Source organism: Mesoplasma syrphidae, from assembly GCF_002843565.1.
Taxonomy (GTDB): domain Bacteria; phylum Bacillota_I; class Bacilli_A; order Mycoplasmatales; family Mycoplasmataceae; genus Tullyiplasma; species Tullyiplasma syrphidae.
Window position 1 is genome coordinate 173,015 of sequence record NZ_CP025257.1, and the last position, 115,343, is coordinate 288,357.

Below are 115,343 nucleotides of genomic sequence, written 5' to 3' on the forward strand. Positions count from 1 at the left end.
AAAGATGCAATTGCTGAAGAAATACTATTAAGTCTAATGATCGGTAATCCAGAAATACCTGAGCTAATTGATATTTATCTTTCGTTTAGTGATCATAAAGATATATGAGATTTTAGAAATATTAACTTAGAAAAGCCTAAACCCGGTTTAGTTACTGAATTTGAAAATGCAACACTTGTAGCAAAATCAAATAATCCTGATTTTTTGGGTGCAATAAGATTTGGTGTTAAATTAACAAATAGTAAAAGTGAAAATTTAGTGCCACTTTCAAATCATCTTACTAGAAGGAATTTGGGAATGCTAACGGAAAATAGCTCGCAAAGTATTTTAAAAGCCGTTAAGGAAAAAAATCCCAATGTTATTCTTTCAGAAATTGAAGCGACACAAATTTCAAGCATCAAAGCAATAATTGTTCCAATAGAAGACAGTACAATATATGATTCTGCTTCAAGTGTAGAAGTTAATTATATGATACCTAATAGTCCAACAGTAACCGTTGACCTAAAGCAATCAATGAAAGTTGAAGGAATTCCAATTTATGGAACTCAAGACTATTTTGTTGTTGAAAAAAATGTTGGTCGCACTACTTCTGACATAACTGGTATATCATGAGTTGATGGGAATGCCGATTCGAGAGTTACATTTTCTACATACAGCGAATCTGCAACAATTGTTAACAAAAATACTAAATACAGCGTTAGTTCAAGAAAAGTAACAGGAGTTGAAAGTGCTTTTGATGTTACAAAAAATAATAGAAGAATAAATGAGACTAAAATGAGTGGTGGAATTTCGCCATCAGTCTGACAAGTTCAAACTCATAGTGGTTTTAGTCAATATAAAAATGAAACAGGCGAAACAATATTGCAATTTGTTGGCGTAATTTTTTGTAGTGCTAACCAAACAATGCAAAGACAGTTTCATAAAACATGAAGTGGAAGAGCAGTGTTCAATCTTTACTATTAATTTAATTAACTACAAAAAACTTTTGACTAAAATTGAGAAAAACTAATAGTTTTTGTTTAGAAATGATACTCAATTTTAAAAAAATCCCAGTTTTGATATTTATAGTAAGCACTCATAATAAAGTCTCTACAAACTGTCAAAAATAGAAATGAGAAAAATGAAAAAAACAATAAGCATTTTAGGAGCCGTCGGGCTCTTCATTGCCAGTTTAGGCAATGTCATGTCTTTTACAATTAATAAAGATAATTTTAAACAAAATCAAAGTTCTGTTCTAGCCAATATTAAAAAAGAATCATGTGGTTGTTCAAATTCAATTACAACTTATAAAGAAGAGCATTTTGAAGATGCAAATTGAAAAATTACTACTTTAACTTTGGATCAATGATTGATAAATACTTTATTTAGTTCATTTAAAGTTAATGAAGAATTAACCTATAAGGATGTGTACAGATTTTTAACAGGCTCAGCATCAAATTTTGCTGAAGGAACGAATGAAAACGCCAAAGAAATCATTGCAAAAGCAATAATCAGTCAGGGATTTGAATATGCTAATAAGCAAATAGCCGGAATTTTTGTAAGAGTTGTTGAAAATCAATTAGGAGAAAACTGAGAGATCGATAATGTTGATGTCGGCGTCTTCGATTCAACAAAAAGTCAGCCCTTGCAACAAGAAATTGATAGGGAAATAAAATTTAACAAGGCCTTCAATGTGCAAGAAATTTTTAATGACAGAGAATTTGCAACTGATGGTTTAATGAGCTATCATTTTCAGAAAAGATATGTAAATGATATATCAAGAATTCCATATACGTTTAAATATGTAGCTTTTCCCGATGCCAAATTGAGAGCTTGATATGGAGACCTTAATGGAGAAATATATGACGAGTGAAATTATTCGGAAATGATTAATGGTCTACATCCAAAATATGAAACTGCCAACATGTACAAAGACAATGCTGATAGCTGAATTTTAGAAACTGAGTTTGAGAAAACTTTTACGAGCTCGAAAAATCCTCAAAGCAGCCTCGTATTTGATACTTCAAATAAGATTAATATAATATTCAAAGAAAATGAAGAATTTAAAGATCAATATGATATTTATCTTAAAAATAAACACGTGTTTAAAAATTATTCACCAGTTCAAAATGGAAATCCATATATGACAATCGATTACAAAATAAATGACAAAATTGCTTTTTACAATTCCTACGACAAATCTGAAATTGAAAAAGTATATAATGAGAAAAGCTCTAATAGAAGTGTAAATACCTATCAAATTCCTCCTGAAAATGGTAGTCCGTTTTTATCCCGTTTATTATATGATCAAATATTGGAAACTGGAGAATTTGGCGTGCTAATTTATTTAAATCATGAAGCACTTCACACATTTCAAAACCTGATTTGTACTGAACATTGAAGTAGTAATAGCAGCAGTTTTGGGTTACAAATAATTAGACAATTGCTTCTTATAATTTTACCTGAGTTTTCAAGTTACAGTTTTGAAAATCAAATAGATATAGTAACATGAGCCAACCTAGCAATCTTGAATAGATATGATGAAAGTCCTAATTACTTGCACTCTTTCTTAAATGAGTTTGTGGACAATCAATTAGCTACTTTTGGTGCTACAATTATAGCTACAAATTTTAATACAGAATCAATAGAGGATGTTAAATTTGTTGTAAGAAATTGAAATACTCCACCAGAAAACATTTTTGCTATATAAGTATTTGAGCATTCAAAAATCAGCAGTATTAACTAAAAATATATTAATTTATTTTATTATTTCCTTTGATAAAATATATTGCTATATATTAAAAAATTATTTATAATTATATCGCTTACTACACTTTTACCCCGGACAGGTCATAAGGAGAAAAAAGCACATGAATCAAACAACACTTATTTCTGCAAAAGACATCGATAAAAAGTGATACATCGTTGACGCTGCAGATCAAACAGTGGGGAGATTAGCAACTCAAGTTGCTATGGTATTGAGAGGGAAAAATAAACCTAACTTTACACCTCACATTAATAACGGAGATCACGTTATTATTATTAACGCTGAGAAAGCAAAATTTACAGGTAAAAAAGAGTCAGATAAAACTTACTACCACCACTCAATGCATCCAGGTGGTTTAAGAAGAAGAACTGTAGCGGTTCAAAGAGAACTAGATGCAAGAAAAATCTTAGAACGCGCAATTAAACTAATGTTACCTAAAAATGTACAAGGTGGAAACCAATTTAGAGCATTACACGTATTTGTTGGTGAAAACCACCCGTACGCAGCTCAAAAACCAGTGGTATTAGAAGTTAATACTAAAAAAGGAGACAATAAGTAATGGCAGATAAAGTTATTTATAGAGGAACAGGAAGAAGAAAAACTTCTGTTGCTCAAGTTATTCTTACTCCAGGTAAGGGAAATATCGTTGTTAATGGAGAAACTGCTTTAGAGTTTTTCCCATATGCAACACTTGTTCAAGATTTAGAGCAACCATTAGTAGCTACAGGAACATCAACTGATTTTGATATCACAGTAACTGTTAAAGGTGGAGGATTTACTGGCCAAGCAGGAGCAACTCGTTTAGGAATTGCAAGAGCTTTATTGGAAGCAAGTGAAGACTACAGAAAATCTTTAAGAGCAGCTGGGTTATTAACTCGTGATGCACGTATTAAAGAACGTAAAAAATACGGATTGCGTGGAGCACGTAGAGCACCTCAATTCTCAAAACGTTAATTTGAAAACAGCCTTTTGGCTGTTTTTTTATTTGAACAATGTTTTAAAAATCGGTTTCAGAACCGTTAATCTAAAAAAGCGTATTTTTAGACTTATGGAATGTACACTTAAAAGTGTTAGTTTGAGACTAATTTAATAATAAGGGGTGGCTTTATGAAGAAGATTTTGGGAGTTATTGGAGCGCTGACAATTGGAATATTTGCATGTATGCCGGTAGTTGCTTGTTTTTCAAAAGAGAGCCAACAAGATGATAAAAAAGGTATCAAAAAACCCAAGGAAACGACATATAACAATTCTCTAAATAATTTGCAGGGCACTGCAGCCTTGATGGCCAAGAAAATTATTTTGGCTGACCAATATGAATATAGTTCAAAAGTTTTGAATACTATGTTTAGCAATACAAACGCAAAAGAAGCTATTAATAAATTAAATGCCAATGATAATTTTTATGATGAAAATGATTTTGCCCTTGATGGAAAATCAACTTTTGGTGACTTGAGTTTTCGCTACTTTGGTAATGATAATGGTTTTAACAATACTAAATTCAGTTCAAACATCAATCTAAATGGCAAAAAGGGAACTTCTAATGAATTGGTAAGAAGATTTATTCCTGATCAGGGCTTTTCAAGAATTAGTAGTGAAGCAATTGCAGAAGCAATTGAACTTATAATAAAATTAATTCCTTCAATTTCAACAAGTATGGTCACCAATATTCTTAGTGGCTTTGGTTCAACAATTGATTTTTCTATTTTGGAAAATAAAATTGGGCATCAAAACATTAAATATATATCACAAACAGTTAAACAAATTTTTACAAATAAGGTTATTGTAGAAAAGATCAATCAGCGCATCTCTAGAATGGATGTCGTGCGTGAAAGTTACGATCTCTCCTTAACCAATATTACAGGGGCGATGTTTATTTGTATTTCAAATGGTATTACACTAATTAAAAATCCTCAGTTTGTTCCCTATGTTACAAGCACAGATAATGATATAAAAATGAATCTTCCAAAAGCTGCTGAAAGCTTATATTTAAATATTCAACCTTTGAATGCTTCATCAAAGGTAAAAGATTTTAAAAAAGAAATAACTTTGGCTAATGCCCTAAACTATGCTCAAGCAGCACAAGAATTTGCTAAAGGCTTGCAATTTTTTCAAATGCAATTTTCAGTTTTTGATAAAACAAAATCAACAATTCCTAAAAACGGTCAGTATTTGTTTGACAATGAATTAAATAATAAAAAAGTTTATGAAAAACTTTTAAAAGGCAAAATAGGAAATAAATTTGCAGCAACAAGTATTAATCTTAAGTATTTATTAACGACTCTTAAATATTATTTAGGAGCAATTGGAAATCAAAATGATCCTGAGGGTAGACGTCTTCAAAAATTTATCTTTATTTTATTCGGTGACAATACAGAAGTTACTGAAAAGTTTGAGTTTGACTGGTCCGAAACTGGAAACACAGTTAGACATAAATGAAATTTTCTGTCAAAAAACGGTTCTAGTGGTACCAATTTTGGGTACTATCTAATACGAAACTATCTAGTCGGTGAAAACTCTACAGTAGCCGAATCAATTTGAAGAAGCTTGACCTCAGTTAAAGTACCAGCAATTGGAGCAATTTCAAAAATAAGTCTTCAAAACTTTAAAAACTTAATCAAAAGCGACCAGTTTTACTATTTGATTTGCAACTTCTTTTATGCGTTGGCAAATGATGAGGGAGTTTCTGATGGCTTCAAGGGTCCACTTAACCAAACTCTTAAAAAGTTGTTTAATAAGACGATTGTTGGGGTAACTAATTTTCCAAAGTATTTAACTAAGAATTTATTTTTATCATTATATTCAAAAGATTTTCGAACTGAATTTTCAGTTAATATTGGGAGTATTTATTCAATTAATATTTGAGATAAGTTTAACGATTCAACAAAAAATAGTGTTAATCAATTTTTAGGAGGACCTGATATTCCAATGAATATCCAGTCTGTTCTAAAAAAAGAATTAAGCTCGTTTTTAAATTCCTCGGATCCAAAAGATTTGTGAAACTATTACACTAAAAAAACAATACCTGAAATAATTGACAATCTAAGCAGTGACTTTAACATTAATGAAAGCCATGATTTAAAAAAATTGCAGTCTTACGGAATTTATATTAGTGATATTTTAAAGCTATTTAATAACTATCTTGTTAATAATCAATATACTGATGAATATGGAGTTATTCAGAAAGGAAATATCATTTCCCAAATTTTAGAAAACTTGCCAAATTTTTTAAGAATTTTGGGTATAACTTCTTTTGGTGTTAAAGAAAACTCGTTATGAGATTTTTTGTCTAAACATTTTTTTATTCCTAACCATAAAGAGCATGAAATTAGAAAAGGAATTAATTTAAATATAGGGAACAAACTTATTTATGCAAATGATAAAAAAGAGCTAATTAAAGTTTTGAATGATAATTATTCAACTTCATCTAAGAATCAAATCACTTTATTTACAAATAGGCCAAAATTAGCTACCGCAGATAAAGTAACTCAAAAACAAATTAATGAAAGTGGCTATATTATTGAAAACTGAAATGATATTTTTGATGTCTCAAATAAAGAATTTTGAGTCGTTAATCAATTTAAGTCTGCCGGCAAATATATTATTGTTGAAATTGAAAAAGTGATTGTGGAACACGTTAGCATTGACTTTTTAAATGAAGTTGAAGTTACTGATCATCTTCAAGAAATTTTTCAAGTTTTAAATCGAATTTATAAAAAAATCAATATTGTTAAAAATTACAAAAAGGAAGTTCAGGAAAACTTTGAAAATGAAGCTCAATATCAATGAGTATTTTCCAAGCCTCATTTAATTGCCAATAAAATAATTTCAAGTCAAATAATGAAAGTAATTTATATCAATTCGCAAACTAATGCTAAAATTGCTTATGAATTTCAGTATTCTCGTAAGCAGGGAACATGGCCATTTAAATTTGATAGTATTTCCAAAAAAACTGAAGCAGATTTGAAAGAAAAATGGTCCCATATTTAATAAAAATTACAACATATAGTGTGCAAAACTACATTTAAAATCATTTTTTAGTATAATAAATTTATTGAATTTTTATTAAATATCAAAAGGAGATAATCATGAAAAAAATGTTGGCAGTATTGGGAGCAGTTTCTTTAGCAGCTTCTTCAAGTGTAACAGTTGTAGCTTGCACACCTAAAATTGAGGAACCAAGTACAACTCCGGATCCAAGTACATACAATAATTCTTTGGCTAATCTACAAGGTTCAGCGGCATTAGTTGCTAAAAAAGCAATTTTAGCTGACCAACATCGCTATAGTTATCAAACATTGCAAAATAAAATGGGAATTAAACTTGCTGAAAAACAAGTTAATTCTTTAAATATGGATGGAAAAGTTTTTGATAATAAAGACCGTGGACTAGATGAATACTCAACGGTAAGTGAACTAGAGTCACGCTATTTTGGAACAAATACTTCATTATTAAAAACTGAATTAACAGATAACATCAATTTGAACGGTAATTTAGGAAATGGTAAGGGCGCAGTTTCTCAGGCTGTTCCCGAAAATATAGCCGGAATTCTAGAATTAGTGATGCAGATTTTACCTGTTTTATCAACTGAAAGTATAAATAGCTTGGTTGGCGGATTAGGACCCATACTTAAATTACCTGATTTGAATGACACGTTGGGATCAAACATCGTTTCGGCAATTTCGTTAGCAGCAAAAATTGTTTTAGATAATTCAAGTGACTTGATAAACAAAGAAATTGAAAGTATGAATGTTGTTGAAGAAACTCAAAATGTCTCTTTAGAAAATTTAACGGGAGCTATGTTTATTTCATTAACAAATGGAATCGCATTTTTAAAGGATTCAACTCACAAAACATTAACAATATCAAGTGACGAAGAAATTAAGCAAAATCTTGCTAGTGCAGCAAAAATAATTGTCCAATCAGGTTCTGCTAAGAGTTCTTTGGGAAATTTGGACATGGATTCCATAATTAAAAACATTCCTCAATATATTAAAGCTATTAAGGAATTTGTTAAAATGGCCCAATTATTGCAAATGTCATTGTCATTATATGATTCTACAAAAAATGTTAATGTTATTGATGGAAATCACCTTTTTGATAGCAATACGACTAATGGAGATTATTATAAAAATAATATTAAAGGTAAAAAAGTTTCAACTACATTTGCTTCAAGTAATATTAATTTAAAATATATTTTGACAGCATTAAAATATCACGTGGGAAGTCTTAACTCTAAGGAAGATCCAGAAGGGCGTAATTTTCAGAAATTACTTTTTGCACTTTTTGGTGATGATAATTCTATAACAGTTACTAGTGGGTGATTTCCAAAAGTTAATAATACATTCGATTTTAAAAATAAAAATGCTTCTTCTGGAACTAATTTTATTTATTATGTAATTCAAGAATTGTTGACAGATGAAATTTTGGAATCTGTTCATAAAGCAATTAAAGATATTAAAGTACCTGTAATTGGTTCAATAACATCCATGACAAAAGAGGATTTTATTAAAATGATACGAGACGATCAATTTTATTATTTAATAGGAAACTTATTTTATGCTTTGTCAAATGACAAAGGTGTAATTGATGCAAGCAAGGGTCCATTGAACCAAATTTTAAGTAAACTTAATGGGCTAGCAGCTACTGCTATTTACTTTCCTAAATATATGACAGAAAATTTATATAGCTCTTTATACAGAGGAAACTTTAAAACTGATTTCTCTTTAGACTTTAAAGTTTTGGGTGTTACTGTCTCTTCAATAAATGTATGAGAAAAATTACCTGAAAACATTCAAAATACTGTTAATGACTTTTTAGGAGGAAGTGATGTTCCAATGAATATAAAGTCAGTGTTGAATAAAAGTTTAGGTTCATTTATAGGAAAAACTGATAGCCAAGGTATTTTGGGAGAACATTATTTAAAATTAACAATTCCTGAGTTAATTAATGATATTACCGGAGATTTTGGAATTGATGAAACTAAAACTCTTAAGAATTTACAAAGTTATGGTATTTACATCGAAGATTTTAAATCATTATTTAATAATCATATATTAAATAATAAATACGTTGATTCACAAGGCAAAGAACATATGGGTAATATAGTTTCACAAATTGTTGAAAATTTACCGGAATTGTTTAATATTTTGGGAATTAATAAGGATGGTGTAACTGAAGGATCAGTTTGAGAATTTATCGTAAATCATTTTTTAGCACCAAATGAAGAACATTTACAACATGAAGTTAAGCAAGGACAAAATATTACTTTTAATGGAAAAACCAAATTTGCAAAATCAGCAGAAGATTTGGAAAATGTTTTTAAAACTTTTTTTGAAACAGGACCAAAAAATAAGTTATTGTACTTAAAAGGAAAAGAAGCTCCTGAGGGATTTACGCCAGGTTCAAAATTGACTGAAGAAAAAATTAACAGTGTTACAAAAATGACGTTGGATGAAATTTTAAAAACTGATGAAAAAGATCTTATAGTTGTCAACTATTATGAAGGTGAAAATATTGTTGTTGAGAATAACTCAATAACATTGGCAAAAGTCAATTTAGACAATATTGATAAGGAGCAAGAATTGACAGATCACTTACCGGAATTGCTAAAAGGAATTGTAAACATTTACAATAAGTTAAATGTAATAACTGATCTATCATTGGAAATGAATGAGCGTTTCATGAATGAATCATTATACTCATGAACATTTGAAAATCCGGAATTAATGAATGACAAAGTATCAATAAAATCACAACGAATGAGTGTTTTATATAAGAATCCAAAAACAAACCAGGATGTTCGTTATAATTTTCTATATTCTCGTGAAAGTATTAACAAAGTTTTCAGTATCGATTATATGGAAAAACAGTAAATGACTTAGGTCATTTTTTTATTTTTTCAGAAAGTTAATTTTTATACTTGCATTATGGTGCAAAAAATACTAAAATTATTTTGTTTTCGGAATATAGCTCAGCTGGTTAGAGCACTCCGCTGATAACGGAGAGGTCGTTGGTTCAAGTCCAATTATTCCGACCATTTGAATATCTAAAAAAGCACTATTAGTTTAGTGCTTTTTTTATTTAAAAAGTCTAATTCTGTTTTTAAATTTTAATTTTTGCGAAACTATCTTTTATTAATAAACCGTAATTTTAATTCAACTTTTGGTCCAATATTTAAACTAGAGTTGATTTGCTATAGCAAGATATTTAAATACAATTAAACTACATAAAAGTTTTGCAAAAACTTTGAGTAAAAATGATAGTTTAAATATTTTTATTTTATATTCAGTTTTAAAAATAGTAAAATATTATTATAAACTTTTAAAGGAGTATTGAAATGGACTTTTCACATAGAGCAATAGAAAAAAAATGACAAAAATATTGAAAAGAACATAATGTTTATAAAACGACTAATGTAAACGAGCAAAAAGCATATATCTTGGATATGTTTCCATATCCATCAGGAGCGGGTTTACATGTTGGCCATGTAAAAGGTTATACGGCAACTGATGTTTTCGCACGTTTTCGTAGAATGCAAGGATGTGATGTACTGCACCCAATTGGATGAGATGCATTTGGACTGCCAGCTGAACAATACGCTTTGAAAACTGGAAATGATCCACGTGAATTTACGTTAAAAAATATTAATACTTTTAGAACTCAATTGCAAGCATTAGGTTTTTCGTATGATTATGATAAAGAGGTAAATACAGCTGATCCAAATTACTACAAAATAACACAGTGAATTTTTCAACAAATGTATAACAAGGGTCTAGCTGAATTGCGAGATGTTGAAGTGAATTGATGTCAAGAACTAGGAACTGTTTTGGCAAATGACGAAATTATTGAACTTAATGGAATTATGGTATCTGAACGTGGAGAATATCCGGTTGTCAAAAAAACTATGCGTCAATGAGTTTTAAAAATTACTGAGTATGCTAATAAATTATTAGCAGGTTTGGACAATTTGGAATGACCGCAATCTGTTAAAGATTTGCAAAAAAATTGAATTGGGAAATCTGAAGGAATGGAAATTAAATTTACAACTACAGCTAATCTTACTATTCCAGTATTTACAACTCGTGCAGACACTATTTATGGAGTTAGTTATATCGTTTTATCACCAGAACACGAGCTTGTGAGTAAAATAACAACAGTAAGCCAAAAACCTTTAGTTGATCTTTATATTCAAAAAACATTATCTAAAACTGAAATTGATCGTAAGGATGAAACTAAGCCCAAAACTGGTGTTTTTACTGGAACAATGGCCATAAATCCAATAACTGGTGAAGAGGTTCAAATTTGGATTGCTGATTATGTTTTAAAAGATTATGGAAATGGTGCAGTGATGGCCGTTCCAGCCCATGACACTAGAGATTGAGAATTTGCCAATAAATTTGGGCTTCCAGTTAAATATGTAATTGAACCAAAAGATATTACAAAACCTTTTGTTGGTGAAGGACTTCATATTAACTCAGGAATTTTAAATGGCTTAAATCGTCAGGATGCAATAAATAAAATTTCTGAATTAATAGTATCAAAAAATTTAGGGGTTAGAAGAGTTAATTATAAATTACGCGATTGACTATTTTCTCGTCAACGTTTTTATGGAGAACCATTCCCACTTGTATATACTAGTGATGGACAAATTGGGCTAATTGATAAATCGGAATTGCCAATAACTTTGCCAAAAACTGAATATATTAAACCCACTAAAACTGGTGAATCACCATTGGCAAATGTGCCTGAATGAATCAACACAACATTTAATAATCAACCAGCTGTGCGTGAATCAAATACCATGCCAAATTCAGCTGGACCCAGCTGATATTATTTAGCATATATCTTAACTGATAAGCCAGGCCAATTAATTGATATTGAAAGCGAAGAAGCTAAGAAACGCTTTGCCAAATGAATGCCAGTTGATTTATATATTGGTGGGCAAGAACATGCTGTTGGGCATTTATTATATGCTCGCTTTTGAAATCATGTTTTATATGATTTGGGAATTTTATCAACTCCTGAACCATTTAAGAACTTATTTAATCAAGGAATGATTTTGGGACCTGATAATCGCAAAATGTCAAAATCAAAGGGAAATGTTATTAATCCAGATGATGTCATAAGTTCTCATGGAGCAGATGCCTTAAGATTATATGAAATGTTTATGGGACCACTTGATGCATCGCTTCCATGAAGTTTTGACGGCTTGGACGCAGCACTTAAGTGATTAAATCGTGCTTATAGAATGATTAACAAAGTGAAATTTTCAAATACTAATAATGGAAATTTAGATTTTGTTTATAATGATGTTGTTAAAAAAGTTACTGAAATGGTTACTGATTTAAAATTTAATACTGCAATTTCACAATTAATGGTATTGGTAAATTATATTTACAAAGAAGCACAAGGAACAGTTTATAAACCTTACATCGAGGGATTTGTCAAAATGTTAGGTTTATTCGCTCCACACCTGGCTGAAGAATTATGAAATATTTTAGGACATACTTCAACGGTAACTTTGACAAATTGACCAACATATGATTCTAGCAAACTAGTTCTAAATACGACAACAGTTGCTTTTCAAGTTAATGGTAAACTGCGCGGATCAATTGAAGTTGCTAAAGGACTTTCAAAAACGCAATTATTAACCCTTGCCAAAGCTGATGCTAATGTCGCAAAGTTTATTGAAGGATTAACAATTGTTAAAGAAATTGTCATTCCTGATCGAATTGTTAACATAGTTGTTAAATAAAAAAACAAATATTTAGAAAAAATCTTATAAAACCTTTGTTTATAAGATTTTTTTTATTTGCTTTTGCTATAATAATTTAGTTAGAAAGGATATTGAAATATTATGAGAAAAATAACCAGAAATATGGTTTTATTATTTGTTGTTATTGTAATTTACTTCGGTTACGCAGGATGAATTGATGGCGCAGCCCTTTACAATATCGAGGGAGTTCAATGAGGAGGAGCTGGTTGAGCTGATAAATTGAAGTTGATTTTTGGAGAAGACATTAAATGAACTGAACTTACAGTTTCTCAATTGCGTAATATGCTAAGCGGAACTGAATATTCGTTGGCTGGATTCATGGCACCTAATTCTTTAATGAAATCATTATTGGATCCATTTAAATTAGTATTAGTGGGGGGAGTTTTTGCAATGTTAATTCCATTAACAAAACAAATTTTCTTCGGACAAATTACTGGTTTAAAAGAATATCTAAAAGCAAGACGTTCAAATGTCTTATTTAACTATCAGTCAGCAATCACATGAGCCACAGATTTAAATTCGAAATTGTCATTAGGAGACTATGAGCAAATTAAAGCTCACTATGCAGGATATTCAGGATTGAAATTCAAACCTCAATTTATGACAAATATGGTTGACGAAATTGGAGATTCATTAATTAAAGAAATGGATTTATCAATCTATGTTAAACCAAGTGAAGTTGTTATTAATTCATTAAAAGAAATGTATGAAAAAGAAAGAGCATTGGCAATCGTTGGAAGAGCTGATGAAATGTTCTTTGACTTTAAGCGTGGATATGAGTTTACATCAGTTGGTTCAAAATACAGTATTGCTTATTACAAAGCTTTACCAACAGATACTTCAACTAAAACAAAACTAGCATGAAAACTATTTAGTTTAGAAATGTTTAGATTTTATGTATTCATGTTGGCAGCAATTATTCCGACAATTATTATTTCAGGAATAGCTCTACCATTAATTGGAGGACTAGGAACTGGAGCAGCTGCAGAAATTGCTTCTCCGTTAGTCATATTTTTAACTTTTTTTGGATCAGCTATTATTTTACATGCATTGTTTACATTAACTAAAACAGCGTATAAGAATCTTAAAAAAGAAATCATGATTCCTGCAATCACATATTACTTTTTACTTATCTTAATTGCGATTTCATTAGCAGCTGGAATGGTAGGAATAAGACAAGTTGGGCAAATGGGGCATGGAGAAATTTGAGAACCAGGAACAACTGGAACTTTGATGTGACCATTCTTCTCAGCATTAGGATACTTTATTTTATCTTCATGCTTAGCAATGTATATTTTGTCAACACTTATGGATGCTCACCGCTCACCAGAAGGAATGACAAAAAAATTATTAGTTGACGGAATTGTTTTACCAGCTATTGCTTGAGTAATTGCAACTGGTTCAAACTTTACTGGTCTATTCTGACAAGGAAATTCACAGTCAACTGTTCAAGGAATTTTGGCTTCAATTAACTCAATTACTTTAGTTGGATTCTGAATTTATTTATCATTCTCAAACGTGTTGTTAAACAATATTGTTTTACCATCAGCACGTAAGAAATTAGCTTTACAAGCTGAACTTGCTGAACAAGGTCAAGAAGCAAAAGCTAAAAAAGATGCACAAACATAATATTTGTAAATATTTTATAGTCTAAAAAAACCGCTTCGCGGTTTTTTTTATAAATCTAATAGATATTGAAACCCTAAAACAATTTCATTATTAACATCAAAACAAGTTTCAACTTGATATATTTGCTGATATTTTTTAATGTCTTTGCTTAAACTATCTCAATACATTTTATAAATACCATTGTATAAAGCAGAATTAGTGTCAATACCGATTTCTTGAGTCGTGTGCGTAATTTCAGTAGTCGATATTTGAGTATCTTGCTGAAAATGATCTTTCAGATTATCTCAACCAGGATAAATATTTACTCCAATAAATTTTGAGTTTTTGACAACACTTAATGTGCAAGCAGTCCCGTTGTCAATTATTATAAAATTTTGATGGCCCTTACTAATTGCCCCAACAATCCCTAAAGCGATATCTGTTCCTAATTCATTAAGATCAATATCTGCAAAAACTGTTAACTTTTTTTTGTTTTTTAAAATTATTTCTCGAATATCATGACTTGGTTTTGGAAACGCATTAATGATTTTTTCACAATTGGGATTCAAAACTTTTGAATAGACGATTACATCAAAATCCAATTTTGCTAATTCAACAGCAATAGTTTTAATTTTTGCCGTAGGTTTTCTAAATATTAATTGAGCTTGTTTATTATAAACTTTAGTATAAGTATTGCCAATATCAATTAATATGTAGTTTTGTTGAATTATTTTCATAGTAACCTCTTTATAATATATTATATATAAATGCTAGAAGAGGAATAATTTATTATGAAGAAAATTATGTTTCCTGCAAGTTTTGATCCAATTCACCAAGGACACATTAAGCTGATTTCGCGAGCTTTAAAAGTTTTTGATCAAGTAGTAGTAGTAGTTACTAACAATTATAATAAAAGTCATGATCAACTAATTGACGAACGTTATCAACAAGTATGCGAAAAGCTAGCCAATTTTTCTAATGTGATTGTGATAAAAAATTCCGATCAGTTAACGGCTAAATTAGCTCAAAAGCTTAATATTATTTTTTTGCTAAGAGGAATTCGCAATACAACTGATTTGGACTATGAGTATCAATTAGCTAATGCCAACCAAATTTTGAACCCTGAACTTCAAACTATTTATTTCTTTGCTGATGAAAATGAGAAAGAGATCTCATCAACGCTTTTAAAAGAAATTAATTCATATCAAAAATAGAATTTTCTCTAACTAATAAAACCTAAAATATATATTTTTCCACTTTTCCACATTGGGCAGAAAAAAAATATTAATTTTTAAGTTTCTTTTTATTTTTTTTAAAATAATGTATATATAATTTATTTAAAGAAAGTCGGAGGTTATATGAATTTACTAACTCTAATTGAAGAAAAGATTAAAGAGTTTGAAACTATTATAATTCATAGACATATTTTACCTGATGGTGATGCATACGGATCACAGTTAGGTTTGAAGTACTTAATCCAAAAGAAATATCCAAATAAAAAAGTTTATGCTCAAGGAAATAACATTGAGTATTTGAATTTTATTGGAAAGATGGATGAGCCTGTAGAAGACGAGACATATAATAATGCTTTAGTCATTGTAACTGATTGTGCAAATGTTGAAAGAATTGACGATCAGCGTTTTGACCAAGGAAAATTTTTAATTAAAATTGATCATCATCCTGATGTTACTCCTTATGGGGATTTATCGTGAGTTGATACGTCATTCACAAGTGCTAGTGAAATGGTGGGATATTTAGCGATTCAAGCGAAGTGAGAAATTACTCAACAAGCAGCTAGAACAATTTATCATGGAATTTGCACTGATTCGGGACGCTTTTATTTTGAGGGAACAAGTTCAAGAACCTTTGAAGTTGCTGCCAGATTATTTGAAACAAAATTTGATTTTCAAGAATTATATAACACAATGTATTCGCAGACTTTTGAAGATTTAGCTGCAAAATCAGAGTTGATTAGTCAAGCTACCGTTAGTGAATATGGTGTAGGATATATTATTATTCAGGATCAATTTATTAAAAAATATAATTTTAAGTATGAAGATAGTGGAAAGTTTTCAAACCTATTAAAGGGAGTTGCTGGAATTGACATCTGAATTGTTTTTTCAATTCGCGAGGATGGTAAATATCGGGTAGAATTCCGAAGCAAAGATTTACAAATTAATAATATAGCAGCAAAATGAGGTGGCGGTGGTCACCGCTTGGCAGCAGGTGCTATCATTGACAATTTAGAGCAAGCAATGGAAATCATTGCCGATGCCAATGAATTAATTAAAGGAAATTAAGGGGTTATATGAAAAAAATATTAGCTGTATTATGAACTTTATCAGTTGGAACAACAACGACAATTAGTGTTGTTGCTTGTACACCAATTGAACCGAAAAACGTTATTGTTGAAATTGAGAACAACGTAGCCAAACCAACATCAGATATTTTCAAAGCTTGAGTAGCAGCTTCACAATCTTTTAATGAAATTTTAGCAAAAGGTGGAAAAACTAATGTTAAAGTGGAAGTTGTTGAAGCTCCTCAAGGTGATATTAAGAAAAAGATGTATTCAAATGAAGCATTACCAAATATATTTGTTTCTTATGCTGATGACGTAACTTTCTATGAAACTCAATTGGGAAATGAACGTGTAGTTGATATGCGTAAAATTCTTAATTGGGATGGCAAATGAATTGATGAGTTGCAAAAAAAGGCAGGAATAGATTCAAGCACAACTAATACGCAAAAGACAGCTGCCAGTGGTTCATCTCTAGATATTAAACAATATGAACAATTAAAAGAATATCGTAATAACGCAACTCAAGGAAACTCAGCTACTTATGGTAAAGGAATTAACGACATCTATGTAGATTTGGGTATTACTCCTGAAATCGTGGGAGCTGAAACGCTATTTAGTGAACAATACCGCCCTTTGACTTATTCATTCATATCAGAGGGAATGGGTCGTGATGGAAAGATGTATGTTGCCCCAACAGGGAAATCTCTTAATTATGGAATGGCTAATAAGCGTTTAATTGCTGAAATTGTTTATAAAGCAACTGATGGAGAACTTGATTTAACAAGTCCTGTTCAATATCCTTTGCTAAACAATACTGAAAATCCTGATGAATTATGAGTAACTAATGATCTAGTAACTGGGGAAGCCTTAATTCCTAAAATGGGAGAGGTATTTGGGCCAAATACAGAAGAGCAGTTGGCAGCAACTTCAATCGCGAATGAGTTAGTTCCTAATGTAATTGATCAATCAACTCAAAAAAGCATTAACTTATATAGTAATCAAAATATTAAAGAGCTAATTAAGAAGTGATTTGCTCCAGCTAAATCTATTAGAAATGATGATGGTCGTGTTGAGGGGATCACCAGTGGACAAAGCATTCAAAATATTTTTGCCGATGCGGATAAAACTTTAGTTTTATTAACCGCTTATCAAAATATTGGTGCCAAATTAGGATGAAACTTTTTTAACAGTGATAAAAATCAAGGAGCAAATGAGAGTACACTAGCAAATCCACATGGACAAATGTTTAGTTATTCAATTGACGATGCAGCTGGGTATTTTTATGGAAGTGACAGAAATACAAATGGAAATATTTTAGAGCTTCAAAGTGAAGATCCAAATGATAAGAAAACACTAGTATCATGATCTGCAGAAAATCCCGACGAAGCTTTGGATTTACATATTAATGATCAAACTGGAAAAGATTCAGTATCAAATGGATTAAACTTTTTTGAATATATGAATGCAGTTGCCAAATATAATGGTAAAGATGAACATTATGGGGGATTAAAAAATAAAGGCTATGGTTCTGATTATTTACAAAAAGGAACAATGCTCGCAACTTCAGGTTCAAGTGCAGGAGCTAAGTATGCTGTTAAAAATCGTGAATATCAAAAGATAAGCGAAAACAACTACAAAATAAAGTCTTTGAGTGATGCTTATCAAATTGTTGCAGATGATGTTATGCCAATTGCTAGTCCAGGTTTTTATAGAGAACCAGACGGGACAGAAGTTAAAGATCAAACTCGTCGTCAATTTGGATTGCAACAAGGCCCAGGAGCCGCAATGTTTAAATCATATGATCAAACAAAGCAAAATATATCAATTGCATTTCTTAACTACTTTACTAGCTCTAGAAACTTGTCAGAGTTTAGTCGTAAAGCAGGATATATTTCATCAGCCTATTATTCATATTATGAAAAAGCGGTTAATGAGTCTGATCAACCAAAATTGTTAACACCAGGAACAGCCAAAATCAGCTATGATAAAGACAAGGTTTTGGGAGACAGCGATGGGCAATATTACCAAAATTTTGAAGTTGCAATATTATCGCAAACTAAAAATGGAGACTATGTTGCAAAAACACCAATTAACGCTGACAAATACATAAAACAAATTGTTGATGGAATTATTCAAGCTGAGACAAATGAATCTGCGAATGAAATCTTAGAAGAGGCAAACTTGACTCAATTAGAAAAAGATATTCGTGGAGATCAAGGAATTCTTTATTCGCAAATTCCTTCCCCTTATGGAAATGGAATTAGATTTAACGTAATTCGTGATTTCGTTAATACATGATATAACACTCAAGTTTTCGCAGAACAAGAAAATAGAAATAAAGAAAATTCGATGACATGAGAGGCATTCATGTTTTGAGGAACAAATTCAAAGTATAACAAGTTTAAAACAACAGCTCGTGCTGTTAACCCAAGAACCAAAATCATTTATGAGTCAGAAATTAGAAAAAATAAAGGAGTGCAAAAGTAATGAGTATTAAATTACGAAATATATTGATTGATTATGGAAACTCGATTGCTGTAGAAGACTTAAGTTTATCTGTTAAAGAGGGAGAATTGGTATCACTTCTTGGACCATCTGGATGTGGAAAATCAACTACTTTAAATGCCGTAGCCGGGCTTTTACAAATTAGTAAGGGACAAATTTTGTTTGATGGAATTGATGTTACAAAACGTTCTCCCCAAAAACGAAATATTGGTTTGGTTTTTCAAAATTATGCTTTGTACCCACATTTATCGGTATTTCAAAACATTGCTTTTCCTTTATATCAAAATGGAAGCTTCAAACGTGAAATTGCTAAAAATAATGCATTAAGAAGTATTGAAATTAAAAGCATTAAAAATAATGGTAAGTCAGTTGCTAAAATTCAAGCTAGCCAAGAAATTAGAGCAGTTTTGAAAGCGTTTGTTAAATCATATGAAGCAAAATTTGATGCTATTGTAGAAGATTTCTTGTTAAAGTCTAAAACTATTAGTGATAAATACGCTTTAGCAATTTATGGTGACAAAGAGTTAAACGCCTTTCGATCACGTATTTTTATTAGTTGATATGATGGTTCAAGAGCCTTTATTGAAAAATCAAGAATAGAAATGCTTAACAATATTAAAACAATTTTAGATACTTCAGTTAGCATTTTTGAAGAGGTCGAAGCCGTTAAAAGTAAGGTTGCCAAAGTATTTAAATTTACAGTATCACAATTTAAAGAAGTTTTCGAAATTAGAAATATTGCTTCAGCTGAACGCCGTTACAAAGCAATTAGTGATGCAGTTAAGACTCACCGCAAAACTTTTTTTCAAGAAATCAAAGTTTCAGAACGTTTAGCAAAACTTGAAGGTCATCATGTTAATTGAAACGTTTCTTTAAAAGAACGTGATCAATTAATTAACGAGAGAGAAGAACAAAATCAACTTTGGCAGGCAGACTTTTTAAAAGAAGTTGAAAAATTGAGCGATGAAAAACCGGCTATTATTGCGAATCTCGAGCAAGAAATAATTGCGATTCTAGAAAAGTCAATTAACTCAAACGGTAATCAGGTAATTTCAAAAGAAGAATATGATCAGCTAATTGCGGAACAAACAAAAAATATTAAATCGTTTAGAAAAGAGGTTCGTTTAGCAGTTCATGAAGTTGCTGAAAAAGTTGAAATTACCAGTCAACTTAAAAAGAAACCTTCGGAACTTTCTGGAGGACAGCAACAACGTGTTGCAATTGCACGGGCAATTGTTAAAAAACCAAAAGTTTTACTATTAGATGAACCGTTATCAAATTTGGATGCTAAGTTAAGAGTGTCAACTCGTGAATGAATTAAAAAGTTTCAAAAAGAAACTAAGATTACGACAATATTTGTAACTCATGATCAAGAAGAGGCAATGAGTATTTCTGATAAAATTTTTATCATGAATAAAGGGGTTCTGCAACAAGGAGCGGCTCCAATGGAAGTTTATGAACAACCTGCCAATCGCTTTGTTGCCAATTTTATTGGAACACCATCAATGAATATTTTTGAAAATATTGAGATTAATAGTCAAGGAAATATTATATTTAATAGCCAAATAATTGGACAAGCAGATCAATTTAAAAGTCAAATAGTAACAATTGGTATTCGTCCTGAACATATTGAACTTGTAGGAACTAAATCAACACTTGAATATGCTAATCAAGAACCAATTAAGGCTAAAATTGATGTTGTTGAACGTTTAGGAAGATCTGATTATTTAAAAGTGCTAATTCAAAATCGTGAAGTAAGAGTTATTTATGATGCTAAAAATGTTGATAGCAATAATAATAATCAAGAAGTTGGATTAAATATTCTTAAAGGAAAAATTTATATTTTTGCTAATGAAGCAGAACAAGAATTGTTGGGGATTGTATAATGAATTCAACAGCGCAAGGAAATCCAAATGGTGTTAAATCGCCTGAAAAAAATGTGTTTAAATTAAAACACTGAGATAGTCAAACTAAAACGGTTAAGGCAGTCAAAAATAAGAAATCTGTAAAAAGAGATGACAACTTTTTCTTACAATTAATTTGAATTGCTCCAGCGTTCTTTTTCCTAATTATTTTTACATTCTATGCAGCATTTATTGTTTTCAAAAATGGATTTAATGGATCAGGAAGATTTTTGATTGAATGAGTTTTTTCGACTTTGAACTTTAGAGATTTATTTGAAGATCCAACATTTATAGTAGCTATGCGAAATTCATTAATTTATGTTATTGTAGTTGTACCAATTGGATTAATTATTTCAATTGGAGTAGCAAAAGCCTTATCTTCAGTTCTAAATAAACGTATATTTTCATTTTTACAAGGAGTATTCTTTTTACCATATGTAACTAGTGCAATGGCAATTGCAATGGCATTTGCATTTATGTTCAGTCCTTCTGAATATGGATTGTTTAATAGAATGCTATCAGTGTTTGGAATTAATGCGATTCACTGAACTCAAGACCCACGAGCAGGTATTTGAATGTTATTAATTTTTGGTATTTGACGTTCGCTGCCATTTAGTATTGTAATGTTAACTGCTGCATTTATGAGAGTTAACCCTCAATATTACTCAGCAGCATCAATTGATGGAATGAAAAAATGAAAACAATTTTGAAGAATTAGTATGCCAGGAATTATGTCAACGGTAATTTATCTTTCAACAATTGGAATTATTGGAGCCTTTAAAGCGATGCCATTGGGATTATTCTCAAGTGAATCAGGAGCTGAACTTGTAAAAGCACAGACAGTTGTTTTATGAATTTATGAAAAAACAACTGGCGCAAGTCAAGGAGCTGTTTCTCACCAACAGGCCGGTGCCGCATCAATTGTATTAATGGTAATTATTTTGGTGATAACAATAGTTTCTCGCCAAGCAACCAAGGTCTTATCAAAACGATATAAATAGGAGGAAAATAATGAAAACAAAAAAATCACTCATCAAAGTCCTTCTAGGAGTTTTAGTAGGATTTGCGCCAATCATATTATTGGTAATTAGCATTCCAAGTTATATTAGTAATCAGTCAATATTGGCATTAATTGTAATGATTATAGGAATTTTGTGATTGGGGATGTTTTTTGTATCTAAATCAATTAGGTTTAAAAATGCCAAAAATTTTAGTATTCATAATCATGATGAACTAAGCGAAGAGTATACTTTAGGCGAAGTTAATGCTAAATATGCTTTTTTAAAAGCAACCATTATTAATTTTTGAAATGAAAAAATGAGTAATGCTAATACAAGAGCTGAGAAACGCTTATTTCGTCATGAAAAATTCTTGGCATTAAATAGTAATGATCATGAATGACAAGCAGGTATTAGCGATGTAACAAACAATAAAATAATTCATATTCGTTACGGAGTTCGATTTGCAATACTAGCAAAAGCTCGTAAAATTAATGATTTTGCTAGAAATTTTGGTTTTAACCGCTATGTAAATAACAAGAGAATTTTTACGGCATCAATGGCTGGAGAAGTTTGATGACAAGCCCTAGGAATTAATACTATTAGAGGAATATTCTTAGCATTTATGGGAATCATTGTAATTTTTCCATTTTACTGAATGCTTTCAATTTCTTTTAGAACTTCAAATGAAATTCAAGAAGGAGTTACAGGAATCTTGCCGATTTGGCCAAAAGAGTGGTCAACACAAGCATATAACTTCTTATTCAATAACCCAAGTTCAAAAGTAGCAGTCGGGCAATATATTCGAAATTCATTTTTGATTGCTGGAATTTCAACAGTAACGCAAATTGTTGTTTCATTATTTGCTGGATATGGGTTATCCCAGTATAACACTCGTGGTAAAGAATGGTTAATTATTATCATGTTATCAACAATGATGTTACCTGGAGAGGCTCTGTTGATTGGACAATATATTTTTGCTACAAAAATTAATATGCAAAATACTATTTTTGCTTTATTTGTTCCATTTATTGGAAATGCGTTTACAATTTTCTTATTCAAAAATGCTTTTGATACTTTAAATGATTCAATCAAAAAAGCAGCAAAAGTTGATGGATTATCACGCTTCAAGTTTTTTTGAAAAGTAGCAATTCCTTTAGTGAGATCAACAATTTTTACAGCAGCCTTAATGTCATTTATCGGTTCATGAAATTCAGTTTTATGACCAACAATGGTTTTAAAATCAAATTCAGAATGAGTTACATTGCCAATGCTATTGTGACAAATAATGAATTCAACTGGAGATGTTAATGGAATTTGAAATACCTTCCCGGATGGTACAAAACTACAGGATCCTCAAAATTTAAAAATGGCAGGAGCAGTAGTGGCGATTTTACCAATGTTTATTATTTTCTTGTTTACTAAAAAATATCTGGTTCGCGGTATTACAAGAAACTCTGGTTCTAAGGAATAATCACCAAAACATCATAATGTTGTCTTGACTTTAAAGTAAATTTTTAAGATAATTACTTTGTTGTTAATTCAGCATTTACATGGCGCCGGTGGTGAAGTGGTTAACACACTAGGTTGTGGCTCTAGCATTCGCGGGTTCAATTCCCGTTCGGCGCCCCATTAAGAAACAAATAGTAGTCCTATATGGACTATTTTTTATTTTTTTCTAAACCTTTATGGAGGGGTAAAAGTGAGCAACTACTTTCAAAATTTATCTATTGAAGAATACTCAATTTCGAATCAGTCACCTTATGGTATTGATATAATTTTTGGCAACTACTTGTTTTTGAAAAGTAAGCAAAGTTATTTCAAAATTTTTTTGCAAGTTACACCAACAAAAAGACATAAACAAATTTTAAATTCGCTTCACTATCATTCAATTAAGAGCTTATCTTTAAAATTGTATAGTAAAGAGGAAGCTGAGCTTATAGAACTAAAATCACAAAACTCTTTAATTGCAAATTTTGAATTTCAAACTGAATTTTCTTGACCATTATTTGAATTTCATTGAGTACCAAGAAACCAAAATTTAACTCAAGCAAAGTTTCTATATACATTCAGTCATCTAAATAATTATCAAAATTATCAAAATCAAGGAATAATAAATTTGGTCTTCGAGCCAGTTATTATTAATAGTGTTCTGATAAATCAAGTATTACTTATGAAATATCAGCAATATAATTTTGAAAAAACAAATACCATTATTGCTCAAAAATATTAGATGTAAAAAGCAGCATACAGTTTTACAAATTAGTTCCAGAACGGCGTTATTATGAAATTGGGTTTATTAGCACGGATTATCAAATTTATCAGCAACAATGATTGTATAATTACCCCTTAATTAAAAATTTAGTTAATGTTATTGTTAAAAACTTGCATGAAACACAAATTCAAGTTAAAAATTTTAAGCTCTCAAGAACTAATGATTCACAAAGTTTGATTAAAAAATGAATTTTTAAGGTTTATCAAAAGCAGCGCATATTTTTGATAACCAATCATAATCAAATTGCATTACAAGGCCATAAACTTGTTAATGATGATCAAAAACCTAAGGGGATTATTTTTTTGAATAGTTCCGCTGCTCAATTTTTTACAATAACGCTTTTGCTAAATAATCAAGAGGTAATTATTTCTAGTGCAATAGAAAAAGCTAAGAAAGAATCAATTTTTTATGAAAAATTTGATTATGCAAATATGTCAAAGTTTGCATATCGATTTAATAATAATTTTTGAAAAAGTTTTTTGACAATTAAAACGGAAATAGCCTTTGCCGAGCTATTTAAAAAATATGAAGTCATCTAAAAAGGTTTGAAAAATTATTTTGATAAGTGCAATAGGCTTGTCGTCAATTACTTTAACAATTTTCAGTATTAAATATGCGGAGCTATTTGGCTCAGATTTGGCAGTGTCTTCTAAAAAACTTAAGCAGCCTTTGTTAAGCGAAAAAGAGTTATTAGGCGTGATAGATATAAACAATAATTTTAACTCTACAAAATTTAAGAGCTGATTTTTAAAAAAACTGAATTTAAAAATTACCGAACTGGATGTTTATTTTGCTAAAAAACAAATTGCTGTCTGTTTTAAATTTAAAAAAAACAAGTATAATTGATACTATAAATTATAAAAATTATAAATACATAGTAAGGTGATTAAACATGAATATTTACGAAGAAATTGTTAAAGAATTAAAAGCTAAGGGTGCAAAAGGTGCACTAACAAAAGAAACAAAGGTTGCTTCAATTGGGATTGATTCATTGGATTTAATGGATATGATAGTTACTTTGGAGGACCGTCTAGAAATTAGAGTTCCTGATGATAAATTAATGAATCTTGAGACAATTGGTGACTTAATTAATCTTGTCGAAGAATTAAAGCAATAGTATGAAGTTTTTAAAGCAGGAGCAAAAAAAGTACGAACAAATCGTTGATAAGTTAAAGACCAAAAACATTCGAATGACTGATATTCGTTTAGCGATTATTGCGATGCTAATTAAAGCTGAACATTTGACAACTCAAGAAATCATTAAAAATCTGGAATTAGAATTTGCTAATGTAAATGTAACAAGCGTTTACAATACTCTGGACTTGCTACTATCGCAGCATATACTTTTTGCAAATACTTTTAATGGCAAAAGTATATGGTATGAAATTGCATCTGAAAAATCAATTCATTTAAAATGTGATGAATGTGGCGATGTAATTCACATTAATCCGATGACTTCTGATAAATTTGACTTTAATGAGGTTGTTGAACTGGCGGAAAGCAAAGGTATTAAGTTAGATCATTTTAAGATTGAAGCTCATGGCATTTGTCAAAATTGTAGAAACAAATAGTTATAGAATAGAAAGCTCGAATAAATGATAAATTTCAAAAATTACAAATGAATCTTAGTTCCAGCAATTTTGTTGCTGGTTTTTGCTTCGATAGGTTTTGTAGTTTCAACTTTCTATGATTTAGAAGCTGCAGAATGATTGGGAAAAGGAATGCGCTATCAGACAATTAAATTTGTTGTCGTTTTTTATAGTTACATTGGAATGACAATTTGGTCAATTCCCCTATGCATTGCTGCATTCATATGATTGGAAACTTTTTATTCTTTCAAAAAAACCAAAAAAGATTCATGATTTAAAGCAAATAGCAAATCAATTTGATACGTTTATTTGCTATGATTTGTACTTTGAGCAGTAGCAAATATTCATTTATTATATAAGGCAAGATTTATTGATCAAGGTTGGGGAATTGGAATTAATGTAGATTATGTAACTACATGAGTTTATGGTTTTATTTCAAGAGTAATTGCGTTCATTTCTGAAGCAACAATTTATATGGGTGTTATCTACTTACTTAGATTTAAACTGGCAAAAAGCAATTTTTTGTACAATCGAGGATACTGAATTGATGGAGTCAAGGTTGTATCGTTTATAGTTATTTCTTACATCATATTGTTGTTCATAAAGCATAGTTTTGGTAGACCATATTATATGAATTTGAAATCAGTTTACGAAACGACAATTTTGCAAGAAGCTATTAATGAAGGAATTATTGATTTAAATAGTCCTGAGTCTCTTGCGAAATTCTATGAATCTCAATCCAAAAATTTATGAGGTAATGCTGAAGTCTATTTACCCTGATACGAAATTAATGGAAATTGATTTTATAATTTGAAGTTTTGAATTCCGGGACTTGCTAATATTGCAGATGCTCCTGGAGGGTGAAGGGATATAGATTTTCCTTCTGGACATACGTTAGCAATGTTTTGCTTCTTATCTAATATCTTTTATTTCGTAGGAAGAAATAAGCCCAAAGTGTCCAAATTGACTAAAACAGCTACTTATCTTTGAATTCCTCATTTACTAATTATGATGACCACATTATGTGTTGCTAGAAGCCACTGACTAACTGATGTCTTCTTTAGTTGTATGGTATCAATTCCCGGAATGTATTTAATTGCTTTTAAAGCTGAAAAAGTTTGTCTTAAAATTAATTTGCGTTGAGCTAATAAATGCAAGGAATCAGTAGGCGATGCAAATTTAGTTTTTAACAATAAAAGAGCATTCTTAGGAATTGAAAAATATGGAACTATTTGAAATTTGAAGTCTTTCAAATATAGTGCCAATTTTGACAATAAAGTGGACAAGCATATTAAAAAGATTAAAGTGCAAAAATCACAATTGACTATCTCACTAAATACTGATAATGATTTTGCCAAAAAGCAAATCAAAAGCTTAAGAAAAGAGTAAAAAAAATGAAATCAATTATTGATTTCATTTTTTTTATAAAGGAAGATCTCGTTTTTTAAAGATATATATTCCTGCGCCATATAGGAATACTGAAATTGCTAGTAAAGCGGCAATTTGAGGCAATCAGGTGTTGACACTACTAATATTAATCTTTTCAGGCTTAAACAAGGTTAATAATGAAAGATAATTCAAATATTCAATGTTTAGCTGAGGTATTGATGCCAACAAAGATAAAACTATAAATGCAGAAGGAATTCCTGCTCCAAAAATTAAAGAAAATGTTGCCTTATTAAAATAGCATGAAGCAAGTCATGAAATTCCTGCAAAAGAAAGCAAAAGAAGTGTTCAATTGATTGTCATTACTGTTCACAAATGAATTGGCATTGAAATATTGAATATTCCAATAAAAATGCACCCAATAACAAAATGAGTAAGTGTTCAGCAAATAACACTGCCGCTAAAAAAAATCATTTTAGTGGTCAAAATTTTTGTACGTGATAATGGTGTTGACAAATAATAAGCCATATCGCCTTTTTCGACCTCAACAGCAACTAATTTATTTCCTGTAACAACTATGTATACTAATGGCAAGTTGATTCCAAGAGAAGTCAAAAACCCTCCCAAAACATTTACAACAGAGTTACTTTCAGCAGAACTGCCTATAGTTTTTAAAAACAAAATAAAAATCAAAAGTGAGGCGCCCAAGGTAACACTTCATAAAATTCAGTTACTACTAATTGATTTTTTTAATAAATGTAAATTAAACATTAGATTCTCCTTCTGATTTATAAAATTTCATAAAATATTTTTCTAATGAAAAAGGAATTTCCGATACCATTTCAATTTTGAAATTAGCCAGTTTTTTAAAAAATTCTTTAACCTCTTCAGGTTTTACGTTGTAAATGTAGGTTAGTTTTTCTTTGTCGGTATAAAATTCGGATCATTGCATAAACTCATCACTACCATAAGTAATTTTATAATAGCGCTTATTTTTACTACGAAGCTCATGTAGATCAACGTGCGAAATAATTCGCCCGCTTTTAATAATTGCTACCTCGTCACAAGTTTTTTCAACTTCCTCAAAAATATGTGAACTCATTAAAATTGTTTGTCCATTAGCCTTTGCTCGCTGAATTGTATCCACAAACTTTTGCTGCATTAAAGGATCTAAACCAGCTGTTGGTTCATCAAGAATGACTATTTTAGGATTATGCATAAATGCGATTACCAGTCCGACTTTTTGCTTCATTCCTTTAGACATTTTTTTAATTTTTAAATTAGGATTAAATTCCCAATAGGCAATCAATTTTTCAACTTCAGCTCAATTTTTTTGATTTCGCAAATTGTATATTAGCTTAATAAATTTTCACCCTGTCATGTTATCAGGAAAAGATATTTCTCCGGGTAAATAACCGGTATCGTTTTGAACAAGCGCTGCCTGCGTTCAAGTGTCTAATCCATTTATAAGACTTTGACCCTTATTAGGTTTTATATATCCCATAAGAGTTCTAATTGTAGTTGATTTTCCAGCACCATTAGGTCCCAAATAACCAAAAATTCTACCCTCTTCTACTTCCAAGTCAATATCATAAATACCATAGCCATTTGAGTATATTTTTGTCAAATTTGCTACCTGAATAATTTTCATAATTACCTCCCGATTTATAAACAAAATTATACCTTATAAATAAAATAATATATATTCTTTTATTGTTTAATAATTCCTTTGAAAAATTTGCAATTTTGTTTATAATTATATAGGTAATTAAATAGGGGCATAGTTCAGTTGGCAGAACATCGGTCTTCAAAACCGAGTGTCGCGAGTTCGAGTCTTGCTGCCCCTGCCATTAAAAAATTATGTCGCACTTTTGGTGCGATTTTATTTCAAATAGGGACGTAGTTCAATGGTAGAACGTCGGTCTCCAAAACCGAGCGTTGAGGGTTCGATTCCTTTCGTCCCTGCCACATGATAATAAAAAAATCACTTGATATACACAAGTGATTTTTTTATTTTAGTTAGTTTCAGTTAACTCCAGAAGCTTTTCTGTTTTTTCCGTAAGTTGATTTCCCAGCTTTTTTAAATCCACTTGCACGTGAGTCTTTGTTGCGTTCTCTTAAAGAACCAAAGCCTGAATTAATGTCAGTATCACGCTTACGTGAATTACTAGAATTACTTGCTTTTCTTGCTCCAGGTTTTGATGCAGAATTATAGCTTCCATGACCACTTTTGGAACTACTATTGTTACGTGAATTAGAGCTTGAACGATTTCTTCCAAAGTTTGAATCACGTGATCCAAATGATTTTTCTGAACGTTGTGTTTTAGTTACGCCATATTCTTCATGGCCCATTTCATCAATCACAATTTTATAAGTTTTCTCTATGTCCTGAATTTGACGTAGAGTTCCTTGATTTGCAATAAAGGAAATAGAATTTCCAGTCTCATTGTTTCTCCCAGTTCTTCCGATACGGTGAACAAAATGTTCGTTTTCACGAGAAATATCATAGTTGATAACATAGTCAACACCAGAAATATCAATTCCACGTGCTACTACGTCAGTTGCAACTAATACTTGATATTCACTGTTTTTAAACATTTTAATTGACTTTGTTCTTTGTGATTGACGCTTATCTCCATTAATGACAATTGCTTTAACACCAATTGTTTTCAAATTACGAGCAATTTTGTCAGTTTGTGATTTTGTGTTGGTAAAGACAATTGCACGCTGAGGAGCATGTTTCTCAAAAACTTTCAAAATTAGTTCTTCTTTATCAATGCCTTTAGTAAAAATAAAGGTATTTGTAATATTGCTATTTACTTTTAGTTCATTATGAATTTCAACAAGCTCATAATTTTTCATATAGTTATTGGCAATTTGCATAACCTTAGGAGTATTTGTTGCTGAGAATAATCCAACTTGAACACCATCAGGCGCAGCTTTAAAAACAGCATCAATTTCATTTTTAAATCCCATTTTTAACATTTCATCTGCTTCATCAAGAATAATTGTTCTTAATTCGCTCAATTTTAGTGTTCCACGATTTAAGTGATCATTTACTCTTCCTGGAGTTCCAACAATAATTTGTGCGTCACGTAGACGGTTAATTTGATCGCGCATTTGTGCACCACCAATTAAAGGAGCTACACCAATTCCGTTGATTCTAGATGAGAATTTTCTCACTTGCTCTACAATTTGAAGAGCCAATTCTCTTGTTGGCGCTAAAATAATAACTTGAGGTCTTTTTAATTTAATAGTCAAGTTATGTAATATTGGCAAGACAAAAGCTGCTGTTTTTCCAGTTCCAGTACTTGATTTTCCAAAAAGATTTTGGTTGTTTAAAAATACTGGAATTGCTTTTTCTTGAATTTCTGTGGGTTGGTCAAATTTGTTAATTTCCAACGCTTTTAATATATGTTCGTTTAATTGTAATTCTTTAAATGTCATTTTGTTTCCTATCTCTGTATGTTATATGAGATAAAAAAAGCATTTATTTCACAACTACATTTACTTATTATATCATACAAGCAAAATTTGGTAAAACTTTTTATCTCAAACAAAAAAATAAAAAGCTATATTCCTTTTATTTTTTCATGATTGCGAAAGCAACAGATTCAATTCCAGCATGAACTGTATAAATTGAAGGAATTGTAGCTTCTGTAAATTTAATATCGCTATTATTTAAAGTCTCGCGAATATTTGTACAAGTTTTTTGACTTGTTAATGGTGTACTCATAAATACTAAGCGATATGTATCAGTGTAATCTCTTTTAATACGAGAAATCACTTTTTCTGTTAATCCTGAATAAGTACGTCCAATTGCTTCTTTTTCTGGCTTAGCTGCTCAGCGGATTAAAAGCTTTGTTTTAAAAATATTTAAAACTGTTGCAATAATACCAGTAGCACGACCGCCGCTTGCCAATTTTTTTAGATCTCCGGGAATAATTCCAACATAAGTTGAGTGCTTGTTTTCCTCAATGTAATTTATCATTTTTTGAGGAGTATCTAGCTCTCCAGAAATATTTTTCTCACTTAAATTAAGTGCCATTTCTGTAAGCGCCATTGCGGCAATATCATTATTATCATAAACTGTAACTTTACCTGTATATTTTTCATCACTAGCTGTCATGAATGCTGTTTGCAGCATTGATGATAAATTACCAGGAATTGGAATATGAATGATGTGTTCATACTTAGTTAGCATTTCATCGTATTTTATTTCCAATTCTCCAGGACTAGCTTGTGATGTTTTTAACATTTCTCCATTAGCAATACGGTTCATAACATCATTTTTTTCAATATTTTCCAAAGTATCTAACATATCAGTATTATTGGGAAAAGTGACATGTAGAGGAATTCATTCAATTTGAGTTCCCTCAATATCTTTGGGGTTGCTTGTAGCAGCGCTGTCAATTAAAATTCCTATTTTCATTTTTTGTATTTCCTTTTCTAATTTCTTCATCCCACTAACGCAACTGTTTCGCGTCCAGTGTGTGAACAAATAACGTTTGTAAGTTCACTATACAATCCTATAGTTAATCCTTCATCATGAATTAATTTAACAATTAAATCCAAATCTTCTTGATCAAAACGAGAGTAAGCAACATCAATAACTTTAATATTCTTACATTCTTTTTTAATTATATTCAGAGCATGTGCAATTGCTTTTTTGTATGTTCGAGCAGTATTTTCTTTATCAATTGAACCATTATATCTTAAGATTGGAATAATTTTTAACATTTTAGCTAAAGCAGCAGCAGTTGAAGATATACGACCACCACGCTTTAAAGTTTCAAGATTCTTTGGAATAATGAAGGTAGTAAATTTAGATGAGAGTTCTTTCACCAATTCTAAAATTTCAAACCCTGTTTTATTTTCTGCAATTCAAAATGCTATATGTCTAATAACTGTTTGCAGAATAATTGAAACTCCTTTTGTGTCACAAACAAAGATTTTACCTTTGTAAGCCTCTTCAGTTTCGCTTAGCATACGTGCTAAATTAAACTGCCCACTTAAACCGCTTGAGATTGGAGCAAAAATAACTTGATCATAATCAACTAGCAGTTTGTCCCACATTGCCATAATATCTCCTGGTGCTGATTGTGAGGTTTTTAAACTTTGACTATCTAATAATTTATAAAAGTCATCTTTATTTAAAGAATCATCATCATAAATCTGATTTCCGTCTTCTGGCGCAATCATTAATGGAATAATATACAGATCTTTAAAATCGGACGCTTTACCATCATAAGCAGAATCAGTTAAGATTGCTATTTTCATATGTTTCCCTCCCGGTATATATTTATTTAATTATATATAATTGGTATAATAAAAAGCAAATGATAAGGAGAATAAATTATTATTATGCAAAAGCTAAAATATGGTATTTATTATAATCAGCAATTTAATGCTTTAATGAGCAATTTTAATAATGACCGCTCAATCACTGAAATTGTTGAACTTGATAATTTGACAGTACTAAAACATGGGAACGAAATTGTAGCAATTAATATTTTTAATCCTGATTTAGATATTAAGCAAGGATTTGTTTCTGAAGATAAGCGAGTTTATTCTTATGTTCAAAAAGTAATTGAAAATTTAATTGCAGTGGAACAAGATGTTCAATTTAAAATTGGAAAAGTTTTAAGTTGTGAACTAATTCTGGGAACACATCTAAATTTATGTCAGGTCGACTTAGGAGCAGAAACTCTTCAAATTGTATGTGGAGCTGCGAATGTTCGTAATGATTTGTTAGTGGTCGTAGCTACTCCAGGAAGTTACTTACCAAATGGACTAAAAATTGGAGAAAATAAATTACATGGATTTGATTCATATGGAATGTTATGTAGTGCTCGTGAACTAGAAATTCCTTTCGGTATTTATAACAGCGAGGGAATTATAGAGTTAGACAATAAATTTGCAAATAAACTTGGAGAAAGTTTTTGAGGAATTCATTATGAATACAACAATTAAGTTTCAATTTGATCCCCGAGTAAAGGATGGTTTTTTCATTGCTGATTATTTTAAAAAAACAACGACAATTTTGGAAAAATATAAACCAGAGCAAATTGTAACAATGCAATTTTTTCAACGTAAAGAAAATACTATTTTATGTGGTATTGAAGAGTCGTTGGGATTGCTTAAATTTGCTTCGAAAAGTTTTGAAAATTTGGAAATATGATCTTTGAATGATGGTGATCTTGTTCAGCCATTGGAGCCTGTTTTAAAAATTAAGGGACGTTATCAAGATTTTGGTTGATTAGAAGGAATGATAGACGGCATTTTAGCTCGCAATAGTTCAGTTGCAACAAATTCTAGACAAATTGTTGAAGCGGCTAATGGGAAGATTTTGCTAAATATGTTAGATCGTGCGGATTCTTTTTGAACTTTGCCAAGCGATGGCTATGCTTCTTATATTGGCGGTTTTCGTCGCTTCGTATCTGAAGCAGCAGTTGAGTATATTAACGATGAAACAGTGGCTAAACCAAGCGGAACAATGCCCCACGCATTAATTCAGTCATTCGATGGTGACATTTTAGAAGCAACGAAAGCTTTTGCAACAACATTTCCAAATGTCAATTTAGTTTCGCTTGTTGACTACAACAATGATTGTGTAAATGATGCTCTCAAAGTGGCTAATTATTTTAATAAGAAATTGTGAGCTGTACGTTTGGATACAGCTGGAAATTTAATTGATAAGACAGTACAGAAATGTAAAGAAAGTTATCGTGGTTATAGCCTTAATGGCGTAAGTATTCCACTTGTAAAGGAAGTTCGTAAAGCTTTAGATGCTGCAGGGCATCAACATGTGAAAATCATTGTTTCGTCAGGTTTTAACGCTGAAAAGATTGCATACTTTGAAAGCGAAAATGCAGCAGTTGATATTTATGGAATGGGTGATTCACTTGCTAAGGTAACAATTGGTTTTACAGGTGATGCAGTTTTGATTAATGGCAAAAAAGAGTCAAAATTTGGTCGTGAAAATAAAGAATCAAAACGATTAATAAAAAGATAAGAGGAGTATATTTTATGAATATAATTAGCGAATTAAATTGAAGAGGCTTAGCTAAGCAAATTACTAATGAAAGTAAACTATTGGAGGCACAAAAAGGAAGTAAAGCAGTTTATTGTGGTTTTGATCCTACTGCAAGTTCATTGCATGTTGGGCATTTAATGATGATTGTAACACTACAGCGTTTTGGAAAAGCTGGATTTAAACCTATTGCTTTAATTGGTGGAGGAACTGGAATGATTGGTGATCCATCATTTAAATCTGATGAACGAGTATTGCAAACAAATGAACAAGTATTGACAAATGTTAAGGCGATTGAAAAACAATTGCGTGCAATTATTCCTAATGTCACTTTTGCTAACAATGCAGATTGATTAAATAAAATGTCCTTAATTGATTTTTTACGTGATGTTGGAAAAGATTTCACTTTAAGCTATTTGCTTGCAAAAGAATCAATTGCCACTAGAATTCAAACAGGGCTGTCAATTACGGAATTTTCATATACAATGCTTCAGGCATATGATTTTTGACATTTGTATTCAAATATGGATTGCAAAGTTCAAATTGGAGGTTCTGATCAATGAGGAAATATTACATCAGGAACTGATTATATTAATTCTAAAGTTGGAAGAGACAATTCACAAGCCGCAGGATTCACTATTCCTCTTTTAGTCAAATCAGATGGTAAAAAATTTGGCAAAACTGAATCTGGGGCAGTTTGATTGGATGCTACGAAAACAAGCGAATATGAATTTTATCAGTTTTGAATAAATCAAGATGATGCAGATTGTGAACGTATGATGAAATATTTGACATTCTTATCATCTGAAGAAATTGTTAATTTACAAACTCAACATAACCAAGCACCAACTCAACGCATTATGCAAAAACAATTGGCCAGTGAGATTACTCGCTTCGTTCATCAACAAGATGGGTTAGATAAGGCAATTAAACTAACTGAAGCTTTTTTCCAAGGTAATATTACTAATTTAGATAAAAGCTTATTAAAAGATGCCTTATTGGCAATTCCATCAACAACTTTGAAAGCTGAAACAGCAATTATTGATGCAATTGTAGCATCAAAATGTGCAAGTTCTAAACGTGAAGCACGTGAATTCATGAAATCTAATGCGATTACCTTTAACGATATTATTGTAAACGACGAAAATTTAAAATTAAGTGCAATTCCATTATTGGAAAATGAGTTTATTTTAATTAAGCGTGGAAAACGTAAATATTTTGGAATTAAAATCTCTTAATGAATAAGTGGAAATTTATTATTTTTGGAATTTATTCTAAAAGTATAGACTTTTTTTGGAAAAATTTTATAATATAAGTAAGAAGTTAAATATGCCCTTATTTATTTAGCTTCTTGACCATAAAAATCAATATCTGACTAATTTTAAAAATATTAGATCGTTCTTTTTACACTTCATACAATGTGTATGATACATATTTATTCAACTTTCAAAAACAAATTTTCTCTCAATCTTATTTTTGAAAGCAATTTAAAAATAGAATGTGATTCTATTAACTGTTCAAAATAAAAAAAACCGCAGAATTTGCGGTTTTTTTATCTTGTTTAATTACTTGATTAAACGATTGTATCATTCAACTATTAATGCTTCGTTGATTTCGTTGTTTAATTCTTGACGTTCTGGTAAACGAACAAATTCACCTTTTAAGTTATTTTTATCAACTTTCACAAATTCAACTGTTGATTCATTATTTTGTAATGCTTCAGCAATTTTATCGTTTTTTCTCATTGATTCTTTAACTTCTAAGATGTCTCCAGGTTTTAGTTGGTAAGAAGGAATATCAACTTTTTTACCATTTACTAAAATGTGACCATGGTTAACTAATTGACGAGCCCCTTGTCTTGTCATTGCAAATCCAAGACGATAAGTAATATTATCCAATCTTGATTCTAACAATACCAAGAAGTTTGTCCCAACAATTCCTTGAATTTTTTTAGCCTTTGCAAAAGTATTTCTGAATTGTCTTTCAGTCAGCCCATACATGAATTTAACTTTTTGTTTTTCTTGTAATTGAGTTCCGTAACCAGATAATTTAGTTTTGGCTTTATCTTTTCCATGTTGACCAGGAGTAGTTACTCTTTTTTTACCTTTGCTGAATTCTTTACCATTTTCAAGAATTGAAAAACCATATCTACGAGATTTTTTGAATGTTGATCCAGTATATCTAGACATATTCATTTCTCCTATATATTTTTTTCAGCGTTAATTAAAAATATAATGAATAGATTCTATTCTAACCAGTCTACTTATTCGCTCTTACTGCAAAGAGTTACTTTGGTATAAACTTAGTAGACAGCTTTTAGAATATATCTATATGCAGAACATCTTATAAATAACTATATTATTATATCTTATTTTATTAAGTGTGCAACCTAGAATCTATTTTTTTAAATTGACAAACCAGTTCAAAAAGATGTAAGAAGGTTTCGGGTTTTAAAGTTCTATTCAAAATAACCAATTACTAATTTGGTATAATTTATGTGATGGAAAAGGTGAAGTGACGTGATTTTTAAACAACTATTGGCATGAAATATACAAAATGAGTTATCCTTATCTAATAAAATAGGCATAATAGTTTTTTTTGTTGCTCTTTTAGCCTTGGCAATTATATTTGGGTTGTTGCTACTTTATCGATCAATTCTCAATCATGCTTATGAAGCTGAAAAAACGCTTCAAAAAATTACTAAAGTTCCGGTTTATTCTCGTATTCGCCGCTTTGATGTTATTTTAGAAGTAAATCCAGAGAATAAGGAATTAAAGCAATTTTTAGATATTTGAAGTGCAAATTATTTTGCTGAGGTGTTTGATCGTCTAAGAGTGCCTTCCAAAAATTTAGAACTGTTTTTTAAAAATCCTCAAAATCGTCGTCCTTATATTTCCAATCTTTTAAAAATTCGTCAAACTCGCCGTCAAATTTCTGACATTTTTATGGCGGTGATGCAAATATATAATGAAACTGAAAAATTGATAACCTTTGAGAAAAATGATCGAGATGCACGAATTTTAACACGAATAGAATTTAATAAAATTGTTGACAGCGCGAATGTAATTCTAAAAAAAACAGATGGTAAAATGAGTCATGCTATCTTAATAAACAAGATCAAACGTTTGGAGCAGGTTAATGGAATTGTTGAGAAGAAAATTGGAGATGGCCAATTGACAAGTGCTCGTCGAATTCAGGCTTTGATGATTGAAGAACTTATTGTACTTTTAAAGGTTATGGACTTAAACAAACGAGCAGAAGAAGAAATTGAGAAAGTTTTTTCAACACGTATTAGCGAAATTAAAAGGGATTTGGATCGCTATATTTTGAGCAACGAGGATTTTAATAAAGCTCAAAAAATGTTTGCAGATTTTGTTGAAAAGTTTGAAGCTCAAAAAAAGAGTTTTTATGATTCAATGTTTCTTTTAAATTATAAGGATGCAATGATAAAATATAATACGTTAGTAGAAATAGTAAAAACTTTTGAGATAAAACTAGAAGTTGAACGCAGCATGAAAGTATTCATTAAACACAATTATGATGAAATAAAATATCTATTTGGGCAATTTTTTATTGATTATAAAAAGCTTGAAGAGGTCATTGAATATAACCGTAGATTAAATAATGATGTTGATAGCATTAGAGTTAATTATGAATCCATGAATCACAGTGTTGAATTATTTAATGATAGTGTTTTAGTATTTTTTCAAAATATTGATGCTAAAAAAGAAAATAGCGAAAGTTTGGAACAAGAAAAACTTAGCGATAGATTAGCTGAATTGCTCAAAACTCTTCAAATATATTATGCTCGCATTTATGACTTATCGCTTAAATTACAAAGTACTAAAAGCATAGATGAAAAATTGGGAGCAAAAATTCATGATATACGTAAGGTTTTATCTACAACTGAAGTTATTATGGCTAAAAATACCCAGTTGACTGAGCTAAGCAAATACTCTAAAGAAATTAATGAAATTTATAAAAACATTAATTCAACTGAAACTGATCAAAATGTTCGAATACTTTTAACTGAACCAGAAAACTTTAAGCGTGCTATAAAATCTTTGGATGGTTGTCTAGAACAAGCTATTCGAATTAAAGAAGAAATTTTTAATGTCATTTTATTGGAACAAATTAGTCAAAAGGCAATTGTTTACTTAAGTTTGGCAAACGTTAATGATTCATTAAAAGATGAGCAGATTGCTAATATTATGGAACTTTACAACAAGCGAGATTTTAAGCATGCTATTAATATTACAATCGAGTTATTAAATCAGCAAATAGACAGGAATTAACGAATGAAAAATATTCTTATAAGATATGGAGAGTTGACTTTAAAAGGTAACAATCGCAGTCACTTTATTGCTAAGCTAATTCAAAATATCAAATTTAAATTAAAACCTTTTAAAGAAAATGTTGTATATATCAAGGATAACAATTCTTTGACTTTAGAAGTAGCAGACGAGTATGTTGAAGAAGTCGTAAAAGAGTTACAAACTGTATTTGGAATTTACTCACTATCAATTGTTGAAAAATCAGCTTTGAATTTTGAAGAAATTACTCAAGCAGTTTTAAAAATAGCACGTAACTCATTAAAAAAGCGTTTTAAACTTGAAGTCACTAGAAAAGATAAAACATTCCCAATGTCAAGTACTGAGATTAAACAAAAATTGGCTCCAATAGTACTACGTGATATTGGTGATCTAATTGTTGATGTCCATAATCCAGATTTAAAAATTGAAATTGTTATTAAAAAAGGGCATGTTGATATTTTTGATACTAGAGTAGAAGCCTTAAAAGGCTTACCAGTCGGAGTATCAGGAAAAGGACTTTCGTTGTTGAGCGGAGGAATAGATTCACCTGTAGCATCTTTTTTAACTATGAAGCGTGGAATGCAAGTTGATTTCATTCATTTTATGACACCTCCACATACATCTCCAGAAGCTTTAGAAAAAGTCTTTAAATTAGCTGAAAAAACGGCTCGTTTTAATCATCAGCAATTTAAATTATATGTTTGTGATTTTGCAATGTTGCTTCAAGAGCTGCAACATATGCCTGATGAAAGTTATAAAATAACTATCATGCGTAGAATGTTTATGCGAATTGCAAATCAAGTAGCACATAAAATTAATGCTAAAGCTTTAGTTACAGGAGAATCATTAGGTCAGGTGGCTTCACAAACAATTGATAGTATTAATGTAATCAACTCGACTAGTGAATTAACAATCTTGCGACCTGTTTTGACATACGATAAAGAGGAAATTATTGCAATTTCAAAGTTTATTGACACTTATGAAACTTCAATCTTGCCATTTGATGATGTTTGTTCGATGTTTGTTCCAAAACAACCAGTTACAAAACCAAAGCATTGAGTTGCTGAACAGCAAGAACAAGCAATTATGTGAGAAGAAATTCTTAAATATACAGTTGAAAATTTAGTTGACATTTATGTTTTCAAAGATAAAAAATTTATTAAAGAGGAAAAAGACAAATTAGGAATAAAATAAAAATAGCGGGCAACCGTTATTTTATAATTTAGTAAAGGAGTCAAATGAGATATTCACCGCAGTTTAATATTCGCAGCGCATATAATTTTCAGCAATCATTCATAAAAATTGATGATTACATTTCGTTTGCTCAGACTCATAATTTTGAATATTTGTTTTATTCTGAATTGAGAACAATGTTTGGAGTGGCTGAATTTATTAAAAAAGCAAGAGCAGCAAATCTTAAGCCAATTATTGGATTATCAATTGACATAAACGAAAGCATCATTAACTTGTATCCTAAAACACGTCAAGGGTATCAACAAATTAACCGGATTTCTGCTAATTTAAATGATGGCAAAAATTATAATAATGATGAAATTGTAAATATGATTTTTGAAAATCTTAATTTGGAGATCATTGTAGTTTCCAACTTATCCAATGAAATTAATTTAAAACTATCAAGTAGAATTTTATCTGATGATTTTTACGATGTTAAAAAACTCAAGTTATTCTTTAATGAAATTAATTATTTTGACATTGGAGATGAAGATGATTATTATGCTTTAGTGGCTTTAAAAAATAACTTGTTGATTAATGAAGTTCCGCTTCTGCAACCAACTAATTATTGAGATGATTCAGAGATTTCTCAACAGTATTCTTTAAGTAAGACTTCTCAAGTAGCACAAGAGATTTATCAAAAAGTGAAATTCGAGTTATTTGATAATAGTGAACTTCACTTAATTGCTTTCAAAGCTCCGCAAAATATTCCATCAGATAAATACTTGGAAAAAATATGTTTTTCGTCGTTAGAGAATTACTTTAAATTTGTTAAACGTAAGGAAATCCCCAATACCTATACTGAGCGTTTAAATTATGAATTAAAAATTATTTTTAGCATGGGTTTTGAAAATTATTTTTTGGTAGTTTGAGATTACGTAAAATATGCTAAAGAAAGAAATATTTTAGTTGGCCCAGGCCGCGGAAGTGCTGCAGGTTCATTAGTAGCATTTCTACTACAAATTACTCAAGTTGACCCGATAGCATATAACTTACTATTTGAACGTTTTTTAAATCCAGAGAGAATAACAATGCCGGATATTGATATTGATTTTCAAGATGACCGTCGAGAAGAAGTAATTGAATATTTATTTGAAAAATATGGTTTATACAATGTTGCTACCATTACTACATATCAATCAATCGGAGTTAAATCGGCAATTCGTGATGTTGCTAGGGTTCATGGACTGGATTTAAATATTGTTAACACTATTACTAAACAAATTCCATCAATTTTTTTAAATGACCTTGATGGAGCAATTAAAAGTAATACTAAATTGAAACAGTATTTTGATGAGTATACCCATATTTTTAAGACAGTCAAAAAGCTAATTGGATTGCCACGTCAAACTGGAACTCATGCGGCTGGAGTAATTCTTGTAGATAATGATTTACGAGATTATGTGCCGATTAAAGTCGGCTACAATGGAATTTATCAAACTCAATTTGATATGAATCATTTAGAAGAACTTGGATTAATTAAAATGGATTTACTGGGATTACGTAACCTAACAACATTGCAAGAAATTCGTTATGCAATTTATCGAAATCGCAAACAAAATGTTATTTTTGCAAAAATTCCGTTGAATGATAAGCAAACATTTGCAATGTTGGCACAGGGAAACACGTCAGGAATTTTTCAGCTTGAGTCACCAGGAATGACAAAGGTTATTAAAAATATGCAAGTGGCCAATATTGAAGATATTTCTGCGGCTTCAGCTTTATTTAGGCCTGGACCTCAAGAGATGATTCCTGAATATATTAAACGCAAAAACTCAAGCAATAAAAATTATTTAATTGATTCGAGCTTAGGTGATATATTAAATTCAACTTATGGAATTATTGTTTATCAGGAGCAAGTTATTCAAATTCTTCAACGTGTTGCTAATTTTTCATTGGGAAAAGCTGATATTGTTCGTCGAGCAATGGGAAAAAAGAATCATCAATACATGCTTTCAGTAAAAACAGAATTTTTACAAGGAGCAGTTGCAAATAAGTACACTATTGAAAAAGCTGAAGAAATATGGAATTGAATTGATCGTTTTGCAGCTTATGGATTTAACAAATCTCATTCAATTGCTTATTCATATATTAGTTATTGATTGGCCTATTTTAAAACTCATTATACAGAAGAGTTTTATTGCTCATTACTCAATGGAGTGATTGGAAACGCTGAAAAAACTTCACAGTACTTAAAAGAAATTGCTCAATATGGAGTACAAGTTAGACTGCCAAGTGTTAAAAATGTTAATTATAGCTATGTTGGTAAGAGTAAACAAATTTTCATGCCGTTAATTTTAATTAAGGGAATTGGCAAAGATTTTATTAAAAGAATTCGTCTATTATTTGAAGAAGATCATTCGGCATTTGATTCAATCTTTTCATTTGTTACACGAATGATTAATAATGGTTTGAATAAAACTAATTATTTAGTGTTGGCAAAAGCTGGAGCATTTGATATTTTTGGTTACAATCGTCAAACTTTAATTGATAATATGGAATTAATTATTGCGTTTGCAGAATTTAATTACGGTGTTAAAAAGTTAGATCCGTTAACCTACCCTTTGCTAGAAGAAACAGAAATTCAAAATGAAATTATTTCTGAATATGAAAAAGAAATTTATGGGTTTTATTTAACATCTCATCCAATAACAAAAATTAAAATTGATAATGCCGGTTTAAAACCAACAGATATTAATAAGGCAAAGTCATTCAAAGGATATAGTAATGTTATTGGATATGTTGCAATGATAAGAACTAAAAAAGATAAAAATAATCAGGAAATGGCATTTTTAAATTTAATTGATGATACTGATGAAATTGACATTACAATCTTTGCAGGAACATACCAAAAAATTAAATATGACTTACAAGCTGGAATAATTTTGGGATTGGAAATTCAAACTGAGGAATATCAAGGTAAAATTAGTGGTAAGTTGAATCGAATTATTAAAGTAATAAAAAAGTAGGAGAATATGATGGCAAATAAAAAGATATTATTAGTAGATGGAAATTCCTTAATCTTTCGAGCTTATTTTGCAGGTGCATATCGTGGAACGATATTGACAACATCAACAGGAATCCCAACAAATGCAGTCTTTTCATTTGCTAATATGATTACAAGCTTATTATCTAATCGCGAATATTATGATGTTAAGGTTGCTTTTGACAAAGGCAAAAAGACTTTCAGACATGAAATGTTAAAAGATTATAAAGCTGGAAGGTCACAAACTCCAGATGAACTTGTGCAACAATTTCCAATTGTTCGTGAATTTTTGGATGCTGCAAATATCTCATGATATGAATTAGACAATATCGAAGCAGATGATATTATTGGTTCGCTAACAAAAACAATTGAAAATGAGATTGAAGATTGTGATGTTGAAATTTTGACAAGTGATAAAGACATGTTTCAGCTTATATCAGATAAGACAGTTGTTCTAATTCCAGTATCAGGAACCAGTGATTTAAAAACATTCGGGAAAGCGGAATTGTTTGAAAAATGGGCTTGCACTCCAGAACAAGTTGTTGATTTAAAAGGTTTAATGGGAGATGCATCTGATAACTTAAAGGGAGTTGCCGGAATTGGAGAAAAAACAGCAATTAAATTATTAACTGAGTATGGTTCAATCGAAAAGATATATAAAAATTTAGATAGTATTAAAGGGGCAGTTAAAATTAAACTAGAAGCTGACAAGGACTCGGCGTTTTTATGTAAAAAAATTGCGACGATTGCCACTAATACACATGTTGATAATTTAGAATTTCGAAAACTTAATTTGTCAATTAACTCGTTAGTAGAATTTTTGCGAAAATACGAAATGTTTTCAGTTACAAAACGCTTGAGCAATCGAGCAGAGCAAATTAATAATGAAGAAAAGCATGAGTATCAAATTTTGAGTTCTTGAAGCAATGAGTATGCCTGTGAGGAAAATTCAATTTATGTTGAATCACTAGAAGAAAACTATCATCGTGGCCAAATTATTGGTATTGCCATTAGCAACCAAAAAGGAAACTTTTTTATCAATTTTAGTAATATTGCTAGGCAATTGAGTATTTTTGATCACAATGAACCTGAGAAAAACTTTGATGTCGCATTAGATACTTTTTTGAAAAATCTTTCTTACAAAAAATCAACATATGACATTAAGCGTACTGTGACTTTACTAAAAATGGCGGGTTATAATGTTTCTTATGATGCTTTTGATTATGATATGATGGTTGCTAGCTATGCACTAAATGCGAATGTTAAGTCCTTATTTGTTGATCATTTGAGATTGGTTTCTCCAGAATTAAATATTACTGAAGACGAATATATCTATGGTAAAGGAGCTAAGCGTACTGGCGAAATTGATTTAGATTCTAAGGCAATGTTCATTACTAAAAAGGCTTTATACATAAAAATGACTAAACCTGATGTCTATGAAAAACTGAAAGAAACTAATCAAATTGATCTTTATGAAAAGATAGATTTACCTTTTGTCAAAGTATTGTATACAACTGAACAAAATGGAATTTTAATTGACAGACAGGAATTAAAAGCACAAACTTTAAATATTTTAAACAAAGTTAATGAGTTGGAGTTGCATATGCGCGACATTCTGGGTGACCAAATAAATGACAGTTTTAACTTTGCATCACCCAAGCAAATTCAAGAACTTTTATTTGAAAAATTAGGACTACCCAATCTTGCAAAAGGAAGTACCGGAAAGGAAACTTTAGAAAAGCTTCGTACTGAACATGCAGTTGTTAATTTGTTGCTAGAGCATCGTAAATATTCAAAACTATATTCGACATATTTGCGTGGATTTGAAAAATTTATTTTTGATGATGGTAAGGTTCACACGATTTTTAATCAAACATTGACAAATACAGGAAGATTAAGCAGTTCAGAACCAAATATTCAAAATATTTCGATACATGACCCAGCTCAAAAAGAGGTTCGCAAAATTTTTGTAACTGAAGATGACACTTTGTTTTATAGTTTTGATTATTCACAAATAGAATTGCGTGTTCTTGCTCAAATGGGAAATGAAAAAACTTTAATTGATATTTTCAATAATCAGCGAGATGTTCACTCTGAAGCTGCCAGAATGATTTATAAATTAAAAGATAATGAAAAAGTTAGTCCAGAAATGCGTCGAGTAGCGAAGGTCTTTAATTTTGGAATTATTTATGGATTAAGTGATTTCGGTTTATCAAATGATTTAAATATTTCAATTCCAGAAGCCAAAAATTTCATTACTGCTTATTACGAAGCATTTCCAGAAATTGCAACTTTCAAGTCAAAAGAAATTGAGTTTGCAAAGGCAAATGGTTTTGCTTTAACATTAGCTAATCGTAAACGTAAGATTGATGAATTAAAATCAACGAATTATCAGTTGCGTCAGTTTGGAGAAAGAGTCGCAGTTAATATGCCAATTCAGGGTACGGCAGCAGACATTTTGAAAGTAGCAATGATTAATATTTATAACGAGCTAAACAAGGCACAATTATCAAGCAAAATTGTAGCTCAAATTCATGATGAAATTATTTTTGAAATAAAAAATAATGAGTCACAAAAAGCTGTGGAAATCATTATTTCAGAAATGGAAATTGCGATGCAAAAAATGTTTGAAATATTAAATTTGAACAACGAAATCAAGGTTAGTTTAAGCGTTACTCAAGCATCAGGTGAAAACTGATTTAAACTTAAATAGGAGGAACTATGCCAGAATTACCAGAAGTCACAACAGTTGCCAAAATTTTAAATCGCGAAATTAAAAATCTTACAATTACCGATAGTATGATTTTTTATACTAAGTTATTAAAAAATGTTGATATAACTACATTTAAGGCAGCTGTCAAAAATCAAAAAATTGTAGAAGTTACTAATTATGCTAAGTATATTGCTATTAAATTAGAGGATTGGGTTTTAATTTCTCACTTGCGCATGGAAGGAAAATGAATGATTGAAGAAGCTAATTCATATAGCTATGATCAAAAACATTTGGAAGCTCAATTAGCTTTAAGTAATGGAAAATTTGCGCGCTACTACGATACGCGAAAATTTGGAACATTAGAACTATACTCCGTAGATACTTACAAAAATAGCCCTTCTTTAGTCAAATTGGGGCCTATTCCGGGTCAACTTGGGGCTACTTCAGAATATTTATACTCGAAGACAAAGCGCAGTCGCAAAGCAATAAAAACACTTTTATTAGATCAGACAGTTGTTGCCGGTTTAGGGAACATTTATGTAAATGAGGTTTTATTTGCAACAAAAATGTCTCCTGAGGAGCCAGCTAACAATTTGACTCTACAAGATTGTAAAAATTTAATGAAGGCCTCGAAAGAAATTTTGTCAAAAGCTATTGAACTTGGTGGAACAACAATTCATACCTTTAAATCTAGTGTTGAGGTTGAAGGAAATTATCAAGAACATTTGAAAGTTCATCTTCGTGCTGGTCATCCATGTTTCAACTGTGGGTTTAAAATTGCTAAAAATTTTGTTAATGGCAGAGGAACTTATTATTGCCCCAAATGTCAAATTTTAAAAAAATAAATAGGCTCACACTTATGAGTGAGTTTATTTTTTATTATTAGCATTTTTTTTGGTTAAAAGCATCAAAGTGGAAAAGTGGAAAAGCCCCGTAAACTCAATGGGTTAAAGGGTTAGTAAAAAAACTAAAAAAATATTCAAAGAAACTTTTCAATTTATCAACATTTTAGATAAAAAAAATAATAATATCAATCTATATTGGAGGTAATAAAATGATTTTTGTAGATAAAAAATATACGATCAATATTACCGAGCGAATTGATGAGTTTGACCGCACAATTCTTTTAAATTTATATCAACCAATAATAGGAAGTTCTGCTACAGGATTATATTTAACCTTAATTCAAGAATTTGAGTTGCTCCAAAAAATCAATTCAATGCCGTTTACAATCGAACGCCTATTTAATTTGACGTCAACAACTGAAAAGCAATTTGAACGAAATCTTAAAAAATTGGAAGCTTTAAAATTAGTTAAAACTCTAATCGCAAAAACAACAGGGAATTGTAAGTTTAATATTTTAGCTCCGCTATCACCAAAAGATTTTTTTGCTAATGAAGTATTTAATAAAACGCTGAACAAAAAATTGGGTGAAGAAAATTATGAGGCAGCAAAGTTTATTTTCAAGGAGCGTTCTTCTAAACGCAATGACGAAGAGTTTGAAGAAGTATCAGTCGATTTTGCTGATATCTTTGAAGATGAGTTTAATACAATTGCTAATACAATTGCTAATACAACATTATTTACATCTCCAATTTCTAAGTCTAAAAATGTCAAGTTGTGTAAAAAACTACTAAACTTAGATAAAGTAGCAGAATTAATTTATCAAGAAAATATTGTAATGGATTTTGAAGATGAGTATATTTCTAATTTGCTAAGTACAGCTTTAGCGATACGTTCTTTCAATGAAACAGAAATAGCCGAAATGATCATTGCAAGCTATAGTTTTGAAAACCGTGAAATTAATGAAAAGATTTTTGAGATTGAAGTTCTAAAAGCTTTAAAAGCTTCAAAAAACCTGCGAAATATTACTTTGGGACTATCATCAGCAGAAATAAAAAAAGCTGAAGAAATGAGTTTTTATGATTGTGAAACCTATTATGAAATGTTAACAAATTCTCTTCCAAATTCAATAATTAAAAATGGAATTAGGGATATAATAAGTAAGTACAAATCAACAAGGGGAGTAGTTAATTGTTTAATGGAATTTTCATTTTTAAAAAATGAAGGTAAAGTTATTGTTAATTACATTTCCAAAATTGCAGAGACACTTTACCAAGAAAATTTAAATACGGCCCACCAAGTAATGGCGTTTCTAAAGGGAGCTAATAAAGGCGCAAAACGTACCAAAAAGTCTGAAATAGTTGTAAAAAGCACTAGTTTCCAAAGTTCAAAAGTAACTGATATGGAATTTGAAACGTTTGATTTTAAGCAATATGAAAATGATGAACTGACTGATAATGATATTTTAGTAATTGCCAATAATATGTAAAGGAGTAACCATGAATAATGAAATAACAGTTTTTAAAAAAAATACAGTTATTCAAGAATTGATTTCGTTGCACCAGATAAGCGATCAAATGTTGGTGGTAAATGAACCCATCTTAGATGAATTTGTTAGTGTTTTTATTCAATGCGAACCAGGTCCATTAAAGAAATGCCGTCAAACAACAAAAGGATATGCAAAAACTTTGGAATTCACAAATGGTCGATTTTATATCAAACTTAAAAAATGCGCTCATTGATTAACAGAGAATAAGAATTATGAAATGAAGCAACATTTTATTTATCTTGATTATGATTTGGATGGCTTTGATTTCACAATTCCAGAATATTTGCTGGATGTGGAAAAAAATGCTGATCTATTTACTAAAGATGAAATTGAAAAACGCAAAATTTTTTTAAAAGATGCATTGACCCGCTTGCAAAAAGGATATTCAAAAGGATTGTACCTATATGGGGAACCAGGTATTGGAAAAACAACATTAATAAAAGTTCTTGCCAATCACGCGGCATTTAAAAATTATAGTGTTTCATTTGCAAATGTTGGAAACCTTATTAATTCAGAAAAAAACTCCTGATCCGAAAGTAATAAAAAAACTAAAAACAATCAATTTATTTCAAAATTTAAAAGAACTGATATTTTATTTTTAGATGATATTGGAGGAGAGTCAGTTTCCAACTGATGAAGAGATGATTTTTTATTTACAATTTTAAATTATCGTATGGAACATAAAAAAATCACTTTCTTTACTTCAAATTTTTCAATGGAAGAATTAAAAGAAAATTATGTCATTAAAGGTGATAATTCAGCTGTTGAAAAAACTAAGCAAAATCGTTTTATGGAGCGAATTCGAACTTTAGCAGTTAGTTTTGAATTGAAGGGTAATAACCATAGAAGAGCTTCTGAAAAGACACAATAACTAAGGGGGTATTTATTTAAATATTTCCTTTTTTTCAAAAAAAGCATATAATTAACTTATATATAAGAGAGGGAAAAACACAAAATGGCAAAAAAAATTGCAATTAACGGATTCGGAAGAATCGGTCGTCTTACATTTAGACAATTATTTGATAAAGGTGTTGAAATTGTTGCTATTAACGATTTAACAGATACAAAAACTTTAGCATACTTATTAGAATTTGATTCAGCTCAAGGAAAATTCCATGAAGGACAAATTATTGCTAAAGAGGGAGCTATTGTTATTAATGGTAAAGAAGTAAAAGTTTTCGCAGAAAGAGATGCTAGTGCATTACCTTGAGGAAAACTAGGAATTGATTTAGTTATTGAATCAACTGGATTCTATACATCAAAAGAAAAAGCATCAGCACACATTACTGCAGGAGCTAAAAAAGTTGTTATTTCAGCACCAGCTACTGGAGAAATGAAAACTGTTGTTTACGGAGTTAACCATAAAGAATTAACTGCTGATGATGTAATTATTTCAGGAGCATCATGTACAACTAACTGTTTAGCACCAATGGCTAAAATTCTAGATGAAAACTTTGGAATTGAAAAAGGATTAATGACTACAGTTCATGCTGTAACAAATGATCAAAAATTATTAGATTTACCACACGCTGACTTACGTCGTGGACGTGCAGCAGCATGAAACATTATTCCATCAACTACAGGAGCAGCAGTAGCAGTTTCTTTAGTATTACCTCAATTAAAAGGAAAATTAGATGGTTTAGCATTACGTGTTCCTACAATTACAGGATCAATCACTGATTTAACAGTTGAATTCAATAAAGAAGTTTCAGTTGAATTAATTAACTCAACAATGAAAAAAGCTATTGAATCTGATGCTGATTTAAAATTAGCTATTAAATACTGTGATCAACCAATCGTTTCAGGTGATACAATCGGTTCATCATTTGGATCAATCTTTGATGCTACTTTAACAAAAGTTACTACAGTTAATGGAAAACAAATGGCTAAAGTATTCTCATGATATGACAATGAAAGTTCATATGTTTCTCAATTAGTTAGAACAACTATGTACTTCATGGGATTATAATTTTAATTTCATAATTTAATAAAATTAACAGCTACGGCTGTTTTTTTATTATTCAAATAAGTATTTAAGATAGAAAGTTTCTTAATTTGAATTAAAGTTGTTTAGTAAAAAAGGTACAAATGAGTTAAAATTATAAAGAATGATATTTTTAAAAAAGAAGGAGAAAGTATGAATTATAATCAAAAGAAAACTTTAAATGACATTAAAGTTAATGGTAAAACTGTTTTGGTGCGTGTTGATTTTAACGTGCCATTAAAAGATGGTGTAATTACTGATGACAACCGTATTCAAGCGGCATTACCAACAATTAAACACTTAGTTAAAAACGGGGCTAAAATTGTATTATTTTCCCATTTATCAAGAATTAAAAGTGAAGAAGATAAAGCTACTAAATCTTTAGCACCAGTGGCAAAAAGATTGGCAGAAGTTTTAGAGCAAACTGTTAAATTTGTGCCTCAAACAAGAGGGATTGAATTAGAAACAGCTATCAAGAGTTTGCAGGCGGGAGAAGTCTTATTATTTGAGAATACTCGTTTTGAAGATGTTAAAGATGGTGAAGTTGTTAAGGCTGAATCCAAAAATGCGCCAGAGTTGGGAAAATATTGAGCATCATTGGGAGATGTTTTCGTAAATGACGCATTTGGAACTGCTCATCGTGCACATGCATCAAATGTAGGAATTTCAGAAAATATTGAAGAATCAGCATTGGGATTTTTGGTTCAATCCGAAATTGAAATGTTGGGCAAAGGAATTGATACTCCTGAACGTCCATTTGTAGCGATTTTGGGTGGAGCAAAAGTTTCTGATAAAATCGGAGTTATTGATCACTTATTAACTAAAGTTGACAAAATTTTAGTTGGTGGTGGAATGACTTATACATTTATGAAAGCGTTAGGTCACGAAATTGGATCTTCTTTATTAGAAGAAGATAAAGTAGAATTAGCTAAGACATACTTGGAGAAAGCAAATGGAAAAATTATTTTACCAGTTGATTCAGCTTGTGCATCAACATTTGCTGATGTTGAGCCAACATTTTGTGGTTTAGATGTTCCTGCAGGTTTGATGGGGCTAGATATTGGGCCAAAAACTATTGAGTTGTTTCAAAAGGAATTAGCTGGAGCAAAAACAGTTGTTTGAAATGGACCAATGGGAGTTTCAGAATTTGAAAACTTTAAAGCTGGAACAGTTGCTGTTTGTGAATCAGCTGCTAAATTGGAAAATGCCTTTACATTAATTGGTGGTGGAGATTCTGCTGCTGCTGCGATTAAATTAGGATTTAGAGATGATTTTTCATGAATTTCAACTGGTGGAGGAGCATCACTACAATATATGGAAGGTAAAGCTTTACCAGGAATTGAAGCAATATCTAATAAGTAATTAATTATTAGAACAAAAAATGAATTTCAAATGAAATTCATTTTTTTAATTATATTAATACAATATTACTAAAGATTGGTTAGGGGTTTAAGCTGATTCCATAATCTTGTATAATTAATTATTGAATGGAGTGAGTAAAATGTTTAATGGCAAACTTAAGGCTGAGGATGGAGCTATTGTTATTATTTTAATAATCTTTATATCCTTACTAATTTTACTAATGATAGTTGGCAAATTGATAATTTTTGTTTTTGGTAAAATATCAAAATCGGCATTATCAGGCGAAGAAGTTTTAAAGCGTTTAAAGCAATCACGTGGGCAGGATAAGTTAACGATACAAATAACTAAGCTTAATTTTTTAACTGCTTTGTTTAGATATAAGCGTCGAACTGATACCCTACAAGTATCACAAGCTAATTTCAAACAGGCAAACCTAAAAGGAATCTTTGAAATCCTCAATGCCTTTGATCAAATGGAAGAATACAAAATTAATAGCAAAGAAAGTTCTTGACAACTAAAGGGGCTTGTTGGACTATTTGGTCTGGGGATAGCGACATTAATTGCTGTAGTTTTAATTATAATTTTTGTACCTCATGAAAACAATCCTAATAAAGTGAATACAGCAATTCCGTTTGGATGAGCATTTGCTCTAGAAGTTTTGTCAGTCTTTGGTTGAATGATTTCTGTCTTAGTATTTTTATGATGAATGAATATTATTCAAAATAAAAAAACCAATTTATTAGAGCTCGCAAAACCAATTTTAACAAAAACCGAGTACATTAAATTTAGAAAATTATTGTCTATTTGATTGTGTATTCCAATGTCTTCGAGAATTTTAATTTAAATACTTTATTAGCGTATTTATCGAGTATTACAAATAAAAAAAATAAATAAATGTCAAGACAAAATTAATATAAGTTGTTAGATGTTACAGGAGCCGAATACTAGTATCCTTTAAAAGAAGAAACTATCAATAATATTATATGCCCGTGAATGCCATCAAACAAAAGACAAATTACGACCTCTTTAAGATAACATTAATTAATTTATATGTCTTCAATTAAAATTATTCAAGAGTCCTGAAATATTTAAATTAGTTGATACTTCCATATTTTATTTTTGCTTTCAAATCATCCTTTGCAAAATAAATTTTTTTTTACCATTTCCTGTAAAAAAAATAGCAAAATTTAGTATAATTTAAAAATAAATATTTATGAAATAAATTATATAGAAAGAATATATCAAAATGAAAGTAATTGCCCGAATTTGAAATTTTTTTATTCTGTTTGTAATTTGTGTTTTTTATGTTGCAAAGTATATAGTTTTTTCAATTTATTGAGTTGGCGCAAATTTTTTTCCAATTATTTTTAAAATTTTAGTTTTCTTATTTGGTCTATTTATAATTTTTTTAATTATTGAAAATCTTATCTAAAAAAACTATGGAGATGCGATAATGCATGCCCATAGTTTTTTATCTTGCTTGTTTTTGTTGTTCAACTCTGGCAACGTTCTCATTGTATTTAATAACAACACGACCATCACGAGCTCAAATCCCAGCAATACATTCAACTGAAATTCTAACAATCATCATAACATAGTAGAATGTAAAGACAACATTTGCTAAAGCTCACATAATTGCAAAAGCTTTCATAAATCCGCTTTCTTGACCCATTTTTTGGAATAGATCTGCAATTGCTCCCAATAGTCTAATAATTGAGATAATGATTAATCATACTAATTCAAGAGTTGCAACAATTAAAAACATAACTGCTACACTGTTCATAATTTTACTTGCAGTAGTATTACCATCAAAAATCTCTTGTTTATTTCCACCATAGAAAGTTAATACTCCAATTGCACCAAGAGCTGTTAAACTAATTAAAATTATAAAAGTCACTAGCCCACTAGTATTTGCCAAAATATCAGCAAAACTAATTCCTGTTGCACCAAAAGCACCTGTCAATGCTGATAACAAGAATCCTCCTAAACCAAGGATCCCTCCTACTAACATTGTCAATCCTAAAACTCTTGATAAGAATCAACGTGGTTTAACTGTTGAAACAGTTTCCATATTTCTAAATTGCGTTAACACAAAAGGAGTCAAAAATCCTCCTAATGTTAATGATAAAACTGCTAAGATATAACGGTTAGCAATTATTTCTTGATCATCGCTTTCTTTAACAAATTTACAAATAACAATAGCTGTATAAATCGTTTTTCATACCATGTATAAACAAACTGCCAAAACAATACTTCATAAGATTTTAGATTCAACAAAATTTGGGTCTGTCACAGCTAAATTTTTTAATTGATCATTAATAAAGTAAAAAGCAGCAATTAATCCGATTACGGCAATTACTGTTCCTAATATTTGGGCAAAAACAATAAACCCACGTGGAACAATACTTTGATTTCTCATATTTTCTCTCCTTTCGTAACCATAATAATTATATCTTAAACACAAAAAATAACCTATCTTTACAATAAGTTATTTTTTAGCCTCTTTTGGTAATTTATTTTATTTTATTTATCACTTGGTTTTTTATTTAAAATAACGGGAATAATCAATGGATTACGACGTTTAGTTTTAAAAATATATGGCGATAAAGATTGTTTGATTGCTTGTTTGATTGCCCCAAAAGTTGGCTTTGGAGAATTAAGAACTTCCAAAACAGCATTAGTAACAATGTTAATTGATTCACCAATAACATTTCCTGAATCACGAACATAAAAACTTCCACGAGAAATAATTTTTGGTTGACTTAATAATTTATTAGTTTGTGAATCAATTGAAACGACAACAGAAATTAAACCATCGCGACTTAAAATATCACGTTCGCGAATTACATTTGAAGCTTGACCTGTCATGTCCTTACCATCAACATATATTGCATCAGCTTCTATACGTTTTTCGACTTTAGCATGTCCGTTCAGCAATTCTAATACATCACCGTTAGCCATAACAAATCCATGTCCTGGCTCCAAATTAACAGATTCAGCAGTTTCAACATGTTTTTTCAACATTCTAAATTCTCCATGCATTGGCATAAAGTAGTTAGGTCGCAATAAGCTAAACAATAATTTTTGTTCTTCTTGACTAGCATGCCCTGAAGAGTGAATCTTATTGTTTGCTGAGTTTTCAATAACAACTGCTCCAACACGAGTTAAACGGTTAGTTAAACGCTCAACATCAGCACGGTTACCAGGAATTGGTGATGATGAGAAGATAACAGTATCACCAGGCTTAATATTTACTGATTGATGCTTTCCTGTAGCGATTCTTGACAAGGCTGCCATTGGCTCTCCTTGTGAACCAGTCGTAATTACCATGATTTGATTATCCGGATATTTATCAATGTCATTTGGCTTGATAAATTCTTTTTCAGAAATTTTTAAGTGTCCCATTTGACGAATTATTTTAATAATACGCTCAATTGAACGACCCAAAATCACAATTTTACGGCCATAACGATTAGCTGTTTCAATAATATGTTGAATACGGTGAACATTTGAAGCAAAAGTAGTAATCATAATACGTCCTTTTGCCTTTAAAAAAAGTTGATCAATGTTTTCAATAATTCCCTTTTCACTTGGAGTATAACCTTCAACTTCAGCATTAGTTGAATCTGCCATTAAAAGCTCAATTCCTTTATCACCCATTGCTGCTAGTTTATTTAATTCTGTATAATGCCCTAATGGTGTTCAGTCAAATTTGTAATCTCCAGTTGAAAAAATATTTCCATTAGGAGTTTCAACTAGAATTCCAAAAGCATCAGGAATTGAATGGTTTAAAGCAGCAAAACTTACACGCAAGTTGCTTGATTTTCAAATATCATCAGCAACATATTCTTTAACGACTGTCTTGCCAGTTAATTTATTTTCTTTTAAACGATCACGAACTAAGGCCGAAGCTAATTCAGGCGCATAAATTACAGGAATATCGACTTGTTTTAATAAATAGTGTATTCCCCCAATGTGATCTTCATGACCATGAGTTATAAATAGAGCCTTAATTTTTTTTTGATTTTCTACTAAATATGAGTAATCAGGAATAACTGCATTAACTCCTAACATTGTTGCATCTGGAAATTTAACTCCAGCATCGATAATAATAATCTCATTATCGTATTCAACAACATATGTGTTTTTACCAATTTCTTCTAACCCACCTAACGCAAATACTTTGGTAGGAATTTGAGTTGTCGCATATTGACGTTTAACTTCCTTTTGTTTAAAAACAAATGGCTTAATTTCTTCTTCATCAGGTTTAGCTGGTGATTGCTTATTTTCAGTTACTTTTAAGTTTTTTTCCATAATGATACCTTTCAATTTTTGATATAAAGGGCCCTTTTACATAAAAATTCTAATACTTTAGTTTGATTCATTTTCAGCTCAAATTAATTTATTAATATTTTTTATTCTCTATCAGCATTCTTTCAGCAATTACCTTTTTAGGCCTAAATATATTTTCTTAAATAATTTATACCACAAAAATAGACTTTTTTAACTTTTATTGAAACATTATCGATTCAAAAGCCCTTTTTTTAAAAAATATGCAAAGCTAAAAAAAATTTTAGAAAATCTTTCAAAATTTCTTCAGCAAAATTTGGAAAAAAATACTATTTTCATTTGTAAATATGTTTATGGGTTTTTCAAAAAAACTTTGGTTATAATGATAAGCAAATAGAAACTTATATAGTGTAGCAAAATGGGCTACAGACTCCACCCCTTGCCAAACGTAGGGACTATAGGTTAAACTTTTGCATACACAAAATGAGTTTCTGTTTGAAAGAGAAAAAGTGTTAGCTGAATGGAAAAGTTAAAGATATACAATATTCATGGCAATTTAATGCTGTTTTCTTTAAAAATAGGCAATATAAAATAAAACAGATAATAAATTATATCGATGCTAGTTTACTAAGCCTCGACTTTATTTAAACTTATCAAATTATGAAAAGGAAAGGTTTTTATGTCAAATAATAACAAATACTACCAAGAATCGGTATCACCATTAGAGTATGCTCTAAATGGCTTTAATAGCAAATTACGTTCTGTCAATTGAAATTTTATTAATGATGAAAAAGATTTAGAAGTTTGAACTAGGGTTACTCAAAACTTCTGACTCCCAGAAAAGATTCCGGTTTCAAATGACATTGTGTCATGAAAAACACTAACTCCTGAATGACAACAACTAGTTACCAGAACTTTCACTGGATTAACTTTATTAGACACTATTCAGGCAACTGTTGGAGATACAGCTCAAATTAATAATGCATTAACAGATCATGAGCAAGTTATTTATACCAACTTCGCATTTATGGTTGGTGTACATGCACGTTCATACGGAACAATATTTTCAACTCTATGTTCAAGCGAACAAATAGAAGAAGCCCACGAATGAGTAATTGAGACTGAAAGTTTACAAGCTCGTGCTCGTGCCTTAATTCCATACTATGTTGGGACTGACCCTTTAAAATCGAAAGTGGCCGCTGCAATGATGCCAGGATTTTTACTATATGGAGGATTCTATTTACCATTTTATTTATCTGCTCGTGGGAAAATGCCAAATACTTCTGATATTATTCGTCTAATATTAAGAGATAAAGTTATTCATAACTACTATAGTGGTTATAAGTATCAACGCAAGGTAGAAAAACTATCACCTGAAAAGCAGGCAGAGATGAAAACCTTTGTTTTTGATCTATTGTTTGAGCTAATTGATTTGGAGAAAAATTATTTGACAGAGCTATATGCTGATTTTGGACTTGCTGAAGATGCAATTAAATTTAGCGTTTACAATGCAGGTAAATTTTTACAAAATCTAGGATATGATTCACCATTTACAGAAGAAGAAACACGTATAAAACCTGAAATTTTTACTCAATTATCAGCTAGAGCTGATGAAAATCATGATTTCTTTTCAGGTAATGGTTCTTCATATGTTATGGGGTTGTCTGAAGAGACTGAAGACGAAGATTGAGAGTTTTAAAGCAATGCATAAGGATGTTACAAAAGTTGCAACTAAAAATGTTGTCAAACCCAGTGGACCGATTCATGTAGTTTACTTTTCTTCAATTTCCAATAATACCCATCGTTTTATTCAAAAATTGGGAATTGATAACTCACGTATTCCGTTTGAAATTAATGAGGAAATTTTAGTTAATAGTGACTATGTTTTGATCACTCCAACTTATAGTGGGGGTGGAAATTTAACTGATGGGGCAGTTCCAAAACAAGTTATTAAGTTTTTGAATAATAAGCAGAATCGTGATTTTTGTCGTGGAGTAATTGCTTCAGGAAATACAAACTTTGGTGATACATTTGCTTTAGCAGGACCGATTATTTCAAAGCGGCTAAATGTCCCACTTTTATATCAATTTGAATTATTAGGAACAAAAAATGACGTTGAAACAATCAGCGAAATTATTAAAAATTTTTGAGGGGAAAATAATTATGAGCGAAAATAAAATTTTAACTTTGTCAGGAACAAATGAATCTGACGAATATATTGAATTAAATGCAAAATCGAAACTGTTTAGTGTGGGAAAAGATAACTTTAAGTTAGACTTAGAAGCGGCACGAGTATATATGAAAAATCATGTAATTCCAAATACGAAAACTTTTAGAGATATAAAAGAAAAGATTACTTGATTAGTTAATAATAATTATTATGAAGCTGAAATTATTGATAGTTATGATTTAGATGCTATTGCCAACTTATACACTAAAGCACTTAAATATAACCATGAGTTTCCTAGTTTCATGGGAGCACTAAAGTTTTTCAACGCTTATGGATTGAAAACTTTTGATGGTAAGCAATATTTAGAAGATTATGAATTACGAGTATTAATGTGTTCTTTATTTTTGGGAGACAGTGACATTAACAAGGCAAGTAAAATTTTAGATCAAATGATGTTGGGAAGATTTCAACCAGCAACGCCAACTTTTTTAAATGCCGGAAAAAAACAACGCGGGGAATTCATATCTTGTTATTTAATTCGTGTTGAAGATAATATTGAGTCAATTGGAAGAGCAATTACTACTTCATTGCAATTGTCAAAACGTGGTGGTGGAGTTGCTTTATGTTTAACGAATTTGCGTGAATTTTCAGCACCAATTAAGCAAATCCAAAATCAAGCGACAGGGATCATTCCAGTTATGAAAATTTTAGAAGATTCTTTTTCCTATGCTAATCAACTGGGCCAACGACAAGGAGCTGGTGCTGTTTATTTAAATGTTCATCACCCTGATATTATGAGCTTCCTGGACACTAAACGTGAAAATGCCGATGAAAAAATTCGTATTAAGTCGCTATCTTTGGGAGTTGTTGTTCCAGATATTACTTTTGAATTAGCAAAAAACAATGAAGAAATGGCGCTGTTTAGTCCTTATGATGTTGAGCGTGTTTATAAAAAGGCTATGAGCGATATTTCAATTACTAAAGAGTATTACAATATGCTTAATAATCCTGAAATTAAAAAAACTTTCATTAGTGCTCGTAAACTATTTCAAACAATTGCTGAATTGCATTTTGAAAGTGGATATCCATACTTGTTATTCGACGATACTGTTAACAATCGCAATGCTCACGCCAACCAAGGGCGTATTGTCATGAGTAACTTATGTAGTGAAATTGTTCAAGTAAGTACCCCAAGTGAATTTAATGTTGATTTAACATACAAAAGTATTGGAGACGACATTTGTTGTAACTTAGGAAGTGTTAATATTGCTAAAATGATGGAAAGTGGCAGCGAATTTTCAGAAGCTATTTTTAACTCAATATGAGCCTTAAATCATGTTTCAAGAAATAGTGATTTGTCATGTGCTCCTTCAGTTGAACAAGGAAATCGCAAAAATCGAGCAGTGGGATTAGGAGCTATGAACTTACACGGTTTTTTAGCAACTAACAAAATTTTTTATAACTCACCTGAGGCAATTGATTTTACAAATATTTTTTTCTATGTAATGGCTTATCATGCTTTTAAGGCTTCAAATGAATTAGTAAAATCATTTGGAGCATTCACAGATTTTGAAAAAACTCAATTTGCAGATGGAAAATATTTTGAAAAATATACCAAATGTGAACCATCAAAATGGTCACCTCAAACATCTCGAATTAAAGAAATTTTTGCACAGTATAATATTGAAATTCCAACGCAAGAACAGTGAATTTTGCTAAGCGAAAAAATTCAAAAAGAAGGAATTGCTAATTCGCATTTAATGGCAGTTGCTCCAACAGGATCGATTAGTTATTTATCATCATGCACTCCAAGTTTGCAGCCAGTTGTAGCTCCAGTTGAAGTTCGTAAAGAAGGTAAATTGGGAAGAGTTTATGTACCAGCCTATAAAATTGATTTTGAAAATATGGGATACTACGCAATGGGTGCATACGAAGTTGGACCAAATCCAATTATTGATGTTGTCGCTGCTGCTCAACAACATGTTGATCAGGCAATTTCTTTAACTTTATTTATGACTGATCAGGCAACAACTCGTGATTTAAATAAAGCTTATATTCGTGCTTTCACAAGTGGTTGTGCATCAATTTACTATGTTCGTGTTCGTCAAGAAGTTCTTGAAAATAGTGAAAATTATGAATGTGATGCTTGCGTAATTTAACTATAAAAAAAGTTTTAGAAACCATCTACAGGTTTCTAAAACTTTTTTTTTTTTTTTTGTAAGACACAACTATATATTCATGAAGCAAATTATTTTACAATGCTATTTGTCTTCAAAAAAAAATATATGCACCGAAAAAGAGTGAAAAAAATGCTAAATCTTAAAGAGAATGGAAAAACCAAAGATAATAAAATATAGTCAACAATATGTACAATAAGTTTAAAACCAAAGTCAAACATGACAAAAAAATAATAAAAACTTTATTGAAGAGTTAAAAAGTCTGCGAAAGATAGATAGAGAGAATAAAGTTTTAAAATTTATTCGTCGCAGATATACAAATACTTGAAACAAATTCTGAAAAACTTTTAAAAATACTTAATGTCCAATTTGGATAGTTAAAAAATGATATATGAGAAAACTTAATAAGTCTTAATAAAAAAAATTTACTTGTATTTGAAATATTTGGCTTTGTGTTTAAGACAGAAGCAATAAATTTAAATGCGTTTAGAAAAAAACTAATAACAAAATATTTTATCGGCCTTTTAAAATAGGGCTGTTACTTTATTAATAATTGTTTATCAATTTGAGCCATATTACAAACAACTGAAGTTGTTAAATAAGTTTCTTGAAGTAAATTTCTGAAAATTAACTTTCTAAAATATAAAATATTAGAGCTAACTATTGTTCAAAGTCTTTGTAAAAGTTAAAAAAATACAAACTTAAACTGCTTGTATTTTTTATTATATATTTGATTAAAAATGCGATATTTTATGATTTGGCATAAGTGTTTAATACTATTTATAGGAAATGAAATTAATTTTAACACTATATTTTAAAAGCTTATCTAACTCTAGTATTAACTTTTCAAACATCTTTATCATTTATGCTGATAATAACATCTTGATTACCACCAATGGGCATTCAGCTGTTACTTTTAGCACCATAAATTTCTAGTTTATATGTTGATTCATCGATTTTTGTTAAAGTTGGTTCAACAATTCCGTCAGCATCGCTTACTCTAACTTTAACGATGTCTTTTGAATCATTTAAGGTCAGTTTTAGTTTAATAGTCGCTGTAGTTTTAGTTTTTATTGCGAGCTGTGAACTGCTATCAATATCAGATGATATATTAGGTAAATCATGAATTTGAGTGGCAAAGCTTTTAGCAATAGATTCGTTTACTAATATATTCATTTTTTGTTGGCCATTGCTTGAAATATTATTACCTTTTAAAGCTTTAATTTTCAAAGTATAAATGCTTTTGCTAGGATCTTTTAAAATAATTTGCCCTGATGTTTGACCATCATTATCTGATGGCGCAGCTGAAACTGTATCTAAGTTAGAATCAAAGTAGTTTAGTTTAAAATCAATTTCTTTTTCTCATCCGGTGCGCATTTGAATTAAGTCAGGCAATGAGCTATCCAAGACTTCAACTTCTGGCTTTCCTTGAAGAGAAACATTAAAACTTGTCATTGTTTCTGGAGTATTTGCCACTTCTAAAGAAATTTGAGTATTTACAATTCCAGCAACATTTGCCATTGCACTAACAGTTACATTTAATCCGTTAATTGATACAGAGATTATTTTCGGATTTGCAGAAATTGCAACAATTCTTTTACTCTCAAGTTTTGATCCAGTTAATTGAACAGTTTTTGTAATCAAATTGTTTCTGTAACTTAGTTCTTGATCCGCTACTTTACTTATTTTTGGAAAATCAATTTTAAAATTTCATTTTACTTCATAATCATCTAATACAAAATTTTTGTCACAAGATAATCGCATATGAATATAAGATGACTCTTTGTTTAAATCAATTACTTGAGCTTTGAAAATTCCATTAATGCTTTCTAATAATTCTTTGGCCCTTGTTTCAACAGATAAATAATTATCATATTCTTCTTGTTGAAATTCTAGTTCTTTTTCATGAATTAAATTACTTACATTTGTCTTGATTTTAAAATTACTTTGGTAAGTATCTTTTCCAATATAGTCAGTATCAAAGTATTTAACAATTAAATTGTAACTAAATATGTTAATACTTCCTTCTACTGAATTAGAGGAAATATTAACATCGTCAATTCCGTCTATTAGTTTTAACCTTTTTTCAATATTAGTTTCAGCAGCTATTTTATTATCGTAGTACTGTTCACTTAAATTCGATAACAAACTTTCAATTTTTGAGGTCAAATCAATTTTGATTAAAAAGTCTTTTTGATATAATAAAGCGCCGCCATAACCATTATTGTATTCAACGGTAATATTGCATTGTAAAGTATTATTTAAACTTTTTTGCTGAGTTGTAATATTTATACTTTTAACTCCTTCAATTTGAGTAAGACCAGTGGTAAGTGCTCCTTTTAGCTGCAACTCTGAATCAAATTTTCGATTTTTATATAATTCTAATGTTTCTAGTATTTTGGAATCAAGATTGGTTTTTTTAGATAATGTAAAGGAAAGTGTCAAAGGCCCAGACACTCGTTCTTCATAATTAATTTTAACTTCAACAGAAAAACTTCTTTGATCTTTTCACTGTAAGGAAACATTTTTGATTCCACTAACTCCTTGAAATTCTTGTTTGATTTTTGTTTCGGCTTCTTCGATATTTAAGTATCAATTAGATGCTATATTTTTATATTTTTTTGCAATTAAATTTGATACATCCATTTTAAATACGGTGCTAAAGGCTTCATCGCTAGCATTTTCCCAACTATAGTTATTTTTTAATATTGGAGTAACATAAATTGATCGAGGCAAAAGATTTGACAAAACTGTACATTCTAGATATGCAATGCCTTCGGCTTTTCATTCTGATTTTGATAATGCACTTATTGCTTCTTCTCTAGAATTGTATATATGCTCATCTAAAAAATTTTCAACCTCATTTTTAATGTTACTTTGATTAATTTTTTTGTTAGCAACCCTTTTTTCTGGGCCACAAGATATAGTTGGGACGCTTGAAGTAGTAGTTATAGTAACTGCACCCAATATTGTTAATATTTTTCTCATTTTAATAACCTCCTTATTTTTTAATAATTAAGTTATTTGAGAAAATGGTGAAACCTGCTTTTTAGTTAAAATATGTTGGTGTGTTAATTTTATTTTAAAGATAAGATCAATTGTAGTTTTTTGATAGTTTAATAATGTGACAACTTTTCTTATAAAAGCTCGAGTATCAATTTTTTCATTTTTACGCTTATCTTTTTCTTTTGATTTGGGTCTGTAAAATTTAAATCACTGTACCAAATTAATTTTATGCTCATCCTCAAAGTATTGGCCCTTTTGAAAATAAATTAATAGAAAATAAGCAAAAACTATTGTACTAATTAATACGACAAGTATTAACCCAATAACTAAAATTTGAGTATATCTGGAAATCTCAGTTTCATTTACAAACTTTTCGAAAATTAGGTATAAGGATTTTGTTAAAATAATTGGCATGATTGAAGCAACACTTTTAACAAAATTGATAACAACCGCTTTTTCTGTTATTGAATTAACACTAACTTTATGATTAATAATTAAATCAGCTTGAGATATAAAGCGAACAAAATTAGCGATTGTTAGTGCAAACAATGTACCAACGACGAAAAAGTTTATAGTATTTACTAGTCTGACAAAATGGAGGTTTTCAACTGTTAACTTGTTGGAAAGCAGCAATGATATTTGAATAACAATATAAATGCTCGTTATTGTTACTAAACAAAATGACTTTCTTCTAAATATCTTTTTCATGAAACCTCCAGCTTCTACAAAAATTAATTTATAATATCAATATTTTAATACTAAAATAAAAAAATAACACTTTTATGTGTTATTTTTTATATCAAAATTCATTTTTCATTAGTATAATGAGGTTCTTCTTTATTTATTAAGTCATAATATAGCTTGCCTTGATTATGCTCGATTTCATGTTGAAAAACAATTGAACGGTAGCTTCTCAAAGTTAATTCAATGTATTGTTTTGAAAAATAATCAAACGCCTCAACAACAATTTTGAAACTACGTGGTACGATGCCTTCATGATCAATATTAACACTTAAACAGCCTTCGCCATCTTCTAATGCAGTAATTTGCTCACTTTTGGCAGTAATTTTTGGATTTATAATAGCGTACTCTTCACCAACTTTGTCGAACTCAAATCTTACAAAGAACATATTATAATTGTAACCAATTTGTGGAGCTGCTAAGCCAACAGCAGGGCGTAGATAATCATCATTTTCTTCACTATTTAAGATTGGGTCTTGAGAGTAACGCACAAAGTCAATTAATTTATTCATACAGTCTTCTTGCTCTAAAGATAAGTTATTGGGGTCTTCTACATCAGGACTAACTGAACGAATAATTTTGACATTACTATCTTTGACTAATCATTTGTTAGTAGGTATTTCCTTTTGCAATAAATCTTTATTAAGGTCTAATTTCATAAAATTCTCCATTTGTCTATTAAAAGTATAGCAAATATAGACTTTATTGAAAATAAAAAACACTAGGAATATCTTATCTTTGGTATAATTAATAATACTATATAGGAGGTTTCATGGTCGTTATCAGTGGAAAATATCGTGCTCGAAAGTTAATTTCTTTAGATAGCACTAATACCCGCCCTACATCAGCTCGTATGAAAGAAGACATGTTTAATATTTTAAATAATTATTTTATCTATGAGGGTAAAAAAAGCTTAGACCTTTTTGCGGGTTCTGGAGCGTTATCACTTGAAGGTCTTTCAAGAGGAGTAAATTTTGCAGTTTTAAATGACCATTACCAACCAGCAATTAATATTATTAATGAAAATTTTCGTGGAGTTGAATCTTGAGAGTATGCAGTTTATCAAAAAGATTACTTGCAGCTTTTAGAACTGTTGATTTTGAAGAAAGATCAATTTGATTTAATTTACCTAGATCCACCGTTTAGTGAAATAGAATATTATTTCAATGTTTTTGAGAAAATTTTGGCAAATAACCTATTAAAAAATTGAGGAATTGTTGTTGTTGAATGTGCTGGAAAATTTGATTTGTCAATAGCAAATGGTTTAACATTATTAAAAAGCAAGGCATATAAAAATAAAAATCTATATTTTTTTAGATTGGAAAGAGAGTAACATGGTACAAAGAAAAGGAAGAATGGTCATTATTTCAGGTCCAAGTGGAGTTGGAAAAGGCAGTGTTAATAATGTTTTGCGTGATGATGAGCATTTAAATTTAGAGTATTCTGTTTCAATGACTACTAGAAAGCCTCGGAATGGAGAACAAGATGGTGTTCACTACTTTTTTGTATCTGCTGAAGAATTTGCTAAAGCAATTGTTAACAATGAATTAATTGAATTTGCTAACTTTGTTGGCAATTCATATGGAACACCGCGTAAATATGTTGAAGAGCAAATGGAAAAAGGCAAAAATGTAATTTTAGAAATTGAAGTTGATGGTGCAACTCAAGTTCTGCGTAATGAAAAAAATGTTTTATCAATATTTTTAATGCCGCCAACATTAATGGAGTTAAAAAATCGAATTAGTGGACGTCAGTCAGAATCAGAAGAAATTATTAAGGAACGTTTAGATAAGGCAATGCTAGAAATTCCTTTAAAACATAATTACCAATATATTGTTGAAAATGATTCTGTCGAAAATGCTGTTGCTAAAATTACTGATATTTTAGAAATTGAAGGAGCAGCTGAGTGCAACGGACCAACAGTTTATTCACAACTGAAAGCTATTATCACTGAAATTGTTAAAGAAACATACCAATTTTTTGTTGATAATTGAGAAACAAATGTTCGTTTATTAGATACGAACAAAGTAAGTGAAGAAGAACAAGAAAATTTTGATGCTGAAAAAAATTTAATTGAAATTTTAACTGATAATCTTTATCGAAAAGTATTAGCTCATGGGGACTTTAAAAAATTATTGGATAAGGAGTTTGTAATACTGGGAATTCAAAAATTAATGTTCAAAATTAATTTCTTTAGTATTGAGCAAAAACCTCAGTGTGATGATTAATTCACGTTTAGAAAGTTGAGAAATTCTTAAAAAAGTTTTTACTAACAAAGCTTTTTCAAATGTTTTATTAAATGAAGTCTCAAATAAAACTATTGATGAAAAATTTAAGAATTTAATTTTTGCAATCGTTCATGGAACAATTACTTATAAAATTTATTTAGATTATTTAACTTCAAAGTTAATTGATAATCGAAAAACACCATTGGAAATTCAAATTTTATTATGAATGAGTCTTTATCAAATTAGATTTTTAGAAGCGATTCCTTCATATGCAATTGTTAATGAAGCAGTGCAAATTGCTCGCAAGATAAATCCAAAATTTACAGGATTAGTAAATGCTTGTTTACAAAAGGTACTTCGTGACAAGGACAAATTTTTTGAAGTAAAAATTAATCATTCTGATCGCAAACTTTGTGTTGAAAATGGCTACCCATGATTTTTGTTTGAAAAAATTAGTCAAAGTTATGGCACTGATATTGCTCGTAAGCTTTGCTTGGATTCAACCCAACGCCCCCCAATTAGTGTTCGAGTTAATACATTACTATGTACAACTGAAAAGCTTTTGGCAGCTTACCAATTTGAATTTGGATTACAATTAAGCAGTGTTAAAAACTGCTTAATTGCCGATCGGGCAATTGTCAAAAGCGAATTATATAGTTCTGGAAAAATCACAATTCAGGATCCAGCCTCAATTTTAGTAGGCGAAACCTTGCAACCAACTTTAAACTCCAAAGTTTTGGATATGTGTTCAGCACCCGGAGGAAAATTAACTCATTTGGCAGCCATTATGAATAATACTGGTAAACTGATAGCCTATGAATTGAATGAAAATAAAATTAAACTCATTAAGCAAAATATTGATAGATTGAATGTTCAAAATGTTGAGTTGCATGTTGGTGATTCACGATTGATTAATTATAATGAAACTTTTGATTATGTACTATTGGATGCACCTTGTTCAGGGTTTGGAGTTTTAAAACGTAAACCAGAAATTAAATTTAATAACGTTGATCAAAAGTCGCTTTCAGAAATTGTTAAATTGCAAGCTGAATTATTGACAACTGCCTATGTAAGCTTAAAAGTTGGTGGAGAAATGGTTTATTCAACTTGTACAATTAACGCTGATGAAAACTTTATGCAAATTAAAAAATTTGTTAATAAGTATCCAGAAATGAAAATCATTTTTGAAAAACAGATTTTTGGATATGAAGACAATACTGATGGGTTTTATATATGCAAATTAATAAAAGAATCTAAAAAAGTTTAAAAAAGGAGGCTTAGCCTTCTTTTTTTTCTAAATCTTTTTGGAGGACTTATGTTAAAAATTTTATTAATTATTACTTGCTCTTTTGGGCTATTTGGCATGCCACTTATATGACTTTCAACGAATCAAAATTCAGAAGATAATCAAATAGCATTAAAAGAAATTGAACAACCTATTGTTAAAACGTTTAGTGTTCCAAAGCGTTGACCATTATTAAATAAGCACTTTAATTATTCCTTTAATATAAATTTAACCAAATTTCAACAAGAATTAATTCAATCTAATGTAGAAATTAAATTTCATGCAAACTTTATTGATGAAATTGAAAATGATTATGATTTTTTTTATAAACAGTATCACCATGTTAAATCCGTTAATCAAATTACTTTGAGACTAAATCAAAAACAGCAACGTAAAAATCAAAGACTTAAAGAACTTGCAATTGTTCATGTAACTCCGTTTGATGCAGAAACATTTTTACGCAATTTAGAATACTTTTTTGCTGTTGAAATAAATAGTGAAAAAAATTTGACAATATCAGTTTATAAAGAAAAAGACTTAAATGAGCACTCAACTTTTGCATTTAAATCCCGTAAAATTATTTTAAAAGACACCAAAATTGCTTTTTTAAAGCCTTATAAAGTTTTGTCAAATAATCAATTGACAGTTGAACTATCAACAAACTACTTTGATCAATATGAAACCAACTTCAATGAGCTAATTAATTTAAAAATTAACGAAGTTTTGAAAGAACAGACTCAAAATTTACTAGGATTTAAAAAGTTTTATGAAAACCCTCAATTTACGGCTGCTGATCTAAGACATTTTTCAGCACTAAATTTTGAAAACAAGGTTACTGTCATTAAACCTTTTTTACAAACTAATTTAACTCAAAAAAATCCTTACTTGAATAGTTTGATTATTCCCAAAATTGTAGTGAAATATCAACCCATCTATGAACTTAAAAAAATGTTCAAAAATAATTTGTTAGTATCTTCAAAGGAATTGACTAAAATTAATGAACAAGATGTAATTGATCTAACAGAGGACTACAAATTTATGTTTGATAAATATTTAATCTTGTGCAAGATATCAAATACAGAATGAAAAGTTGTAGTTAAAAAAGAATATCAAGAAATTATTAGAGGAGAACAAACGCTTTTTGTAAAATCAAATTTTAAGGACAAAGTTATTGATCCCAAACCAAAACCTGACATTGATGAAGAAAAGATTATAACTGACAAAGATATTTCTGAGGACATTGAAAAGGAGACTGTTAGTGAAAAAAATAAATTCTCAAGCTGAGAAACAGGTGCTTTGTTAGTAATAATTTCAGTTATTCTTTTGGTAGTTATTTTTTTAGTGGCTTTTGCTAAAAAAAACAAAAACGCAAAGAAAAAAGGTTAAAAATGATAAAATTAATATAGAAATTTAAAAAAGGTGTCTATGAAATACAAAGCATTTAAAATGACTGATAAGGGAAACTTTAGAAAAAATAATCAAGATTATTCTAGCTTTGTTAAAAACAAAGCTGGAGATTTTTTTGCAATTGTTTGTGACGGAATGGGTGGGCATGCTCATGGCGAAATTGCTTCAAAGATTGCTGTTGATAAATTTGTTGAAATTTTTAATAATGCATCGTTTAAAAATCAAAACAAGGAATGAATTAATCGTTGATTACGTTTGGCTATTGAAGATATTTTAGTGTCTATGAAAATTTATGCTGAATTAAATCCAGAGGCAAAAGACATGGGAACTACTTTAACTGCAATTTTATTCACTGAAAAAAAAGGGTATGTGATAAATATTGGTGATTCACGTACTCATAAATTTCAGAATAACAAAATTTATAACATTACTAAGGATCAGAACTTATGAAATGCTACAACTGAAGAAGAGCGTAATGAAATAGACTTGCATAAGCGTTATGGAGACCGCTTTAATGAAGTTACATATTGAAAAGTTTTGACAAGTGCTTTGGGACCTACCAAAAGTTTAAAAATTGATACATATATTATTAATGAACCGCAAGGCTTATATTTTTTAACAACAGATGGAGTTCATGATTATATTGATGATGAAACTGCAATTGAAATATTGAGTAGTGATATGAAATCGAAGAAAAAATGTGCTGATTTAATTGACTTGGCAAAATCAAATTTTTCAACGGATAATTTAACAATCTTAATGTTGGAGGTCGAAGAAAATGAGCGAAAATAAAAAAGATGATAAAGCGGAAATAAGTTACTCTAAAAAAGTTGATTTGTCAATTGGAACAATCGTTGACGAGCGCTACAAAATAATTAATCTGCTTGGAAGCGGTGGTTTTGGTTCTGTCTACTTGGCTGAAGACTTAAAATTTACAGACGAGTCTACTAAAATGGTTGCATTAAAAGTATCATTGTTTTCTGGAGGCAATAAAGCTCAAAAAATAAGTTCGAAATTGGAACGAGATACTTTTGTAAAATTATCTAAAATTCAAAATGTTGTTTCAATTTTGGATTTTGATGAATGGGACAGCTATTTTTATATCGTTTTGGAGCTAATTCAGGGCGGCATAGATCTTGGCAAAAAAATGGCAAAATTTCAAAATGAAATGAGCTTGCAAGAAATTCTGTACTACTATGAAATGATTGCAATAGGTTTAAAGGCTATCCATGCTGAAAAAGTGGTTCATCGCGACTTGAAACCTGAAAATGTTATGATTGCTCAATATGAAATTGCTAAAATTAGTGATTTTGGAATTTCAACTATTTTGGATAGTCGAAATCAAAAAAGCGGGGCTGCTTTATCACCAGGAACTGCTCGGTATGCATCACCAGAGCAAGGATTATTTACTCAAGAGGGCACAGAATTTACAACTGATATTTATTCTTTGGGCGTTATGATGTATCAATCAACGACTGGAACTGATTTATTTAACAACTTTGAAGGTTCGAATTTTAAAAAATTAAATGATAAGCAAAAAGTTTTTGCAAATAAACGTGTAACGCACCACCATGCTTTTAAAGATATTGATAAACCCACTAGTTATAATCGTAAGATTCCTCAAGGTTTAGAAAATATTATTTTAAAATGTTTGGCCAAGGAACCATTGGACCGCTATCAAAATATGGATGAATATTTGGAAGATTTGAAGCGAGTTAAAGAAAATTATAATGTCAAAGAGATTATAATACCCAAAAAATTTAAGTCGGATTTATTTCTAAAGAGTGCTAAACAATATCGACCATATAAAAACGAAGTTTTCTTTAAGAAGTTTCGATATAAATATGTAATGCCAACAGTCATTGCAATGGTTGTTCTAGTTTTGGGATTCACATTTGTTGTTTTAACTGGATAGAAAAGAGGCTATATTTAAAGTGAATGGAGTAATTATTAAAATCGATAGTTCAACAAGTTATGTTTTGTATAATGATATTATTTATACAGCACATGCAAAAGGCAATTTAAAAAAGGACTCTAAACCTTGCGTTGGCGATTTTGTCATTTTTGATGTAATTGATGAGGTAAATAAAATTATTAATATTATAAAAATCCAGGAGCGGAAAACAGAACTTTATCGTCCCAAAATTGCTAATGTTGATCAAGTAGTAATTGTTACATCGCTACTTGAGCCATTGTTTGCTTCATATATTTTAAACAAGTATATTGCAATGTTGGAGATTAAGCAGATTCAACCTATTTTGGTTTTTACTAAAATGGATCTTCTAATTGAGTCGAATAAACATTTGGAAGTATGAGAAAAAATTAGTAATTATCAGACTCATCAATACCGAGTCTTAATTGTTAACAATAATGCTCCAGAGCAAAGCACTCTTGACGAACTCAAAAGTATTTTGGAAAATAAAATTTCGGTTTTTACAGGCCAAACAGGAGCTGGGAAATCTTCAACATTAAATAATTTTTTAATCCATAAAGAAAAAATTAAGACTCAAGAAATATCTAAGAATTTAAATAGAGGTAAACATACTACCACTGCTGTGGAACTGTATAAGTTACCCAAAAATATTTTAATTGCGGACACACCAGGATTTTCCTCTTTTGAATTACAGGATATCGAAATTGAAGATTTATTATTCAATTTTAGTTTTTTTAAAAAATATCGTAATCAATGCAAGTTTACAAATTGCCAACATATAAACGAATTGAAATGTGCCGTTAAAGATGCAGTTGCTAATAGTGAGCTTCCGCAATTTATTTATGATGATTATTTAAAAATGATTGAAGAAATTAAAAATCGAAAGGTCAAATACTAATATGAAAAAATATACAATTTTACCAAGCGTTTTAAGTGCAAATTTTACTAAATTGGAAAGTGAATTGAAGCTATGTCAAAAGGCAGAAATTGAATGAATCCATTATGATGTTATGGATTATGACTTTGTTCCTAATTTAACGTTTGGATCAAAAATTTTGGCTGACATAAAATCAAATTTTAATATTAAAGTTGATATTCATTTTATGGTAAAAGTTAAAACAATAGTATTTGAAGATTTTTTTAAAGACTATTTGAAAACTAACCCTGAAATGATGACAATGCACATTGAAGCAATGAATTCTGAACAAACTCAAAAATTTATAGTTTTATGTCAAAATAATGGTGTTAAAGCATCGTTAGCAATTTCGCCTGGCACAGATATTGTACAGTTAAAGCAATATCTGCCAGTAATTGATAACGTTTTGGTTATGACTGTTGAACCTGGATTTGGCGGTCAGTCTTTTATTAAGAAAGCTGCACAAAAAATTCAAACTTTGGCAGATATAAGAAAAGCAAATGACTATCAATATTCAATTGAAGTTGATGGTGGAATTAATGAGCAAACCTCAAAAGTTGTTAAAAAATATGGAGTAGATTTAATTGTTGCTGGAAGCTACCTATTTGGGCAAAAAAATTTTATTGAACGTGCAAAGGACCTAATTTATAATGACTAAAAACGTTCTTATTGTTACTGCTGAAACAAATATTAATTATAATTCATTTAACAATAATGAAAATATTATTATTGGAGTTGAAAGAGGGTGTCTCGACTTAATTTATCGTGATTACAAAATTGATTATGCAATTGGTGATTTTGATAAAGTTTCTGGAGAAGAGCTTGAGCTGATCAAATCCAAAGTTAATAAAGTTGAAATTTTAAATTGTGAAAAGGATTATTTTGATGGTGAAGAAGCAATTATAAGGGCTTTAGCATACAGTCCTCAAAAAATTATTTTCGTGGCAAATCCCACAAAACGTTATGATAAAAACTTTTCCATTTTTAGTTTAGTTTTTAAGTATGGTATTTATTTCATGAATGAAGACACAAATATTTTCTTAATAAAAAAAGGTACTAAAGTTTTAAATTTTGATGATTATCAGGAAAAAACCTATGTAAGTTTTTTTTCACGAGTTCCTACTTTAATTACAATTGAGGGTTTGAAATATACTACTGAAAATTTTTTGCTTAACCAATATGATATAACATGTGCATCAAATGCTTTTATTCCAAATAAAGATGGTAAAATCACTGTCACAGAAGATATTATTTGCATAATGACTAAATAATATTAAAAAACAGGTGATCTTAACGCCTGTTTTTTTAAATATACTATTTATAAATGACTTATTAACTATATCAATTTAAGAAGCAAGGCTTAGGAATGAAGTTACTTAGATAATGCAAAAGCATATTAGCTAAGTGTTATTAATTTGTTATAATAGCTTTGCATAATGAGCAAATCAATTATGAAAATATAAAAAATTTAGATTTTAATATTCTTATCTCATGATATGTATGTACTGAAAGTTTCGAGATTAATTATCGGTTTTGCTTTTGGTAGTTAATTTATTAGCTTATGAGTCTGAATAATAAACGCCAAATGAAATATAAAATCTAGCAAAAGTCAAATTTGCAAGACTTATAATGAGTACTTACTCAATATTTAAAAATAAAAAAAAGATTTCGGAATATTTAATTGAGATCTTTTCTTATTAAACCCTGCCTTTGCCTTTTAATTATTAATTGTTTTCAAAGCACGCTTATTATTTTTTAAGGCATTTTTCAAATTCATTTTTGATTTCTTTAAGCGTTCTTTTGCCAAATCATATTTACGCTTAGCAATATAATGTTCAGTTTCATGAGCGACTTTTAGTTCAGATTTTCGTTTTTGCTTTTCAACTTTGGCAACAGTTAATTCTGCTCTAGCTAATTTAACATCGCTAAGCGTTTTGTCAAAAATCTCGTTAGATGTTTGAATACTTGTATAGTCAACAATGTCATATCCAGACTTGTCAGTATGAATTCTTAAAATAGTTCTATTACCTTTAGCCATCTTACGAGCCATGTCAATGGCTTCAGCCTTAGTTTTAAAATTTCCTGTTTTTTGGTTAAGTCTTACATGAATAAAGCCTTTTTTGTCGCGTTCGACGCTTCATCGGTTTTTTTCCATTACTAGCCTCCAATATATTTATATTATATAATTTACTTTTCAAAATTGCTTTGCAAAATAAAAAAAGCATGTCCCCACGCTTTTTTTGTTTTATAACTGGTGCCCTCTATCGGGGTCGAACCGATACGAGTTTCCTCGTCAGATTTTGAGTCTGATGCGTCTGCCAATTCCGCCAAGGGGGCAATTACTTATATATTATATCTTGTTAAAACGCTGCTGACTACATTTTATTTAAAAATAAAGTATTATTTATATAGAGAAAATAGGAGAAAGCATGAAAAATTATTATAAAGCATGAGCGTTTATTCCGCTAGTTATTTGAATAATTTTATTTCCGGCGATTGGAATTACAATTGGTTTAGCAACTGGTGCTTTTAATCAGTCAATTACTGAAACAATGCCTTCTTACATGTATTGAATTTTAGTTGTTTGTTTTGCCGCAGCAATTTATTGTTTATGTGTTTTAATATGATGAGCATGCAAAATGAATTCAATTGCTACAAATGACTTATTTATTAAATTACTTATTTTTATGTCACTGAATTTTATTGCTTATTTGTTAATTGCAAAGGCTATTCAAATTAATAATCAAATTAAGCGGGAAAAAGATCTTGATAATAACAAGTACAAGCAAAAATTGGTTTCTCAAATAAATGAGGATATGTTCATTCCTGATTGAGAAAAAGCTATTATTGCTCAAAAAGCTGCAAAAAAGCAGAAAAAAGTTGTTATTAAAGTAGAAGCTGAAATTGATCTCAGTTCGGAGATCAAAGTCGAGCGTATGCTTATTAGAAATTTTGTGAAATATGTAATGTATCAAGTTTTCAAAGAAAATCCGGGAATTACCAATACTTATCAAATCACCAAGTTAATTGAAACAAAGGTAAACGATGTAGACATTAAAAATAATTTGCTTGGTAAATATTCTGAAGAGTTTAAGCAATGAAATAGTCCTGATGAGATGATAAAAGTTAGCATAACCGATGTCAAAAAGCTGTTAAACGAAGTTGATGCGAAAGAAATTATGATTGCTCATAAGCAGGATCGAGTTGATATTACGATAGAAGTTCAAGTAAAAATTGAAAAAGAAAAAAAACAGAGTCTTTTTTGCTAAAAATATTCTGTTTTTTTTTTTTTTTTAACAAAAACAAGATGCCAAACCTTTTCAAAAAAATAAGTAAATTTTTCAAAGGCTTTAGAAGAAAAAAACAAAAGAATTAAAAGAATAGTACATATTCAAAGTCTAATAATTTGATTAACGCAATTTAAATTAAATAATTTTTATATAACATATCTCCGCTTTATATTAACAAATTGGGTATTTCACTTCTTGCAAAAATAGTTATTTACTTTGTAAATAATGCAATATTACATCTATAACTGCTTTGTATAAAATTAAAATGCTCATGTCAAATTACTTTTTTGTATAAAAAAATTTTTTGATTCTAGTAAATATTTTGTTGGTGCTTTTTTAGTAAAGGTTAATTACTATTATTCATATTAAAGTCTTTAGGCTTCAATCGGGTACAAACTATTTTTCGTTTAAAAACAGAACTGCAACAGCAGCAAATAATTAATATATGTTTGTAGTTTCATTCTTAAACCGTGCCAAGATATTGATCTAAGTTTTTATTTGTAATACCCAAATAAAAATTTTGTCTTTTGATAAAAAAACAAAAAAAACAAAAAAATCACACTTTTATTTAATTTGTTGATACTATTACACATAAGATAAAGGAATCGCTTATGAAAAACACAGTTTTAAACAATGTTTATAGTACTTATAAAATTTGTAAAAAATGTTTTTCTGCGTTCTGATTATCTGCGAAAAATAATTTTTTTAATAGTTTAATGAATTTTGGCGACATGCAAATGGCATTCATCAAATTCATTTTTAATATAAATAATATCATTAATTTTAAGTAATTAATTATATTGAAAAACTTTAGAGGGCTATTTTTTAGTAGATAATTGGTATTTTAGCATACAATTTTCAAAATATAAATTACATAAAAATACAGATAAAAAATATAAAAATATCTTTAATAACAAATAGTTACTCAAAAAGCACAAAAAATAATAATATTTTAAACTAATTAATAATTTTTTTCGTCTACAAAATAAAGAGGGAAGGAGATGTTAGATTTGACTGAAAAATCAAAAGAATTGGATATAGCTCAATTAATTGATGAAGTTAGTTCATCAGTTCATGAAACAAAAAATGCCAACAGCATTTTCCAAAGAGTGCCGTATTATTTTAATAAATGAAAAGAAAAAATTGATGAATTTAAAAAGCACTATCCATTGCTAACTTATTCAGTAAAAAGAATTGTTCTTTCAATTATTACAGTTTATGTAACTATAGCCATTGTCTATTGTATGTTAAATTTTATTATTTCGGATTCAACATTTACATTAGATTTAAATGACAAATTAATTGCGCAAAATGGTGGAGTAAATGGTGAATGATATCAAAACATCTTAAGAAGCCGAAAAGCTAAATTAGGTGTTGATAAACCATTAATTACACAAATATTATATTACTGAAGAAATATTACACCAATTATTCCCAAAAAGATTGAAATAATTTCTTCTCAACCGGGAGATCCAATTACAACTTATGAAACAGTAACAAAATGATTTTACTTAGGTTTATCACTTAGCAGGGATGTTGCTGGCCAATTCGGAAAACCTATTTCAGGGATATTTGCAAAAGCAATGCCACTTTCATTTTTAGTAGGTGGTACGGGTACCCTATTATCATTTTTTGTTGGTATACCATTAGGTATTTTATTAGCAAGGAAAAAAGATAAGCCATTGGATACGATAATTACGACAATAACATTAGCACTAATAGCTATTCCTGTTTTGGTTATCATAGTTCCATTCTATCAATTTACACTTATATTTTTAGGTAGCAAAACAAGTTGGGATAGTCTTTCAACAATACATAAAGCGTTTCCAATAATAGCAATTATGTTACTAGTTACACCTGGAATAATTATTGAAACAAGAAGACTTGTTATTGACGAAATGACAGCTGACTATACCAAATTTGCAAACTCAAAAGGGTTAAGTGAAACTTATGTATTTTATGTTCACGTATTTAGAAATGCATTTATTAGAATGGTTAGAAATATACCAACAATATTTTTGTTCACAATTTTTGGTTCAAGTATTTTAATTGAAACAATGTGACAAATGAAGGGTATGAGCTATTACATGGTTAGAGCCATCAAATTTACAGATGTCTTCACGGTTTTAGGTTTTGCTACACTTTCAGCATCTTTAGGAATTATAACTACATTAATTGGAGATTTATTGCTAGCAATACTTGATCCAAGAGTTAGCTTGAAATAGGGGGATAAATGAAAAATATTGACATTAAAAACATAGATATTAATAATTTAGACTCTAGATTATTTGAAGTTGTAGGTGATGATTTACAATCAGCAGAACAAATTTATACAAAGCCATACAAATACTGAAACACTGTATTAAAAAAAATATTAAAAAGTTATACTTTCATGATTTGCGCGTCTATACTATTAATTTTTATAATAATGACTTGCACAGTTGCTTTAGGAGAAAAAGCAGTGCCGGAAATAAACACTTCAAATGCCAATAAACTGCCATCTTGAGAGCATTGATTTGGAACTGGAAGTAAAGGTGAAGATTTATGAAACAAAGTTTGAATAGGATCTAGAAGTACTATGATATTTGCATTACTTGTGTTTTCTATTCAAGCTGCATTGGGAATCTTAATTGGATCGATTTGAGGATTTTATAGAAAAGTGGATTTACTTTTTCTAGAAATTGTTAGATTCTTAACAGCAATACCAACACTTATTTTCTGATTGGTAATTATATTTATTTTTGACAAGGGTATGGCAACGATTGTTTTTGCTATTTCTATAACCAGTTGAATTGGTCTAGCCTCTTTAATCAGAATTCAAATTATTTTAACTAGAAATTCTGAATATAATACTGCTTCAAAGGTTTTGGGTTCAAATGGACCAAGAATTATTAGAAAAAATATTATGCCAAAAATATTACCAATAATAATACAAACATGTGCGTTTGTCATTCCTGAAGCTATTGCTATTGATTCAACATTAGCATATTTAGGTTTTGGATTTATTCCACAAAACAATAATTCAGTTGCATCACTTGGGTCTATTCTAAATGAAACACTTGAGGGTACAGCATGACAGTCATATCCGCACTTATTAATAATTCCACTAATGATAGTTGGGGGAATATCACTAGTATTTTATTTAATTGGTAAAGTATTAGCGGATTCATTGGATCCAAAAACTCATAGATAATAAAAGGAGATAAAAACATGAGTCAATTAAACAATAAAAACAAATATCGTGGTCTTGCGTTCTTATTAGCAGCCAGTTTAGTAGTTTCTTCTGCATCAATTGCAGTAGTTTCTTGTGGCGGAGCTATTACTTTAGATAAAATTCTTCAAAGAAGAAGAGATACAACAAAATTAACATTAGCGTATAATACACCTGTTGAAAGTTGAAATACAGCTCACAGTCAAAACCAAGGTGATAGTGAATTTTTAGCTAACCTATATGCTGGAGCATTGGGAATTGATGAATATGGTAGAACATATGGTGATGTTTTCACATCAGGTTATGCTGATGAAAATGGAGATAGTCCTTATGTTGGTAACCCTAAACCCGAAACAAAATTGACAGTTGCTGAAGATGAGGGTGCATCAACATTTGACCCAAGTGTTTGAAAATACGAAATTCGTGATAATGCAAAATGATACAAAAAAGATGGGTCTGAAATTAGAAACATTAAATCATCTGATTTTGTAAATACAGCGAAATATGTTCTAGATAAATCAAAGGGGTCAGATCTTACAATGCTTTGAGAAACATTTATTTTAAATGTTAAACCTGTTTCTGCACTGTATTCTGCTTACTTAGATTTACCAAAAGAAAACGGATTAGATGAAAAACTAACCGGTGAAGAATTAATTAGTGCTGCTTGAGAAAAAGCTATTAAAGCTGTTGAAGCAAAGCAAGATGTGGCATATAAATCAAAGGATAGCGACGGGAAAGTTGAAAGTAGAACTATAAATGGGGATGATATCTCTGATGGTGGATTTGGTCTGAAAACATTTGCTGACGATGACAAAAAAGTTGAATTTCACTTAAGCAAACCTTCAACATACTTTGAAACAGTTTTAACATATGGATCATTCACTCCAATTTTTTCAGCGAATGTTGATAAGTTAGAGAATGGCCCAATTGATGCTTATAGTGGAGCTTATTTACCTGATTCAATTGATGGAGATAACAAGAAACTAGTCAAAAATGAAAAATACCATTTTGCTTCAAAAACTTCAATAAAAGAAATTAATTGAAAATATTTAGCAAATCCATCATCATCAACTGCAAGACAAATGTTTGAAGCCGGTGAAATTGATGCATTCGGTGTTAAGCAAACTGATGAGAAAGGTTGAAGTACATACATTGGCAGCAATTCATTAGACCCAAGCTTTACAGGGGTTTTCTCAACAGAACCTGTTGAAGACTTCTCTTTTGGAATTATTTACAATTTCTTTAATTCAGCAGGATCAGAAGGAAATAAAAAAGCAACATCTGCTTCAAAAGTTCTACAATTAACTGCTGCTAGAGAATTATTGGCGACAGGTATCAATAGAACTGACTTTGTTAAATATTACAGTGAAAAGTTTGACGAGCCAAATACCAAAGTGTCTAAAAACATTAGAAACATTTATACATCGCCAAACTTTGCAATTAATCCAGAAGGAATAGATGCAAAAGGCGAAGTTATTGCAAAAGATTATACAGAATATGTAAAAGAGCAAGTTGAAACAATAACTGAATCAAAAGTAAAAGCAGCAGATGTAAATGAGGGTAATGATCCTCTATATGAAAACTCAGAAAATTTGAATGGTAAAACAAGAGGACAATTGGTTAAAGAAGTTAGAGACTTTATTGATAATGAAACTAACAAAATTCAAAAAACATCAGATGGCAAAGTTGAATTAGTTTGGTTGCTAAGTCCAGATAACGGTCCAATTAACCCTTATTTAGTTTCAATGTTTGATAGGTTCAATGGTATAACAGATAATCCCTTAAAAATTAATGGAGTTGTAACAAATACACAACAAGAATGAACTAAAAAAATGAGAGCTGGAGAGTTTGATTTAATGTCAAGTGGATGAGGACCAGATTACGCTGATCCATACAGTTACTTGGCAACTTATAAAATTGATGGTGATTATAGTGCATATAGTGGAACAAGAAGACTTACTGACACAGTTGCTGGCAAAGACAAAAAAGAATATAATGAATCTCTTGCTAAAGATTCGCCTGTATATTCAACAGCAACAAAAGAATTTTATGAAACATTATCAAAATATGATGAGGCAGTAGAACAAATTGATTTAGGTGAAACAGTTAGTGATGATGGTGTTCAAACAACAGAAAATAGATATAAAGCTTTTGCTCAACAAGAAGTTAACTTAATTTATAAAGATTTCTTGATGACACCATTTTATAACAGAAACCAATACAAAGAATACAAAGTTTCATACGTAAAACCATATACATATGGAAATGCGATTTTTGGCTTATCATCAGGTAGACTATTCACACAGCAAAAGTCATCTTCAATTGCAACAAAAGAAGAGTACGTATACCAAATTGAACAATACAAATTAGTTAAAGAAGCAATTGCTGCCAGACCTTCAACAGGTAAATCAAGCAACATATTCTATCAAGCTAAAAAAAATAATTAATTTGTTGTTCCTATAATATAATAAAGCAAGATTTATAAAACTTGTTTTATTTTTCAATTATGTGATCTTAAATAATCGCACAATTGAAAAATAAAAACACCATGAGGTGTTAAAAATTAAACAAGCAAACTTATAAGCATAGCTACAAATAAAATCGTAGAAATAAGAATAAATATTTTTGAAATTCGTCTACTCAATCCCTCTTGTTCATCAAGAGTTGAATCATATCTTTTAAAAGTATTGTTAAAATACTTGGCTGTACGTTTGTTTCTAATAAAACCATTCAGTAAAAACAATGCCAAAAAAATTAAGAAGCCTGTAGTAAATAAAATTTCAATATAGTTTTTAGAACTATCAAATGCAAATTGATTTATTAGAATTGCAATAGCTATATAAATTGCAGAAACAAATACAATAGTCAAATAATCATATCAGCGTAATTTTTTAGCAGAAAGAAATTTAATATGCTTATAATCAGATTTTGCTTCGTGCCTATCAATTTTCTCATTAATCTGCTGTTTTATACTATTTTTTCTAAATTCACTGATTTCTTTATTAATTTTTCTTGAACTAGAATTAGAACTTTTATTTTTACTCATTTCATACCTCACTAAAACAATTTTAAATTAATTTAATATCAATCATTATAAAAAAGGAGAAAAAAATGTCAAACAAAAGAAAAAAAATACTTTCAGTAAAAAATTTGGAAGTAAAATTTAGAGTTAGAAGTCGTGTCCTTACCGCCATTAGAAATGTTTCATTTGATTTGTATGATGGAGAAATACTAGCTTTGGTTGGTGAATCTGGGTCAGGTAAATCAGTAATAACAAAAACATTTACAGGAATGTTAGAGTCTAATGGATGAATCAATGATGGGTCAATTGTTTATATGCCTAATCAAAAAACTATTGATGACAAAATTTCATATTTTAAAAAGCCATTAGATATTGTAAACATTGAAAAGAAGTTAGTTGCAAAAGATGTAATAAAATTTATTAAACAAAAAAATAATAAAAAAGTTAAAGAACTCAATGCTCAAATATCAAAACTTGAAAAGATCTCAACAAATAATTTTAGTCAGGCAAAGGAAATTAAATTAATTAATAGTGAAATTGAAAAATTAAGATTATCTATAGAAAAAAATAAGGACGCCGCGAAAGAATTTACAAAAAGAAATCAGGCAGCTAAAGTTACAAAAGACGAAAATAAACTTAAAGATTTGGAATTAAGAAAAACAACTATATTAGATCCTAGACTTCAAAAAGAAGAAATCAAAAAGTTACAAAAAAATGTGATTGATTTACAAGTTGAAATTGATAAGGTAACAGATCTGAGTTTTAAAGATCAGGCTATGATCAAAGAAATAATCGCTACTATCGAAAGTTTTATTGAAACAAGAAAGCAAGTTTCTTCAATTGAAGCTGAAAAAATTAATACTTATTTCAAAGAAAAACGCTATTCAACTAAATTTGAAATGGAGTTAAAAGAGCTTATAGAGTCAATAGTTCAAAGAAATGAAGTTGATGAAGAGCATTTTTCGAACATAATGTTTGATTGAAAAGAAGTTCTTAATACCAAGGCAAAAACCAAGGCAAATAAGTTAATTAGAGAGATTAGAGGGAAAACAATTGCAACAGTTTTTCAAGACCCAATGACATCATTAAATCCCTTATTGACAGTAGGATTCCAGATTACTGAAGTACTTATTAAGCAATTAAAAATGACGCGTGAAGAAGCCAAGAAAGAAGCGATTAAATTATTAACTCAGGTGGGCATTTCAAATCCCAAATCACGTTATAAAGATGTTCCAGGTCAATATTCAGGTGGAATGAGACAACGTGTTGTTATTGCGATTGCATTAGCTTGTAGACCAAAAGTATTAATTTGTGATGAACCGACAACGGCCCTAGATGTCACAATTCAAGCTCAAATTTTGAAACTAATTAAGGAATTGCAAAAGGAGTATAATTTTTCAGTTATTTTCATTACTCACGATTTAGGAGTTGTTGCAAATATTTCTGATCGAGTTGCTGTTATGTATGCTGGACAAATTGTTGAAATTGGAACTACACAAGAAATATTTGAAAATGCTAAGCATCCATACACATGAGCACTATTATTATCGTTACCTCAATTAGGAACCAAAGGAGAGGATCTATATTCAATTGGGGGAGTTCCACCAAGTTTGTTTGCTCAAATTGAGGGAGATGCATTTGCACCAAGAAATAAATATGCCTTGGCAATCGATTATATTTTGGAACCCCCAATGTTTAAAGTTTCAGAAACTCATTATGCAAAAACATGATTGTTACATGAAAAAGCAGATAAAAATATTGGTCCCAAAAACCAGATTAAAAAAACTCAAATTAATGGTTCTAAAAAAACAGCTGAGACAAGATCAAAGAAAACCTCACCAGCGTCAAAAGGAGATACAAAATAATGTTAAAAAATGATAAAGACGTACTATTAAATGTTAGAGATCTAGTTATTGAATTCCGTAATAAAGGAAAGAAATTTAAAGCTGTTAAAGGGGCTAATTTTGACATTTATAAACAAGAAATATTTGGATTAGTTGGTGAATCAGGTTCTGGTAAGACAACAATTGGTAGAGCAATTGCTGGTGTGCAAGCAATTGCTGATGGTTCTGTTTATCTTGATGATGAATTGGTTGCTGGAGAGGCAACTTCGCTATATAAACTTAATAAAGACATGTATAAAAAAATTAAACTAATACAATCTAAATACGCTGTTAATTCGCACTATATAGATAAAATTATTTTAAAGGTCAAAGATTCTTATCAAAATTTTAAAGGCAAGGAAGAGGGAATAAAAGATGTTAAATGGAGAACAGCATTTGCTTATTCAAATATTAGTCTTGTGCATAGGTTAACTAAGGATAATTTAAAATACGTTAATGAAATAATTAAAAATTTCAAAAGAATTAATCAGTTTGTAGTTAACATCCATGAATATATTCCTGAAATATCATCTAAATTAGAGGAATCCATTTTAGCAAAAAATACAGATACATTAGACATTGTGTTAAAGCTGAAAAATAAAATGAGTTTAGATTTTTTCGATTTGGATGAAATCAAAAAGAAAATTAAAGAATCAAGAAAAGCCAAAAATTATGCAAATTTTGAAAACTTAATCAAATTTGTTTTTGAAAAATTGAGACTGATTAAGGAAAATACCGATCGAATTTCAAGAAGAATTAAAATTGCTATAACCTTGGAAGAACAAAATTTGGACTTGTCTTCTCCTACAAAAAATAGGGGTAAATTGATTGAAAAGTATAAAAATAAAATTTATGTATCACATCAAGATTTAAATAAAGCCTATATTTCAATTAAAAAAAATTCTGAAATTAAAATATCAAGCAAAATCAAAAAAGTTCTAGAAAATCAAAAAGATGATGATAAAGTCAAAGAAAAAATAAATGATTTGGATATAATTTTTGAATATAATAGTTGATTGGAACCAGAAAGGGTTTTAACAGAGAGACAAATCAACACAATTGTTGAATTGATTAATTATTTAAAATTACCGTCAATTGATGAATTAGTTAGTAATTCATACTTGCTTTCAAAACCATCAAAAGAACAGAAAAGAGCGAACAGAAAAAATATTCAAATGATTTTTCAAGATCCTGGTTCTTCGCTAAATGAAAGAATGTCAGTTGAGGAAGTCATTGCTGAAGGCTTAGAAAACTTTCCTGAATTGTACAAATCAGAAGAAGCTCGTTTAGATTATGTAAAATATTTTAATCAGCTGAATCCCGACAATAAAATAACAATAGACAAAATTGAAAAAGATAATGACGTTAAAAAGCATATTATCTTAAAATTAATAAGATCTGTTGGATTATTGCCAGAGCACTTGTCACGTTATCCTCATGAATTTTCAGGAGGACAAAAACAGCGTGTTGGAATAGCTAGAAGTCTAGCTTTGAAACCAAAAATTATTATTGCTGATGAACCAATTTCAGCACTAGATGTTTCAATTAGAGCTCAAGTCTTAAATTTATTTCAATTATTCAAAAAAGAGTACAATTTGACATATCTATTTGTTACTCATGATTTATCGGTTGTCAAGTTTATTGCTGATAGAATTGCAGTTATCTATCATGGTGATATTGTTGAACTTGCGCAAGCAGAAGAATTATTTAAAAATCCTCTACACCCTTATACAAAATCGCTGTTGTCAGCAATTCCTCAACCAGATCCAAACTATAACTTTGATGAAAATTTAATAATTTACAACCCCGAAGTTGAGCATCATGACTATATTTTTGATCTACCTGAGTTTACTGAAGTTAGAGAAAATCATTATGTCTTGGCCAATAAACGTGAGTTAAAAGAGTTACTTAAAAAATAAGCAAAAACAACGTCCTTGAGGCGTTTTTTATTTTTCTTGCAGTGTTTGAAAAAAAACTTTATGCATAAAACTTGCTTGGCATATTTATGAAATTGATAATCAAGTTCATTAATAGTAACAAAAAAGTATCCTAATGAAAATAAGATTTATTCTTATTTTTATTAAAATACTCATTGTTGTGGTATCCCACAATTAGCTTTTTTTATTTTTATTAACCTACAACTTTATCTTGCTTTTTAAGAGTTCTTAAAGTTCTAGCTGAAACTTTAATTGTGAAAACTCTACCATCTTCATCCATTACTTTAATTTTTTGTAAATTTAAATTTCATTTTCTTCTGGTAGCGTTTAAAGCGTGTGATCTAGAATTCCCTGAAAGAGCACCTTTACCAGTTAATGTATCTTTTCTTGCCATGTTGTTTCACCTACACTTTTTCTTTTTATATACTTGTAGATATTACTAAATATATTTAATAAATACAATACCAAAACTGCTGTTTACAAAATATTTTTTAAAAAAAATAAAAACAACATTATTTTAAAACTATTTCGTATTATTTAATATATATAAATATGCTAAAATAAATAAATGAAAGTCAGGTGATTTTGTGAATAATATTGATAAATCAGTTATAAAGGTTATCAAGGACGCTGTAGTTACAGTTCCTGGAGTCGCATCTTTTGCAAACTACAATGCAGAGAACACTTCAGAGCTTGCTTCTCGTGAAATTGATAATGCCATTGAATTCACAAACACAGACAACGTAACACGTTTTAGAATCCATGTGGTTTTAATTCAAGGAGTTAACATTAGAGATGTAATGAACGAAATTCAAATTCGTGTAAAGTATGAGTTAGAAAAAATTTCAAAATTTACTGTTAAGTATATGGTCGATGTTGCCATAGATGATTTAATGTAATTTTAGTTTGTAAAAAAATAAAATAAAATATTTAGGTGAAGAAAAAATGGAAAAAATAAATTTATTGATGAATATGATTGTAAGCGGTGTCAACAACTTGTATAACAATTATCCTCATATTGACAAGTTAAATGTTTTCCCAGTACCAGATGGAGATACAGGGACTAACATGAATTTGACAGCCAATAATGGATATGATGATGTTAAAGATAATCACTATGAAACTATCGGGTCTTATTTATCGGCTTTTTCAAGAGGACTTATTATGGGAGCAAGAGGTAACTCAGGGGTTATCTTTTCACAAATTATTAAGGGACTATCAAGAGGAATGCAAGATTCAACTGAACTAAATGTTGAAGAATGACAGAATGGTTTTAGAGAAGCCAAAGAAATTGCTTACAAGGCAGTTATGAAGCCTGTTGAGGGAACAATTTTAACAGTGATTCGTGAAATTAGTGAGGCAGCTGATCAAATTGATCCAGCAATCGATTTAAAGGATTTTTGAAATCAAATTATTGAGGCTGGTAACGTTTCACTTGAAAATACTCCCAATCTTTTGCAAGCTTTAAAAGATGTAGGAGTTGTTGACTCAGGAGCTTATGGATTAGTTAAATTTTTAGAAGGAATGAACAGCGTAGTTCAAACTGGTGAAATTGTTGAGCGTCTTTCAAAATTGGAGACAAATGAAGGTGGAAATATCGAAATGGATATTGAAGGCGAATTTGGATATTGTACTGAAGGAGTAATTATTTTAAATCCGGAGTGGATTGATAAATTGCAAATTAATACTATTCGTGATCAACTACAAGTTTATGGAAATACATCTATGGTTGTTGTTATTGATGAAGAAATTTTAAAAGTGCATACTCATGCATTATCTCCGGGACAAGTTTTGATGTTTTTACAACAGTATGGAGATTTTAAAACTGTTAAAGTTGAAAATATGAATTTACAGGCTGACAAGCAGGTGCAAGGTGGAAATCCAAACGTTAATAAGTCATGAAAAGAAACAACAAGTATTAAAATTGAGCGTAATCTTAAAAATGCGGTTGCAACTATTGCAGTTGTTTCATCTGAAGAAATGAAGCGTTATTTTGAAAATGAACTAGGAGTTGATTTGGCAATTAATGGAGGATCAAAAATGAATCCTTCAACAAATGATTTCATTAAAGCAATTGAAGAAGTTGATGCTAAAACTGTGTTTATTATGCCAAATAATAGCAACGTTCTATTAACTGCTAAACAAGCAGAAAAAGAAGAAACTAAATCTAAAATTTATGTTATTCCAACTAAAACAATTCAACAGGGAATGGCATCGGCTTTAAGTTTTGATCCAAGTGCTTCATCAATTAGAAATAGTACAGCACTATCAAAAGCAATTAAAAATGTAACTTCATTTAGTGTTTCAAGAGCTGCTAAAGATTCTGTAGTTGACGGAATAAAAGTTAAAAAAAGCTCTCAAATGGCAATTGTTGATGGAAAAATTGTTGGAACTGCTTTAACTCTTAAAGCTTTATTTGAAAAAGAACTTGGTAAATGTATTACATCAAAAACCGAAATTTTGACAATTTTTATTGGTCAAGATGCTGATGCAAAGAGCGTAAGTGAACTTAGAAAATATCTTGATGAAAACTTTGATGTTGAGTATGAAATTGTTGAAGGTGGTCAAAAAATTTATAGCTTCATTATTGGAATTGAATAATATTAAAACCCCTAATTTTTTAGGGGTTTTAATATATAATTAAATAAAAAGAAAGAAGGTCTTTGTATGTACAAAATTGCATTTGACGTAATGGGTTCAGATAAGGGAGCAACTGTTGCTATTCAAGCAGCTGTTGAGTTCTTAAAGACTAAAACTAACTTAAAATTAATTTTTATTGGAAATGAGCAAGAAATTAAGCAAGCTCTTGTAAATAATGGTGGATTAGATGATTCACAATACGAAATTTTAGCAACAACAGAAATAATTGATATGGATGGATCGATTATGGATGTTCGTCGTAAAAAAGATGCTTCACTTGTTAGAGCATTGGAACTCGTTAAAGAGCAAAAAGTAGACGCAATGTTAACTGGAGGAAATTCAGCAGCATTTATTGCTGGAGCACATTTTATTTTAGGAGAATTTGAAGGTGTTACTCGACCTGGGTTCATGCCAACAATGCCAACCTTGACTCCAGGAGTAACAACATTAATGTTAGATGTTGGAGCAAATGTTGAAAATACGGCCGAGGATTTATTAGGTTACGCAAAAATGGCCTCAATATATTCTCGTGAAGTTCAAGGAGTTAAAAGTCCCCGAATTGGTTTAATGAATATTGGAGAAGAAGCATCAAAAGGACGGGACTTGCAAAAAGAAGCTTATCAGTTATTAAAAGCTGATAAAAGTTTAAACTTTGTCGGAAATATTGAGTCAAGAGAAATGACAACAGGAGTTGTTGAGGTTTTAGTAGCAGACGGATATTCAGGAAACATTGCATTGAAAGCAATGGAAGGAATGGGTAAAAATATTTTAAGGGGAATTAAAGAATCTTTAACAAAAAATTTGTATCGCAAATTGCATGCTTTGGCTTTAAAAAAGGCTTTTAAAGAGTTTGGAAATCGTTTTGATTATAAAAATTACGCTGGAGCAATTTTAATTGGAGTCAACGGAATTATTTTTAAATCTCATGGTTCAAGTGATGTCCAATCTTTTAAGGCAACTTTAAGAATGACTTTGGAAGCCGTAGAAAATGATGTTTTAACAAAAATGAAAAAGGGTATGGCTGAGTAATTTATGACAATTCAAGAGTTTTTACTAAGGTTTAAAATTATACCCAAAAATAATCGTTTGTATGAAGAAGCAGTTACACATAATTCTTATGCTAATGAAAGTCATTTAAAATATACTTATCAAAGATTGGAATTTTTGGGAGACGCAATTTTACAAATGTATGTTAGTAAATATTTTTTTCTAAATCATCCCAAAAGTGCAGAAGGAATTTTGACAAAGAATCGTTCAAATGTTGTTCGGGAAGAATCGCTTGCGACAGTTGCTCGAGAAATTAACTTGGGAAGAATTATTCGTTTGGGTCAAGGAGAAATAAATTCAAAGGGTTATGATAAAGATTCAATTTTGGCAGATGTTTTTGAAGCATTTACAGCAGCTATTTATTTGGATCAAGGTGAAAAGGTTTTGTTAGAATGATTAACAGCAACTTTATTTGAATATATTTCACGTCCAGATTTTATTAAACAAGTTAAAGATCACAAATCTGAATTGCAAGAATTATTGCAAGCTGATAATCGCTGTGATCTAAAATACATTGTTGAAAAAGAACGTCATATTGAAAAAGATAATCGTACTGAATATACAGTTTCAGTTAATTTATCAGGTCAAAAATTTGGTTTTGGAAAAGGATTTTCAAAGCAGGAAGCTGAACAAAATGCAGCTAAGGATTGTTTACTAAAAATGAAAAAAGGCTAACCTTAAAAGGAGTATTATGAAAATTTTATTTATTGGAGTTGGGCATATGGCTGGTAGTTTGATTAAGGGAATTACTAAATCGACAAGCAATAAGAAATATGAAATTTATATTAATAATCGTGAATCTACAGTTGCTAAAGCTCAAGAATTAAATGTAAAACCGTTAGTTAACTTAGAAGATTTACAAAACGAGGGTATCGAAGTAATTGTTTTGGGAGTTCGTCCAGCACAACTAAAAGAAATTGCAATTGTTTTGGATCAATTTAATTTAACTAATGTAACAATCGTTTCAATGCTGAGTGGAATTTCTGCAGATAAGATTACTGAAGCTTTCGGAAGGCATCCAAAGTTGAAAATTGTTCGAATTATGCCAAATATTAACGCCGATATTACGAAATCTGTGACAGGAATTTGTGCCAATCACTATGGTGAAAAAAGCATTGACGAAGTTTTTGATATTTTCAGCAATTGTGGAAGCGTTGAAAAAATTAATGAAGATATTTTTTCTGAATTTACAATTAGTGGTGGATGTACTCCAGCCTATATTTTATTTTTCTTAAAAGCATTTGTAGACGCCGCAGTTAAATCAGGTTTAGAATATCAAACAGCTTTACGAACTATAATTGGATCATTTGAAGGAACAATTGCTAATTTAAAAAAATCTTCAAAAACCCCAGAAGCAATAATTGGTGAAATATGTGTACCAAATGGAGTAACAATTGAAGGAATTAAAGTTTTTGAAAATAGTAATTTAGAGAAAATTGTTTTTGAGGCATTTAATAAAGCCTTAAAAAAAGATAAAGAGCACTAAAAGCAAAGGATTAACCTTTGTCTTTTTTTATTCAAATTTCCTTATAAGCAATATTGTTTTGGTATAATTAGACCAATAAGTTAAATTTTATTTGACTAAGTATAGGAGATTTTACATGTTATTTTTACGACAAATTAGAGCACACGGATTTAAGTCATTTGCAGATCCAACTACATTAGATTTTACTCATGATATGATCGGAGTAGTAGGGCCAAATGGATCTGGTAAGTCAAATATTACTGATGCAATAAAATGAACACTTGCTGAACAATCAGCAAAATCATTGCGTGGTTCAAAAACTGATGATTTTGTTTTTTCGGGAAGTTCAGATCGTAAAGCAGCGGATTTTGCTGAAGTTACTTTGGTATTTGACAATCAAAAAAATATTTTTTCAACAGTTGATACTGAAATTGTAGAAATTACACGTAAATTTGTTAAAAAGACCCGTGAAAATGAATACTATATTAATGGACAAAGAGTAAAAACTCGTGATATTCAAGATATTGCTTTAGAATCTGGATTAACAAAGTCAAGTTTGGCAATTATTTCTCAAGGAACGATTTCTAATTTTGCAGAAGCCAAACCTGAAGCTCGTCGTGAAATTTTTGATGATGCTGCTGGAGTTGCTAAATACAAAAAACGTAAAAAGGAAACTTTGATTAAGTTAATTAGAACTCAAGAAAATTTAAATCGTTTGGAGGATATTACTTCTGAAATTGGCCGTCGCTTACCTTCTTTAGAAAAACAAGCTAAAAAAGCAGAATTATACAAAGAAAAAATTAAGGAATTACAATCAATTGAAATTTCAATTCTAGTAAAAGACATTAAAACAATTAAAGAACGTATTCAAGATTTGAGTTCTCAACGTAGCGTATTTCAAGAAAAAATTAAAACTTTGTCAAATGAAATTAATTTATCACAAGAAGAATTTGATTTAATGGTGAATGATTCATCTTCATCAGAAATGGAAATTAGTCAGCTAAATAATAAATTTCAAGAAATTATTCAACGCATTGGAAATTTAAAAGTTAAGAAACAAGAAGTTGAGGCACGTGAGGCTTCAAAAATTGATACAAAGGATGCTGATGAATTTAAAGCGATTCAGATTAAAAAGCAATTTGAAGAAACAAGAGTTCAATTGTCTTCTGAAAAAGATAAGGCTTTTAGACTAGAAGCACAAATCAATGAATTAAAAGAGCAATATGATTACTTATCATCAAAATATAATGATATTTATGATGAAATTGAGACAATTAGAAAAAATATCAGTCGTATTCAAATTCAAAAAGAACATAACGAAAATCAGCGTCAATCAACTCAATATGGAGCTAATCAGGGAGCCGATAATGTTATTAAACACGCAAGTAATATTGGAGGAGTAGTTGGAACTTTATTAAGCTTAGTTAAAGTTGAGCAGGCATACCAAACAGCGATTTCTGTTGTTGCCGGAGCATCAATGAATTCAGTTGTTATGAAATCAAACGTTGATGTTAAAAAGGCTGTTGAATTTTTAAAACGTAATAATGCTGGGCGTTGTACATTTTTACCTTTGGATTCTTTAAATCCTTCAGTAATTCAGGGAGCACAAAGAGCAGCAATTGAAAATGCTCGTGGTTTTATTGGTATTGCTAATGAGCTAGTAGCAATTGAAGCAAAATACCAAACAGCGCTGGACTATGCTTTAGGTACAATTATTGTTGTTGATACTTATGATTCAGCAACTGCTTTAGCAAAAAATATTAATTACCGTTTCAATATTGTAACTTTAGAAGGTGATAGAATTTTACCTCACGGAGCAATCGTTGGGGGAAAAACTAGAAGCCAAAATATTTTTAGTAGTCAATCTCAAACACAATCAAATTCTGAAGAATTAGAGCAAACTTTAGTGAGATTAGATGCTAAGGAAATTGAAAAAACTCGCGAATTGAATGATTTAAAATTACAGCGTGATCAATTACGAGATAACTTGAATGATAATCAAGCAATTATTAGAAATGCTAAACAAAATATTGAACAATACAGAGTGAAAACTAATGAGCTTTCAGAAGATTATCGAATTTTAACGGGCAATGACTTGTTGGGAAATAATCAAGACGATTCTAACGAATCTGAATCAATTAAATTTTCAAGACAAATTGCTAAATTAGAAAATGAACGTGATGAAATACAAACACGTCTAAATTTATTGTCAACTTCTCGTAATAAATATGTTGATCGCCAACGTGAATTAAATGAGCAAAATTCTGGAAAGCGTGCAGAATTAGATCATTTAAAAGATCAATCAGCGGCTGTTAGTTCAGAGCTAAGCGCCTTACAAGAGCGTTACATTGCAATTCTAAAACGTTTAGCTGAAGGTTACGGATTAACTGAAGAAGCCGCATTGGAAATGGAAACTGATGCTATTGAAAATGAGCAATATGCTCGTGAAAGAATTTTAGTTTTGGCATCAGAATTAAAAGATATTGGTAATATTAATATTGATGCAATTGAAGAATATAAAGTTGAGAAAGAGCGTTTTGACTATTATGATTTGCAAGTCAAAGAAATTCGTGAAGCAGCTGAAAAACTGCAAAGTATTATTATGGATATTGATATAGCGATGGAAACACAATTCAAGAAAGTTGTTGATGATGTTAACGCTGCATTACCAGAAGCCTTTGCTAAGTTGTTTGGCGGAGGAACTGCAGAGTTAATTTATACGGATCCAGAAAATATTTTAGAAACGGGAATTGATATTAAAGTTAATCCTCCCGGTAAAAAAATTAGCAACTTGAACTTGTTATCGGGTGGAGAAAAATCATTAGTTGCTTTATCAGTACTATTTTCAATTTTAAAAGTTAGACCACTTCCATTAGTTATTTTAGATGAGGCTGAAGCCCCTTTAGATCCAGCAAACGTTGAGCGTTTTGCTCGTTATATTAAATTATTTACAAGTGAAACTCAGTTTATCGTTGTTACCCACCGTGAAGGAACAATGGAAAATTGTGACATTCTATTTGGAGTGACCATGGAAACTAAGGGAATTACAAAAATTGTTAAAATTAAGCTTGTTGATGCTAAGGAAATGGTATCAAAAGAGGACTAAGCAAGTGCTTAGTTTTTATTTCTTAAAAGTATAAAATTACATATTTTTGATATAATTAAAATGTATGAAACTACAGGAGAACAGACATGAGTAAGAAAATATTTTTAGTGATTGTGGCTTTTTTAGGTACAATTATTGGATTATGAGTCTGGACATTTGTAGCACCAAGTAATTCAATTAGCATTGGAGGTTCAGCGTCAGTTGATCCGCTTATGCAACGACTAACTAATCAATATAAAAAAAATAATAAAACAAAATTTTCATATAGTTCGACTGGATCGGGATCAGGAATTACCAATGTTAAAAATGGTGTTTACAAGGCTGGTTTTATTTCAAAAGCGGTTCCGTCATCGGATAAGACATTTGAGGATTATAATTTAATTAATGATAATTCAAGTTTCTTCTTAAATAATGAAGAAAAAGATAAATCGCAAGAAGGATATTATAATTATTTAGTTAATAAACGTGAAAAAATTGAAAATGATAAAGAAAATATGCACTATGTAACTTTTGCACACGATTCAATTGTTTTTATTTATAACATTAAGGATTTAAATTTTGAGCCATTTGTTGGTCATCTAAAATTTGTGATTGATTCAGTGCAAACCTTTGAAGACAAGCAAAGTGAAGTCTTGCCAAAGCTAGATTCCCAAGCAATTGAAATTTTAAAAAGAATTTACGAAAACGATTCTCCAAATACTTTATGAACATGACAAGATCTAGCTTACTGATTGGCTGAAAATGAAAAAGAATCAGAAACCAAAGAAGATTTGATGGCAAAAGCAAAAAAAGTTTCGTCAAAGAAAATCATTCCTTATACAACAACTCCGGGTTCAGGAACGCGTTCATCATTTCAAACTATTACAAATAATCAAGTAACTCCGGGAGCGGCATCGCATGCCTATAATTCAAATGGAGCAATCTTTTCTCAAATAAATTACTCAGCAGGATCATTTGGATATTTATCAATGAATTATGCAATTAATACTCGAGATCATCAAAAATTTTCTAACCTTAAAACTGCAATAATTGCCAAAGACGGGGAAGAATATAATATTGCAGATACTAATCAAAATAATTGAGAACGCTATCCATTATATCGACCTTTTATTGGATTATTCAAAAGTTCTTACACAGAAGCAGAGTTAAAAATAATTGCCAACTTTATGTATTGGATGTCAAATTCTAAGGATGTTGAAGATATTTATGAACATGAATATTTAATCAAAGTTTTAAAATCGCAACCAATTGAGCAAAATGAAAATGTCTTATTGAATGAAAAGAAATAATTTATATATTTTTATAGAAAGAGGACCAGATGACGGAAACAACGAAGCTCCCTGATAACAATCTCTCGATTTCAGGAAAACGAAAAAATCCCCGCACTAAAACACCATTTGCTGGTAGAGTAACACAAACATTTGTTTATACTTTCACAGCAGTTGTCGCAATTATTTTGTTAATTTTGGTAGGTTTTGTAGCCTTAAAGTCTTCAAAATTATTTCAAAATACAAATTTTTGAGATTTTATTTTTAAAGGCAAATGAGATCCTGAAAACAATATTTTTGGAATAGGGACAATCATTTTAATGACAATTATGCTACTTTTAGTAGCAATGGTATTCGCTATTCCGATTACAATTTTTTCAACACTGTTTATTTCTGAATATTTATCAAAAAAGTATCAAAAAATTGTAATGACAATCGTTAAACTATTAGCAGGAATTCCATCAGTTGTATTTGGTTTATTTGCCAGAGAACATGTGGGAGCATTATTCCGTTTAATGGGAGCGCCTTCAAATGACAATTTAATGGTGGCAGGATTAACGATGGCCTTTATGGCGATTCCAACAATGGTAAGTCTAAGTTACAATGCCGTGCAAGCAGTTCCTGAGGGATACAGATTTGGATCATTAGGATTAGGAATTTCAAAAGAAAAAACAACATTTTCAATTGTTAGAAAGTCTGCATGAGCAAAAATTATTTCGGCAATCATTATGGGAATGAGTCGAGTAATTGGAGAAACAATGGCAATTATGATGATTGCTGGTAATTCAACTGGAGGCTTTAATACTACTGACGGAATTATTGGCTTCTTATTTTCATCAATTAGGACTTTAGCAGCAACCATTGGGTTGGAAATGTTAGAAAATAAGGGTCAACTTCATGAATCAGCATTATACGCAATTGGACTGTTCTTATTTATTTTAGTGTTTGTAATTAATTTATCAATTCTAATAATTTCTAATATTGATAACTGAAAACGTAATCGTCGTGCCAAACAAGAAGAAAAAATGGTTGCGGCTGGAAAAACTTCTAAGGCTTATCGTAATTATCGTAAGTACTCGTCATATGAACTTATTGAAATTGTCAATAACCGTTCGGAAAATAAAATATGCAAAAAAATGTATTCAGGATCGCTAATGATTGCAATGTGACTTTCAACAGCTCTCGTTATTTCATTTACTTTTTGAATATTAGGAACGGTTGCAATTCGTGGATTGGGTGGATTGGTCTATTCAGATGCGTTTCTATCTATTAATGGCCAAGCTGGAATATTAGCAGCTTTGTTAACAACAGTAATGCTAATTCTTGCAACATTAGTGTTTGCAGTGCCGCTTGCTTTAGGTGCAGCAATTTATTTATCTGAATACTCTCGTTCAAATTCCAAAGTTGTTAAAACTTTAAGATTTTCAATTGGGTTATTGGCGTCAACGCCATCAATTGTATTTGGAATATTTGGGTTGTCAGTATTTATTGTTTGAATGAAAATTCCCTTTAGTATTTTGGCAGCAGCGTTGACAATGACAATTGTAGTTTTGCCAATGTTGATTTCAAATTTTGAAGATGCTTTAACATCAGTGCCATCCTCGTATCGTGAAGCTGGAGCTGCTTTAGGAATGTCAAAAGTAAAAAGATTATTTAAAATTGTTTTACCAAATGCAATGGAAGGAATTATTACTGGAACAATTTTGGCAATGGCTAGAATTATTGGTGAATCCGCTCCAGTTTACTTAACGTTGGGAACTGCTATGCAATTGCCAACAGAAGGTTTCTTATCGAGTGGAGCTACATTGACTACGGGAATCTATATGTTATCAGCTGAAGCTGGACCAGGTCGTGGAGAAGCAATCGCTTATTTAATGTCATTAATGACAATTGTTTTAGTATTGACATTGAATTTTACTAGTGGACGTGTTTCAGCTCTTGTAACAGGGGCCAAGAGAACACCGTTAGTTTTAATTATTCGGGGTCAAATTTCTGCAGTGAAACATTATGACTATAAAATATCATTGGGACGTAAATTTAATAAGGTTAAGGCTGTTTATATTGTATTTATCAATCGATTGAAACCAAGTGTTGTTAAGGAAAAATGAACCAAATGAAGAGCTCGCAGAAAAGCATATAAAAAATTGAAAAAAGGAGAAAAATCATAATGAAAGATAATGCTACAGAAATGTTTGATCAAACTTTAGCAGTTACAACTCCAGAAAGAAAGCGCCCAATTGCTTTGTCAAAGCGTGATGATGTTATTAAAATTAAAGATTTTGATTTTTTTTACAACAAAGGAAAAAAGCAAGCATTATTTGGCATTAATATGAACATTAAGGAAAATTCAATTACCACTTTTATTGGACCTTCAGGATGTGGTAAATCAACATTACTTCGTTCAATTAACCGAATGAATGATTTAGTTGATGGATCAATGATTGGTGGAGAAATTAAAGTTTTTGATCAAGATATTTATGAACCGGGAATTGATGTTGCCAAGCTGAGAACTGAAGTTGGAATGGTTTTCCAAAAAGCGAATCCTTTTCCATTATCAATTTATGAAAATATTGCCTATGGTCCAAAAACACAAGGAGTTCGCAATAAGAAAATGTTAGATCAAATTGTTGAGGATTCATTAACAAAAGCGGCACTTTGAGAAGAGGTCAAAGATATCCTTAGTTCTCCAGCATTAGGATTGAGTGGTGGACAACAACAACGTTTGTGTATTGCCCGAGCAATTGCAATGCATCCAAAAATTTTATTAATGGATGAACCCACTTCAGCATTGGATCCAATTGCAACTTTAAAAGTAGAAGAATTAGTATTGGAACTTAAAAAGGAATATACTATTGTTATGGTAACCCATTCATTGCAACAAGCTACAAGAATTAGTGATATGACGGGTTATTTCTTAAAAGGTGAGCTAGTGGAATATTCGACAACAAAGCGTTTATTCACTAATCCAAAAGATGAAAGAACTGAAGATTATATTTCAGGAAGATATGGATAGGAGGAGTTTATATGTCATATAATAAAATATTAGACCGTGATTTAAAACAGTTAAGAGAAAGTATTGAAGATATGATCTTAGAAACAAAAGTCCAATATGCTGAAGCTTTTGAAGTTATCAAAAGTGGGGATCCAAATTCTGCTGAAATGATTTTAGATCATGACAAAATTATTGATAATATGCAAAATGAATTTACATCAACAGCATTGTGAAAAATTGCTAAACAGCAATTGGTTGCCAAAGATTTACGTCTAGCAGTTGGAGGAATTTTAATTTCTCGTGAAATTGAACGAATTGCAGATTATGCCAAAAAAATTACCAAGTTTTATGTTCAGTATAAACCGACTAAAAAGTATACAAATTCAATTATTAAAATGTTTCAAATCATTATTGACATGTTAGATGCAATTTCAATAATTTTTGAAGCTTACTCAATTGATAATGCGAAAGTTGTTTATAAACTCGAACAATCATTGAATAATGAATTTCAAGAAGTTTATAAATATCTAATTAAAATTTTGCGTAAAGTTGAAGCAAATGAGGAAGCTGAAGAAATTGGGGAAGCAATGAAGCAGGTTAAAAACTTGGAAAGAGCAGGAGACCACTTATTAAATGTCCAAGAAATTGTTACTTTTGTACGAACAGGAAAATTTGAAGATGCTTCACAAATTCAAGAATTGATCGAAGAACAAATGAGTTTTACAGCAGTTTTAGAAAAATAATTGTTAAACATAGAGAACTTTGAAATTAAACTACGGTTTAATTTTTTTTGTTTTTAAATCCCAAGAACTTTTTTGGCTTAACAAGGTAAAATATTTGTAATATGAAAGAATAGGTGAAGCAATGAGTAAGTATCAAGAAATCGAAGATCCAGTTAATTCTTATCGATCTCAGTATCAAGAACAAGCGAATAATAATATTGAAAATTATTTTGAAAATTTGGTTAAGACTTCACGGATTGATATTCAAGCTAATCGCGAAACAGTCGGAAAAATTAATAAGCTGCTTTTAAAAATTTCTCAATTGGACAGTTTAATATCTAAGCTTCGCAAGCAAAAATCACTACTGACAATTTTGAATATTTTACTATTGATTACAGGCATTGTTGGCTTCATTTTTGGAATTGTAAATTGACAAACTTGATCTCTTGGAGTTATTTCAGGAGTTGTGATTGGGAGTTGTGTCGGATTTAGTTTAATTTTTGTATTTTGAAGGATAATTAAAAGAAGGATTAATCCTAAAATTCAAAATCATAGTATTGAACGTCAAAAGCTTGATACTGAAAAGCAACAATTTGAAGATGAAGCTTGAATTCAAATGGCCAATTTAAATTCGCTATTTGAATTTGATGATACTACAAAAATATTTAGTAAAACTTTACCATCAATTGTATTTGATTCATATTTAACAGAAAACCGTTTGCAGCAATTTCTTAACCGAGGTCTAGAAGATTATTCAAAATATTCTGATACCAGTGTAATTTTTGCCCAATCAGGAACAATCGGTCAAAATCCTTTTTTAATTTTAAAAACTTTGGAAAAAAAGATCATTAATAAAACATACACTGGATCTTTGGTAATCACTTACACAGAACGAGTTCGCGATTCTCAGGGTAAGATGGTTTCACAAATGAGAACCCAAACGCTGTTTGCTTCGGTTGTTAAACCCTGCCCAAATTATTATGTCGATAGTGAGCTGATTTTTGCAAATGATGCAGCCCCAAATTTGAAATTTTCTAGAGTTCCTAGTAAAAAAGTTGATTCTGAAAATAACAAAAGCTATCAAAAGTTTATTGAAAAACGTGCTAAAAAAATTGACAAAGCAGCTGCCTCAGCTTCTTTGAAGGGATCAAATTTTAATGTTATGGCTAATAAGGAGTTTGAAGTAATGTTCAATGCTTTGGATAGAAATCATGAAATTGAATTTCGACTATTATTTAGTGCTTTAGCGCAACAACAATTGTTGAATTTAATTAAAAATCAAGATGATGGCTATGGTGATCATTTTTCATGAAATAAACATGATAACTTAAATTATCTTTTCAGCCCACTAATGGAAAAAGATCTAGCAACTTATCCCGAGCGCTATATTTCTTATGACTATAATTATACCAAAAAAACTTTTATTGATTTTAACACTCAATTTTTTAAAGATGTTTATTTTGCATTAGCACCATTGCTAGCAGTTCCTTTATACCAGCAATTAGGAGTTGATGATAAATATGATTTCAAATTTGGAGATCAAATGTCTAGTTGGGAACTAGAAGTTTTAGCATACGGACATGAGAATGAACTTAAAAAAGTGATTGCAAGTGATGTCAATGCAATTATTAAAACTCAAGTTGTGGAAACCACTGAAAACGGTCAAGAAATTGAAGCTCATGTTAGTGGGTATGAAACTTATCAACGAGTGGAATACGTTCCAATGTTTGGAAGAGACGGATTTTTACATAATGTTCCAGTACCATGAGTTGAATACATTTCTGTTTCAAATGCTCAAAATATTGTTATTAAAACGATACCAAATTTAAAACGTGCCGATTATATTAAAGCTCTAAAGATTAACGATAGCAATGATGAGCAATCAGCCAATCAGTTTGGGATTAATCCTCAGCAAGTTCGTCTCTACAATAAACGAGTGTCAGTTATTAAAAATGATAATAGTAGTGAAAATATATATGAATACTTAAACAAGACTTTATGTCTTGAAAAATAATTGTATAATCAAAATAACAATCAAAGGAGATTATAAAAATGGCAAATGAATTAGATGAGTTAACAGGTCCAATTAATCAAGAGGGACGTGATATTAATGTTATTAATAAACAACTTAAAATGGAAGTTGGAACTGGGTCATTAGTATTTGAAATTATTTTATGAGTATTGTTTATCATTCCAGGGTTAGTTTTTTTAATGAAAAAGGTTAAGGCAAGAAATTATTTAAGTCAATTACAACAGCGAATTAACGGAGCTGCTTCAGAAATTGATTCAATTATGGAGCAAAAAGTTATCATTTTAAGTGATGTTGTTAATTTAGTTAACCGTTCTGTTGATTTGGACAAATCAACTTTTATTGAAATTGCAAAGCAACGTTCAGGAAATCATTCTGACGCAGAGAGAAACGAGCTTTCAAAACAGCTTGATGTGAATCAGCGTAATATTAATTTGGCGTTTGAAAACTATCCACAATTAAAATCACAAGATACTATTATGAATGCTATGCAACAAAATAGTTATTTACAAAGAGAAATTACAGCTGCAAGATCAAATTATAATGATTTAGTAACAACTTGAAATGAAAAAGTTAATACTTGGCCATCTTATAAAATTGTTGCTGCTAAAAAAGGATATACAACAAGAATTCCTTTTATTACTTCAACTGAAATAAAAGAAAGATCAAGAGAAACATTTTTTTAAAATAAACTGAACCATTGGGTTCTTTTTATTTGCCAAAATAGGCAGCAATTAATTATAGATAGATTTGGTATAATATAACAAATAGCGAAAGAGGATGTTTTATGGGATTTTGATCAAAGTTGAAAGAAAAAGTTTCTAAAAAAGATAATATTGTTGACGATAAATTGGATAAGCAAGCAATTGAAAAAAAAGTGAAAAGCTTATCAGATGAAAGTGAAATTAAAAAACCACCACATATTGAAGAATGTGAACCGCCAACTCCAGAATTTGGCATACCACCGAAAAAAGTAATTTGTCCAGCTAAACCAAAATCAATTTTAGATAAGGAAACGGTTACTGAAATAACTCCTTCATATGATTCAATTATTTTAGATACAGCTCCAACATATCAATTGGATGAAAATTCATCTAATTTAGTTTTGGAAGTTCAAGATTCTAGCAATAAACCGGCTGAATTTGAGGAAACTCAATTTAATGAGCCACGTTTTTCTCCAACTAAAAAAGCTTTAAAAAAAACTCAAAGAGATTTAAAAAGAAAGCAAAAAGAGGCCGTTAAAAAAGAAAAAGCTGAAAAAGCAATGTTGAAATCAGCATTAGATTTTTCTAAAGATATTAAAAAATTATCAAAGAAATATAAGGAAGCTGATGATGAGTTTTTTGAAGATCTAGAAGAAGTGCTAATTAAAACTGATATGGGAATGAAAATGGTTTTGCAAATTTCAAAAGCAATGCAAAAGCGTGTTAAAAAAACTACCGATTTTAATGAAATTAAAGAGCTGTTAATTGAAGAACTTTATGAAGCATATTTAGACAAAGATAAAAAGCCATATTATTTAAATTTTGTTGAAGGTCGCTTAAATATTTTTATGGTTGTTGGGGTTAATGGAACTGGAAAAACAACTTCACTGTCTAAAATTGCTAACTTTTATGCTGAACAAGGTTATAAGGTTTTAATTGCTGCTGGCGATACTTTTAGGGCCGGAGCAGTTGAACAATTAGAAGAATGAGTTAAAACTCGCTTAGATAATAAAGTTGACTTAATTAAAGGTAAAAAGGCTCATCAAGATCCTTCTAGTGTTATTTTTGATGCAATTGAGCAAGCACAGGTTGGTAAGTATGATTTGCTATTAATTGATACTGCTGGTCGTTTACAAAATAAAGTAAACTTAATGAAGGAACTTGAAAAAATGCATCAAATTGTGCATCGTTTTGATAAGGCAGCACCGCATGAATTATTATTAGTGATTGATGCAACAACTGGCCAAAATGGAGTTATTCAAGCACAACAATTTGGTGAAGTTACAAAAGTAAGTGGAATCGTGTTAACAAAAATGGATGGAACCAGCAAGGGTGGAATTGCTTTAGCTATTAAAGACCAGTTAAATATCCCAGTTAAATTAATGGGTATTGGAGAGCAAGTCGATGATATTATTGAATTTGATTTGGAAAAATATATCTATGGATTGGTCGCAGGATTTATGGAAGAAACCGAAGAATAGAGGAATAATATGACAAACATGACAAATGGATTAAACAATAAAGTGGAGTTATCAGTGTTATTTCGTTTGTATAAAAATTTATTAACTTCAAAACAAATAGACTATTTTGAATTATATAATGAAGAAGATTTGTCCCTACAAGAAATTGCCTTAGAATTAAATGTATCTCGAGCAGCTGTTCATGACTCAATCACCAAAACAACTAAACTTTTATACGAATTTGAAGAAAAATTAAGATTGCACCAACAAGTAAATATGATCCAGGAAATTGTTAAATCAGCGAGTCAATCTGAAAATGAAGAGGTTAAAAAAATTATTGAGAAATTGGAGAAAATTATATAATGAATATATTAATGATTGGGGATGTTTATGCCAGATCAGGAAGAGAATGTTTTGAAATGAATATTGCTAAAATTGTAGCAGATCATAAGATTGATTTTATTGTAGTAAATGGTGAGAACACTTCACATGGCAAATCGCTTTTGAAGGAACATTATCATTTTTATAAAAATTTAGGTGTTGATGTTATCACAAGTGGAAATCATATTTTTAAGCACAAGCAAGTTTTAGAATACATTGATCAAACTCCTGATTTATTAAAACCACTTAATATGAGCGCTTATACTCCTGGAAACGGGTATGTTATTGTTGAAAAACAAAATAAGAGAGTTTGTGTTTTGAATTTGATGGGAACTACATTTATGGATAAGGCAAATAGTACTTATGAAGCAATGGATCAATTCCTGGACTTAAATTTACAATATGATATTTTACTAGTTGATTTTCATGCTGAAGCCAGCGCTGAAAAGTTGGCTTTTGCTTGGAACTATGATGGTATTATTACTGGTTTCGTAGGAACTCATACGCACGTTCAAACAGCTGATGAACGCCTGTTACCTAAAGGTACTGCTTATATAACTGATTTAGGAATGACAGGAGCAATTAATTCAATTATTGGAGCGGAACCAGAACCCGTTATATGAAAAGAAAAAACTGGCCTGCCTACTCGTTTTGAGCCAGCCAAAGGTCCAAGTAGTTTAACTGGAGCGGTTATAAAAATTGATAATGTAACCAATAACGCTGTCTCTATTATTAGAATAAAATATTAAAAGGCTATGAAAATAGCTTTTTTATTGCTTTATAGTGATTGGCAAAATACTAATTCAAACTAATTCTATAGTTAGTTATTTTAGGTTAAGGTATAATAATATAGTATGAAAATACGCATTAACGTAAAAGGAAAAATAGAGAAATATGAGAAATTTATTTACTAGTGAAAGTGTGTCTGAAGGGCATCCAGATAAAATTTGCGATCAAATATCAGACGCAATTTTAGATGAAGTTTTAAAACAAGACCCTAATGCAAAAGTTGCATGTGAAACTTTTGCAACAACTAATTATTTATTAATTGGAGGACAAATATCAACAACGGCAATTGTTGATTATGAAAAAGTTGCGCGTGACGTTTTGAGAAAAATTGGATACAACAACGATGATTATGGAATCAATGCTGAGACATGCAGAATTGAGCTGCGAATTGAAGAGCAATCTCATGATATTGCATTAGGAATTGATTTAACTGAACAACTGATTGGTGCCGGAGACCAAGGAATTATGTTTGGATATGCAACAAACGAATCAAAAACTTATTTGCCCTTAGCAATTACCATTGCGCATGAATTGGTTTATACAGCATCAAAATTGCGCAAGCAAAAAACTTTTAAATGAGCACGACCTGATATGAAATCTCAAGTAACAATTGACTATACAGATTTGGAAAATCCTAAAATTAATACAATTTTAATGTCAATTCAACATGATGCTGATTTTAATGATGCGGAGTTTAAAGCTTATATTAAATCTAATATTATGGACAAAGTGGCCTTAGACTTTGGCTTAAACACGGATTTTAAAGTCTTAATTAATCCAACAGGAAGATTTGTTATTGGAGGACCCCAAGGAGACACAGGTTTAACTGGGCGTAAAATAATTGTTGATACTTATGGAGGATATGCTCGTCATGGTGGAGGAGCATTTTCAGGCAAGGATTCGACAAAAGTTGATCGCTCAGCAGCGTATATGGCACGTTATGCAGCGAAAAATTTAGTTGCTGCAGGACTAGCAGATAAAATAGAAATTCAAGTAAGCTATGCAATTGGAGTAGCTGAACCAGTTTCAATCTTTGTTGAAACATTTGGTACTGAAAAAATTGCTAAGGAATCAATTTTAAAAGCGCTAGATGAAAACTTTGATTTTTCAGTTTATAACTTAATTAAGGAATTAGATTTGAGAAAACCGGTTTTTTTAAAAACATCAACTTATGGACATTTTGGTAAAGCTGACTTTAGCTGGGAAAAACTTGACAAAGTTGAAGTATTACGAAAATATCTATAAAATAGTATGAAAGGGGACAAAAATATGAAATTAGAAGTGATAGCTGCTAGTATTGAAGATATCGATATGATTAATCAATCATCAGCAGATAGAATTGAATTTTGCAAAAATTTAGAAGTCGGTGGACTAACTCCATCATATACTGATATTGAAATTGCCGGAAACATTTCGAAATTGCCAGTAAATATTATGTTGCGTCCAACAGCAAGAGATTTCTTCTATAGTGAAGAAGAATTTCAAATAATGCTTCAAGATTTAGAATTTATAGTAACTACAAAAGTTGCGGGAGTGGTTGTAGGAATTATTACGCCAGAAGGGGAAATTAATGTTGAAAGAATGAAACAAATTACCGCTAAACGTGGTAATAAAACAGTTACTTTTCATAAGGCCTTTGATAACTTAGTAGACTTTAAAAAATCTTTAGATATTTTACAAGAACTAGGAGTTGAAACTGTTTTAACATCAGGGGGTAGTGATATTAATAAAAATCTTGAAATTTTACAAGAATTAAAAGATTATAATAAAGTTACTGTATTAGTTGGTGGCGGTGTTAATTTTGACAATATTGAAAAAGTTGTTGAAGCTGCTAATGAAATTCATGTAGGAACTGCAATTAGAGAAAAAAAATCATGAAGTTCACCAATTTCGATTGATAAAATTAATGAGATGAAAACATTTTTAACAGAAAGTTAATTATAAATTCCAAAATTTTAAAAGCACTTAGGTGCTTTTTTATATACAATAATTGAAAGAGGTAATTATGGGAAAAGTTGTCAAAATAATTGGAGCAGGATTAGCAGGAACAGAGGCAGCTTATCAATTGGCAAAACACGGTGTTAAAGTTAAACTATATGAATCAAAATTTATAAATCCAAATCCTGTTCAAAAAACTGACCAACTAGCTGAATTGGTATGTTCAAATACACTTCGTAGTCGTTCAAAAACTAATGCTGTTGGGATTTTAAAAACAGAGTTAGAAGCTTTTGATTCATTGGTAATTAGAGCAGCTTATGCAAATCAAATTCCCGGTGACGATGCTTTAGCAGTTGATCGTTTAGAATTTTCTCAATACATTACAAAAATGATTAATAATGAACCAAATATTGAAATAATTTCTGAAGATGTCTTAGCAATTGACGATGAAAATGAAATTACTATTATTGCTTCAGGACCATTAACAACTGATAACTTAAAAGCTGAAATTCAACGATTAATTGGTAATCAAAAGCTTTACTTTATGGATGCTTCAGCACCAATTATTGAAAAGGCCTCAATTGATTTCTCCCAAGTTTATTTAAATTCGCGCCATAAAACCGGGGATGGTGAATACATCTGTATTCCATTAACTGAACATCAATTTAATGAATTTCATAACGCATTAGTAAGTGCTGAAGTTGTTAAAACTAAAGAGTTTGAAAAGGAAATTTTCTTTAGAGGATGTCAACCGATTGAACAAATGGCAAAACAAGGTAAAAGGGTTTTATTAAATGGCCCAATGTCACCAAATAATTTACCAATGCCAAATGGTGAAATTCCCTTTGCGGTTGTTCAACTTCGTCAAGACAATGCAATTGATACTTTGTATAATTTTGTTGGTTTTCAAACAAATTTGAAATGACCCGAGCAAAAACGAATTTTAAAAACTTTGCCCGGAATGAATAATCTTGAAATTGTTCGTTATGGAGTTATGCATAAAAATTATTATATTAATTCTCCTAAAATCTTAAACCATAAACTGCAAGTGATGCGTAAGAAAAATGTCTTTTTTGCTGGTCAAATTACTGGAGTTGAAGGATATGTTGAATCTACAGCATTAGGTGTTGTAGCAGCATTGGGAGTATTAAGCATATTAAATAACAAGAAACTTCCAAAAATGCCAAATACTACTGTTATTGGGGCTTTAACAAACTATGTGACAAATGAAAAACTTAAGAAATTTAATCCAATGAAAGCTAATATGGGTATTCTTGATCGTAGCGCTAGTGATCAGAGTGAATTATTTTCTTATAATCAATCAGTTATTGACTTGAACGCTTATCTTGAAGAAATAAAAGATATAATAAAACCAGTGGAGTAACACTATACAAAGGATGAGATGAGATATATGCAAATTGTTAAATTAAAGCCATTCTTTTCTGAAAAAATTTGAGGTTGTTCAAAGTTAAAAGATTTTGGATTTGAAATTCCTGAAAATAAAAAAATTGGAGAGGCTTGAGTTATTTCAGCTCATAACAACGGAATGAGTTATCTAACAGATGGTTTATTTAAAGATCAAGCTTTGAAAACAGTATTTGAAAATAATCGAAACTTATTTGGTAACTATCAAGGAGAATATCCGTTGTTGGCCAAAATTATTACAGCTGATGATTATTTATCAGTTCAAGTTCATCCTGATGATCAATATGCGATGGCTAAACACAAACAATTGGGAAAACCTGAAAGTTGATATATTTTAGATTGTCCTAAAGATGCTAAAATTATTTATGGTCACACTGCTCAATCAAAAGCAGAATTAGAATCAATGATTGAAAATGGAAAATGACAAGAGTTATTAAAAGAAGAATCTATTAAGCCAGGAGATTTTTTATTTGTAGATACAGGTAAAATTCACGCGATTACTCCAGGAGTAACAGTTTATGAATTGCAACGTTCAAGTGATATAACATACAGATTATATGATTATGATCGTTTAGATGACCAAAGCCAACCAAGAAGATTGGATTTGCAAGATTCAATTAATTGTACGATTGTTCCTGATTCTAAGAGTTTAATTATTCAGAATGCTGAAAAAAAGATTTTTTCTTCTTCTGTATTTTCAATTTATATACTAAATGCTGATCAAGAAAGTGAATTTATTCTTGATGAAGAAGCTAGTTGATTGCAGTTTACAGTTATTAGTGGAACAGGAACTATTAATGACCAACATTTTAAAGCAGGCGAATCAGCAATATCTTTGGGAAAACTTGAACCAATTAAAGTTACTGGTAATTTACAAGTAATTATTTCGTGAATAAAAAAATAAACCAAAAGGTTTATTTTTTTATTGACAATTTAAATGTAAAATTAAACATAAAGGAAGTGCAAGAAATGTTAAAACTTAAAGATATTTCAACCGAATTAAATTCAGTTGAACTTCTAGCAAGGGTTGAGCGAGTAATTGTTTCAACTGGAAGTAACGGAAGTAATTATATGATTGTTCATTTAGCTGATGCAACCGGAAGAGTTGAAGCGCGTAAATGAGTAGTAACTGATCAAGATCGTGAACTTATTAAACCAAATAGCTATATTTATTTTAAAGAAATCATTCCAAATGAGTTTAGAGGAATTTTACAATTGAAAATTGGAGATTATGAAATTTGAGATGAAGAGAAAGTTGCACAAAAAGGATTTCAAAATTCTGATTTCTTTGTAGTAGCACCGGTCAATATTGAAAAGCAATATGCTAATTTAATGGAATTATTAGAAAAAGTTTCAAATCCAACTTTCAAAGCATTGACAATTGGATTAATTAAGAAATATGAAAAAGAATTTTTAATTTATCCAGCAGCAATGACAATTCACCATAATGTAACTGGGGGATTATTTTGACATAGTTATACATTAGTTAAAAATTGTTTAGCAATTAGAGAAAATTATTTGTATGCAGCTATTGATTGAGATTTGTTAATCTGTGGAGCAATTCTTCATGATATTGGAAAAATCTTTGAACTTGTAGATCAAACAGCTACTGATTATAGTTTAGAAGGTAAACTATTAGGTCATATTAGTATTGGAAATGCGGAATTATACAAAATGGCTGAAGAATTAAACATTGCCAAAGATGAATCAGGGAAAATTAATTCTGATTTAACATTATTACAACATATGATTTTGGCAAGTCATGGGAAAAAAGAGTATGGTTCACCAACTGAACCTAATATTATTGAAGCTGTTATTTTATCAACATTTGATAATTTGGATGCAAGAATTTTTAAAATCAACGATGAGTTAACTAAAGTTGAGCAAGGATCTTGAACAGGAAGAATTTTAAGTGAAGATGGGAAAATGTATTTAAAACATTATAAAAAATAAGTGTTATTAAAGCAAAATAAAGCTTATTAAAAACTTTTACACAGTAATTTAAATAAGAAAAGACTTTTAAAATATAAAGGTCTTTTTTTATGTATAAGTTTAGGTTTTAAGATATACTCTATTTAAATTACTGGTACCTATTAAAAATTAACTTTTGTTCGATTTTTATAAAATACGAGTGCACTTTTATTTAATTTAAATTGTATAAAAAAAGAATGTAGATTCAAAGGAGCATATTTTATGACTAAAAAAAGTTTCTATTTGTTTTTGCTTTTATTAATTAGCAATTTTGTATCTTTTTTTGGGTTCATGTTTGTTTGTACAGTTGCTTTTATATTTTTAAATATGATTATACAAACGACACGATTTTTATTATATAAAAATAAATATTTAAGTTTTAAAAAGAGTTTTTTAACTTTTATTTTGTTAATGTTCATTTGAACGTTGACAGTGTTATTTATATTTGGGATTTTATGCTGAATTTCAGTATCTAATTCAAATATTTTTAAAAAATATGACCTTATATTTAAATATAATATGGTCCCGCTTACATTTCTTTTATTTCTAATAAATTTTGCGTTTTTTAATAAGAATAATATTTTGCAGTTTCAAATCCTTGATAAGTTTTCTTTTTCTTCTAATAAAAAAAGTGTTGTTAATGAACAACAAGAATTTAGTTTGATTTTTTCTGCCACGATTTTGTATATACAAAAAATAACTTCTACGTAATTTCTTTTTTTAAAGTCAATAAAAAAGGAGAAATAAAATGAAGGAAATTATTCAAATTAAAAAAATTACTAAAAAAAATATATTACAAGAAATTACTATTACCATAAATGAAGGTGATTGTATTGGGATTATGGGAAATAGCGGAGCTGGTAAATCAACGCTTTTAAATATTATTTCAGGATTAGAAAAGCCAACAACGGGATCTGTTGTTATTAATAAGGTTAATATCACTAATTTAAAAGAACCAAAACTAACAAAATTTAGGGCAACTAACATATCATATATTTTTCAAGATTATAAATTAGTGGACTATCTTACAGTTGAAGAAAATATCAAGCTGATTGAAAAAAATAACAAAGCAAAAATTAATTTAAATAAGTATGACACTATAGTTAATTCTTTAGGTCTTCAAGATAAACTAAAAATGAATGTAAAAAAACTGTCTGGTGGACAAAAACAGCGTGTTGCAATTGCAAGATCACTAATTGGTCGATCAAAAATTATTTTTGCTGATGAGCCAACAGGAGCATTAGACTTAGTTAATAAGAAAATTGTTCTTAACGAACTAATTACAAATAGTAAATTAAATAATAAAACATTAATTATCGTAACCCATGATCCAGATGTAGCTTTAACAACTGATCAAATTCTTTTTATAAGTAATGGTAAACTAGATGAAATTATCAAAACAAAAGATATTGATATAGCTAAAATAGAAGCAAGGTTATTTAATAATTATGAGAAATAATATGATCATTAAACAAATGAAATACTATAAAAAATATAACATAGCTACAGCGATTGCCTTTTTTATAAGTTCAATGTTTATAACGTCATCATTGTTTTTATTGTTATCAAATTCATCTATAAAAAACAATGGCGAATCAAATATGACATTAATTTTTATTATTTCATTTGGTTTAACTTTTATAACTTGTAGTTTATTATCTTTATCGATTATGAAACTTAATCTAGAAGTGCGCCGAGCAGATTTAAATGAAAGACGTCTTTTAGGAATTTCGCATAAACAAATCTTTATAGACTTATTAAAAGAGCAATTACTAATTTTAATGCCAGTATTCATTTTGGGATTTTTATCTTCAATTTTACTGAACAGTATTTTAGTTAAAGAACTGCAAGTAAAAGAAATTCTTGATTTGTCGTTTAAAATTAATTTAAGTGCAGCCAGCATTTTTATAACTATGATATGTGGTTTATTATTTTTAATAGCAGTTGTTTTTATAAGCACTAGAGGATATAAACAACTTTTAGTATCAGATTTAAATTCTGAAAAAAGTAGCAAGAAAACAACTATATTTAAACTAGCTTTTGGTTTAGGATTTATTGCTGGATATTTTTGCCTAATAACATTTACAAGAGCAGAAGTTATTTATTTGTTTGGAGGAATATTTTTGGCAGTTGGGATTTTTATATTAGGAGATATTTTAGTTTCATGACTTATGAAAGTGCTGATAGTTATTTTCAAAAAAAATTATTTTTCAAAAATAATTTTTGCCAACATTAAAAATAATATAAAGAAAATAACACCAATGTTGTTTATAATAACATTATCATTTGCTCTGCTAAATTTTAATGTAAATGTAATTGGGAAAATGGGTATTGCAAATCCTGAAAACCCCGAACTTATTAAATATATGCAGGGATTAAATTTTCTAGCTGTTTATTTAAATATTGTAATAATCACGTTTGGTTTACTAATGATAATAAATAGTTTAATTATGTATTCAACTTTCGTTAAAAATATAAATGATGATTTAAGAATTTTAGGATTCACTAAAGAAAAAATTTTGTTAAAAAATGTTAGTGAAAATCTTGCAATTTTATTAATTGGAGTTATTTTTAGCTTTCTAGGTTCTTATATGATTTCAATAATTTGAAATGATCAAGAAAGTTTAAAAAACTGGATCATTTGAGTTTGTTGTTATACTTTATTGAGCGGAATATTTATTTCCATACCGTTGATCAATTTTCTAATATCAAAACTTCAAAAAAATTTAACTGCTTAAGTTTCTGAAACCAATGACTGGTTTTAGAAACTTTTTTTTTTTTTTTTGAACCTTTTAAAAGAGTTTTGTTGTATTAATTATTTGTGTTTAAAAAATAATAAAAGAGGAGTATAAAAATGAAAAAACTATTAGCAATATTAGGAGGAATGAGTTTAGTTGCAACAACAAGTATTTCTGCTGTAGCATGCACTAACGGTGATCAAAATAACAAAAAAATCGCTTTAAAAGATGGTGAATCTGCATATCAAATAGCTGTAAGAAATGGTTTTGAAGGAACTGAAGAAGAGTGATTAGAATCATTAATTGGAAAAGAGGGTAAAAGTGCATATGATGTTGCCAAAGAAAATGGATTTAAAGGGACACCTTCAGAATGATTGAAATCTTTAATTGGTGACAAAGGTAATAAAGGTGACAAGGGTGATCAAGGAGTAGCTGGAATCAACGGAAAAGATGGAGCCAAGGGTGAAAAAGGTGACAAAGGTGACAAAGGTGACAAAGGTGACAAAGGTGATCAAGGGATTGCTGGTGAAAAAGGTAAAGACGGTAAAGACGGAACTGACGGAACTAATGGAACTAATGGAACTAATGGTAAAAGTGCCTATGAAGTAGCTAAAGAAAAAGGTTTCAAAGGAACTGAAGAACAATGATTAGAATCATTAATTGGTAAAGATGGTAAGAGTGCTTTTGATCTTGCTAAAGAAGATGGATTCAAAGGAACTATTCAAGACTGATTAAAAACTTTAGTTGGTGAAAAAGGTGACAAAGGTGACAAAGGTGACAAAGGTGATCAAGGGATTGCTGGTGAAAAAGGTAAAGACGGTAAAGACGGAACTGACGGAACTAACGGAACTAATGGTAAAAGTGCCTATGAAGTAGCTAAAGAAAAAGGTTTCAAAGGAACTGAAGAACAATGATTAGAATCATTAATTGGTAAAGATGGTAAGAGTGCTTTTGATCTTGCTAAAGAAGATGGATTCAAAGGAACTATTCAAGACTGATTAAAAACTTTAGTTGGTGAAAAAGGTGACAAAGGTGATCAAGGGATTGCTGGTGAAAAAGGTAAAGACGGTAAAGACGGAACTGACGGAACTAATGGTAAAAGTGCCTATGAAGTAGCTAAAGAAAAAGGTTTCAAAGGAACTGAAGAACAATGATTAGAATCATTAATTGGTAAAGATGGTAAGAGTGCTTTTGATCTTGCTAAAGAAGATGGATTCAAAGGAACTATTCAAGACTGATTAAAAACTTTAGTTGGTGAAAAAGGTGACAAAGGTGACAAAGGTGACAAAGGTGATCAAGGGATTGCTGGTGAAAAAGGTAAAGATGGAGCCAAAGGTGATAAAGGTGACAAAGGTGATCAAGGGATTGCTGGTGAAAAAGGTAAAGATGGAGCCAAAGGTGATAAAGGAGCCAAGGGTGACAAAGGTGATCAAGGAGTAGTTAGTCTTGACGATATTAAAAAAGTTGTTAATGACTTTTTTAAAGAGCGAGAAAAAGACGAACAAATTCTTAAAAATAAAGTTAGTACTTTAGAACAACAAGTAAGTGCAATTTTTACAGTTTTAGAAAATATGGTTAAAGAAATTTTTTCAAAAATTGTTAAGAAAGTTGAATTAAAACTTGTACCTTATCCATATAAAGGAGAAAAAGATTATGAACGAGTAAAAGGTATATTTGATAAAATTCTTGCAGAAGTTAATTTTAAAGAAAAATATCCTTGAGCAGATTTTTATTGAGACATGTATGGTAGTTCATTAAGAATACAAATAATAACAAGACAAAGTGAAGAGCTTATTCGAAATAATATGCGTATTCTTGCAGAAAAAGAATGAATGGATTGGGTAAAGCAATAAAAAATGCGTTATTCGATTGCTAACAGAAAATGAATTAGTATAATACGAAAAGCAATTTAAAAACACAGACATAATTAAACTGGGAAAAATAAAATCTACACTTCTGCAAGGAAAGGTAGATTTTTTATGTCTAAACATTTAACGAAACAAGAATGAATTGAAATTATAAAAATAAAAAATGAAATAAGTATGAACAAGGCTTTCAGAGAATATTTAAAAATAACTGGTAAACAAGTTAAAATTTATGATTTAATTCGAAGAATTAGAAATAAAAGTAATTTAATAGATAATATAGGTATGGAAGCATTAAAAAGAAATCAAGGAAGCGGCAGACCTCCAAAAAGAGACGATTCTGATATACCTTCAATTATCAATGATTTAACTGATGAACAAAAAAATGAAATTGTTGAAAGTTAAATCAAAGAACAACGTGATAAAAAGGATAAAGACAAAGTTAAAAAAATCAAATCATTAAACAATACTTTAAGATCAAGAATTTCAATGATACATAGAACAACTTTTTATCTCACTAAAAAAGAAAGGATTTATAAATTTGATTATTTAAAAAGCAAAGTTTTTGAAATTTTTAACACAAGTAAAGGAATTTATGGAAGTAGAAAAATAGCTGTAATTTTATTTGAAAGTGGTGTAAAAATAAGCGATAGAACTTTACGAAATTATATGGTTAGATGAAAAATAATATCACTTACACGTAAAAAGAAACGTAAGATAGAAATTAAAAATATAAATGCTAGATATAATGATTTAGTTAAAAGAAATTATAATCCCAACATTGACAATATAATAGCAACTGATGTTTCTTATATACCTGCAAATGCAGCACAAAATCATGTTTATTTATCAGTGGCAATTAGTCACAAAACTAAAAAAATAGAATCTTGGAAATTATCTGAGCATAACGACATAAAATTAGTCATAGATACTTTAAATAAACTTGATAGAAAAAATTTTATTTTGCATTCTGATCATGGTTTTCAATACTCTTCATACAATGTTATGGAAAAAGTAAAAAATATGAACGCAAAAATATCTATGAGCAGAATAGGAAATTCTTTAGATAACAGAGAAGTCGAATATTTCTTTGGGTGCTTAAAGGGAGAATATTTAAATAAAATAAATACTCAAAGAATGAAAATAAAAGAAATTTATCAGCATATAAAATGATATATAAGTTGATATAATAACGAAAGAATACAGAAGGTTTTAAATTGAAAAACGCCAGCATTCGCTAGCGTTAATTAATTATTAAACTGTAGATTTTATTTTTCCCAGTTTATAATTGTCTGTGTTTTTAAATTAAAAAATTCTTAGTAAAATTTGTTAAACGTATTTTCCAATGGTTCAACATTGACTTGTTTTGTTCCATGAATATATCCTTCGTTTGCATCATATTTAGGAATTATGTGTTCATGGTAATGGAAAACCATTTGACCAGCAATTTGATTTTGATTAGAAATAAAGTTATAACCAGCTGGCTTTAATTTATTGTCCAATAAAGCAATAATTTCTTGCTTTGCTTTTACAACTTCAATAATATCAGCTTGCTTAGCATCAGAAAAATTCTCACTGTGATTTTTTGGAATCACTAATGTATGGCCATTAGAAGCAGGATTAATATCCAGAAAAGCATACACGAATTCATTTTCATAAATCTTATACGATGGAATTTCTTGATTGATTATTTTACAAAATAAGCAATTCATTAATCAGTTTGATCTTCGCTATCTTTAATATATTTAGAAATTGCGTCGTATAGTCCTTGGTATTTAATACCATCTTCACTTAAGTATTCTTTGTACAATACTGTTTTAGCGTTATCTATAGCTTGATCTTCTTTTGAAGCCATAAACTGCAATTCTGATAACAAAGTTTGCTTTTTGCTACTGTTTAAATTAGCAATATCAGTACTTTGTTTACGAGTGTCGCTTCAATTAATACTGTATTCAGCATTTTGATAGGGATCTTTAGTTCCAGTAATTGAAACGTTATATGCCAAAGAATCATCTTTTGATGCTCCTGGTAATTGTCCAATCACACTTTCATCCAACTTGTCGATTAAATCAAATGAATTCATTGATTCAGCAGCAGTTACAGTAATTGTTTTGTCATTAACTCTAAAACTTCCAGTATCAGCAGTTAATTTAAAATATGGAACATTACTTATTTTGGCAATTTGCAAACCAGCAACTTCAGTAAC

The 115,343-nt window shown here is 29.9% G+C and carries 92 protein-coding genes, 5 tRNA genes and 1 riboswitch (2 of these 98 running past the window's edge); of the genes, 79 read left to right on the forward strand and 18 right to left on the reverse strand.

The genetic code is table 4. The features are described from left to right. From CXP39_RS00750 to CXP39_RS00790, 9 genes are all read left to right on the forward strand, one after another. On the forward strand, positions 1 to 963 hold the 3' portion of the coding sequence (locus CXP39_RS00750) for a hypothetical protein (RefSeq protein WP_027048444.1). Its footprint begins 198 nt before the window's first position; only the last 963 of its 1,161 coding nucleotides appear in the window; its start codon lies off the left edge, out of view; its stop codon occupies positions 961 to 963. 157 nt (positions 964 to 1,120) lie between these two features. Then, on the forward strand, positions 1,121 to 2,689 hold the full coding sequence (locus tag CXP39_RS00755; protein WP_027048445.1) for a hypothetical protein: 1,569 nt from the start codon (positions 1,121 to 1,123) through the stop codon (positions 2,687 to 2,689). Positions 2,690 to 2,849: 160 nt separating this feature from the next. Then, a complete protein-coding gene (gene rplM, locus CXP39_RS00760) occupies positions 2,850 to 3,305 on the forward strand; it encodes a 50S ribosomal protein L13 (protein WP_027048446.1) in 456 nt (151 codons plus the stop codon). Further along, entirely contained in the window at positions 3,305 to 3,700 is a 396-nt protein-coding gene (gene rpsI, locus CXP39_RS00765; protein WP_027048447.1) for a 30S ribosomal protein S9, read from the forward strand. Before rplM ends, rpsI begins: the two co-directional genes overlap by 1 nt. A 153-nt stretch (positions 3,701 to 3,853) precedes the next feature. Continuing rightward, positions 3,854 to 6,733, forward strand: a complete 2,880-nt coding sequence (locus CXP39_RS00770; RefSeq protein WP_027048448.1) for an MOLPALP family lipoprotein — start codon at positions 3,854 to 3,856, stop codon at positions 6,731 to 6,733. A 98-nt stretch (positions 6,734 to 6,831) separates the two neighbouring features. After that, positions 6,832 to 9,618, forward strand: a complete 2,787-nt coding sequence (locus tag CXP39_RS00775; RefSeq protein WP_027048449.1) for an MOLPALP family lipoprotein — start codon at positions 6,832 to 6,834, stop codon at positions 9,616 to 9,618. Between the two features lie 87 nt (positions 9,619 to 9,705). Then, positions 9,706 to 9,782 (forward strand) — tRNA-Ile (locus CXP39_RS00780). 300 nt (positions 9,783 to 10,082) lie between these two features. Next, a complete protein-coding gene (gene leuS, locus CXP39_RS00785) occupies positions 10,083 to 12,500 on the forward strand; it encodes a leucine--tRNA ligase (RefSeq protein WP_027048450.1) in 2,418 nt (805 codons plus the stop codon). 102 nt (positions 12,501 to 12,602) lie between these two features. Further along, positions 12,603 to 14,150, forward strand: a complete 1,548-nt coding sequence (locus CXP39_RS00790; RefSeq protein ID WP_027048451.1) for a hypothetical protein — start codon at positions 12,603 to 12,605, stop codon at positions 14,148 to 14,150. Positions 14,151 to 14,197: 47 nt separating this feature from the next. On the opposite strand, the gene CXP39_RS00795 is transcribed toward CXP39_RS00790, so the two are convergent. Then, entirely contained in the window at positions 14,198 to 14,866 is a 669-nt protein-coding gene (locus CXP39_RS00795; RefSeq protein WP_027048452.1) for a type III pantothenate kinase, read from the reverse strand. 54 nt (positions 14,867 to 14,920) lie between these two features. On the opposite strand from CXP39_RS00795, the gene coaD reads away from it, so the two are divergent. The 12 genes from coaD to CXP39_RS00860 all read left to right on the forward strand — a co-directional run bounded on the left by coaD (position 14,921) and on the right by CXP39_RS00860 (position 27,088). Beyond that, positions 14,921 to 15,343 carry a pantetheine-phosphate adenylyltransferase gene (coaD, locus tag CXP39_RS00800; protein WP_036256476.1) on the forward strand — a complete coding sequence of 141 codons (423 nt, stop codon included), beginning with the start codon at positions 14,921 to 14,923 and terminating at the stop codon, positions 15,341 to 15,343. 144 nt (positions 15,344 to 15,487) lie between these two features. Continuing rightward, positions 15,488 to 16,429, forward strand: a complete 942-nt coding sequence (locus tag CXP39_RS00805; protein ID WP_027048454.1) for a DHH family phosphoesterase — start codon at positions 15,488 to 15,490, stop codon at positions 16,427 to 16,429. Positions 16,430 to 16,437: 8 nt separating this feature from the next. After that, entirely contained in the window at positions 16,438 to 18,915 is a 2,478-nt protein-coding gene (locus CXP39_RS00810; protein WP_101305114.1) for a hypothetical protein, read from the forward strand. After that, complete coding sequence (locus CXP39_RS04065) at positions 18,915 to 20,819, forward strand: ATP-binding cassette domain-containing protein (protein WP_027048456.1); 1,905 nt, start codon at positions 18,915 to 18,917, stop codon at positions 20,817 to 20,819. The genes CXP39_RS00810 and CXP39_RS04065 overlap by 1 nt, the downstream gene beginning before the upstream one ends. After that, positions 20,819 to 21,838 (forward strand): carbohydrate ABC transporter permease, encoded by a 1,020-nt coding sequence (locus tag CXP39_RS00820; protein WP_027048457.1) that lies wholly within the window; start codon positions 20,819 to 20,821, stop codon positions 21,836 to 21,838. Before CXP39_RS04065 ends, CXP39_RS00820 begins: the two co-directional genes overlap by 1 nt. Before the next feature lie 10 nt (positions 21,839 to 21,848). Further along, positions 21,849 to 23,309, forward strand: coding sequence for a carbohydrate ABC transporter permease (locus CXP39_RS00825; protein WP_027048458.1), 1,461 nt, complete (start codon positions 21,849 to 21,851; stop codon positions 23,307 to 23,309). An 82-nt stretch (positions 23,310 to 23,391) separates the two neighbouring features. Beyond that, positions 23,392 to 23,467 (forward strand) — tRNA-His (locus tag CXP39_RS00830). 70 nt (positions 23,468 to 23,537) lie between these two features. Then, positions 23,538 to 24,068, forward strand: coding sequence for a hypothetical protein (locus tag CXP39_RS00835; RefSeq protein WP_027048459.1), 531 nt, complete (start codon positions 23,538 to 23,540; stop codon positions 24,066 to 24,068). Positions 24,069 to 24,169: 101 nt separating this feature from the next. Next, positions 24,170 to 24,649 (forward strand): hypothetical protein, encoded by a 480-nt coding sequence (locus CXP39_RS00840; RefSeq protein ID WP_027048460.1) that lies wholly within the window; start codon positions 24,170 to 24,172, stop codon positions 24,647 to 24,649. 353 nt (positions 24,650 to 25,002) lie between these two features. Next, a complete protein-coding gene (locus CXP39_RS00850; protein WP_027048462.1) occupies positions 25,003 to 25,227 on the forward strand; it encodes an acyl carrier protein in 225 nt (74 codons plus the stop codon). Between the two features lies 1 nt (position 25,228). Then, the gene (locus tag CXP39_RS00855) at positions 25,229 to 25,681 is read left to right on the forward strand and encodes a Fur family transcriptional regulator (RefSeq protein WP_027048463.1); all 453 of its coding nucleotides are present in this window, start codon (positions 25,229 to 25,231) and stop codon (positions 25,679 to 25,681) included. A 24-nt stretch (positions 25,682 to 25,705) separates the two neighbouring features. After that, positions 25,706 to 27,088, forward strand: a complete 1,383-nt coding sequence (locus CXP39_RS00860; protein WP_027048464.1) for a phosphatase PAP2 family protein — start codon at positions 25,706 to 25,708, stop codon at positions 27,086 to 27,088. A gap of 33 nt (positions 27,089 to 27,121) precedes the next feature. On the opposite strand, the gene CXP39_RS00865 is transcribed toward CXP39_RS00860, so the two are convergent. Then, positions 27,122 to 27,856 (reverse strand): ABC transporter permease subunit, encoded by a 735-nt coding sequence (locus CXP39_RS00865; RefSeq protein ID WP_051591893.1) that lies wholly within the window; start codon positions 27,854 to 27,856, stop codon positions 27,122 to 27,124. Then, positions 27,849 to 28,736: an ABC transporter ATP-binding protein gene (locus CXP39_RS00870; protein ID WP_027048465.1), complete on the reverse strand. Its 888-nt coding sequence runs from the start codon at positions 28,734 to 28,736 to the stop codon at positions 27,849 to 27,851. The genes CXP39_RS00865 and CXP39_RS00870 overlap by 8 nt, the downstream gene beginning before the upstream one ends. Before the next feature lie 123 nt (positions 28,737 to 28,859). Here CXP39_RS00870 and CXP39_RS00875 point away from each other — a divergent pair. Next, positions 28,860 to 28,935 (forward strand) — tRNA-Trp (locus CXP39_RS00875). A gap of 43 nt (positions 28,936 to 28,978) precedes the next feature. Continuing rightward, positions 28,979 to 29,053: transfer RNA gene (locus tag CXP39_RS00880), tRNA-Trp, on the forward strand. Between the two features lie 51 nt (positions 29,054 to 29,104). On the opposite strand, the gene CXP39_RS00885 is transcribed toward CXP39_RS00880, so the two are convergent. The 3 genes from CXP39_RS00885 to CXP39_RS00895 all read right to left on the reverse strand — a co-directional run bounded on the left by CXP39_RS00885 (position 29,105) and on the right by CXP39_RS00895 (position 32,365). Continuing rightward, positions 29,105 to 30,532 (reverse strand): DEAD/DEAH box helicase, encoded by a 1,428-nt coding sequence (locus tag CXP39_RS00885; RefSeq protein WP_051591894.1) that lies wholly within the window; start codon positions 30,530 to 30,532, stop codon positions 29,105 to 29,107. A 136-nt stretch (positions 30,533 to 30,668) separates the two neighbouring features. Further along, complete coding sequence (locus tag CXP39_RS00890) at positions 30,669 to 31,517, reverse strand: DegV family protein (protein ID WP_027048466.1); 849 nt, start codon at positions 31,515 to 31,517, stop codon at positions 30,669 to 30,671. Positions 31,518 to 31,534: 17 nt separating this feature from the next. Next, positions 31,535 to 32,365 carry a DegV family protein gene (locus tag CXP39_RS00895; protein WP_027048467.1) on the reverse strand — a complete coding sequence of 277 codons (831 nt, stop codon included), beginning with the start codon at positions 32,363 to 32,365 and terminating at the stop codon, positions 31,535 to 31,537. Positions 32,366 to 32,449: 84 nt separating this feature from the next. Here CXP39_RS00895 and ytpR point away from each other — a divergent pair, with 84 nt between their 5' ends. The 3 genes from ytpR to tyrS are packed head-to-tail and all read left to right on the forward strand — an operon-like array spanning position 32,450 to position 35,356. Next, the gene (gene ytpR, locus CXP39_RS00900) at positions 32,450 to 33,058 is read left to right on the forward strand and encodes a YtpR family tRNA-binding protein (protein ID WP_027048468.1); all 609 of its coding nucleotides are present in this window, start codon (positions 32,450 to 32,452) and stop codon (positions 33,056 to 33,058) included. Further along, on the forward strand, positions 33,042 to 34,100 hold the full coding sequence (locus CXP39_RS00905) for a nicotinate phosphoribosyltransferase (RefSeq protein ID WP_027048469.1): 1,059 nt from the start codon (positions 33,042 to 33,044) through the stop codon (positions 34,098 to 34,100). The genes ytpR and CXP39_RS00905 overlap by 17 nt, the downstream gene beginning before the upstream one ends. Before the next feature lie 14 nt (positions 34,101 to 34,114). After that, entirely contained in the window at positions 34,115 to 35,356 is a 1,242-nt protein-coding gene (gene tyrS, locus CXP39_RS00910) for a tyrosine--tRNA ligase (protein WP_027048470.1), read from the forward strand. A gap of 327 nt (positions 35,357 to 35,683) precedes the next feature. Here tyrS and rpsD read toward each other — a convergent pair whose 3' ends face one another. After that, on the reverse strand, positions 35,684 to 36,307 hold the full coding sequence (gene rpsD, locus CXP39_RS00915; protein WP_027048471.1) for a 30S ribosomal protein S4: 624 nt from the start codon (positions 36,305 to 36,307) through the stop codon (positions 35,684 to 35,686). A gap of 330 nt (positions 36,308 to 36,637) precedes the next feature. On the opposite strand from rpsD, the gene CXP39_RS00920 reads away from it, so the two are divergent. The 10 genes from CXP39_RS00920 (at position 36,638) to CXP39_RS00965 (ending at position 51,945) form a co-directional block, all read left to right on the forward strand. Further along, complete coding sequence (locus tag CXP39_RS00920; protein ID WP_027048472.1) at positions 36,638 to 38,413, forward strand: hypothetical protein; 1,776 nt, start codon at positions 36,638 to 36,640, stop codon at positions 38,411 to 38,413. Positions 38,414 to 38,416: 3 nt separating this feature from the next. Next, positions 38,417 to 39,625: a tRNA uracil 4-sulfurtransferase ThiI gene (gene thiI / locus CXP39_RS00925; protein ID WP_027048473.1), complete on the forward strand. Its 1,209-nt coding sequence runs from the start codon at positions 38,417 to 38,419 to the stop codon at positions 39,623 to 39,625. A 44-nt stretch (positions 39,626 to 39,669) separates the two neighbouring features. Further along, the gene (dnaE, locus tag CXP39_RS00930; RefSeq protein ID WP_027048474.1) at positions 39,670 to 42,633 is read left to right on the forward strand and encodes a DNA polymerase III subunit alpha; all 2,964 of its coding nucleotides are present in this window, start codon (positions 39,670 to 39,672) and stop codon (positions 42,631 to 42,633) included. Between the two features lie 9 nt (positions 42,634 to 42,642). After that, positions 42,643 to 45,363: a DNA polymerase I gene (gene polA / locus CXP39_RS00935; protein WP_036256480.1), complete on the forward strand. Its 2,721-nt coding sequence runs from the start codon at positions 42,643 to 42,645 to the stop codon at positions 45,361 to 45,363. An 8-nt stretch (positions 45,364 to 45,371) separates the two neighbouring features. After that, a complete protein-coding gene (gene mutM, locus CXP39_RS00940) occupies positions 45,372 to 46,208 on the forward strand; it encodes a DNA-formamidopyrimidine glycosylase (protein WP_027048476.1) in 837 nt (278 codons plus the stop codon). A 209-nt stretch (positions 46,209 to 46,417) separates the two neighbouring features. Further along, on the forward strand, positions 46,418 to 47,695 hold the full coding sequence (locus tag CXP39_RS00945) for a DnaD domain protein (RefSeq protein WP_027048477.1): 1,278 nt from the start codon (positions 46,418 to 46,420) through the stop codon (positions 47,693 to 47,695). A 10-nt stretch (positions 47,696 to 47,705) separates the two neighbouring features. Next, positions 47,706 to 48,626: an ATP-binding protein gene (locus tag CXP39_RS00950; RefSeq protein ID WP_036256482.1), complete on the forward strand. Its 921-nt coding sequence runs from the start codon at positions 47,706 to 47,708 to the stop codon at positions 48,624 to 48,626. Positions 48,627 to 48,710: 84 nt separating this feature from the next. Next, positions 48,711 to 49,724, forward strand: a complete 1,014-nt coding sequence (gene gap, locus CXP39_RS00955; RefSeq protein ID WP_027048479.1) for a type I glyceraldehyde-3-phosphate dehydrogenase — start codon at positions 48,711 to 48,713, stop codon at positions 49,722 to 49,724. A 168-nt stretch (positions 49,725 to 49,892) separates the two neighbouring features. Next, positions 49,893 to 51,101: a phosphoglycerate kinase gene (locus tag CXP39_RS00960; protein WP_027048480.1), complete on the forward strand. Its 1,209-nt coding sequence runs from the start codon at positions 49,893 to 49,895 to the stop codon at positions 51,099 to 51,101. A 139-nt stretch (positions 51,102 to 51,240) separates the two neighbouring features. Further along, positions 51,241 to 51,945 (forward strand): hypothetical protein, encoded by a 705-nt coding sequence (locus tag CXP39_RS00965; RefSeq protein ID WP_027048481.1) that lies wholly within the window; start codon positions 51,241 to 51,243, stop codon positions 51,943 to 51,945. 627 nt (positions 51,946 to 52,572) lie between these two features. On the opposite strand, the gene CXP39_RS00975 is transcribed toward CXP39_RS00965, so the two are convergent. Both CXP39_RS00975 and CXP39_RS00980 read right to left on the reverse strand, forming a co-directional pair. After that, complete coding sequence (locus CXP39_RS00975; RefSeq protein WP_027048483.1) at positions 52,573 to 53,520, reverse strand: hypothetical protein; 948 nt, start codon at positions 53,518 to 53,520, stop codon at positions 52,573 to 52,575. A gap of 104 nt (positions 53,521 to 53,624) precedes the next feature. Then, complete coding sequence (locus CXP39_RS00980; RefSeq protein WP_036256483.1) at positions 53,625 to 55,415, reverse strand: ribonuclease J; 1,791 nt, start codon at positions 55,413 to 55,415, stop codon at positions 53,625 to 53,627. A gap of 375 nt (positions 55,416 to 55,790) precedes the next feature. Beyond that, a riboswitch (nucleoside riboswitch) is annotated at positions 55,791 to 55,854 on the forward strand. A gap of 216 nt (positions 55,855 to 56,070) precedes the next feature. Here CXP39_RS00980 and nrdF point away from each other — a divergent pair. From nrdF to nrdE, 3 genes are read left to right on the forward strand one after another with little or no spacing between them, the layout of a single operon-like run. Then, entirely contained in the window at positions 56,071 to 57,090 is a 1,020-nt protein-coding gene (gene nrdF / locus CXP39_RS00985) for a class 1b ribonucleoside-diphosphate reductase subunit beta (RefSeq protein WP_036256484.1), read from the forward strand. Between the two features lie 4 nt (positions 57,091 to 57,094). Further along, entirely contained in the window at positions 57,095 to 57,568 is a 474-nt protein-coding gene (nrdI, locus tag CXP39_RS00990; protein WP_027048485.1) for a class Ib ribonucleoside-diphosphate reductase assembly flavoprotein NrdI, read from the forward strand. Then, the gene (gene nrdE, locus CXP39_RS00995; RefSeq protein ID WP_027048486.1) at positions 57,555 to 59,720 is read left to right on the forward strand and encodes a class 1b ribonucleoside-diphosphate reductase subunit alpha; all 2,166 of its coding nucleotides are present in this window, start codon (positions 57,555 to 57,557) and stop codon (positions 59,718 to 59,720) included. Before nrdI ends, nrdE begins: the two co-directional genes overlap by 14 nt. Positions 59,721 to 60,560: 840 nt before the next feature. Here nrdE and CXP39_RS01000 read toward each other — a convergent pair. From CXP39_RS01000 to def, 3 genes are all read right to left on the reverse strand, one after another. Further along, positions 60,561 to 62,726: a lipoprotein gene (locus CXP39_RS01000; protein WP_027048487.1), complete on the reverse strand. Its 2,166-nt coding sequence runs from the start codon at positions 62,724 to 62,726 to the stop codon at positions 60,561 to 60,563. Between the two features lie 27 nt (positions 62,727 to 62,753). After that, positions 62,754 to 63,452 (reverse strand): hypothetical protein, encoded by a 699-nt coding sequence (locus CXP39_RS01005; protein ID WP_027048488.1) that lies wholly within the window; start codon positions 63,450 to 63,452, stop codon positions 62,754 to 62,756. Positions 63,453 to 63,538: 86 nt separating this feature from the next. Further along, entirely contained in the window at positions 63,539 to 64,144 is a 606-nt protein-coding gene (gene def, locus CXP39_RS01010) for a peptide deformylase (RefSeq protein WP_101305115.1), read from the reverse strand. A 113-nt stretch (positions 64,145 to 64,257) separates the two neighbouring features. Here def and rsmD point away from each other — a divergent pair, with 113 nt between their 5' ends. From rsmD to CXP39_RS01055, 9 genes are read left to right on the forward strand one after another with little or no spacing between them, the layout of a single operon-like run. Beyond that, positions 64,258 to 64,818 (forward strand): 16S rRNA (guanine(966)-N(2))-methyltransferase RsmD, encoded by a 561-nt coding sequence (gene rsmD, locus CXP39_RS01015; RefSeq protein WP_027048490.1) that lies wholly within the window; start codon positions 64,258 to 64,260, stop codon positions 64,816 to 64,818. A 1-nt stretch (position 64,819) separates the two neighbouring features. After that, positions 64,820 to 65,713, forward strand: a complete 894-nt coding sequence (gmk, locus tag CXP39_RS01020) for a guanylate kinase (RefSeq protein WP_027048491.1) — start codon at positions 64,820 to 64,822, stop codon at positions 65,711 to 65,713. Next, positions 65,706 to 66,980, forward strand: coding sequence for a 16S rRNA (cytosine(967)-C(5))-methyltransferase RsmB (rsmB, locus tag CXP39_RS01025; protein ID WP_101305116.1), 1,275 nt, complete (start codon positions 65,706 to 65,708; stop codon positions 66,978 to 66,980). The genes gmk and rsmB overlap by 8 nt, the downstream gene beginning before the upstream one ends. 48 nt (positions 66,981 to 67,028) lie before the next feature. Then, a complete protein-coding gene (locus tag CXP39_RS01030) occupies positions 67,029 to 68,384 on the forward strand; it encodes a hypothetical protein (RefSeq protein WP_027048493.1) in 1,356 nt (451 codons plus the stop codon). Positions 68,385 to 68,423: 39 nt separating this feature from the next. Next, positions 68,424 to 69,197 (forward strand): PP2C family protein-serine/threonine phosphatase, encoded by a 774-nt coding sequence (locus CXP39_RS01035; protein ID WP_027048494.1) that lies wholly within the window; start codon positions 68,424 to 68,426, stop codon positions 69,195 to 69,197. Next, complete coding sequence (locus CXP39_RS01040) at positions 69,184 to 70,320, forward strand: serine/threonine-protein kinase (protein WP_027048495.1); 1,137 nt, start codon at positions 69,184 to 69,186, stop codon at positions 70,318 to 70,320. The genes CXP39_RS01035 and CXP39_RS01040 overlap by 14 nt, the downstream gene beginning before the upstream one ends. A gap of 19 nt (positions 70,321 to 70,339) precedes the next feature. Continuing rightward, a complete protein-coding gene (gene rsgA, locus CXP39_RS01045) occupies positions 70,340 to 71,236 on the forward strand; it encodes a ribosome small subunit-dependent GTPase A (protein ID WP_027048496.1) in 897 nt (298 codons plus the stop codon). 1 nt (position 71,237) lies between these two features. Then, positions 71,238 to 71,912 (forward strand): ribulose-phosphate 3-epimerase, encoded by a 675-nt coding sequence (locus tag CXP39_RS01050; protein WP_027048497.1) that lies wholly within the window; start codon positions 71,238 to 71,240, stop codon positions 71,910 to 71,912. Then, a complete protein-coding gene (locus tag CXP39_RS01055; protein WP_169733720.1) occupies positions 71,902 to 72,525 on the forward strand; it encodes a thiamine diphosphokinase in 624 nt (207 codons plus the stop codon). The genes CXP39_RS01050 and CXP39_RS01055 overlap by 11 nt, the downstream gene beginning before the upstream one ends. A 446-nt stretch (positions 72,526 to 72,971) precedes the next feature. Here the strand turns inward: CXP39_RS01055 and CXP39_RS01060 are convergent, their stop codons facing one another. Continuing rightward, entirely contained in the window at positions 72,972 to 73,409 is a 438-nt protein-coding gene (locus CXP39_RS01060) for a DUF2188 domain-containing protein (protein WP_036256491.1), read from the reverse strand. A 97-nt stretch (positions 73,410 to 73,506) separates the two neighbouring features. Further along, positions 73,507 to 73,591: transfer RNA gene (locus CXP39_RS01065), tRNA-Leu, on the reverse strand. A 92-nt stretch (positions 73,592 to 73,683) separates the two neighbouring features. Between CXP39_RS01065 and CXP39_RS01070 the strand changes: the two genes are divergently transcribed. The 4 genes from CXP39_RS01070 to CXP39_RS01085 all read left to right on the forward strand — a co-directional run bounded on the left by CXP39_RS01070 (position 73,684) and on the right by CXP39_RS01085 (position 80,202). Beyond that, positions 73,684 to 74,523: a hypothetical protein gene (locus CXP39_RS01070; RefSeq protein WP_027048500.1), complete on the forward strand. Its 840-nt coding sequence runs from the start codon at positions 73,684 to 73,686 to the stop codon at positions 74,521 to 74,523. Positions 74,524 to 75,545: 1,022 nt separating this feature from the next. Then, entirely contained in the window at positions 75,546 to 76,769 is a 1,224-nt protein-coding gene (oppB, locus tag CXP39_RS01075) for an oligopeptide ABC transporter permease OppB (RefSeq protein WP_051591895.1), read from the forward strand. 8 nt (positions 76,770 to 76,777) lie between these two features. Further along, positions 76,778 to 77,737 (forward strand): oligopeptide ABC transporter permease OppC, encoded by a 960-nt coding sequence (gene oppC / locus CXP39_RS01080; RefSeq protein ID WP_027048501.1) that lies wholly within the window; start codon positions 76,778 to 76,780, stop codon positions 77,735 to 77,737. A 17-nt stretch (positions 77,738 to 77,754) separates the two neighbouring features. Next, positions 77,755 to 80,202 carry an ABC transporter substrate-binding protein gene (locus CXP39_RS01085; RefSeq protein WP_027048502.1) on the forward strand — a complete coding sequence of 816 codons (2,448 nt, stop codon included), beginning with the start codon at positions 77,755 to 77,757 and terminating at the stop codon, positions 80,200 to 80,202. 116 nt (positions 80,203 to 80,318) lie between these two features. On the opposite strand, the gene CXP39_RS01090 is transcribed toward CXP39_RS01085, so the two are convergent. Continuing rightward, positions 80,319 to 80,801 carry a hypothetical protein gene (locus CXP39_RS01090; RefSeq protein WP_027048503.1) on the reverse strand — a complete coding sequence of 161 codons (483 nt, stop codon included), beginning with the start codon at positions 80,799 to 80,801 and terminating at the stop codon, positions 80,319 to 80,321. Between the two features lie 65 nt (positions 80,802 to 80,866). Here CXP39_RS01090 and oppD point away from each other — a divergent pair, with 65 nt between their 5' ends. Then, positions 80,867 to 82,642, forward strand: a complete 1,776-nt coding sequence (oppD, locus tag CXP39_RS01095; protein WP_051591896.1) for an oligopeptide ABC transporter ATP-binding protein OppD — start codon at positions 80,867 to 80,869, stop codon at positions 82,640 to 82,642. After that, entirely contained in the window at positions 82,642 to 84,579 is a 1,938-nt protein-coding gene (gene oppF, locus CXP39_RS04075; RefSeq protein WP_027048504.1) for an oligopeptide ABC transporter ATP-binding protein OppF, read from the forward strand. The genes oppD and oppF overlap by 1 nt, the downstream gene beginning before the upstream one ends. A 211-nt stretch (positions 84,580 to 84,790) precedes the next feature. Here the strand turns inward: oppF and rpmB are convergent, their stop codons facing one another. Beyond that, the gene (gene rpmB, locus CXP39_RS01105) at positions 84,791 to 84,991 is read right to left on the reverse strand and encodes a 50S ribosomal protein L28 (RefSeq protein ID WP_027048505.1); all 201 of its coding nucleotides are present in this window, start codon (positions 84,989 to 84,991) and stop codon (positions 84,791 to 84,793) included. Positions 84,992 to 85,184: 193 nt separating this feature from the next. Here rpmB and CXP39_RS01110 point away from each other — a divergent pair, with 193 nt between their 5' ends. From CXP39_RS01110 to CXP39_RS01245, 25 genes are all read left to right on the forward strand, one after another. Then, a complete protein-coding gene (locus CXP39_RS01110; RefSeq protein WP_027048506.1) occupies positions 85,185 to 85,496 on the forward strand; it encodes an Asp23/Gls24 family envelope stress response protein in 312 nt (103 codons plus the stop codon). Positions 85,497 to 85,542: 46 nt separating this feature from the next. Further along, positions 85,543 to 87,198 carry a DAK2 domain-containing protein gene (locus tag CXP39_RS01115; protein ID WP_027048507.1) on the forward strand — a complete coding sequence of 552 codons (1,656 nt, stop codon included), beginning with the start codon at positions 85,543 to 85,545 and terminating at the stop codon, positions 87,196 to 87,198. A gap of 66 nt (positions 87,199 to 87,264) precedes the next feature. Beyond that, a complete protein-coding gene (plsX, locus tag CXP39_RS01120; RefSeq protein ID WP_027048508.1) occupies positions 87,265 to 88,266 on the forward strand; it encodes a phosphate acyltransferase PlsX in 1,002 nt (333 codons plus the stop codon). 3 nt (positions 88,267 to 88,269) lie between these two features. Next, complete coding sequence (rnc, locus tag CXP39_RS01125; protein WP_027048509.1) at positions 88,270 to 88,959, forward strand: ribonuclease III; 690 nt, start codon at positions 88,270 to 88,272, stop codon at positions 88,957 to 88,959. A 16-nt stretch (positions 88,960 to 88,975) separates the two neighbouring features. Beyond that, a complete protein-coding gene (gene proC, locus CXP39_RS01130) occupies positions 88,976 to 89,770 on the forward strand; it encodes a pyrroline-5-carboxylate reductase (RefSeq protein ID WP_027048510.1) in 795 nt (264 codons plus the stop codon). Positions 89,771 to 89,885: 115 nt separating this feature from the next. Then, on the forward strand, positions 89,886 to 92,855 hold the full coding sequence (locus CXP39_RS01135; RefSeq protein WP_027048511.1) for an AAA family ATPase: 2,970 nt from the start codon (positions 89,886 to 89,888) through the stop codon (positions 92,853 to 92,855). A gap of 86 nt (positions 92,856 to 92,941) precedes the next feature. After that, a complete protein-coding gene (gene ptsS / locus CXP39_RS01140; RefSeq protein ID WP_027048512.1) occupies positions 92,942 to 94,144 on the forward strand; it encodes a phosphate ABC transporter substrate-binding protein in 1,203 nt (400 codons plus the stop codon). A 29-nt stretch (positions 94,145 to 94,173) separates the two neighbouring features. Then, on the forward strand, positions 94,174 to 96,291 hold the full coding sequence (pstA, locus tag CXP39_RS01145; protein WP_084497595.1) for a phosphate ABC transporter permease PstA: 2,118 nt from the start codon (positions 94,174 to 94,176) through the stop codon (positions 96,289 to 96,291). A gap of 20 nt (positions 96,292 to 96,311) precedes the next feature. Continuing rightward, positions 96,312 to 97,136, forward strand: coding sequence for a phosphate ABC transporter ATP-binding protein PstB (gene pstB / locus CXP39_RS01150; protein ID WP_036256521.1), 825 nt, complete (start codon positions 96,312 to 96,314; stop codon positions 97,134 to 97,136). Positions 97,137 to 97,147: 11 nt separating this feature from the next. Then, complete coding sequence (gene phoU, locus CXP39_RS01155) at positions 97,148 to 97,858, forward strand: phosphate signaling complex protein PhoU (protein WP_051591897.1); 711 nt, start codon at positions 97,148 to 97,150, stop codon at positions 97,856 to 97,858. Between the two features lie 121 nt (positions 97,859 to 97,979). Beyond that, positions 97,980 to 99,851 carry an MAG1210 family protein gene (locus CXP39_RS01160; protein ID WP_027048514.1) on the forward strand — a complete coding sequence of 624 codons (1,872 nt, stop codon included), beginning with the start codon at positions 97,980 to 97,982 and terminating at the stop codon, positions 99,849 to 99,851. A 38-nt stretch (positions 99,852 to 99,889) separates the two neighbouring features. Then, positions 99,890 to 100,552 carry a LemA family protein gene (locus CXP39_RS01165; protein WP_027048515.1) on the forward strand — a complete coding sequence of 221 codons (663 nt, stop codon included), beginning with the start codon at positions 99,890 to 99,892 and terminating at the stop codon, positions 100,550 to 100,552. A 101-nt stretch (positions 100,553 to 100,653) separates the two neighbouring features. Beyond that, entirely contained in the window at positions 100,654 to 102,051 is a 1,398-nt protein-coding gene (gene ftsY / locus CXP39_RS01170) for a signal recognition particle-docking protein FtsY (protein ID WP_027048516.1), read from the forward strand. Positions 102,052 to 102,060: 9 nt separating this feature from the next. Further along, entirely contained in the window at positions 102,061 to 102,393 is a 333-nt protein-coding gene (ylxM, locus tag CXP39_RS01175) for a YlxM family DNA-binding protein (protein WP_084497597.1), read from the forward strand. Further along, the gene (locus CXP39_RS01180; protein ID WP_027048518.1) at positions 102,393 to 103,160 is read left to right on the forward strand and encodes a TIGR00282 family metallophosphoesterase; all 768 of its coding nucleotides are present in this window, start codon (positions 102,393 to 102,395) and stop codon (positions 103,158 to 103,160) included. The genes ylxM and CXP39_RS01180 overlap by 1 nt, the downstream gene beginning before the upstream one ends. Positions 103,161 to 103,305: 145 nt before the next feature. Beyond that, positions 103,306 to 104,445 carry a methionine adenosyltransferase gene (gene metK / locus CXP39_RS01185; protein WP_027048519.1) on the forward strand — a complete coding sequence of 380 codons (1,140 nt, stop codon included), beginning with the start codon at positions 103,306 to 103,308 and terminating at the stop codon, positions 104,443 to 104,445. A 24-nt stretch (positions 104,446 to 104,469) separates the two neighbouring features. Continuing rightward, entirely contained in the window at positions 104,470 to 105,138 is a 669-nt protein-coding gene (locus CXP39_RS01190) for a copper homeostasis protein CutC (protein ID WP_027048520.1), read from the forward strand. 67 nt (positions 105,139 to 105,205) lie between these two features. After that, positions 105,206 to 106,522 (forward strand): methylenetetrahydrofolate--tRNA-(uracil(54)-C(5))-methyltransferase (FADH(2)-oxidizing) TrmFO, encoded by a 1,317-nt coding sequence (gene trmFO / locus CXP39_RS01195; protein ID WP_027048521.1) that lies wholly within the window; start codon positions 105,206 to 105,208, stop codon positions 106,520 to 106,522. A gap of 27 nt (positions 106,523 to 106,549) precedes the next feature. Further along, positions 106,550 to 107,467, forward strand: a complete 918-nt coding sequence (locus CXP39_RS01200) for a type I phosphomannose isomerase catalytic subunit (RefSeq protein ID WP_027048522.1) — start codon at positions 106,550 to 106,552, stop codon at positions 107,465 to 107,467. Positions 107,468 to 107,532: 65 nt separating this feature from the next. Next, positions 107,533 to 108,516, forward strand: a complete 984-nt coding sequence (locus tag CXP39_RS01205; RefSeq protein ID WP_027048523.1) for a 3'-5' exoribonuclease YhaM family protein — start codon at positions 107,533 to 107,535, stop codon at positions 108,514 to 108,516. Positions 108,517 to 109,282: 766 nt separating this feature from the next. Next, positions 109,283 to 109,993: an ABC transporter ATP-binding protein gene (locus CXP39_RS01215; RefSeq protein ID WP_027048525.1), complete on the forward strand. Its 711-nt coding sequence runs from the start codon at positions 109,283 to 109,285 to the stop codon at positions 109,991 to 109,993. A gap of 1 nt (position 109,994) precedes the next feature. Further along, positions 109,995 to 111,272, forward strand: coding sequence for an FtsX-like permease family protein (locus CXP39_RS01220; protein WP_027048526.1), 1,278 nt, complete (start codon positions 109,995 to 109,997; stop codon positions 111,270 to 111,272). Between the two features lie 116 nt (positions 111,273 to 111,388). After that, on the forward strand, positions 111,389 to 113,125 hold the full coding sequence (locus CXP39_RS04010; protein ID WP_211276877.1) for a lipoprotein: 1,737 nt from the start codon (positions 111,389 to 111,391) through the stop codon (positions 113,123 to 113,125). A gap of 126 nt (positions 113,126 to 113,251) precedes the next feature. Then, positions 113,252 to 113,542: a hypothetical protein gene (locus CXP39_RS01240; protein ID WP_027048620.1), complete on the forward strand. Its 291-nt coding sequence runs from the start codon at positions 113,252 to 113,254 to the stop codon at positions 113,540 to 113,542. A gap of 84 nt (positions 113,543 to 113,626) precedes the next feature. After that, positions 113,627 to 114,388, forward strand: a complete 762-nt coding sequence (locus tag CXP39_RS01245; protein WP_051591907.1) for a DDE-type integrase/transposase/recombinase — start codon at positions 113,627 to 113,629, stop codon at positions 114,386 to 114,388. A gap of 65 nt (positions 114,389 to 114,453) precedes the next feature. On the opposite strand, the gene CXP39_RS01250 is transcribed toward CXP39_RS01245, so the two are convergent. Both CXP39_RS01250 and CXP39_RS01255 read right to left on the reverse strand, forming a co-directional pair. Then, on the reverse strand, positions 114,454 to 114,849 hold the full coding sequence (locus CXP39_RS01250; RefSeq protein WP_027048622.1) for an HIT family protein: 396 nt from the start codon (positions 114,847 to 114,849) through the stop codon (positions 114,454 to 114,456). Further along, positions 114,849 to 115,343, reverse strand: partial view of a lipoprotein gene (locus tag CXP39_RS01255; RefSeq protein WP_027048623.1) — the end only. The gene runs 1,467 nt beyond the window's last position; the window shows 495 of its 1,962 coding nt (coding positions 1,468-1,962); the start codon falls outside the window, past its right edge; the stop codon is at positions 114,849 to 114,851. Before CXP39_RS01255 ends, CXP39_RS01250 begins: the two co-directional genes overlap by 1 nt.